This is a genomic window from Mycobacterium pseudokansasii, assembly GCF_900566075.1.
In the GTDB taxonomy this organism is placed as follows: domain Bacteria; phylum Actinomycetota; class Actinomycetes; order Mycobacteriales; family Mycobacteriaceae; genus Mycobacterium; species Mycobacterium pseudokansasii.
The window spans coordinates 115,343-230,685 of the sequence record NZ_UPHU01000001.1 but is presented as its reverse complement, the minus strand read 5'-3'; the positions used below and the strand labels follow the sequence as shown (position 1 = coordinate 230,685).

General features: G+C 66.6%; 95 protein-coding genes, 8 pseudogenes and 1 riboswitch (1 of these 104 cut by a window edge). Of the genes and pseudogenes, 49 read left to right on the top strand and 54 right to left on the bottom strand.

All coding sequences use genetic code 11. The features are described from left to right. Positions 1-9: 9 nt before the first annotated feature. The 4 genes from EET10_RS01070 to EET10_RS01055 all read right to left on the bottom strand — a co-directional run bounded on the left by EET10_RS01070 (position 10) and on the right by EET10_RS01055 (position 5,078). Entirely contained in the window at positions 10-837 is an 828-nt protein-coding gene (locus tag EET10_RS01070; protein ID WP_036399253.1) for a class I SAM-dependent methyltransferase, read from the bottom strand. 8 nt (positions 838-845) lie between these two features. Then, positions 846-1,880, bottom strand: a complete 1,035-nt coding sequence (locus EET10_RS01065; RefSeq protein WP_122501828.1) for an NAD-dependent epimerase/dehydratase family protein — start codon at positions 1,878-1,880, stop codon at positions 846-848. Next, entirely contained in the window at positions 1,881-2,387 is a 507-nt protein-coding gene (locus tag EET10_RS01060) for a nuclear transport factor 2 family protein (protein ID WP_036394937.1), read from the bottom strand. It abuts the gene before it with no gap. Positions 2,388-2,516: 129 nt separating this feature from the next. Beyond that, the gene (locus EET10_RS01055) at positions 2,517-5,078 is read right to left on the bottom strand and encodes an FHA domain-containing protein (RefSeq protein ID WP_218028426.1); all 2,562 of its coding nucleotides are present in this window, start codon (positions 5,076-5,078) and stop codon (positions 2,517-2,519) included. A gap of 352 nt (positions 5,079-5,430) precedes the next feature. On the opposite strand from EET10_RS01055, the gene EET10_RS01050 reads away from it, so the two are divergent. Together EET10_RS01050 and msrA are read left to right on the top strand one after the other, a co-directional pair. After that, the gene (locus EET10_RS01050; RefSeq protein WP_246013587.1) at positions 5,431-8,646 is read left to right on the top strand and encodes an MMPL/RND family transporter; all 3,216 of its coding nucleotides are present in this window, start codon (positions 5,431-5,433) and stop codon (positions 8,644-8,646) included. A gap of 45 nt (positions 8,647-8,691) precedes the next feature. Next, positions 8,692-9,204, top strand: coding sequence for a peptide-methionine (S)-S-oxide reductase MsrA (gene msrA / locus EET10_RS01045; protein ID WP_036395051.1), 513 nt, complete (start codon positions 8,692-8,694; stop codon positions 9,202-9,204). Positions 9,205-9,225: 21 nt separating this feature from the next. Here the strand turns inward: msrA and EET10_RS01040 are convergent, their stop codons facing one another. Then, positions 9,226-10,551, bottom strand: coding sequence for a cytochrome P450 (locus EET10_RS01040; RefSeq protein ID WP_036395050.1), 1,326 nt, complete (start codon positions 10,549-10,551; stop codon positions 9,226-9,228). A 147-nt stretch (positions 10,552-10,698) separates the two neighbouring features. On the opposite strand from EET10_RS01040, the gene EET10_RS01035 reads away from it, so the two are divergent. Genes EET10_RS01035 through EET10_RS01025 form a run of 3 tightly spaced genes read left to right on the top strand, consistent with a single transcriptional unit; the run spans position 10,699 to position 12,611 of the window. Continuing rightward, entirely contained in the window at positions 10,699-11,304 is a 606-nt protein-coding gene (locus tag EET10_RS01035; RefSeq protein WP_036395047.1) for a TetR/AcrR family transcriptional regulator, read from the top strand. Positions 11,305-11,355: 51 nt separating this feature from the next. Continuing rightward, positions 11,356-11,568 carry a TOBE domain-containing protein gene (locus tag EET10_RS01030; RefSeq protein ID WP_036394933.1) on the top strand — a complete coding sequence of 71 codons (213 nt, stop codon included), beginning with the start codon at positions 11,356-11,358 and terminating at the stop codon, positions 11,566-11,568. A gap of 11 nt (positions 11,569-11,579) precedes the next feature. Further along, on the top strand, positions 11,580-12,611 hold the full coding sequence (locus EET10_RS01025) for a zinc-binding dehydrogenase (RefSeq protein WP_036395044.1): 1,032 nt from the start codon (positions 11,580-11,582) through the stop codon (positions 12,609-12,611). Here the strand turns inward: EET10_RS01025 and EET10_RS01020 are convergent. Together EET10_RS01020 and EET10_RS01015 are read right to left on the bottom strand one after the other, a co-directional pair. Next, positions 12,601-13,485 (bottom strand): alpha/beta fold hydrolase, encoded by an 885-nt coding sequence (locus tag EET10_RS01020; RefSeq protein ID WP_036394930.1) that lies wholly within the window; start codon positions 13,483-13,485, stop codon positions 12,601-12,603. The two genes, EET10_RS01025 and EET10_RS01020, sit on opposite strands and share 11 nt — an antisense overlap. Before the next feature lie 124 nt (positions 13,486-13,609). Beyond that, positions 13,610-14,845, bottom strand: a complete 1,236-nt coding sequence (locus EET10_RS01015) for a sulfotransferase family protein (RefSeq protein ID WP_122501826.1) — start codon at positions 14,843-14,845, stop codon at positions 13,610-13,612. A 28-nt stretch (positions 14,846-14,873) separates the two neighbouring features. Here EET10_RS01015 and EET10_RS01010 point away from each other — a divergent pair, with 28 nt between their 5' ends. Together EET10_RS01010 and EET10_RS01005 are read left to right on the top strand one after the other, a co-directional pair. Then, positions 14,874-15,461 carry a TetR/AcrR family transcriptional regulator gene (locus tag EET10_RS01010; RefSeq protein WP_036399261.1) on the top strand — a complete coding sequence of 196 codons (588 nt, stop codon included), beginning with the start codon at positions 14,874-14,876 and terminating at the stop codon, positions 15,459-15,461. Beyond that, positions 15,458-16,570: a DUF1214 domain-containing protein gene (locus EET10_RS01005; protein ID WP_036399263.1), complete on the top strand. Its 1,113-nt coding sequence runs from the start codon at positions 15,458-15,460 to the stop codon at positions 16,568-16,570. The genes EET10_RS01010 and EET10_RS01005 overlap by 4 nt, the downstream gene beginning before the upstream one ends. Here the strand turns inward: EET10_RS01005 and EET10_RS01000 are convergent. The 4 genes from EET10_RS01000 to EET10_RS00985 all read right to left on the bottom strand — a co-directional run bounded on the left by EET10_RS01000 (position 16,567) and on the right by EET10_RS00985 (position 20,467). Then, entirely contained in the window at positions 16,567-17,607 is a 1,041-nt protein-coding gene (locus EET10_RS01000) for an LLM class flavin-dependent oxidoreductase (protein ID WP_036399264.1), read from the bottom strand. The two genes, EET10_RS01005 and EET10_RS01000, sit on opposite strands and share 4 nt — an antisense overlap. Continuing rightward, positions 17,607-18,122, bottom strand: coding sequence for an SRPBCC family protein (locus tag EET10_RS00995; RefSeq protein ID WP_036399266.1), 516 nt, complete (start codon positions 18,120-18,122; stop codon positions 17,607-17,609). Before EET10_RS00995 ends, EET10_RS01000 begins: the two co-directional genes overlap by 1 nt. A gap of 144 nt (positions 18,123-18,266) precedes the next feature. Beyond that, positions 18,267-19,367: a fatty acid desaturase family protein gene (locus EET10_RS00990; RefSeq protein ID WP_063467289.1), complete on the bottom strand. Its 1,101-nt coding sequence runs from the start codon at positions 19,365-19,367 to the stop codon at positions 18,267-18,269. Positions 19,368-19,393: 26 nt separating this feature from the next. Further along, on the bottom strand, positions 19,394-20,467 hold the full coding sequence (locus EET10_RS00985; RefSeq protein WP_063467290.1) for a ferredoxin reductase: 1,074 nt from the start codon (positions 20,465-20,467) through the stop codon (positions 19,394-19,396). A 69-nt stretch (positions 20,468-20,536) separates the two neighbouring features. Between EET10_RS00985 and EET10_RS00980 the strand changes: the two genes are divergently transcribed. Continuing rightward, positions 20,537-21,211 carry a TetR family transcriptional regulator gene (locus EET10_RS00980; protein WP_036399269.1) on the top strand — a complete coding sequence of 225 codons (675 nt, stop codon included), beginning with the start codon at positions 20,537-20,539 and terminating at the stop codon, positions 21,209-21,211. Here the strand turns inward: EET10_RS00980 and EET10_RS00975 are convergent, their stop codons facing one another. The 3 genes from EET10_RS00975 to EET10_RS00965 all read right to left on the bottom strand — a co-directional run bounded on the left by EET10_RS00975 (position 21,212) and on the right by EET10_RS00965 (position 24,426). Continuing rightward, entirely contained in the window at positions 21,212-23,323 is a 2,112-nt protein-coding gene (locus EET10_RS00975; protein ID WP_036399270.1) for a catalase, read from the bottom strand. 84 nt (positions 23,324-23,407) lie between these two features. Beyond that, the gene (locus EET10_RS00970) at positions 23,408-23,749 is read right to left on the bottom strand and encodes a hypothetical protein (protein ID WP_036399757.1); all 342 of its coding nucleotides are present in this window, start codon (positions 23,747-23,749) and stop codon (positions 23,408-23,410) included. Positions 23,750-23,820: 71 nt separating this feature from the next. After that, on the bottom strand, positions 23,821-24,426 hold the full coding sequence (locus EET10_RS00965) for a GNAT family N-acetyltransferase (RefSeq protein WP_036399272.1): 606 nt from the start codon (positions 24,424-24,426) through the stop codon (positions 23,821-23,823). A gap of 191 nt (positions 24,427-24,617) precedes the next feature. Here EET10_RS00965 and EET10_RS00960 point away from each other — a divergent pair, with 191 nt between their 5' ends. The 3 genes from EET10_RS00960 to EET10_RS00950 all read left to right on the top strand — a co-directional run bounded on the left by EET10_RS00960 (position 24,618) and on the right by EET10_RS00950 (position 27,772). After that, positions 24,618-25,715, top strand: coding sequence for a F420-dependent hydroxymycolic acid dehydrogenase (locus EET10_RS00960; RefSeq protein ID WP_036399274.1), 1,098 nt, complete (start codon positions 24,618-24,620; stop codon positions 25,713-25,715). 373 nt (positions 25,716-26,088) lie between these two features. After that, positions 26,089-26,310, top strand: a complete 222-nt coding sequence (locus tag EET10_RS00955; RefSeq protein WP_036399275.1) for a hypothetical protein — start codon at positions 26,089-26,091, stop codon at positions 26,308-26,310. Positions 26,311-26,473: 163 nt separating this feature from the next. After that, entirely contained in the window at positions 26,474-27,772 is a 1,299-nt protein-coding gene (locus EET10_RS00950; RefSeq protein ID WP_036399759.1) for an acyl-CoA dehydrogenase family protein, read from the top strand. Positions 27,773-27,846: 74 nt separating this feature from the next. Here the strand turns inward: EET10_RS00950 and EET10_RS00945 are convergent, their stop codons facing one another. Beyond that, positions 27,847-28,302, bottom strand: coding sequence for a MaoC family dehydratase (locus tag EET10_RS00945; RefSeq protein ID WP_036399276.1), 456 nt, complete (start codon positions 28,300-28,302; stop codon positions 27,847-27,849). Between the two features lie 540 nt (positions 28,303-28,842). On the opposite strand from EET10_RS00945, the gene ag85C reads away from it, so the two are divergent. Then, positions 28,843-29,838 carry a diacylglycerol acyltransferase/mycolyltransferase Ag85C gene (gene ag85C, locus EET10_RS00935; protein WP_122501824.1) on the top strand — a complete coding sequence of 332 codons (996 nt, stop codon included), beginning with the start codon at positions 28,843-28,845 and terminating at the stop codon, positions 29,836-29,838. A gap of 89 nt (positions 29,839-29,927) precedes the next feature. Here ag85C and EET10_RS00930 read toward each other — a convergent pair whose 3' ends face one another. From EET10_RS00930 to EET10_RS00910, 6 genes and pseudogenes are all read right to left on the bottom strand, one after another. Then, on the bottom strand, positions 29,928-30,614 hold the full coding sequence (locus EET10_RS00930; protein WP_122501823.1) for a YoaK family protein: 687 nt from the start codon (positions 30,612-30,614) through the stop codon (positions 29,928-29,930). 93 nt (positions 30,615-30,707) lie between these two features. Continuing rightward, positions 30,708-32,066 (bottom strand): maltokinase N-terminal cap-like domain-containing protein, encoded by a 1,359-nt coding sequence (locus EET10_RS00925; protein WP_122501822.1) that lies wholly within the window; start codon positions 32,064-32,066, stop codon positions 30,708-30,710. A gap of 29 nt (positions 32,067-32,095) precedes the next feature. Beyond that, positions 32,096-32,167, bottom strand: a pseudogene (locus EET10_RS32095) (hypothetical protein); the annotation flags it as partial. Then, positions 32,164-33,978, bottom strand: a complete 1,815-nt coding sequence (gene treS / locus EET10_RS00920) for a maltose alpha-D-glucosyltransferase (protein WP_122502716.1) — start codon at positions 33,976-33,978, stop codon at positions 32,164-32,166. The gene treS and the pseudogene EET10_RS32095, both read right to left, overlap by 4 nt. A 109-nt stretch (positions 33,979-34,087) precedes the next feature. Continuing rightward, on the bottom strand, positions 34,088-35,161 hold the full coding sequence (locus EET10_RS00915; protein WP_036399281.1) for a S1C family serine protease: 1,074 nt from the start codon (positions 35,159-35,161) through the stop codon (positions 34,088-34,090). A gap of 196 nt (positions 35,162-35,357) precedes the next feature. After that, complete coding sequence (locus EET10_RS00910) at positions 35,358-35,801, bottom strand: nuclear transport factor 2 family protein (RefSeq protein ID WP_063467293.1); 444 nt, start codon at positions 35,799-35,801, stop codon at positions 35,358-35,360. An 80-nt stretch (positions 35,802-35,881) separates the two neighbouring features. On the opposite strand from EET10_RS00910, the gene EET10_RS00905 reads away from it, so the two are divergent. From EET10_RS00905 to EET10_RS00895, 3 genes and pseudogenes are all read left to right on the top strand, one after another. Continuing rightward, entirely contained in the window at positions 35,882-36,289 is a 408-nt protein-coding gene (locus tag EET10_RS00905) for a TIGR03668 family PPOX class F420-dependent oxidoreductase (RefSeq protein WP_036394922.1), read from the top strand. A 317-nt stretch (positions 36,290-36,606) separates the two neighbouring features. Continuing rightward, positions 36,607-38,754, top strand: coding sequence for an elongation factor G-like protein EF-G2 (locus EET10_RS00900; RefSeq protein WP_036394919.1), 2,148 nt, complete (start codon positions 36,607-36,609; stop codon positions 38,752-38,754). A gap of 8 nt (positions 38,755-38,762) precedes the next feature. Further along, a pseudogene (locus EET10_RS00895) lies at positions 38,763-39,251 on the top strand (DUF2231 domain-containing protein). Between the two features lie 5 nt (positions 39,252-39,256). Here the strand turns inward: EET10_RS00895 and EET10_RS00890 are convergent. Continuing rightward, positions 39,257-40,855 (bottom strand): FadD7 family fatty acid--CoA ligase, encoded by a 1,599-nt coding sequence (locus EET10_RS00890; protein WP_036395038.1) that lies wholly within the window; start codon positions 40,853-40,855, stop codon positions 39,257-39,259. A gap of 279 nt (positions 40,856-41,134) precedes the next feature. Here EET10_RS00890 and oxc point away from each other — a divergent pair, with 279 nt between their 5' ends. Next, on the top strand, positions 41,135-42,895 hold the full coding sequence (oxc, locus tag EET10_RS00885) for an oxalyl-CoA decarboxylase (RefSeq protein ID WP_036394917.1): 1,761 nt from the start codon (positions 41,135-41,137) through the stop codon (positions 42,893-42,895). On the opposite strand, the gene EET10_RS00880 is transcribed toward oxc, so the two are convergent. Beyond that, complete coding sequence (locus EET10_RS00880; RefSeq protein ID WP_036395034.1) at positions 42,879-43,811, bottom strand: LysR family transcriptional regulator; 933 nt, start codon at positions 43,809-43,811, stop codon at positions 42,879-42,881. The genes oxc and EET10_RS00880 overlap by 17 nt on opposite strands. A 362-nt stretch (positions 43,812-44,173) precedes the next feature. Here EET10_RS00880 and EET10_RS00875 point away from each other — a divergent pair, with 362 nt between their 5' ends. Then, on the top strand, positions 44,174-44,929 hold the full coding sequence (locus EET10_RS00875) for a L,D-transpeptidase (RefSeq protein WP_122502715.1): 756 nt from the start codon (positions 44,174-44,176) through the stop codon (positions 44,927-44,929). 331 nt (positions 44,930-45,260) lie between these two features. Here the strand turns inward: EET10_RS00875 and EET10_RS00870 are convergent, their stop codons facing one another. Then, positions 45,261-47,033: an NRAMP family divalent metal transporter gene (locus EET10_RS00870; RefSeq protein ID WP_036394915.1), complete on the bottom strand. Its 1,773-nt coding sequence runs from the start codon at positions 47,031-47,033 to the stop codon at positions 45,261-45,263. A gap of 107 nt (positions 47,034-47,140) precedes the next feature. Then, on the bottom strand, positions 47,141-47,332 hold the full coding sequence (locus EET10_RS00865) for a hypothetical protein (RefSeq protein ID WP_036394912.1): 192 nt from the start codon (positions 47,330-47,332) through the stop codon (positions 47,141-47,143). 282 nt (positions 47,333-47,614) lie between these two features. Beyond that, positions 47,615-47,787, bottom strand: a riboswitch (M-box (ykoK) riboswitch). A gap of 72 nt (positions 47,788-47,859) precedes the next feature. Here EET10_RS00865 and EET10_RS00860 point away from each other — a divergent pair. Next, positions 47,860-48,525, top strand: coding sequence for an O-methyltransferase (locus tag EET10_RS00860; protein ID WP_036394910.1), 666 nt, complete (start codon positions 47,860-47,862; stop codon positions 48,523-48,525). Here EET10_RS00860 and EET10_RS00855 read toward each other — a convergent pair whose 3' ends face one another. From EET10_RS00855 to EET10_RS00825, 7 genes are all read right to left on the bottom strand, one after another. Then, positions 48,526-50,538, bottom strand: coding sequence for an acyltransferase family protein (locus tag EET10_RS00855; protein ID WP_036395031.1), 2,013 nt, complete (start codon positions 50,536-50,538; stop codon positions 48,526-48,528). Positions 50,539-50,741: 203 nt separating this feature from the next. Next, the gene (locus tag EET10_RS00850; protein WP_036394907.1) at positions 50,742-51,911 is read right to left on the bottom strand and encodes a CaiB/BaiF CoA transferase family protein; all 1,170 of its coding nucleotides are present in this window, start codon (positions 51,909-51,911) and stop codon (positions 50,742-50,744) included. After that, positions 51,904-52,833 (bottom strand): SDR family NAD(P)-dependent oxidoreductase, encoded by a 930-nt coding sequence (locus EET10_RS00845; RefSeq protein ID WP_122501821.1) that lies wholly within the window; start codon positions 52,831-52,833, stop codon positions 51,904-51,906. Before EET10_RS00845 ends, EET10_RS00850 begins: the two co-directional genes overlap by 8 nt. Beyond that, on the bottom strand, positions 52,833-54,671 hold the full coding sequence (locus EET10_RS00840) for a flavin-containing monooxygenase (protein ID WP_063467294.1): 1,839 nt from the start codon (positions 54,669-54,671) through the stop codon (positions 52,833-52,835). The genes EET10_RS00845 and EET10_RS00840 overlap by 1 nt, the downstream gene beginning before the upstream one ends. Further along, positions 54,668-55,846, bottom strand: coding sequence for an LLM class flavin-dependent oxidoreductase (locus tag EET10_RS00835; protein WP_063467295.1), 1,179 nt, complete (start codon positions 55,844-55,846; stop codon positions 54,668-54,670). Before EET10_RS00835 ends, EET10_RS00840 begins: the two co-directional genes overlap by 4 nt. Then, positions 55,843-57,213, bottom strand: coding sequence for an aromatic ring-hydroxylating oxygenase subunit alpha (locus EET10_RS00830; protein WP_063467303.1), 1,371 nt, complete (start codon positions 57,211-57,213; stop codon positions 55,843-55,845). Before EET10_RS00830 ends, EET10_RS00835 begins: the two co-directional genes overlap by 4 nt. Positions 57,214-57,230: 17 nt before the next feature. Next, on the bottom strand, positions 57,231-58,097 hold the full coding sequence (locus EET10_RS00825; protein WP_063467296.1) for an SDR family NAD(P)-dependent oxidoreductase: 867 nt from the start codon (positions 58,095-58,097) through the stop codon (positions 57,231-57,233). Positions 58,098-58,306: 209 nt separating this feature from the next. On the opposite strand from EET10_RS00825, the gene EET10_RS00820 reads away from it, so the two are divergent. From EET10_RS00820 to EET10_RS00805, 4 genes are read left to right on the top strand one after another with little or no spacing between them, the layout of a single operon-like run. Beyond that, entirely contained in the window at positions 58,307-59,869 is a 1,563-nt protein-coding gene (locus EET10_RS00820; protein WP_063467297.1) for an SMP-30/gluconolactonase/LRE family protein, read from the top strand. A 27-nt stretch (positions 59,870-59,896) separates the two neighbouring features. After that, the gene (locus tag EET10_RS00815; RefSeq protein WP_167480243.1) at positions 59,897-60,631 is read left to right on the top strand and encodes a GntR family transcriptional regulator; all 735 of its coding nucleotides are present in this window, start codon (positions 59,897-59,899) and stop codon (positions 60,629-60,631) included. A gap of 2 nt (positions 60,632-60,633) precedes the next feature. Then, a complete protein-coding gene (locus tag EET10_RS00810) occupies positions 60,634-62,232 on the top strand; it encodes an AMP-binding protein (protein WP_063467299.1) in 1,599 nt (532 codons plus the stop codon). 1 nt (position 62,233) lies between these two features. Next, a complete protein-coding gene (locus EET10_RS00805; RefSeq protein ID WP_063467300.1) occupies positions 62,234-63,007 on the top strand; it encodes an SDR family NAD(P)-dependent oxidoreductase in 774 nt (257 codons plus the stop codon). Positions 63,008-63,322: 315 nt separating this feature from the next. Here EET10_RS00805 and EET10_RS00800 read toward each other — a convergent pair whose 3' ends face one another. Then, entirely contained in the window at positions 63,323-64,123 is an 801-nt protein-coding gene (locus EET10_RS00800) for a class I SAM-dependent methyltransferase (protein ID WP_063467301.1), read from the bottom strand. A 290-nt stretch (positions 64,124-64,413) separates the two neighbouring features. Here EET10_RS00800 and EET10_RS00795 point away from each other — a divergent pair, with 290 nt between their 5' ends. Then, on the top strand, positions 64,414-65,871 hold the full coding sequence (locus EET10_RS00795; protein WP_036399286.1) for an NAD(P)/FAD-dependent oxidoreductase: 1,458 nt from the start codon (positions 64,414-64,416) through the stop codon (positions 65,869-65,871). A gap of 20 nt (positions 65,872-65,891) precedes the next feature. Beyond that, the gene (locus tag EET10_RS29410; RefSeq protein WP_168990947.1) at positions 65,892-66,068 is read left to right on the top strand and encodes a hypothetical protein; all 177 of its coding nucleotides are present in this window, start codon (positions 65,892-65,894) and stop codon (positions 66,066-66,068) included. A 37-nt stretch (positions 66,069-66,105) separates the two neighbouring features. Here EET10_RS29410 and EET10_RS00790 read toward each other — a convergent pair whose 3' ends face one another. Further along, complete coding sequence (locus EET10_RS00790) at positions 66,106-66,576, bottom strand: SRPBCC family protein (protein WP_036399287.1); 471 nt, start codon at positions 66,574-66,576, stop codon at positions 66,106-66,108. After that, positions 66,573-67,439: a rhomboid family intramembrane serine protease gene (locus EET10_RS00785; RefSeq protein ID WP_081260578.1), complete on the bottom strand. Its 867-nt coding sequence runs from the start codon at positions 67,437-67,439 to the stop codon at positions 66,573-66,575. The genes EET10_RS00790 and EET10_RS00785 overlap by 4 nt, the downstream gene beginning before the upstream one ends. Positions 67,440-67,552: 113 nt before the next feature. Between EET10_RS00785 and EET10_RS00780 the strand changes: the two genes are divergently transcribed. Next, the gene (locus tag EET10_RS00780; protein WP_036399766.1) at positions 67,553-67,942 is read left to right on the top strand and encodes a nuclear transport factor 2 family protein; all 390 of its coding nucleotides are present in this window, start codon (positions 67,553-67,555) and stop codon (positions 67,940-67,942) included. A gap of 89 nt (positions 67,943-68,031) precedes the next feature. Here the strand turns inward: EET10_RS00780 and EET10_RS00775 are convergent, their stop codons facing one another. Further along, positions 68,032-69,711 carry a PE family protein gene (locus EET10_RS00775; RefSeq protein WP_122501820.1) on the bottom strand — a complete coding sequence of 560 codons (1,680 nt, stop codon included), beginning with the start codon at positions 69,709-69,711 and terminating at the stop codon, positions 68,032-68,034. Positions 69,712-69,975: 264 nt separating this feature from the next. Here EET10_RS00775 and EET10_RS00770 point away from each other — a divergent pair, with 264 nt between their 5' ends. Then, a complete protein-coding gene (locus EET10_RS00770) occupies positions 69,976-70,209 on the top strand; it encodes a hypothetical protein (RefSeq protein ID WP_063470774.1) in 234 nt (77 codons plus the stop codon). A gap of 61 nt (positions 70,210-70,270) precedes the next feature. On the opposite strand, the pseudogene EET10_RS00765 reads toward EET10_RS00770, so the two are convergent. Continuing rightward, positions 70,271-70,595: pseudogene (locus EET10_RS00765) on the bottom strand (DUF899 family protein); the annotation flags it as partial. A 271-nt stretch (positions 70,596-70,866) separates the two neighbouring features. Between EET10_RS00765 and EET10_RS00760 the strand changes: the two are divergent. Further along, on the top strand, positions 70,867-75,696 hold the full coding sequence (locus EET10_RS00760; RefSeq protein WP_099187890.1) for a cation-translocating P-type ATPase: 4,830 nt from the start codon (positions 70,867-70,869) through the stop codon (positions 75,694-75,696). On the opposite strand, the gene EET10_RS00755 is transcribed toward EET10_RS00760, so the two are convergent. The 3 genes and pseudogenes from EET10_RS00755 to EET10_RS00745 form a co-directional block, all read right to left on the bottom strand. Beyond that, entirely contained in the window at positions 75,687-77,273 is a 1,587-nt protein-coding gene (locus EET10_RS00755; RefSeq protein WP_063467357.1) for an AMP-binding protein, read from the bottom strand. The genes EET10_RS00760 and EET10_RS00755 overlap by 10 nt on opposite strands. 2 nt (positions 77,274-77,275) lie before the next feature. After that, positions 77,276-78,184 carry an SDR family NAD(P)-dependent oxidoreductase gene (locus EET10_RS00750; RefSeq protein WP_063467306.1) on the bottom strand — a complete coding sequence of 303 codons (909 nt, stop codon included), beginning with the start codon at positions 78,182-78,184 and terminating at the stop codon, positions 77,276-77,278. 100 nt (positions 78,185-78,284) lie between these two features. Next, positions 78,285-78,905 (bottom strand): annotated as a pseudogene (locus EET10_RS00745) (oxygenase MpaB family protein); the annotation flags it as partial. Between the two features lie 36 nt (positions 78,906-78,941). Between EET10_RS00745 and EET10_RS00740 the strand changes: the two are divergent. The 4 genes from EET10_RS00740 to EET10_RS00725 all read left to right on the top strand — a co-directional run bounded on the left by EET10_RS00740 (position 78,942) and on the right by EET10_RS00725 (position 83,507). Further along, entirely contained in the window at positions 78,942-79,547 is a 606-nt protein-coding gene (locus EET10_RS00740) for a TetR/AcrR family transcriptional regulator (protein WP_122501819.1), read from the top strand. A 2-nt stretch (positions 79,548-79,549) separates the two neighbouring features. Further along, the gene (locus EET10_RS00735) at positions 79,550-80,926 is read left to right on the top strand and encodes an adenylate/guanylate cyclase domain-containing protein (protein ID WP_122501818.1); all 1,377 of its coding nucleotides are present in this window, start codon (positions 79,550-79,552) and stop codon (positions 80,924-80,926) included. Between the two features lie 110 nt (positions 80,927-81,036). Next, positions 81,037-83,283, top strand: coding sequence for a heavy metal translocating P-type ATPase (locus EET10_RS00730; protein WP_036399295.1), 2,247 nt, complete (start codon positions 81,037-81,039; stop codon positions 83,281-83,283). Then, positions 83,283-83,507 carry a heavy-metal-associated domain-containing protein gene (locus tag EET10_RS00725; RefSeq protein ID WP_036399771.1) on the top strand — a complete coding sequence of 75 codons (225 nt, stop codon included), beginning with the start codon at positions 83,283-83,285 and terminating at the stop codon, positions 83,505-83,507. Before EET10_RS00730 ends, EET10_RS00725 begins: the two co-directional genes overlap by 1 nt. A 21-nt stretch (positions 83,508-83,528) precedes the next feature. Here the strand turns inward: EET10_RS00725 and EET10_RS00720 are convergent. Both EET10_RS00720 and EET10_RS00715 read right to left on the bottom strand, forming a co-directional pair. Next, positions 83,529-83,810, bottom strand: a pseudogene (locus EET10_RS00720) (TetR/AcrR family transcriptional regulator); the annotation flags it as partial. Between the two features lie 167 nt (positions 83,811-83,977). Further along, positions 83,978-84,877 carry a glycosyltransferase family 2 protein gene (locus tag EET10_RS00715; RefSeq protein WP_051490257.1) on the bottom strand — a complete coding sequence of 300 codons (900 nt, stop codon included), beginning with the start codon at positions 84,875-84,877 and terminating at the stop codon, positions 83,978-83,980. Between the two features lie 491 nt (positions 84,878-85,368). Between EET10_RS00715 and EET10_RS29405 the strand changes: the two genes are divergently transcribed. Both EET10_RS29405 and EET10_RS00710 read left to right on the top strand, forming a co-directional pair. Next, positions 85,369-85,536, top strand: a complete 168-nt coding sequence (locus EET10_RS29405; RefSeq protein ID WP_167480110.1) for a hypothetical protein — start codon at positions 85,369-85,371, stop codon at positions 85,534-85,536. Between the two features lie 30 nt (positions 85,537-85,566). Beyond that, the gene (locus tag EET10_RS00710; RefSeq protein ID WP_036399300.1) at positions 85,567-86,718 is read left to right on the top strand and encodes a PPE family protein; all 1,152 of its coding nucleotides are present in this window, start codon (positions 85,567-85,569) and stop codon (positions 86,716-86,718) included. Between the two features lie 475 nt (positions 86,719-87,193). Here the strand turns inward: EET10_RS00710 and EET10_RS00705 are convergent, their stop codons facing one another. After that, positions 87,194-89,170: a cytochrome c oxidase assembly protein gene (locus tag EET10_RS00705; RefSeq protein WP_122501816.1), complete on the bottom strand. Its 1,977-nt coding sequence runs from the start codon at positions 89,168-89,170 to the stop codon at positions 87,194-87,196. A 162-nt stretch (positions 89,171-89,332) separates the two neighbouring features. On the opposite strand from EET10_RS00705, the gene EET10_RS00700 reads away from it, so the two are divergent. From EET10_RS00700 to EET10_RS00685, 4 genes and pseudogenes are all read left to right on the top strand, one after another. Then, positions 89,333-89,971: a DUF5134 domain-containing protein gene (locus tag EET10_RS00700; RefSeq protein ID WP_036399305.1), complete on the top strand. Its 639-nt coding sequence runs from the start codon at positions 89,333-89,335 to the stop codon at positions 89,969-89,971. 123 nt (positions 89,972-90,094) lie between these two features. After that, positions 90,095-91,201: pseudogene (locus EET10_RS00695) on the top strand (ABC transporter permease). Positions 91,202-91,216: 15 nt separating this feature from the next. Further along, positions 91,217-91,531, top strand: a complete 315-nt coding sequence (locus EET10_RS00690) for an acyl carrier protein (protein WP_036399786.1) — start codon at positions 91,217-91,219, stop codon at positions 91,529-91,531. Between the two features lie 29 nt (positions 91,532-91,560). Continuing rightward, positions 91,561-93,210, top strand: coding sequence for an AMP-binding protein (locus tag EET10_RS00685; RefSeq protein WP_167480242.1), 1,650 nt, complete (start codon positions 91,561-91,563; stop codon positions 93,208-93,210). Between the two features lie 7 nt (positions 93,211-93,217). Here EET10_RS00685 and EET10_RS00680 read toward each other — a convergent pair whose 3' ends face one another. The 4 genes from EET10_RS00680 to EET10_RS00665 form a co-directional block, all read right to left on the bottom strand. Further along, entirely contained in the window at positions 93,218-94,024 is an 807-nt protein-coding gene (locus EET10_RS00680; RefSeq protein ID WP_063467312.1) for an SDR family NAD(P)-dependent oxidoreductase, read from the bottom strand. 581 nt (positions 94,025-94,605) lie between these two features. Next, on the bottom strand, positions 94,606-95,376 hold the full coding sequence (locus tag EET10_RS00675) for a 5'-methylthioadenosine/adenosylhomocysteine nucleosidase (protein ID WP_122501815.1): 771 nt from the start codon (positions 95,374-95,376) through the stop codon (positions 94,606-94,608). Positions 95,377-95,401: 25 nt separating this feature from the next. Continuing rightward, positions 95,402-96,271, bottom strand: a complete 870-nt coding sequence (locus EET10_RS00670; RefSeq protein ID WP_122501814.1) for an SDR family oxidoreductase — start codon at positions 96,269-96,271, stop codon at positions 95,402-95,404. A gap of 31 nt (positions 96,272-96,302) precedes the next feature. Beyond that, positions 96,303-97,073, bottom strand: coding sequence for a DUF2127 domain-containing protein (locus tag EET10_RS00665; protein ID WP_036399311.1), 771 nt, complete (start codon positions 97,071-97,073; stop codon positions 96,303-96,305). 299 nt (positions 97,074-97,372) lie between these two features. On the opposite strand from EET10_RS00665, the gene EET10_RS00660 reads away from it, so the two are divergent. The 4 genes and pseudogenes from EET10_RS00660 to EET10_RS00650 all read left to right on the top strand — a co-directional run bounded on the left by EET10_RS00660 (position 97,373) and on the right by EET10_RS00650 (position 100,775). Continuing rightward, complete coding sequence (locus EET10_RS00660) at positions 97,373-98,185, top strand: SDR family oxidoreductase (protein ID WP_036399791.1); 813 nt, start codon at positions 97,373-97,375, stop codon at positions 98,183-98,185. Further along, positions 98,186-98,284, top strand: a pseudogene (locus EET10_RS32090) (hypothetical protein); the annotation flags it as partial. It abuts the gene before it with no gap. 35 nt (positions 98,285-98,319) lie between these two features. Further along, positions 98,320-99,204, top strand: a pseudogene (locus EET10_RS00655) (AAA family ATPase); the annotation flags it as partial. Next, on the top strand, positions 99,204-100,775 hold the full coding sequence (locus tag EET10_RS00650; protein ID WP_063467360.1) for a DHA2 family efflux MFS transporter permease subunit: 1,572 nt from the start codon (positions 99,204-99,206) through the stop codon (positions 100,773-100,775). The pseudogene EET10_RS00655 and the gene EET10_RS00650, both read left to right, overlap by 1 nt. Before the next feature lie 67 nt (positions 100,776-100,842). Here the strand turns inward: EET10_RS00650 and EET10_RS00645 are convergent, their stop codons facing one another. Then, positions 100,843-102,564, bottom strand: a complete 1,722-nt coding sequence (locus EET10_RS00645; RefSeq protein ID WP_063467313.1) for a PE family protein — start codon at positions 102,562-102,564, stop codon at positions 100,843-100,845. Positions 102,565-102,710: 146 nt separating this feature from the next. On the opposite strand from EET10_RS00645, the gene EET10_RS00640 reads away from it, so the two are divergent. Next, positions 102,711-103,868 carry a Zn-dependent alcohol dehydrogenase gene (locus EET10_RS00640; protein WP_036399315.1) on the top strand — a complete coding sequence of 386 codons (1,158 nt, stop codon included), beginning with the start codon at positions 102,711-102,713 and terminating at the stop codon, positions 103,866-103,868. 417 nt (positions 103,869-104,285) lie between these two features. Here EET10_RS00640 and EET10_RS00635 read toward each other — a convergent pair whose 3' ends face one another. Next, positions 104,286-104,939 carry a TetR/AcrR family transcriptional regulator gene (locus EET10_RS00635; RefSeq protein WP_036399317.1) on the bottom strand — a complete coding sequence of 218 codons (654 nt, stop codon included), beginning with the start codon at positions 104,937-104,939 and terminating at the stop codon, positions 104,286-104,288. A 149-nt stretch (positions 104,940-105,088) separates the two neighbouring features. Here EET10_RS00635 and EET10_RS00630 point away from each other — a divergent pair, with 149 nt between their 5' ends. The 3 genes from EET10_RS00630 (at position 105,089) to EET10_RS00620 (ending at position 107,728) form a co-directional block, all read left to right on the top strand. Beyond that, positions 105,089-105,748 carry a TetR/AcrR family transcriptional regulator gene (locus tag EET10_RS00630; protein ID WP_036399318.1) on the top strand — a complete coding sequence of 220 codons (660 nt, stop codon included), beginning with the start codon at positions 105,089-105,091 and terminating at the stop codon, positions 105,746-105,748. Beyond that, positions 105,748-106,725: an LLM class flavin-dependent oxidoreductase gene (locus EET10_RS00625; RefSeq protein WP_063467314.1), complete on the top strand. Its 978-nt coding sequence runs from the start codon at positions 105,748-105,750 to the stop codon at positions 106,723-106,725. Before EET10_RS00630 ends, EET10_RS00625 begins: the two co-directional genes overlap by 1 nt. A 196-nt stretch (positions 106,726-106,921) precedes the next feature. Then, positions 106,922-107,728, top strand: coding sequence for a polysaccharide deacetylase family protein (locus tag EET10_RS00620; RefSeq protein WP_167480241.1), 807 nt, complete (start codon positions 106,922-106,924; stop codon positions 107,726-107,728). 36 nt (positions 107,729-107,764) lie between these two features. Here the strand turns inward: EET10_RS00620 and EET10_RS00615 are convergent, their stop codons facing one another. From EET10_RS00615 to EET10_RS00600, 4 genes are all read right to left on the bottom strand, one after another. Continuing rightward, entirely contained in the window at positions 107,765-108,997 is a 1,233-nt protein-coding gene (locus EET10_RS00615; protein ID WP_246013585.1) for a PPE family protein, read from the bottom strand. Between the two features lie 184 nt (positions 108,998-109,181). Continuing rightward, complete coding sequence (locus tag EET10_RS00610; protein WP_099187885.1) at positions 109,182-110,357, bottom strand: CaiB/BaiF CoA transferase family protein; 1,176 nt, start codon at positions 110,355-110,357, stop codon at positions 109,182-109,184. After that, complete coding sequence (locus EET10_RS00605; protein WP_063467316.1) at positions 110,354-110,941, bottom strand: UGSC family (seleno)protein; 588 nt, start codon at positions 110,939-110,941, stop codon at positions 110,354-110,356. Before EET10_RS00605 ends, EET10_RS00610 begins: the two co-directional genes overlap by 4 nt. A gap of 33 nt (positions 110,942-110,974) precedes the next feature. After that, a complete protein-coding gene (locus EET10_RS00600; RefSeq protein WP_063467317.1) occupies positions 110,975-112,087 on the bottom strand; it encodes a hypothetical protein in 1,113 nt (370 codons plus the stop codon). A gap of 98 nt (positions 112,088-112,185) precedes the next feature. Between EET10_RS00600 and EET10_RS00595 the strand changes: the two genes are divergently transcribed. Further along, positions 112,186-113,136 carry a LysR family transcriptional regulator gene (locus tag EET10_RS00595; protein ID WP_051490258.1) on the top strand — a complete coding sequence of 317 codons (951 nt, stop codon included), beginning with the start codon at positions 112,186-112,188 and terminating at the stop codon, positions 113,134-113,136. Here EET10_RS00595 and EET10_RS00590 read toward each other — a convergent pair. Then, complete coding sequence (locus tag EET10_RS00590; RefSeq protein ID WP_036399322.1) at positions 113,133-113,738, bottom strand: TetR/AcrR family transcriptional regulator; 606 nt, start codon at positions 113,736-113,738, stop codon at positions 113,133-113,135. The two genes, EET10_RS00595 and EET10_RS00590, sit on opposite strands and share 4 nt — an antisense overlap. A gap of 65 nt (positions 113,739-113,803) precedes the next feature. On the opposite strand from EET10_RS00590, the gene EET10_RS00585 reads away from it, so the two are divergent. The 3 genes from EET10_RS00585 to EET10_RS00575 all read left to right on the top strand — a co-directional run. Continuing rightward, positions 113,804-114,634 (top strand): alpha/beta fold hydrolase, encoded by an 831-nt coding sequence (locus EET10_RS00585; RefSeq protein WP_036399323.1) that lies wholly within the window; start codon positions 113,804-113,806, stop codon positions 114,632-114,634. A gap of 101 nt (positions 114,635-114,735) precedes the next feature. Then, the gene (locus EET10_RS00580) at positions 114,736-115,116 is read left to right on the top strand and encodes a hypothetical protein (protein ID WP_051490259.1); all 381 of its coding nucleotides are present in this window, start codon (positions 114,736-114,738) and stop codon (positions 115,114-115,116) included. A 151-nt stretch (positions 115,117-115,267) separates the two neighbouring features. Beyond that, positions 115,268-115,343: the 5' end (the start) of an acyltransferase family protein gene (locus EET10_RS00575; RefSeq protein ID WP_081260585.1), read on the top strand. It continues 1,301 nt past the right edge of the window; 76 of the gene's 1,377 nt are visible here — the first part of the coding sequence; its start codon is at positions 115,268-115,270; the stop codon falls past the right edge of the window.

The window sequence follows — 115,343 nt, the reverse complement described above, 5'->3', positions numbered from 1 at the left end:
TGCTGGCGATCAACATTCCCGGCCGAACGCGTAACGGTGGTACTGCGACATGTTGGCCAGTGCCGGTACCCGCGACATGAGGCTGCCCATGACCTGGTAGGCGCGCGGCAACCGCGCGAAGGTGTCGGATTCGAACCAGCGGACCCAAGACAGCAGCCGGGTGCCGGGCACCGCCCGCAGGATGTCGTCAGGTCCGTCGATACCCCAGCGCAGCGTCGATCCGGAGCGGCGAACCACGGTGTTCATCCACTGCCACGTGATGCCCAACCGGTTGAACGCGTCGAACTGCAACTCACCGGATGGAAAACGGTCGACCACGCGTCGCAGCAACCCGACGCCGTCCGGTTCGCTCAGGTACATGGTCAGCCCCTCGCCGATCAGCAGCGCGGGCCGGTCGTCGGGAATGCCGGCCAGCCAGCCCGGATCGGTGACCGACGCGGCGACGACGTGCCGGTTGGCCGCTGTGGGGTACAGCCGGGTGCACAGCGCCGCGACCTCGGGGTGGTCAACGTCATACCACTGCACCTGCGGACCGGGCCGCACCCGGAAGTATCGGCTGTCCAGCCCGCAACCTAGATGCAGGACAACGGATTTCGCGTGCGCAGCAAGAAATTGGCGGGTCCAGGCGTCGAAGTGCGCGGTCCGCGTCGTCACCGACGCCGAGTTGCGTGCGGTGATAGAGGTTTGTGACCAGTCGTAGTCGATGCGCTCGACGACCTCCTTGGCATAGCGATCGCCCAGGATCGGATGCGGCAGGTCGGCGTCGAGCGCCTTGGCGTACAGGGTCGCGAGCATGGTCTGCGGCGGCCCGCTGAGGTCGACCGCGACTTTGTCCATATGTCTGCCTATTCGGATGACGCGGTCTTGGCGTCCGGCCGGGCCGTGCGCATCGCGGCCCAGAACCGGGCGGCCTCGCGAATCGAGTCTTCGACCGGCCGCGGCTGCCAGCCCAACTCGCGGACCGCCTTGCCGTGATCGAGCGCGGCCTCGGCGCGCATCATCCGCACCGACTGCAGGCTGAGTTCGGCGTCTTTGCCGGCGACCCGGGCCCGCAGGCTGCCCAGCGCGCCGAGCGCATAAAGCACCGGCACCGAGATCGAGCGTCGCGGCGGCGGCACACCGGCCTCATCCGCGGCGATCCGCACCACCTCGGTCAACGTGATCATCCGCTCGGAGACCAGGTAGCGCTCGCCGTTGCGGCCCCGCTCGGCCGCCAGGATCATCGCTTCGGCGGCATCGTCGACACCCACGGCTTCCAGTTGGATCCCGGTCATCCGGAAGGGCAACCTGCCGAAAACCGCGCCGGCAATGAAAGCGCCATGGGGGGTGCGGCCCCAGTCGCCGCTGCCGTAGGTCGTCGAGACGCACAATGCGACGGCCGGCAGGCCTGCCTCCGACACGTACCGCATCACCAGGTTCTCGGCCGCGACCCGGGATTGGACGTAGGGGCTCACCCGGCGGACATCGACGACGTCGTCCTCGGTGGCCACGTGCCCGTGACGGCGGCCCACGGTGGCGTAGGTGCTGGTGAAGACGAACCTGTGCAGATCCGTGGCTATCGGCCTTTCGACGGCCACGTCCAGGACGTTGCGCAGGCCTTCGACGTTGGTGCGAAACAGCGGCGACGGGTCACGCAACCAGGCGCGGGTGTCGACCACGCAGTAGTACACGTCGTCGCAGCCGGCCATCGCCTCGCGCAGCACCGCGGTATCGAAGACGTCGCCGTGAAATCGGGTGAGCGCCAGGTCGTCGATCGACCGGGTATTGGCGGTGGGGCGCACCATCGCCCGCACCTGTTCGCCCGCCGCGACGAGTCGGCGGGTCACGTGTGAACCCAGGAAGCCGTTGGCGCCGATGACCAGCTTGGGCTTGGTGCTCATTTATTGCATCCCCCCATACCGTTGCATCCACTGCGCCGCGTCCTCGTCGAGAGTGCCCAGCGCCTGCGCCTTGCGGCACCACGTCAATCCCGCCTTCAAGAAGCGCAGCGGGTTGTAGATGTCTTCCTGGCGGCACCATTGGCCGTGGCCGGCGTAGGTGATGATCGAGATGTTCGTCGCGCTGATCACGCTGCCGTCGCCGGGGTCGCGCATCGGGTTGTCCAGCTCCATGATGATGCGGCCGGTGGACTCGTCGATGACCGACCACAACGACGGAAACGCCACCATGTGACTGCCGGGGAAGGTCGACATCGTGTGCTGAATCCAGGCGCGCACCTGCTCGCGGCCGTGCATCGTGCCGGCGGCGTGCTCGATGTATTCGACGTCCGGGGTGTACTGGGAGACCCAGTCGTCCCAGTTCCGCGTCTGCGCCGCACGGGCGACCGTTCGCTCGAATTCGCCGAACGCCGCGGACAATTCGTCGCGGCTGAACACCGGGCCGGTCACATCAGCTCCTCAGGACGGCCCGGCAGCAGCCGTCCGTCGGTTCGGTCGATGAGGCGAGAGGAGGCGAGATGAGGCGAATCGTACGACGTCCGGTGTCGGCGAACTCGACGCGCACCGCGGGTGCGCCCGTCAGCGGCGGCTGACCATCCTCAACCGCCAGCTCAGCGCACCCGTCCACAGCGCGCCGAAGACGAGCAGTACGCCCATGGCCGACAGCCACCAGCTCGGCGAATGCGTCCAAAGCTCGTGCTGAGTGCCCGGCAGACCCACCGAGCCCAGGTCCATGGTGGACGCCGAAGCGGCGAAGCCCCATCGCGATGGCACCAGCCAGGAGAGCTGGTTGAGGCCGACCCGGTGGGCAAGCGGGAACATGCCGCCCGCGAACACGACCGCGACCAGGCTCGCCAGCAGGAACAGCGCCGGGAGCTCCCGCCGGCGCTCGGCCAGCGCGGATAGCGTCAGGCCGACGACGGCCGAGACGACGGCCGTGGCCGCCAACGTCAGGTACAGCTCGACGAAGGGGTGATCGGGCAACACGGTTCCCCGGGCGGGGGCGGTCTTCCCCACCGCGACGGTGGCTGTCAACGCAGCGGTCTGGACGACCGCGACGAGGCCGAAAACGAGGAGCTTGGCGGCCACATACGCCGGCACCGCTAACCCGACGGAGTGCTCGCGGCGGAAGATGCGGCGTTCGGCAACCAGGTCGCGGATGGTCGACGCGATGCCCATCACGACCGCGCCGCTGTTGAGCACCACCAGGAGCTGCCCAACTTCATACGGGTCGTCCCGGTGCGGTACCGACAGCGACAGCACCCCGAAGACCACCGGCAAGACCGCCATCGCGACGAGGTAGCCGCGGTCGGAGGCGATCAGCCGCACCTGACGGCGGATCAGCATGGAGGTCTGGCGCCACAGGCTGGTGCGGCGGCTGCGTTCGGGCGCCTCGCCGGAAGCTTCCGGCGGCTGCCGGGCTGGACCGCCCCGATGGTCGGTCGGGGCGGCGTCGCCTGCGCCGTCGGCGTCGCCACCTCCCGGCGGAAAGGCTTGCGACCAACGCGCTTTGCTCACCGCCTGCTCGATGTCGGCCGGTGGCCCGGCGAAGGCGACCTCGCCGGACGCTAGGAGCAACACCTGGTCGCACAGGTTCAATGCGGCCAGCGAGTGGGTCGCCACCACGACGACACGGCCGGCGTCGGCGAGTCGGCGCGCCGTCGTCATCACCTGACGGTCCAGCCCGCGATCCGGTTTGCCGTTCGGCTCCTCGAACACCACCAGCGATGGCCCGGTGAGCAATTCGATCGCCACCGACAGGCGCTTGCGCTCGCCGGCGGAGAGGTTGCCCGCCTTGACCGCGCGCTGAGCGCCAAGGTCGGCCTCGTCGATGACCTGGTTGATGGCCGCACGGCGTTCGGCGGCCGAGGTGTCGGGCGGCAACCGCAGCTCGGCGGCGTAGCTCACGATCTGCTCGACCGCGAGCCGATCGTGCATGACGGCGTGGTGGGGCACGATCGCGACGCGCGACCGCATCGACGCGTTGCCGGCATGCAGATTGTGGCCGTCGCAGGTCACCAGCCCGGATGTGGGCCGGGCCGCGCCGCTCAGCAGCGCGATCACGCTTGATTTGCCGGCGCCCGGCGGGCCGATGACCGCCGTCAGCGTGCCCGGACGAGCGGTGAAGGAGACATCGGTCAGCAGCTGATGGCCGTCGATGGCGAGCCCGAGGCCATCAGCGCTCACTCCGCCGCCCGCCGAAGTCGATCGGGGCACCAGGGTGGTGTCGCAGAACGCGAAATCCGCGTTGCCGACAGTCACGGTGTCGCCCTCGCGCAGCAGCACGCGGCGCACACGTTCGGCGTTGACGTAGGTGCCGTTGCGGCTGCCCTTGTCCCGAATCTCCCAGCCGTCGACGGTCGGCCGCAGCACGGCGTGCACGCGTGACACCAGCGGGTCGTGCACCGTGATGTCGCTGCCGGGCGACCTGCCGATCCGCAATGACCGGTGGCGATACCGGAGCAGCCGTTGGGTGGTGGCGATGACCCGTTTGACGAGGGTTCGCTCCGGTTCCAGGGGCTCCTGGGCGACGCTTGGCGCGGCCGAGCCGGTGGCCCGATACCCGGAGTCGTCCGGTGCGGCATCGGCCGCCGGGGCCGGGTCGGCGGGTGACGGCTCGCTGGGTGGGTCCGGCTCACTCGGTGGCTCGGAGGGCGGCTCGGGCGCCGGCTGAAGCCGGATCGCCGGAAACCCGGGCAGCGTCTGGGCCTCAGTGGGCGGCGGATTCGGCGGGGCCCGGGGCGACTCGGGCTGCCGACTCGACGCGGCAGCCGACGGCGGAGCCGGGCCGACCCAGGCGCCCGGTATCGCGGCGCCGGGCGGGACGCCGACCTCGAAGACCAGCCGTGGCCCCCGCAGCGGATCACCGGCGGTGATGTGCTGGCCACTGCGGATCATCGCCGTGGACACCCGCACGCCGTTCAGATAGGTGCCGTTTCGGCTGCGGTCGATCACCACCCAGTGGCCACCGTCGAACCGCAGCACGAAGTGCTCACGTGAGACCCAGGTGCTGTCCGGCCCGCTTAGGCAGATGTCCGACCGGATGTCGCGACCGACAGTGACGTCACGGCCGGGCGCAAAGGTGTACATCGTCGTGCCGACCCACACGGTCAACGGCGCCGCGAACGTCGTGGTTCGCATCACTGCCACCTTCCGTCGCCTTCCGTCGCCGAACACGCTGCCTTGGTGCAAGGACCGCCCGTTATCTACCCGCCGACCGGCCGTCACAACCGCAGCCAGCGTCATGAGGCACTGCCAGCCCGCGTCCGCGTTGCAGTCCGGGCAGATCGGATCGATGAGGTTTCGGGACGGGCCGCCGCGTTAACGACAGAACATTTGCGGGTAGCCCAGACCGAGCAGCCACCCTGTGTCCATCAACCGACGAAGAGTCTGGAGAACCTCATTGTGCTTTGCCCTCGCTTGACGGCCCGAGTGTCGCGCCGAGTTGCCGACTCGGCGGTAGACAGGCGGATCTCATTGTCCCCGTGCGTGTTTGACGCCTAAGCATAGCCCGGACAAAAGTCCCGAAGTGCTGCGCCGCGACCCCAACCTCGGCTTGCCGACCGGCGGTATCTTCCCCGGATTGGCCCGCCTGGTGGTGCGGCGACCGCTGATCGTCATCGGTTTCTGGGTCGCGCTGGCGGTGGCGCTGTCCCTGACGTTGCCGCCCCTAACGCAGGTGGTCCGCGAGCACACCGTGGAAATCCTTCCCGAGGACGCGCCCGTCATGGTCACCGCCAAGCAGATGACCGAGGCGTTTCACGAACCGGGATCGCAAAACGTCGCCGTGGTGGTGCTCACCGACGAGCACGGGCTGAGCCAAGCCGACGAAGAGGTCTACCGCACACTGGTCGACCGGCTGCGCCACGACACCCGCGACGTCGTCGCGGTACAGGACTTCATCAGCGCGCCTCCGCTGCGCGAAGTCGTGGAGAGCAAGGACCACAAAGCATGGTTCATCCCGGTCAGCATTGCCGGCGAACTGGGCTCACCGCAGTCCACCGAGGCCTACACCCGGGTGGCCGACATCGTCAAGCACACCGTGGCGCGGTCCTCGCTGACCGCGAACCTGACCGGGCTGCCGGCCACCATCGCCGACATGTCCGCGATCGGGCAGCGTGATCTGCATGTGATCGAGACGGCGACCATCGTCATGGTGCTGTTGATCTTGCTGGTGGTCTACCGCAACTCCGTCACCATGTTGCTGCCGTTGCTGACGATCGGCTTGTCACTGGTGACGGCGCAGCAAGTCGTTGCCGGCCTGGCCCGGGTCGGATTGGGCATCTCGGATCAGACCGTGGTGTTCATGACCGCGATGATGGTCGGCGCCGGCACCGACTACGCGGTGTTCCTGATCAGCCGCTACCACGAATGCCTGCGCCGCGGAGTGGATTCTGACCCGGCCGTTGCCCGCGCCCTGGCGTCCATCGGCAAGGTGATCGCAGCCTCCGCGGCGACCGTCGCGGTCACCTTCGTCTGCATGACGTTCACCCGCCTGGGGGTGTTCTCCACCGTCGGGCCCGCCTTGGCGGTATCGATTGCCGTGGCGTTTCTGGCCGCGGTCACCCTGCTGCCGGCGGTCATGGTGCTCGCCGGGCGGCGCGGGTGGATCGCGCCGCGACGAGACCTCACCAGCCGGTTGTGGCGGCGGTCGGGAGTTCACATCGTCCGGCGCCCGATCGCACACCTGACGGCCAGCCTGGCGCTACTGATCGCGCTGGCCGGCTGCGCGTCCCTGGTGCGCTACACCTATGACGCGCGCGCCGCGTTGCCGTCCGGGGTGGAAAGCAACGTCGGCTATGAAGCTATGGACCGCCACTTCTCGCCGAGTTCGACCATCCCGCAATACATTTACGTCCACTCACCGCACGAGCTGCGCAATCCGCAGGCTCTCGCCGACCTCGAGCAGATGGCTCAGCGGGTCAGCCAGCTGCCCGACATCGCCATGGTCCGCGGCATCACGCGGCCCAAGGGTGAACCGCTCGAGGAGGCCAAGCTCAGCTATCAAGCCGGCGAGGTCGGCGGGAAGCTGTCGGCTGGGTCGAAACAGATCACCGGCGCCAACGGCGACCTGGACGCGCTGACCGCCAGCTCCCGCAAGCTCGCCGACGCGCTGGCCGCGATCACCGGCCAGATCAACCAGGCGATCGCGGTGATCAACGGCCTGGCCGGCGAGGTGTCGCGGGTGGCGAACCACCTCGACGCCGGCACGACGCTCCAGCAGATCCAGCAACTGGCCGCGAGCCTGCGCAGCAACGCCGGCAGCATCGGCGAGGTGCTCAACATGGCCGGCCCGGTGCTGGCCGGGCTCAACGCCAGCCCGGTCTGCAACACCGACCCCGCCTGCGCCGCCGCCCGGGGCCAACTGCAACTGCTCGTCGACGCCCGCAACGCCGGGGCGTTCGACCAGATCGCCGACGTCGCCCGGCAGCTGCAGGCGACCCCGGACGTCCAGAATCTGATCGGCACACTGCAGGCCATGCGAGCGTCGCTGAACCACGCGGTCCAGACGATGCAATCGCTCGGGCTGGGCGACCCCGGCGGGTTGCAGCAGAAACTGGCCGAAATGCAGCAAGGCGCCAACGCTTTGGCCGACGGAAGCCGGCGGGTGGCCGACGGCGTGCAGGCACTGACCGAGCAGACCAGGCAGATGGGCCGCGGCCTGTCCGACGCCGCCGCATTCCTGCTGTCGATGAAGCTCAACGCCTCGAAACCCGGCATGTCCGGCTTCTACATCCCGCCGGAAGCGATCAACGACGCCCGCTTCAAAGACCTGGCGTCGATCTTCGTCTCACCCGACGGGCACGCCGTGCGCTACCTGGTCCAGTCGAAACTGGATCCGTTCAGCACCGCCGCCTTCGACCAGGACAAGGCGATCGTCGACGCCGCCCGCAGCGCCCAGCCCAATACGTCGCTGGCCGACGCGTCGATCACGATGTCGGGCACCACGCCGACATATGCCCAGATGCGCGACTACTACAACCACGACATCCGATTCATCATCGTGGTGACCATCGCCGTGGTGCTGTTCATCTTGATCATGCTGCTACGGGCGGTCGTCGCGCCCGTGTACCTGGTTGCCTCCGTGGTGGTTTCGTATCTGTCGGCATTGGGTGTCGGGGTGATCGCATTCCAGCTCATCGGTGGCCAGCCCCTGGGGTGGAGCGTTCCGGGGATGGCGTTTATCGTGCTGGTCGCCGTCGGCGCCGACTACAACATGCTGTTGGTTTCGCGGATCCGCGACGAATCCCCCAACGGCATCCGCTCCGGGGTCATCCGAACCGTCGGCACGACGGGAGGCGTGATCACCTCTGCCGGGATCATCTTCGCCGCGTCGATGTTCGGCATGCTGTTCGCCAGCATCAGCACCATGGTCCAAGCGGGCTTCATCATCGGCGTCGGCTTGTTGCTCGATACCTTCCTGGTCCGCACGATCACCGTGCCCTCGCTTGCGGTGTTGGTCGGCAACGCCAACTGGTGGCCCTCCAGGCGGTTTGCAACCGGGCCGGCTCGGCCACCGCAGCCCACCCTGGTCCCGGCCGAGCCGTCGCGACCGAGCAGTGAACCCGATGTCCAACCGTCGGAACGAGACGAGGCGGACCTGCAGCCGGCGTACGCCGGGGCATCCGGTGACGGCGACCATGGCTCCGAGGGCATCGACCCCGACTGCGTGGTCTGGCTCTGGGCGATGTCGGCGAGCCGCAACTAACCTCGGATGTGGGCCCGTGACGACCCCACCGAAGGAGAGACTGCAATGACGACCAACAAGGCAATCCTGGCCGGCGGATGCTTCTGGGGCATGCAGGACCTGATCCGCCGCCAGCCCGGTGTCATCGCCACCCGCGTCGGCTACAGCGGCGGTGAGACCCCCAACGCCACCTATCGAAATCACGGCAACCACGCCGAGGCCGTCGAAATCGTCTACGACCCGGCGGTCACCGACTACCGCGCACTGCTGGAGTTCTTCTTCCAGATCCACGACCCGACCACGAAGAACCGGCAGGGTAACGATGTCGGCACCAGCTACCGGTCGGCCATCTTCTACCTGGACGACGAACAGCGACGGATCGCGCTGGACACCATCGCCGACGTCGAGGCCTCCGGCCTGTGGCCGGGCAAAGTGGTCACCGACGTCAGCCCGGCCGGAGAATTCTGGGAAGCCGAGCCCGAGCACCAGGATTACCTGCAGCGCTACCCCTACGGGTATACCTGCCACTACATCCGCCCGGGCTGGAAACTGCCGCGGCGGGCCTCGGCAAACCCATAGGCAAACCCGTAGGCGAACCGGTCAGCGCCGGCGCACCACGATCCGTCCGCCGTCCTTGGGGATGTAGGCAACACCGCGACAGTGCCACTTCTCGTCGGGCGCCGTGGTCGTCTCGATGACGAAGTGGCGCAACACCGTTCGCAGCACCACATCCATCTCCATGTTGGCGAACGCCGCGCCCACGCAACGGCGGGTGCCACCGCCGAACGGGATCCAGGCGAACGCCGACGGCTTACCGCCGAGGTAGCGCTGCGGGTCGAAGCGCTGCGGGTCGGGGAATACGTCGGGGTTGTCGTGAATCTGGCCGATGTTGACGATGATCGAATCCCCGCGCGGGATCGACCACTCACCGAGCCGATATACGTCGGAATAGACGTGGCGGGCCGCGAAATCGATGACGGTCCTGGCCCGCTGGACTTCCAGGATCGTCGCCTGGCGCAGCTCGTCACCGCCCGCATCGGCCTCCGCCACCAGGTCGGCCAGCAGCCGCGGGTGCCGGGTCAACCGCTCGAACGCCCAGGCCAGCGTGGCCGCGGTGGTTTCGTGCCCGGCGGCCAGCAGGGTGAGCAGCTCGTCACCAATGTCCTTGCGGGACATGACCGAACCGTCGTCGTAGGTGCTGCGCAACATCAACGCGAGCACGTCGGTCCGGTCGGCGAAGTCCGGGTCCGAGCGCTCGCGGTCGATCAGCGTGTCCAGGACGGCGTCGTATTGCCGCCGATACTCGGCCAGCCGGCCCCACGGGCTGTACCGGCCATAGTTGCGTTTCGGTTTGGGCATCGCCGCCAGCCGCGAGCCCAACGTGACCCACGGCGGAATCAGCCGGCGCAACTCGTCGAGTTCGGCGCCGTCGGCCCCGAACACCGCACGCAGGATGGCGTTGAGGGTGATGTGCATCATCGACGGCAGGGTCGCGAACGGCTCGCCCTGCGGCCAGCGAGCCGTCTCGCGCAGCGTCTCCTCCTCGATGATGGCCTCGTATTTCTTGATGCTCTTGCCGTGAAACGGCGGTGCCAACAAGCGTCGCCGCCGGCGGTGGTCATCACCGTCGAGCGCGAACACCGAACCGGAGCCGAACAGCCGGCTCAGATTCGGCTGGATGTTGCCCAATTCGTCGGGGCTGGTGGTGAACACCTGCCTTGCCAGCTGCGGATCACCGACGACGACGACCCGCCCGTAGATGGGGATGTTCAGGGTGAAGACGTTGCCGTAGCGGCGCGCCAGCCGACGCATCATGCCGCGGCGGGTGACCGCAAAGACCAGGCCTTGCACCAGGCTCGGGATCCGCGGCGCCGGCGGCAACGTGACTTCGGGTTGTGCCGGCGCATCGGTGATTGCGTGGCTCATCGACATGGGCTCCCAACATCCGCCCCGGCTGCTCGATCGTGAACACGGGGATGGTACCGCGGTGTACCGCAGGCTTATCCTTGGCACGGTACTCTTTGGTACCAAGGCTGACAAGGTCCGCACCGATCCGGGTAAGGAGGCGTGTTGGTGACAGCGGTTGCCGGCAGTGCCGCGCCGGCCGACATCGATCCCTTTCGGCTTCGGCTGTTCGACGGCCTGGCCGCCGCTATCGGTGAACGCGGCTACCGCGCGACCACCGTCGCCGACGTCGTGCGCCACGCGCGGACCTCGAAACGCACCTTCTACGACCAGTTCGCCAGCAAGGAGCAGTGCTTCCTGGAGCTACTGCGGGCCGACGTCGAACAGCTCGGCCTGCGCATCCAGGCCGCGGTCGATCCCGACGCCGACTGGCATCAGCAGATTCGCCAGGCGGTCGAGGCCTACGTAGGCCACATCGAGTCCCGGCCGGCCATCACCTTGAGCTGGATTCGCGAACTCCCCTCGCTGGGCGCCGTCGCGCGCCCTGTCCAGCGCCGCGGATTGCAGCTGCTGTCCACCCTGCTGATCGACCTCAGTGCCGGCCCGGGGTTCCGGCGGGCCGGCCTACCCCCGCTGACCGTGCCGTTGTCGGTCATCCTGCTGGGCGGACTGCGCGAGCTGACCGCGCTTGCCGTCGAGGACGGGCGGCCGGTCCGCGACGTCGTCGAACCGGCGATCGATGCGTCGATAGCCCTCCTGGGCCCTCGTTCCTGAGCGGGCCGACTACGCTCGTCGCACACCCGGTGATTTGCGGAAAGGACTGCGATGCGGCTATCGACCCGAAACCAGCTCAAGGGCACCATCACCGAGGTCGACCTCGGCAGCGTGATGGCGGTCGTCAAGGTCAAGCTCGACGGCGGCGACCAGATCGTCACCTCGTCGGTCACCAAGGACGCCGCAGTGGAGCTCGGCCTCAAGGCCGGCCAGCCCGCAACGGTGTTCATCAAGTCGACCGAGGTCACGATCGGCGTCGAGTGACCGTGGCCACCATGCGTGCGGAACGCTTCTACGCCGATACCAAAAAGGTTGCGCTGGAAGATGTTCCGATACCCGAGCCCGGTCCGGGCGAGGCCTTGGTCAAGGTTGCCTTCTGCGGGATCTGCCATTCGGACCTGAGCCTGATCAACGGAACGTTCCCGGCCCAGACACCGGTGGTGACCCAGGGCCACGAGGCCTCGGGCACTATCGCGAAGCTGGGTCCCGACGTGACGGACTGGGCCGAGGGTGACCGGGTGGTGGTGGCCGCCGGCCGGCCCTGCCAGACCTGTCCGAACTGCCGCCGCGGCGATGTCGTCAACTGCCTGAGCATCCAGTTGATGGCGTTCGCCTACGACGGCGCGTGGGCCGAATACACCGTGGCGCAGGCGGCCGGCCTGACCCGGGTGCCGGACAACGTTCCCCTGGAGCAGGCCGCGATCCTGGCCGACGCGGTGTCGACGCCGTTCGGCGCCGTCGTCCGGACCGGGAAGGTGGCGATCGGCGAATCGGTCGGGGTCTGGGGTGTCGGCGGGGTGGGCACCCATATCGTCCAGCTCGCCCGGTTGGTCGGTGCGGCGCCGGTGATCGCCCTGGACATCAACCCGGCCGTTCTCGAACGCGCCCTGGAACTCGGCGCCGACTACGCGTTCGACACCCGAGACGACGGGCTCGTCGACAAGCTTGCCGAGGTCACCGGCGGGCGGTTATTGGACGTGGCGTTCGATGCCGTCGGCCTGAAGGTGACGTTCGAACAGGCCCTGGGCTCGCTGACCGCCGGCGGGCGGCTGGTCTGCGTGGGGATGAGCGCGGAGTCGCCGAGCATCGGACCGACCGTGCTGTTCGGGGTGACCCGCAAGCAGGTGCTCGGTCACCTCGGTTACCAGAACGTCGACATCGAGACCCTGGCGAAGCTGGTTTCGCTTGGGCGCCTTGATATTTCGCGGTCGATCAGCGAGGTTATCGCGCTCGACGACCTGCCGGCGGGCATCGAGAAGCTGGAGCGCCAGCAGGGCAACCCGATCCGTATCCTGGTCAAGCCGTAAGGAAAGCCCGTAACCGGTCCAGCACCAGATCGGGCCGCTGCTCGACGATCCAATGGCCCACACCGTCGACCAGCTCGACCTCGAAATCGCTTGCGCGGCTTTCGTATCCGCGCAGCAGGTTGGGCGTGATCACCGGGTCGCCGGTGCCGTGCAGCCAGCGCACCGGCACGTCGACCCGTTTGTCGTTGTATTCGCCACGCAGCCAGCGCAGCATCTCGGTGGTCTGGAAGCTGCGGTACCACCGTGAGCCGGCTTCGGCGTGCCCGGGCTGGCGCATGCAGTCGACGTAGATCTGGACATCCTCGTCGGGCACGCTGTATCCGCCACCGACCCAGGACGTCAGCATCCGGAAGTAGCGAGCTTTTGGGTCGGCGATCAGCCGCGGCCCGACGACCGGCAACGACATTGGGATCTGGTACCAGAACCGCCACATGTGCCGCAGCATCCCGAGGTCGCGGCGTACCCAGGGCGCCGAGGTATTGAGCCCGAAGAAGCCGGTCACCTTGGCGGGGTAGCGCAGCATCATGATGAAGGCGACCGGCCCGCCCCAGTCATGGGCCACGAGTTTGACCTTCTCGACACCTAGCCGATCCAGCACCGCGGCCAGGTCGTCGGCCATTTCGCTCTTGAGGTACCGGCAGCGTGGCGCCGAGCTCCAGCCCGCGCCGCGCAGGTCGGGGCACAGCACCCGGTAGCCGTCGGCGGCCAGCGGGCCGATCAGCTTGTGCCACTCCCACCAGTTCTCCGGAAAGCCGTGCACCAGCATCACCGCCGGCCCGTCGGCGGGCCCGGCGTCGGCCACGTGGATGGTCACGCCGTCGCCTACATCGACAAACCGGTGTTCGACGCCGTCCAGCGCGGGCATTGTGGTCATGTACTGAGAAGGTAGCGCTCGCCCCACCTAGCCGGCCACCGAGCCTGTAATTTCGCAGGCTGCTACTCGCACTTCTTCTGCCTATTTACAGGCTCGGCGTCAAGCTGGGTACCCAGCCGCAGCGCTAGGTCAGAAACCGCTCGACATAGGGCGCGAAGCGGGCGCGCAGGTCCTTCTCGGTCAGCCCGAACATCTCGCAGGACGTTTCGACGTGGCCCAGTCGGCCGCGCCGGTGGCCGGCCAGGTAGCCGGTGAACGCCGTCCGTGCCGGTTCGTCGAACGGCTCGCCGGCCAGGGCGTACGCCTGCGCGGCGACACCGAGTTCGTCGGCCATGAAGTCGTCGAATCGGATGTCGATCGAGCGCCGCGGACCGACGGTGTCACGATCGCGCACCAGCGCGGTGAGCATCAGCTCGAGCCGGTCCACCCAATATGCCGCAATCTCTGCCACCGGCACCGGCGAGCGGTGCATCCGGGCGGAGTAGACGATCATCGCGATCATCGACAGCGCCACCGGCACCGGGTCGCGGTGGGTGAACACCACGATGCTGCCGGGAAAAACCCGATCCAGCACCGGCACCTGCTCGAGGTGCTGGGGCGACTTGAGCAGCCAGCGCCGCCCGCCGCGCAGGAACTGCATCGCCTTGAGTTGGGTGGCCAGGTACGCGTAGTGCGGCGTCTGGTCGTGGGCCTGGTAGTAGTCGCGCCAGCGAGGCACGTGGGCCAGCGTCTCGAACAACATCGTCGAGAAGTCGTTGGCCAGCAGCTGAATCTCTTCGTGCACGTGGTCGGTGGTCATCTCGTGCATCAGCGGAAAGTAAGGCATCACGATGTTGATCACGTGCACCGCGACGTCCATACGTGCTCGCCGCGGATCCGGTTCGATTCCGGCCTCGGCCGGCAGGGGGTACGGCTCGACACTTTCCCAGTACGGCATGGTGCGGAAGGTCGGTGCCGCCGCCAGCATGTTGTGCAGATGTGTGGTGCCGGTGCGGGGCAAGCCGGCGATGAACACTGGTGGTCGCAGTTCGATGTCGTCGATCTCGGGATGCCTGGTGAGCAGGTCGGCCAACAACAGCCGGTTCTTGAGCAACTGCAGCAGTTGCCCGTAGAAGTTCACCACCCCGGGCGGGTGCAGCCCGTCGATGTCACGCAGCGCGGCCAGAAAAACGTCGAGTCGTTCCCGGTAGTCGTCGTCGCCGAAATCGTGCAGGCCGGTGTCGGCGCTGGCGCGCGCGTGCAGCGCGTCGGCATCCAACGGGCATTGCGGAGCCATCGTGGCCATCATGTCGCGGAGCTGCTGGGCCTCGGTACTGAACCGGGGCTCGGCCAGGTCGTCGAGACGAACGGCATCACTCACGGCGACTTATGTTACTCTTGGTTTCGTAATGGCAGTCGATTTCGGCCGACCCCGTGATCCGCGGATCGACGCGGCGGTGCTTCGCGCGACGGTTGAACTGCTCGCCGAAACGGGCTATGCCGGGCTGCTGGTGTCCGCCATCGCCGAACGGGCCGGCACCAGCAAGCCGGCGATCTATCGGCGCTGGCCCAGCAAGGCGCACCTGGTGCACGAGGCGGTGTTTCCGATCGGCGCCGAAACCGCTATTGCGGACACCGGATCGCTGGCGACGGATCTGCGCGAGATGGTGCGACGCACGAGGGCGGTCCTGGCGACGCCGGCCGCTCGCGCGGCGCTGCCCGGGCTGGTCGGTGAGATGGCGGCCGACCCCACCCTGCATGCCGCACTGTTGGAGCGATTTGCCGGCACGATCTCCGGCGGCCTCGCCGGACGGCTCGAGAAGGCCGCGGCCGCAGGCGAAGTCCGGGCCGACATCACCGCTAGTGAACTGGTCGAGGCCATCGCCGGCATCACACTGCTAGGCCTGCTTACCCGCGCCAGCGAAGTCGATGACGCCTGGGTCGACCGCACCACCACATTGCTGCTGAAGGGAATCCTGAAAGGAATGCCTGAATGACGCACGAGTCGACTACGGCATGGCGGGAACTGCTCGACACCCTGGGCGCCCTCGACGGCGGCTTCCTCGACGGCGACCGTGCGGTGACCGACGACCGGCACCTCGCCGACGGGTACCGCATGCTCGCCGCCACCCTGGGTGTCGCCTTCGACGCCTATCTGTTCCCCGAGCCGGGCCGGCCACAGTTTGTCGCGGTCAACACGCCGTTTCGTCGCGACCGCCGCTGGGGCGGCGACAACACCGACGCCTATTACTTCATGTGCCCGGTCGATCCGACACGGCGCTACCGGATTAGCGGCAACAAGGGTGACAGCGCGTATTTCTCGGTGACCGCCTACAACGAGCCCTCCCCCGGCGCGTGGTCGGACCGGGTCGTCGCGATTGTCCGCGACAGTGATCTCGATATCGATGCCGACGGCAACTTCTCCTTCGAGCTGGGTCCGACGTCCGGTGCCGCCGTGCTGATGACCCGCGACTATCAGGCCGACCCGCTGACCGGCCGCCCCGTCACCTGGACTATCGAGGCGCTCGACGCGCCGGACCCCATACGCCACGGCGACGCCGAGACCGCCGCAAGGCTACGGGCGGCGGCCACCTGGATGCGCACCATGTTCGCAATCGTGCCGCTGGCCGTCGGGGACCGGGCCCGTGACGCGCATCGACTCGGACACGAGACCGCCCACGTCGCAAACCAATTCGCGGCTCCCTATCAGGTGCCCGACGCCAACTTCGGCTGGTCGGCGCGCGATGCCTGCTACTCCTACGGCAGTTTCGTGCTCGACGACGACGAAGCGCTGGTCATCACCCACAGGCCGCCGCCGTGCCGGTTCTGGAACCTGGTGGTGTGGAACCAGTTCATGGCCACCTACGGCCCCGCCGAGGGCCCCGATGCCCGTTGCTCCATCAATGGCCACAGCGCGGTAATCAACAGCGACGGCTCGGTGACGATCGTCTTGTCCCGCGGGGTTTCCCGCCACCCGAACTCGCTGACCACGCTGGGATACCCGCGCGGCAATCTCGCCTTCCGGTGGTTTCTGCCCGACGAGCTGCCCGCCCGGCCCGAGGTGAAGCTGATGCCGCTGGCCGACGCGCCTACTCGCGCACGCTAAACCTCGCGGACCAGCTCGATGGCCCGGGCGAGCGTCGAAAGCTTGGCATCGAGCGTGTCGCCCGCAGGATAGAGCCGCACCGTGTCCACACCGGTGTCCCGCCACACCGCAAGGCGGGCCCGGACCATGTCCTCGGTCCCGATCAGCGTGGTGGCCAGGACCATCTCTTCGGTGACCAACGCGACCGCGCGGTCGCGGTCGCCGCGCTGCCAGTGCTCCCGCACCATGGCGGCGACGTCAGCCCAGCCTTGCCGGCTGTAGGCCCGGTTGTAGTAATTGGTGCTGGCCGACCCCATGCCACCCAGGCTGAACGCCAGCTCCTTCTTGCGACCGGCGACCATGCGCCGCAGCTCGTCCTCATCGGCGGCGAACGCGACCTCGGCGCCCTGACAGATGTCGATGTCGGCCCGGGTGCGATCGGCGGCGGTCAGCCCGTTGTCCAGATACGCGAAGTAGGCGCCGGCGGCGCCTTCCGGCACGAAGCTGGTGCCGAGCCACCCGTCGGCGATCTGTCCCGTCAACCGCAGCATCGCCGGCGACAACGCTGCCAAATAGATCGGGATCGGGTGCTCGGGCCGCATCGACAATCGCATCGGCACCGCCTCGCCGCCGGGGCGCGGAATCTGAAACTCGTTGCCGGAGTGGCATATTTTGTCGCCCGCCAGGGCTTGCCGCACGATGGCGACGGTTTCGCGCATCCGCGCCAGCGGCCGGGCGAACGACACCCCGTGCAGACCCTCGATCACCTGCGGACCCGAGGCGCCCAGGCCGAGCAGGAACCGTCCGCGCGACAGGTTGGACAGCGTGATCGCGGTCTGGGCCACCGCAACGGGTGATCGGATGCCGAGTTGCAGTACACCGGAGCCCAGCAGCATCCGGTCGGTGCGCGCGGCGAGGTATCCCAACGCCGACGGCCCATCCGCACCCCAGGCCTCGGCGACCCAGCAGACGTCCAGCCCCAGCTTTTCGGCCTCGACGACGAACTCCACGGTGTCCCGGCCGGCGCTGGAGAATTCGACCGTCGTGGCGGTGCGCATCAACGGACCCCGTGTTCGGCCAACCTCTTGATCGCGGCCAGCGTCTTGTCGATCGCGGTCTCGAACTCCCGCAACCGCACGAAGACGATCTTCTGCTCCTTGTCGGGCATCGCGTCGATGGCGCGCGACAACCCCGAGCGGCCCGGCCCCATCTGCGTCCAGTAGTTCAGCAAAGTGCCTCCGTCCCGCGGTGTCAGGCGGAACCGCCAGGTGGCCGACGGGTTGTCGGGTTCGCCTACAGCCCAAGCGAATTCGTGTGGCTCATCACAGCTGACGATTTGTGACGTGGTGCTCCATTCACCGAATGCGTCGTGCTGGTTGTGACCGACGAACCGGGCACCAATCCGCGGCCCGGTGGCCCCGTCGACCCATTCCACTGCCTGCAATTCGTTGCTGAGCGTCGGCATCAACTCGACGTCACAGACCAGACTCCAGACGCGCTCGGGAGCGGCGTCGATCCACGTCGAAGCCTCCACGGTTGGCTTGTCTGCATAGCGCGCGCCGGTCCATTCCACGGGCCCATTGTCCTCCAGTTGGACTGTTGTGGCCCCGCGCTGACAACTTTGTTTCGCATCGAGACTGCGCCCAGCGCTACCTGCTGCCGAAGAAGGCACGCGCTGTGCGCAGGCTCGACGGCGTCACTGCAGGCTCGATGAGCGTCACGCCACCGACAGCGCGACCGTTTCCTTCACAGTGGCCTGACGCGGCGCACGCCCCGGGAAGGCGAGCTTCACGATCTTGCGCACCACCGTGGCGAACTGCTTGGGCAGCGGGCCGCGGTTGTAGGGGATGCCGTAGCGCTCACAGATCTCCCGCACCTCCGGGGCGACCTCGGCGTAGCGCCGGGCCGGCATGTCGGGGAACAGATGATGCTCGATCTGGTGCGACAGGTTGCCGGACAGGAGGTGAAACAGCTTGCCGCCGGTGAGATTTGCCGAACCGAGGACCTGGCGGAAGTACCACTGACCACGGGACTCGTTCTTGGTTTCCTCGGCGGTGAACTCCTGAGTGCCGTCGGGGAAGTGGCCGCAGAAGATGATCATGTACGACCACACGTTGCGCATCAGGTTGGCCGTGAGGTTGCCCGTGAAGACGAACGGCGCGAACGGCCCGGCCAGCAGCGGGAAGGCGACGTAGTCCTTGAGGGTCTGCCGGCGCGTCTTCTTCCAGATCGCCCGCAAGACGTCGCGCTTGTCGGCCAGCCGGATCTCACCGGCCCGGATGCGCTCGGATTCCAGTTCGTGCAGTGCGACGCCGTACTGGAACAGCACCATCAACAGGAATGCGTAGACCGGGTTGCCCAGGAAGTAGGGCTCCCAGGGCTGGTCTTCGCTCATCCGCAGGATGCCGTAGCCGATGTCGCGGTCCATTCCCACGATGTTGGTGTGGGTGTGGTGCATGTAGTTGTGCGAATGCCGCCACTGATCGGCCGGGCAGGCCGTGTCCCACTCGAAAGAACGCCCCGAGATGGCCGGGTCACGCATCCAGTCGTACTGGCCGTGCATGACGTTGTGGCCGATTTCCATGTTGTCCAGGATCTTCGAAACCCCGAGCATCGCGGTTCCCAGCAGCCACGCCGGCGGCAGGAACAGCAGTAGTCGTCCGCCGACTTCCAGGGCGCGCTGCGTCTTGATGACGCGGCGGATGTAGTCGGCGTCCTGTTCGCCAAGGTCCGCCATGACGCGTTCCTTGATGGCGTCGAGTTCGCGGCCGAACGCGTCGGCCCGTTCGGGGGTGAGGGTGATCTTGTTGGGTGTCATGTCAGAACTCCTTGAGATGTTGGGGGTCATAGCGCGAGGTCGACGTCGCCGACGGGGACCGAGACACAGATCTGCACGTCCTCGTCGGGACCCGTGGAAATGGCCCCGGTGACCAGGTTTCGCACGGTGCCCGAGGTCTTGCGCCGGGTGCAGGTGTGGCAGATGCCCATCCTGCAGCCGTTCTCGGGGGTCAGGCCGGCCGACTCCGCCTGCTCGAGCAGCGAACGGCCGTCGTCGGCGACGTCAATCCCGCTGTCGCCGAACGTGATCCGGCCTCCCGAGGTGCTGGCCGGCGCCGCCAATACCGGTGGGACGAAGCTCTCGGTGAACACGTTGTCACAGTGCTCGCGCACCGCTTCGACCAACGGCGTTGGGCCGCAGACGAACACCGCATCCGGCGAGGGCATGGCCGCCGCCAGGTGGTCCGCGCCGAAGCGGCCCACCAGATCACCGGTGCCGGAGCGGGTGTAGCCGTGCAACACCCGCACTCCGCGTATCGAGCGCAGCTCGTCGCGGTAGCACGCCTCCGCAGGCGTGCGCGCGTAGTGCACAAAAGCGATCTCGCCCTGATGGCCCTCGGCGACCATCGTGCGCAGCATCGCCATGACGGGGGTGATGCCACTGCCGCCGGAGACGAGCAGCACGCGGCGCGGCCGCTTCGCCGGCAACACGAAGTCGCCGCCGCTACCGGCCAGGCCGACCACCATGCCGCGGCGGGCGCGCTCGTAGAGGTAGGTCGAGACCAGCCCGCCGTCGTGGTGGCCGATCGTCAGCTCGAGGGTCGGGCTGCCTTCGGCATTGGCCGGTGAATAGCAGCGGGTGTGCCGGCGACCGTCGATGTCGACGGTCAGGTTGACGTACTGACCGGCCTTGACGGTGTTAGTGGAGGTGAAGGTGTCGTTGGGAGCGAGGGTGAGCGTGACGCTGCGCGGCGTGTCGCGCCGCACCTGGATGATCTTGGCGCGGGCCTCACCCAGCGTCCACGTCGGCGCCACCAGCTCGGTGTAGCGGTCGACGCCGTGCGGACCGGTGAGCAGGTCGACCAGGTCGGAACCCAGGACTCGCTTCGCAACGGCTTGGCTTAAAGTTTGAGTGAACATATGTACACGGTGCGTCGAGAGTCAGCAGCTCGTCAAGTGTTTCTGCAGGTCTGTGGTAGGGTTCACATAGTGAACGACCGTACTCCTAGCTCACGCTCACACCGGTCCGGCAAGGACCGGGCGCGCGCGACCGTGTCGCGAGAAGAGCGCAAAGAAGCCACCCGGCGGGCCATCGTCGCCGCCGCGCTCAAACTGCTGCAGGACCGCAGCTTCAGCGGTCTGAGCCTGCGCGAGGTGACCCGCGAGGCCGGGATCGTGCCGGCAGCGTTCTACCGGCACTTCGAGTCGATGGAGGCGCTGGGGCTGGTCCTGATCGACGAGTCGTTTCGCACCCTGCGCGACACGTTACGCGGGGCGCGCGCCGGCAAGCTGGACCCCAACCGGGTCATCGAGTCGTCCGTGGAGATCCTGGTGGGCAGCGTCGCCGATAGACGCGAACACTGGCGTTTCATCGTCAGGGAGCGTTCCACCGGACTATCCGTGCTGCGCTACGCCATCCGCACCGAAATCCGGCTGATCACCTCCGAGCTGGCCACCGACCTGGCCCGCTTCCCGGGGCTCAACGAATGGAGCACCGAGGACCTCAACATCCTGGCGACGTTGTTCGTCAACGCGATGATCGTGATCGCCGAAGCAATCGAGGATGCCCAGAGTGCCGAGGCACTAGAAGAGATCCACCGAATCGCCGTCAAGCAGCTGCGGATGATCGCGATCGGTGTCGCCGGCTGGAAAAGCAGGCCCTGATCAGGCGGGAACGCTATCCGTCTGTCGTTCCCAAACACGGTGTTTCGCAAGCACTTTGGCGAATGCCTCGGCGAAGTCGTCGGACAGGTCGTCGGCCGCCGCCTTGGTCGTGATCACCCCGTTGGAGGCGAAGGCGTCGGTGCTCTCGGCGGTTTTCTCGGATATCCCGGCCTTGGGCAGTAACTTGACGCCCGCACCGAAGGCCCCCACCGCCTTGAGGTGCTTGTAGGCCTCGGTGACGAAATGCATCGCGTAGCCGTCTTCGGACAGAGCCTTGACGGCGTCGGGTCCGCACGGTATCACGACCGCGTCGTAGAGGACCGACGACATCGTGGTAATCGCCCGGTCCACCGGGAGTTCGCCGCCGGATCCGCCGGACAGCATGCCACCGGCCTTGGGCGCCAACACTTCTACGATGGCCCCGCGCTGCCGCATCGCCTCGATGAAGGTCTGGGTGCCCACCACGTCGACGCCGTCGGCGGCCAGCACGGCGATCTTGCGTGTTTCGATGCTGTCGGTGACGGTGTTGAGTTGCGACAGCGCTGGGGACGGAGGCATTTCAGCGCCCTCCCTGTCCGTTCCTTCGGGCGCGGGCAACCCCAGCTCCCCGGCGACGCGGATCGCCAGGTCGTGGTCCACTCGGTTCAGCTGATCCACGACACGTGAACGGATTTCCGGTGTTTCCACCTTGCCGAGCTCGAAAGCGTACGCGGCGACAATGTGTTTGGCCTCGACGGCAGACATGCTCTTCCAGAACATCCGCGCCTGGCTGTAGTGATCCTGGAAGCTTTCGGCCCGCCGGCGGATCTTGTGACCGTCGACCTTCTGGGTGTAGTGCCGGAACACGTTGTCGTCAGCCAGCGCCGGACAGCCGCCACCCAGGCTGTTCTTGTAGTAGCTTGACCGGCCGCGTGGAATGGTGTGCTGGCCGTAGCCGTCGCGCTGGTTGTTATGCACCTCGGCCACCGGCCGATTGACCGGCAGCTGCGCGAAATTGGGGCCGCCCAGCCTGATCAGCTGGGTATCGAGGTAGGAGAAGTTGCGGAACTGCAGCAGTGGGTCGTTGGTGAAGTCGATGCCGGGCACCACGTTGGCGGTGTGGAAGGCCACCTGCTCGGTTTCGGCGAAGAAGTTGTCCGGGTTGCGGTCGAGCACCATCTTTCCCACGGGGCGTACCGGAACCTGTTCCTCCGGAATGATTTTGGTGGCGTCGAGCAGGTCGAAGCCGAAGTTGAACTCGTCACTTTCGGCAACCAGCTGCACCCCGAACTCCCACTCCGGGTATTGGCCGGCCTCGATGGCTTCCCACAGGTCGCGCCGGTTGAAGTCGGGGTCCTTGCCGGCCACCTTCTGGCACTCGTCCCACACCAGCGAGTGCACGCCAAGGCGTGGCTTCCAGTGAAACTTCACGAAAGTGCCCTGACCGTCGGCGCTGACCAGGCGGAAGGTGTGTACGCCGAAGCCCTCCATCATCCGGTAACTGCGCGGCAGCGCCCGGTCCGACATCAGCCACATGATGGTGTGCAGGGTCTCCGGCTGTAGCGACACGAAGTCCCACAGCGTGTCGTGGGCCGACTGCGCCTGCGGAATCTCGTTGTGCGGCTCGGGTTTAACGGCGTGCACCAAATCCGGGAACTTGATGCCGTCCTGGATGAAGAACACCGGGAAGTTGTTGCCCACCAGGTCGTAGTTGCCTTGTTCGGTGTAGAACTTGGTGGCGAATCCGCGGACATCGCGCACCGTGTCCGCCGAGCCGCGTGACCCGGCCACGGTGGAAAACCGGACGAAGACCGGCGTCTGCTTACCCGGCGTGGTGAGGAATTGCGCCGCGCTGTATTCGGCAAGCCAATCGTCATAGGGTTCGAAGTATCCGTAGGCTCCGGCGCCGCGGGCATGCACGACCCGTTCGGGGATGCGCTCGTGGTCGAAGTGAGTGATCTTTTCCCGCGCGTGGAAGTCCTCGAGCAGGGTGGGGCCATGCTCGCCCGCGGTGAGTGCATCGTCGGTATGGTCCACTCGCACGCCCTGCTGCGTGGTCAGGTACCCGGTGCTCCCGGCTACCCGGCAGTCGTCAAGCTGGCGCTGCTTGCGGTTGGAGTCGTTGGCTGCCATTCGTCCCTCCAGCGGTAGGAATTCCGCACCTGGGTACCCGGCTGAGACCGCGGCAAACGACTGGTCCGCTATGCTGCGGGACCGTCACTCGTCATCGACGACCTCGAAGAACGAGTCGCCGTCCTCGGGCGTACCGTCGATTTGGCCTCGATGGGCACGCCCGGGGCCGTCCTGCTCCCACGAGCCGTCCAGCCGGTCCGGTTCTTCGGCGTCGAGTCGGTCGTCGAGGGATTGACCTTCACGCCCCTCGCGCGCCGTCATGCCGAACCGGTCGGCCTCGCTCCAGTGCACGGGTGGGTCCACCACGATGTCGCCGTCGTCGTTGCGGAGCTGGTCGGAGTCGGTGGATTCGTTCGGGTTGAGCGTATCGCCGGGACCGCCTTCCTCGGGGAAGTCCGCGGGATCGGTCAGCTCGCCGGTAGCCATTGGCAACGGTTGCCCGCAGCGTTCACCCGCTAAACCGGCCCGCCGGACCGGCTTGGGCCCGGCCGGGATGCTCAGCGCGGTTCGCGCCACATCGGCCAAATCGGCGGCCCGCCGTGCGGAAGCATGATCTCGCCGGTGACGGTGAAGCCGAAACGTTCGTAATACGGGATGTTTTCGGGTTTCGAGGACTCGAGATAGGCCGGGCAGTACTCGGCGTCGCAGCGGTCCAGCCGCGACCGCATCAAGGCCTGACCAAAGCCCCGCCCGCGCACACCCGGGTCGCTGCCGATGACGGCCAGATACCAGTGCGGTTCTTCGGGATGCGCGCGCTTCATCGCCTCCTGGACCGCGCGTGCGGTCGCTCCGCGAAAGCCGAACACCCGCAGGAATGCCGGGGTCATGGCCAGCTCCGCCCGGCGGGTCTCCCGCCATTGATTCGGCGGATCCCACAGGGCGGCCGCGCCGACGCCGACGCCCTCGCACGTCACCTCGACGCCGCCGCGGGCCAGATGGTGGTGGCGGGTCATCGTCGCGAACACCCGATGCAGGTGCGCAAGCCGCGACTTGTCGTGGGGAAGCAACCACGTCATCACCGGGTCGTCATAGAAGGCGCGAGCCAGGGTGCGGGACAGATCGCGGATGTCGGCCTTGTGCGCTGGGCGCGCCTGGGGGGTCACCAGCCCAAACTAGTGGTAGCGCCGACGGGTCGGCCAATTCGCCTCCTTGGGGGCCTCATCGGCCATGCTGGTCGGTCGCTTCGGCGCGGCTCCGTGCGCAACCGCGCCCGTGCGCCGACGGCTGTCGCGGCCCGGCGAGCGTGAGGCAAGCTCGATGGTGTGACAGGTCGCATGAGGGGTTGTCGGAGCCGATGACCGGGATCTCTCGACGGACGTTCGCACGAGTGGCCGCCGGGACCGGCGTGCTGGGGACCGGCGCAATGTCGGCTGGGTGCGGCACCCGCGGCGAGTCGACCGGCGAGTCGACCGGCCCCCCGCCGTCGCCGGCCAGCGGCATTGGAGTCGTGTTGTCGCACGAACAGTTCCGCACCGATCAGCTGGTGGCACAAGCCCGCGCCGCCGAAAGTGCCGGGTTTGGGTACGTGTGGGCAAGTGACCACCTTCAGCCGTGGCAGGACAATCAGGGGCACTCGATGTTTCCCTGGCTGACCTTGGCATTAGTGGGTCAAAGCACCAGTCGTGTCTCGTTCGGCAGCGGGGTGACCTGTCCTACTTACCGCTATCATCCGGCCACGGTGGCCCAGGCTTTCGCCTCGTTGGCAATGCTGAGTCCGGGACGGGTGTTCTTAGGGCTCGGTACTGGTGAGCGACTCAACGAACAGGCCGCCACCAACACGTTCGGTTCCTACCGGGAGCGTCACGACCGGCTGGTCGAGGCCATCAGGCTGATCCGCCAGCTGTGGAGCGGTGAGCGAATTTCGTTTGACGGACGCTATTTTCAGACGAACGCTGTAAAACTCTACGACCTTCCCGCCACGCCACCGCCGATCTTCGTGGCCGCCAGCGGTCCCAAAAGCGCGGCGCTGGCCGGCCGGCACGGGGACGGCTGGATTACCCAAGCCGGCGACCTCAAGAATCCGCGGCTGCTCGCCGCGTTCGCCGCGGGCGCACAAGCCGCCGGGCGCGACCCCGCAACTCTCGGCAAGCGTGCCGAGCTGTTCGCAGTCGTCGGTGACCACACGGCGGCCACCCGGGCCGCCGGACTGTGGCGATTTACCGCCGGGGCCGTCGACCAACCCAACCCGGTAGAGATCCAGCGTGCCGCCGAGTCGAACCCGATCGAAAAGGTGCTCGCCAACTGGGCCGTCGGCACCGACCCGTCGACCCATATCGGTGCGGTACAGGCGGTGATCGATGCCGGTGCCATACCGTTTCTGCACTTTCCACAGGACGACCCCACCGTCGCCATCGAGTTCTACGGCACCAACGTCTTGCCCAAGCTGGGCTAGCGAACCGGCCTTGATCCGCAATCCCGGACGGGTGCCCCCTAAAAATAGATCCGGATGGTCTTCCACGCTCGCACGCCCGCGATAATTCTCTTGCGGGCCTGGGCTTGTCGCTCCCAGGCGGGCACAATCAGTAGCACCTTCCCAGAGACACCTGTGGCAGATGTGACTTCGAGCCCGGCGCGCGGCCGCTGGCAGCGGCCAGCCCCCCTCGGCTGATCCGAGGCCACACCCAGATAATTGCGGCGTTGCTTAGCAAAGCTAAGCCGAAGTGCCTATCCACCAACGGAAATCGCCTCCGTCGAAGCCGTTTGAACATGACGCGGATCGGTAGCTCACTACCATCGCAACGATACCGACGGAGGGAGGACCAACGGTGAGCATCGAAACAGGTGATGTGACCGGTACCCGCGACAAGACTTACAACCTGATCTGGTACACCGAACAGTGCCTGGACAACGCGCTGCGGCTCGAGACCTCCATCGAAGACGCCGAGCGTGACGGCGACCGGGAGACGGCCGACTTGTTCCGCAAGGCGCAGGCCGACAGCCGTAAGGGTGCCGAACTGGCTAAACAGCTTCTCGCACAAAGACTCTGATTATTCGGGGATTCTGGTGCGGTCCGGGTCGTGACGCGAAAACTGTGGCCGCGATCCGAGACCGCGGACGTTGCGGCCTTGCTAGACCCACCACCGCCCTTACGATGGGGTAGCTCCATCAACGATGCCGGTGCGACGCGGCGCCGGGGAACGGTTGGCGACGGTGTGGGATTTCGAAACAGAGCAGGAATACCAGGCGAAACTCGACTGGGTCGAGAAATTCATGGCCGACGAGGTCGAACCGCTGGATCTCGTCGCGCTCGATCCGTATGACAAGAGGAATCCCGAGATGATGGCGGTCCTGCGGCCGTTGCAGCAACAGGTGAAGGACCAGGGGCTGTGGGCCGCACACTTGCGGCCGGAACTCGGCGGCCAGGGGTTCGGCCAGGTCAAGCTGGCATTGCTCAACGAGATCCTCGGGCGCTCGCGGTGGGCGCCGTCGGTGTTCGGCTGCCAGGCGCCGGACTCCGGCAACGCCGAGATCCTTGCACTCTTCGGCACCGATGAACAGAAAGCGCGCTACCTGCAGCCGCTGCTAGACGGCGAGATCACGTCGTGCTACTCGATGACCGAACCTCAGGGCGGCTCGGATCCCGGCCTGTTCGTCACTGCTGCGACCCGCGACAGCTCAGGTGACTGGATCATCAACGGCGAGAAGTGGTTTTCCACCAACGCCAAGCACGCGTCGTTCTTCATCGTGATGGCTGTCACCAACCCCGAGGCCCATACCCACGAGAAGATGTCGCTTTTCATCGTTCCTGGTGAGACACCCGGCATCGAGATCGTGCGCAATGTCGGCGTGGGCTCGGAGTCTTCCGGGCATGCCAGCCACGGCTACGTCCGCTACAACGACGTGCGGGTGCCGGCAGATCATGTGCTGGGCGGGGAAGGCCAGGCGTTCACGATCGCGCAAACCCGACTCGGAGGTGGCCGCATCCACCACGCGATGCGAACAATTGCCCTGGCGCGCAGGGCCTTCGACATGATGTGTGAGCGCGCGGTATCACGCAAAACCAGACATGGGCGATTGGCCGACTTCCAGATGACCCAAGAGAAAATCGCCGACAGCTGGATCCAGATCGAACAGTTCCGGCTGCTGGTGCTGCGAACGGCGTGGCTGATCGACAAACATCACGACTACCAGAAGGTGCGCCGCGACATCGCGGCGGTCAAAGTCGCGATGCCCCAGGTGCTGCACGATGTGGCGCAGCGCGCCATGCACCTGCATGGCGCGCTGGGGGTCTCCGACGAGATGCCGTTCGTCAAGATGATGGTCGGCGCCGAATCACTGGGAATCGCCGATGGCGCCACTGAGCTGCATAAGATGACGGTGGCGCGGCGCACCCTGCGCGAATACGAGCCGGTGACAACACCTTTCCCATCGCAGCACATCCCGACTCGCCGGGCGGCCGCCGAGGCCCGGCTGGCCGAGCGCCTGGAGCATGCGGTCGCCGAGTTCTGACGGCGACCGGGCACACCACGAACACGCCACGGGGGAAAAACCTGGCCTTGGTTTTATGTCTCGCGCGACAGCGCTCACGAGATGTAGCGCACGACGCTTTCGGCCACGCATGCGGGCTTGGGCGAACCCTCTATCTCGATCGTGGTCGACACTGTGGCCTGTACGGCGCCGTTCCCGAGGTCTTCGACGCCGACCAACGAACTCTGCGCCCGTACCCTGGACCCGACAGGCACCGGCGCGGGAAAGCGAACCTTGTTGAGTCCGTAGTTGATTGCCAGTTTGATCCCGTTGACCGTGTACATGTCATGCTGCAGCCGCGGCAGAAGTGACAGCGTCATGAAGCCGTGGGCAATGGTCTTGCCGAACGGGCCTTTGGCCGCTCGTTCCGGGTCCACGTGGATCCATTGGTGGTCACCCGTGGCATCGGCAAATAGATTGACGTCTTCTTGAGTGATAGTCACCCAGTCGCTCTGACCGATGGTCTCACCCGCCGCGGCGGCCAGGTCGGCAACGGACTCGAAGGTGCGCATGAATGTCTCCTCTGATCGGGGGTAAGCATAGATCGGGTGCGGCTGCTGCCGATGCCGGACGCACCAAGTACCCCAGATCAGCTACCGCGGCCGAGGAAGCCTCGGTAGCCCTCAATATGCGTTGCGTCGATCGCGGCTTGAGGTCCGCCAACCATTCTCAGTAGGTTGGTGGCCGTGTTCACGGCAGGCTGGTAGTGCATGATCACGATCACGAAGTCGGCTGCCGTCGTCGCGCCAGTGTGCTCGGCACCGTAGCCCCGCCTGCCCACACCACAAACAGCGTCATTTCGCATGACCTAGAGAGAAAGCTCGTCGGCCGCCGCCGCGCGGTCCCGTTGAACGAGACGCGACCCTCAATCGAGTTGACAGCCAATTGTTAACTGGACGAGCCGATTCCGGGCCGACGCCCAATCGTTAGCCAACCGCGATGTCCCGCTTCGGCGGCGACAGACCCGTCGCGGCGCCCTGCTGTGTTTCACTCGCCCAAGACAGGTTCGACCGCGATTTGCGGCAGACGAGAGTTGGGATGGGTTACAAGCCATGAAGTTCGTTGAAAAGCTGTGTGGCGCAGCGAAAACCATGCCCCGCTGGCTGGGTATCGCGGCAGTGGGGGCCGCCCTGTTATCCGGTGTAGTCGGCGCCGTCGGCGGCTCGGCGCCCGCGGCCGCATTCTCCAGGCCGGGGCTTCCGGTCGAGTACCTGCAGATCCCGTCGCCGTCGATGGGCCGCAACATCAAAGTCCAATTCCAAGGCGGCGGAGCACATTCCGTCTACCTGTTAGATGGTCTTCGCGCACAGGACGACTACAGCGGTTGGGACATCAACACCCCCGCGTTCGAGGAGTTCTACCAATCCGGCCTGTCGGTCGTCATGCCCGTCGGCGGTCAGTCCAGTTTCTACAGCGACTGGTACCAGCCTTCGCAGGGCAACGGTCAGAGTTACACCTACAAGTGGGAGTCCTTCCTCACCAGGGAAATGCCCGCCTGGTTGCAGGCCAACAAGGGCGTTACACCAGTCGGCAACGCGGCGGTGGGCCTATCGATGTCGGGTGGATCGGCGCTGATCATGGCCGCCTACTACCCGCAGCAATTCCCGTATGCCGCCTCATTGTCGGGGTTCCTCAACCCGTCCGAGGGCTGGTGGCCAACCTTGATCGGTCTGGCCATGAACGACTCCGGCGGATACAACGCCAACAGCATGTGGGGCCCGTCCACCGACCCGGCGTGGAAGCGCAACGACCCGATGGTTCAAATTCCGCGCCTGGTCGCCAACAACACTCGAGTCTGGGTGTACTGCGGTAACGGCACCCCCAGCGATCTCGGCGGCGACAACATGCCGGCGAAGTTCCTCGAAGGCCTGACGCTGCGTACCAACCAAACCTTCCGGGACACCTACCTGGCCTCGGGCGGCCGCAACGGGGTGTTCAACTTCCCGACGAACGGAACGCATTCATGGCCTTACTGGAACCAGCAATTGGTCGCCATGAAGCCGGACATGCTGCAGGTGCTCAACGGGCCCACCGCACCTGCCACGTGAGAGCCGGCTGAGACACAAGCCAGCATCGGCAGCAGCGCACACGGCCAGCGCTGCTGCCGATGTTTTTTGTGCTCACCAGCTGATCCGGGTCAGGATTCCTTCAACAACGCACGCCGGTCGGAGTGGAAGTACGTGTACCCGGTGGTGACCGCGCAGACGATCGTCGCCACCGCCAGCATCTGGGATCCGCTGACCACCAAGCTGATAACGCCTCCGGCCGCGGCGCCCAAGCTGAAGCTGGCGTACAGCAAGAAGTAGCCGAGCCAGTCCTCCACCTTCCCGCCGGCCAGGTGACGTTCGATGCCCTGCCCCATCTTGACCAGGGTGCCGGTCACGTAACTCAACGGCACCGACACCTCGCCATCCTTGACGAACGACGTGTTCAATGCGCCGATCCCAAACACCACGAACAGAATCGGGACGAAATCGAGAAGGGTCTGTTCCCATCCACCGAGGAGAATGTCGAGCGCGGTGGCCGACACCAGACTGAAGGTGGTCAGCACGGTGGGGCCGTGCGGATGATCGACCCAGAAATGGCGCCGGCATATCGAGGCAACCACCACACCGGCGACAAAGCACACGATTAACAACGACGCGGTTATCGACAGCCACACATCGTCGCGGAATACTCCCAGCACAGCTCGCTGCGCATTGCCGGTCATGAAAGTCACGAAGTAGCCGGCGGAATGGGTGAATGCCGTCGCCCCCAACACTCCGGCCAGCACCGCCAGCACCCAGGACAACCTCGCTTCGCTGTCGTAAATCTCTTTCTGCACACGAGCATGCTTCCAGAGACGCTCGGAGTCCGCAGAGATCAGCCAGTCACCCCAGCTCCCAGACCCACGCCGGGCAACGGCGGAAAGCCCAGCTCAGGCGGTCAGCCGGGCGATCGACCGCAACGGAATCGGAAGCCATCCGGGCCGATGCCGGGCCTCGTAGCCCACCTCGTAGACCGCCTTGTCCAGTTCGTAGGCGGCCAACAATTGCACCGAATCCCGGGGGTCGGTACCCGATGCGGCCGCATAGCCTTCGCAGAACGCGGTGCGATTACGCTCGACCCATTCGCGGGCACGGGCGGCCAACTGCTTGTCGGTGGCCTGGTCCACCAACGGCCCGTAGGCGGCGTACTCGAAGGAGCGCAAGACACCGGCCACGTCGCGCAACGGCGAATCAGGTGCTCGCCGCTCGTCGAGCGGCTGACCGGGTTCACCTTCGAAATCGATCAACAGCCAGCTCTCGGGGGTCCGCAGCACCTGTCCCAGGTGCAGGTCGCCGTGGATCCGCTGGACGGTGATGGTCTCGCCGGCGAGCTTTTGGATTCGCTCTTCGATCGTCGCCGCGTACCCCTCCAGTTCCCGAACCGCCGCCACGGTCGACGACAGCCGCGCCAGCACGGTGTCCACCGGGAATGGCGCCTGGGCCGTTCCCAGGCAATCGGCCAGGGTGGCGTGCACCGACGCAACCGCCTCGCCGAGCCGGTAAGACTCGCCGGCAAAGTCTCCACCGACTTCGTGGGCATACAAGTCACCCTCGGCGAACAGGTCACGGACGCTGGCGGTGGCCATCGCCCAGCCCTCGGCGGCGTTGGAGGCGAATTCGGTCACCATGCCCAGCGGACACGCCTGCTCACCGGCCGACGAACTGCCGGCGTCCGGCCCGGCCATCTCGTAGGTTCCCAGCAACCGTGCTACGTGCGGGTTACCGGCACGGCCGAGCACCCGGTTCAATTCGATATCGGGGTTGATGCCACTGGAAACCCGCCGAAACACCTTGAAGATCGCGCGCCGATCGAAGATGACGCTCGTGTTGCTCTGCTCGGCGTCGGAGACGTGCGGCGCCGCGTTCAACGGCAATTCGATGTCTGGTTCTTTGGCGAATGTCACTTCCACGCCGGAGGCAACGCGAACCGCTGACGCGTCGATCAACGACAGCAGAAACGGCGGCGCCTCGGTGGCGTAGAGGGCGTCGAAGCCTGTCCGGTCGTCCGCGGCCCCGATCGTTGCCACGGTGCTGTACTCGGACACCGGCGCGGCGTCCCAACCGACGATCACCTGGTAGCGCTCCGCCGAACCATCGGCGTAGTCGGCATCGACAAGCACCAGGTCGAGATCGTCCTTCAGCGGGACGACCACGCTGACCTCAGCGCAGGACAGCTCGCGGTTGCGTCCGGCATACCACCGTTGCTGTGGCAGCCACTCAGACCAGGGCAGCTTGGCCGGCAGGCTCATGTGCGCCGCTCCTCTCCCCCGCAAGCGGGTGGTACCCCCACATCGCTACGCCCCCCGCAAGCGGGCGGTACCCCCACCGCATCGGCGCCGGTACCGATCATGCGTTCTCCTCGGTTCTGGACAACTGGAACCAGTAGAAGCCGTGACCCGGCAGGGTCAGCAGGTAGGGCAGGTGGCCGATACGGGGGAATTCCACATGCCCGGTGAGCTCGATCGGGGTGTAGTTGTTCCATTGCTGCAGGTTCAGTTCGATGGGCTGGGGAAACCGCGAGAGGTTGTTCACGCACAGCACCACATCACCATCCCTGCCATCCCTGCCATCTCCGGCATCCCTGCCCGGCGTTTCCCGCACGAAAGCCAGGACCGACGGGTTGGACCCGCCCAGTTCCTGGAAGGACCCGACGGCGAACGCCTGGTGGCGCCGCCGCACCGCAAGCATGGTCCGGGTCCAGTTCAGCAGTGACGTCGAGGTGTCGCGCTGGGCCTCGACGTTGACCGCCTGGTAGCCGTAAACCGGATCCTGGCTCGGTGGCAGGTAGAGCCGGCCGGGATTGGCTGTGGAGAACCCGGCGTTACGGTCCGGTGTCCACTGCATCGGGGTCCGCACGCCGTCGCGGTCCCCCAGCCAGATCACGTCCCCCATGCCGATTTCGTCGCCGTAGTACAGCACCGGCGAGCCCGGCAACGAGAGCAGCAGCGCATTGAACAACTGGATCTGGTTGCGGTCGTTATCCAGCAGCGGCGCCAGCCGGCGGCGGATGCCGACGTTCGCCTTCATCCGCGGGTCTTTGGCGTACTCGGCGTACATGTAGTCGCGCTCTTCGTCGGTGACCATCTCCAGCGTCAACTCGTCATGGTTGCGCAGGAAGATCCCCCATTGCGCCATATCGGGTATCGGCGGCGTCTGCGCCAGGATCTCTGAAATCGGGAACCGCGACTCGCGGCGGACGGCCATGAAGATGCGCGGCATCAGCGGGAAGTGAAAGGCCATGTGGCATTCGTCGCCGCCGGTGGTGGCGTCGCCGAAGTACTCGACGACGTCGGCCGGCCACTGGTTGGCCTCGGCCAACAGCACCCGGCCCGGGAATTCGTCGTCGACCACCTTGCGGACGCGCTTGAGGAAGGCATGTGTCTCGGGCAGGTTCTCGCAGTTGGTGCCCTCACGTTCGAAGAGGTAGGGCACCGCGTCCAGCCGGAACCCGTCGATGCCCAGGCCCAGCCAGAAGCGCATGACGTCGATCATCGCCTCTTGAACGGCCGGATTGTCGTAATTGAGGTCCGGCTGGTGGGAAAAGAAACGGTGCCAGTAGAACTGGCGGCGGACCGGGTCGAACGTCCAGTTCGACTCCTCGGTGTCGACGAAGATGATCCGGGCGTCGGTGTACTTCTGGCTGGTGTCGCTCCACACGTAGTAGTCGCCGTACGAGCCGTCGGGGTCGCGGCGGGACTCCTGGAACCAGGGATGGGATTCCGAGGTGTGGTTCATCACCAGGTCGGTGATGACCCGGATTCCGCGGCGGTGGGCGGCATCGACCAGAGCGACGAAGTCGTCGACGGTGCCGAAGTCGGGCAGCACCTTGTAGAAGTCGCGGATGTCGTAGCCACCGTCACGCAGCGGTGAGTCATAGAACGGGGGCAGCCAGATGCAGTCGATGCCCAGCCACTGCAGGTAGTCCAGCCGGTCCTGCAGCCCTCGCAGATCACCCGAACCGTCCGCGCTGGAATCGTAGAAAGCCCGGACCAGGACCTCGTAGAAGACGGCGTGCTTGAACCAGGTCGGGTCGGCAGGAAGCGCGGCGGCATTGCCGAAATCCTTGGCATCGGGGTGCTCGACCACACCTCCTTCGACATGGCTGCCCTCGGCGGGATGGTGCGTAGGATCGTGCCGCGGGGCTTCTCTCGCGTCGTTCATCAACTCCACGATGCCACGAGTACCCGAGGCGGAACTTCGGGAACCATGCAGTCAATCACTGCCGGCGCCAACCGAATTGACCGGCCGGCAGTGATCATCGCCGCGTAGATCAGGCTGGCGGCCCTTCCGCCAGCGTCACGTTCTCGGTACGCGCAACCCCCGACTTGGACAGCCAGCTGATCGAGACGACGTCGCCGGGATGGTGCCCGTTGAGCACATCCGACAAGGCGGTGGCCGAGCTGATCGCGACGCCGTCGACGGCGGTGATCACGTCACCGTTGGAGATGCCGATCGACGCGGCGGGTGCGGTCCCCACCACTCGCTGAACCCGGGCGCCGTTGCCGTTGTTGTCGACGACACCCAGGCCGAGGAAGGCGGTGGGCCCGATGTGCACCGTGGGCGAGCCACCTCCGGAGCGGATCTGGTTGGCGATCGCCATCGCCTGGCCGATCGGAATGGCAAAGCCCTGCCCGCCCTGGGACAGTTGGAAGTTGTCGGAAGCGGCCGTGTTGATACCGACAACCTGCCCCTGGTTGTTGACGATCGGCCCGCCCGAGTCGCCGGGCCGGATCGCGGCGTCGACCTGGATCAGGCCGTTGAGCGTTTCTTCGGCACCGGTGAGCGCGTCCGATGCCTGGACGGTCTGGTTGAGGGCGACCACCCGCCCGGGCACCGCACGCGGCGTTCCGCCCTGCCCGCCGGTGTTGCCCAACGCGACGATGGGCTCGCCGATCGACACCCCGCCACCGATCGCGGCGGTGGGCAGACCGCCCGCACCCCGCAGCTGCAGCACCGCGATGTCCTGGGTGCGGTCGTAGCCGACCACGTCGACGCCGTAGGTTTGGCCGTTGCCGACGTCGAACGCGCTGATGTCGGTGGCGCCCGAAATCACGTGGTTGTTGGTCAGCACGACACCGTTGGGATCGATGACGATGCCGGTGCCGGCTCCAACTGCGTTGTTATAGCCCAGTTTGGTGTTGATGTTGACGATCTGCGGTCCTACCTGGCCGACCAACGCCGACGGGTCGAGCGGCAGCGCCGGGTAATCGGCGAACCGGTCCAGCGCGAATGTGGACGGCGCCGCCGATGCGGGCGGCGTCGGTGTGGCCAGACCCAATCCGAGCACGGCCAAAATGGCGACCAGCCATGACCACCTCACCGGGCGGTGGCGATCGTTGCTCATCCCGTAACCTCCTGCGTCGGGGGAAGAAGCTGAATTGTCCCAGCCTTAAGGTCCGGGCAGCACAACTTTGTCTACATCTACCGTAGTCCAAATACCCACCTCGGCAGGTCTCAAGGCTTTGGGCGGGCAAAATTGCACATATTGCCTATACCTTGTGCTGGGCCTCTCCCAGGCCCCTTCTAGGCCCCTCTTGGGCCTAAGTAATGCGATAACTCAGATGGTGACTGATATCACCGACCATGTCGATGAGGGTCAGGTCGCGGTAGGAAAAACGCCAGGTGCCTTCGACGCATTCGAAGCGGTCGTGATAGCGGCCCGCAACAATGGCCTGCAGCGGAAAGTCCTCGGTCTGCTGCAGCACCGTGTAGTAACTGCGGCATTGCGCGGTTTTGGCGTGCCCGTCGATCTCGATGATCGGATTGGTGACCACATGCTTGGTTCGCGGTGTCCCGTCGGGATACACGACGATCAGCGACTTCCAGATACTCAGCAGCCCTGCCGCATCGATGGTGTCGTGGCCTGCAGCGTCGATCCGGATGCGAGCGTGCTCGAAGAGCGCGGCCGCCTCGTCCAGGTCGCCGGCGTCGATGCACTCCGCATAGCGGTAGAGGAGATTGGCGATCTGCGTCTCCGCCGGCATGGGGTAACGGTAGCCCGGCGACGAGGTTTCCGCGGCGATCGGCCCGAGCCGCGCGGCAGCACGGCCTTTAGGCTGGGCCGGTGGGCGAATTCGACCCGAAGGCCGCCTTCACGCAATCCCCGGTGGCGCGGCTGGCCACGATCACGCCCGCGGGCACGCCGCACCTGGTGCCGGTGGTTTTCGCGGTGGACCGGGACCTCATCTTCACCGCCGTCGACGCGAAGCCGAAAACAACCCGGCGGCTGCAGCGCCTCACCAATATCGAGAGCACTCCGCACGTAAGCCTGCTCGTGGATCATTACGACGACGATTGGGCGCAGTTGTGGTGGGTGAGGGCCGACGGAGTCGCCGCGATCCATCACGACGGCGCGGCCATGCACACCGGATACCGGCTGCTGCGTACGAAATACCCTCAGTACCAGTCGATTCCGTTGGACGGGCCGGTCGTCACCGTGTCAGTGCGACGGTGGTCCAGCTGGCACGGCTGATCAGACACCCCGCTAGCCACACAGGTCACACCGGTACCGGCTAGGGAAGCATTGGCGTGATTTTGAGAAGCGCCAGCGCATGCGCTATCGCTTTTGGCGAGGAGGTGGTCTTCGGCGGGTAGCGGCATCGGCCGACCCGGGGGTCGACGACGGCGCCGCACCTGCGCTGCGCCGCATCGGCCGGGCCTTGTGCTGAGCGGCGGTTGGGGGAAAAGTTGCTACTGCGTCCTGTGGGTGCGTCCTGTGGGCTGGAACACACCGCTTACGGGAGTGGGCGGGCTTGGATTCCTGATACCCGGAAGAACTGGAGGAAAGTCATGGCCGACAGAGCGAGTGCCTCCCAGGGGGCGGCAGCCGCGCCCACCGCGGATGGCCCGGACGCCGTTCGCAACGTGGTTCTGGTGGGGCCATCAGGCGGCGGCAAGACCACCCTCGTCGAGGCCCTGCTGGTCGCGGCCGGAGTGCTGTCCCGGCCGGGATCGGTCACCGACGGCACCACGATCTGCGACTACGACGACGCGGAGATCCGCCAGCAGCGCTCGGTCGGGCTCGCGGTGGCCTCGCTGTCGCACGACGGCATCAAGGTGAACCTCGTCGACACCCCTGGATACGCCGATTTCGTGGGTGAGCTGCGCGCCGGGTTGCGAGCCGCGGACTGCGCGCTGTTCGTGATCGCGGCAAACGAAGGCGTCGACGAGCCCACGAAGTCGCTCTGGCAGGAATGCAGCCAGGTCGGCATGCCGCGCGCAGTGGTGATCACCAAGCTGGATCACGCCCGGGCGAACTATCCCGAAGCACTGGCCGCCGCCCAGGACGCGTTCGGCGACAAAGTCTTACCGCTGTACCTTCCCGCCGGTGACGGCCTGATCGGATTGCTGTCACAGATCCACTACGAGTACTCCGGCGGCAAGCGCACGGCGCGACCCCCGGACCCCTCGGACGCCGATCGGATCGAGGAGGCCCGCGGCAGCCTGATCGAAGGGATCATCGAGGAGTCCGAGGACGAGTCGTTGATGGAGCGCTACCTCGGCGGCGAGGATATCGACGAAGCCGTGCTGATCCAGGATCTGGAGAAGGCCGTTGCCCGGGGTTCGTTCTTCCCGGTGATCCCGGTGTGCAGCGGCACTGGCGTCGGCACCCTGGAACTGCTGGAGGTCGCCACCCGCGGCTTCCCGTCTCCGATGGAGCACCCGCTACCGGAGGTGTTCACCCCGCAGGGTGCCGCACACGCCGGGTTGGCCTGCGACGTGAACGCGCCGTTGCTCGCCGAGGTGGTGAAGACGACGTCCGACCCTTACGTCGGCCGGGTCAGCCTGGTGCGGGTGTTCTCCGGAACCATCAAGCCCGACGCCACTGTTCATGTGTCAGGCCATTTCTCGTCCTTTTTCGGCGGCCCCAACGGGTCGGCGAACACCCACCCCGACCACGACGAAGACGAACGCATCGGACCGTTGTCGTTCCCGCTGGGCAAGCAGCAGCGGCCGGCCGCCGCGGTGGTGGCCGGCGACATCTGCGCCATCGGCAGGCTGAGCCGCGCCGAAACCGGTGACACCCTCTCGGACAAGGCCGAGCCGTTGGTGCTGAAGCCCTGGACAATGCCGGAGCCATTGCTGCCCATCGCGATTCAGGCGCACGCGAAGACCGACGAGGACAAATTGTCGGTCGGCTTGGGCCGTCTTGCCGCCGAAGACCCGACATTGCGGATCGAGCAGAACCAGGAGACCCACCAGATCGTGCTGTGGTGCATGGGCGAGGCGCATGCCGGCGTGGTTCTCGACGGGCTGGCCAATCGGTACGGCGTCACCGTGGACACCGTGGAGCTGCGGGTACCGCTGCGGGAAACGTTCGCCGGCAAGGCCAAAGGCCACGGCCGTCACGTCAAGCAATCCGGCGGGCACGGCCAGTACGGGGTGTGCGACATCGAGGTGGAGCCGTTGCCGGAGGGCTCCGGTTTCGAGTTCGTCGACAAGGTGGTCGGTGGCGCGGTGCCACGCCAATTCATTCCGAGCGTGGAGAAGGGCGTCCGGGCGCAGATGGAAAAGGGCGTGCTCGCCGGTTACCCGGTGGTGGACTTGCGGGTCACCCTGCTCGACGGTAAGGCGCACAGCGTCGACTCCTCCGACTTCGCCTTCCAGATGGCCGGTGGACTGGCGTTGCGGGATGCGGCCGCTGCGACCAAGGTGATTCTGCTGGAGCCGATCGACGAGATCTCGGTGTTGGTGCCCGACGACTTCGTGGGCGCGGTGATGGGTGACCTGTCCGGGCGCCGCGGCCGCGTGCTGGGTACCGAGACAGCCGCCAACGAACGCACGGTAGTCAAAGCCGAAGTGCCTCAGGTCGAGTTGACCCGGTATGCCATCGACTTGCGCTCGCTCGCCCACGGCGCCGCATCGTTCACCCGCACGTTCGCCCGATACGAACCGATGCCGGAATCCGCTGCGGCCCGGGTGAAGTCAACCGCGTAGCCGGCCTCATGTCGACGGTTGACGGACTACCGGCCCACATATTGCTCAACCATCTGGTCGTCGTGCTGGGTCCGTTGACGGCGATCCTGGCGATCATGTGCGCGCTGTGGCCGCCCGCCCGCCAACGACTGGTCTGGCCGACTCTGGCCCTGGCCGTCATCACCCTCATCGTGACCCCGTTGACCGCGGATTCCGGCGAGTGGTTGGCCGGCAAGCTCGGCTAAGCGAAGCTAAGCGAAGCTAGTCGCCGGCGATCGACAGCCACGCGAACCTCGGCCAAACCCTGTCCTACTTCGCGGCTGCGCTGGCGGCTGGCGGTGGTCGCGCTGGCGGTCGTCCACCTTCGCCTGGTGCGCGGACGCGCGGTGAAGCGCGCTGCGCAACTGGTGGTCACGCTGTTGGTGGTGGCCGCTGCTGCCGCCACGCTGGTCCAGACGTATCGCGTCGGCGACTCCGGCGCGCGAGCGGCGTGGGGTTCGGTCGCGTCGTCGCGGTGACCGGGTTACGCCGGCGCACCGAACTGTTGGGCCACGGCGCGGCGGTCGAGCGAACCTTTCGCGGTGTGCGGCAGCTCGCGCGCCAGTTCGAAGGTGGCGGGAATTTCGAAGGCCGCCAAGCGTTCCCGGCAGAACTCGGTGAGTTCTTCGGGAGTCGGCGCGGGTTGACGAGGCACGATCACCGCCGCGACGGCTTCGCCGTAGAGCGGGTGGGGAACGCCGAAGACGGCCGGTTCCAACACGTTGGGATGGGTGGCCAGCACCTGCTCGACACGCTCCGGCGAAATCTTCTCGCCGCCCCGGTTGATCAGCTCTTTGATCCGGCCACGGATGCTCAGGTCGCCGTCGGCCGACAAGGTCCCCAAATCGCCGGTGCGCAGCCAACCGTCGGTGAAGTTGGCTTCGGTGATCTTCGGGTCGCCGAGGTAGCCACGCACCACGGTGGGGCCGCGCAGCCAGACCTCGCCGACCTCGCCGGGGCCGACGGGCGCGCCGCCGGACCCGACGATCCGGATCTCGGTCCCGGTCGACTTGCCCACCAGACCTGTTGACACAGCAGGGTTTTCATCCTCGTCGGGCCCTGTGGTGGCCACCTGGTGGGTGGCCTCGGTCATCCCGAACGCACACACCACCGGCGCGCTGAACTCTGCGTGCAGCGCCTGCGCCGTCTCCGGGGTGAGTGGGGCGCTGCAGCTGCGGATGAAACGCAGGGCGGCTTTGGTGCCGGACGATTCAGTTTTGGCACGCTCCAACAGGATCTGGTGAATGGTCGGCACCGCCGTGTACCAGGTGGCCCGCACCGCGTCGATGTCGTCCCAGAAGGTGTGCGCCGAGAACTTTCCGCGCGCCGGCAGCAACACCGCGCCCCCGGACGCCAGGGTCGATAGCAACGCGGCCATCAAGCCGTGGCCGTGATACAGCGGCATCACCGCGACCGTCGCATCCTGCGGGCCCAGCCGATACCCGGCGATGATCGCCCGGATCGAACTGGCGATGTTTCCGTGGGTCCATGGGACCATTTTCGGCAGGCCCGTCGTCCCGCCGGTGAACATGATCATGGCATCGTCGGGCCGCAGCCCCTCGGGTGCGGACGGGACCGGCTTCGGTTCCCCGGCAGCCTCCAAACGGACCGACAGGGCGCCGTCATCGTGGCCCACGCTCACCGCCACCGGCCACCACCGGACCGCTGGATCTTCCCCGTTGTCGGGGCCGCTGCCGTCCACCAGCACCACGCGCGCTCCGGAAGCCTCGGCGCGGGCGCGCTGGTCGCTGACGGGCAACGCCGGATCCAACGGGACCACCACAAGATCGGCTCGCGATGCGGCCAACAGTGCGATGACGAATTCGGCGTTGCTGCCTGAACGCAGCGCCACCCGGTCGCCCGGCAACAGACCGGCTCTGGTCAGCTGCCCGGCGAGGTCGTCGGCCAACCGGATCACGTCGCGGTAGCTGATCGCGACGCGGTCCGCGGTCACGACGAGCGCGACGGCCTCCGGCCGCCGTGTCGCCGCCACCATCACCAGATCGACAATCCGCGGACTCGACGATTCGGTGGAAGCATCGGCCGTGAACTGTTGCGCCACCGCCTTGGCAATCGATGACATCGCACGCTCCTCTCGGGTGTTGCCGGTGCCGGATCGGTTACTGATGGCCACCCTGCCGGTGACAACGCTGCTTGTCCAATACCGATCCGCTACCGCTCGATAGCCGGAACCTATCGAATGCGCCCCGGAAGCCGCCTGCGGCCACGGTCGATAGACAACGTAAATCACTGAATAGCGACCTGGTCTTGGACACAGCCCGGGCACTGGAACAAAGTGATGACCGAGACATCCGCGGCGGGGAGCGCTCCGGTCCCCCCTCAGACACGAGGAGTCGCCACCATGACCACGCAATCGGCACCTCCCGGCGAAGCGGCGGCTGGACCGGCCCCGAAGCGCCTGACCGACGGCTTTCACCTCATGGTTGACGCCCTCAAGGCCAACGACGTCGACACCATCTACGGGATCGTCGGCATCCCGATCACCGACCTCGCCCGCACCGCCCAGGCCGCTGGTATCCGTTACATCGGCTTCCGTCACGAGGGCTCGGCCGGGAATGCGGCCGCGGCCGCCGGTTTCCTCACGGCGCGTCCAGGCATCTGCCTGACGACGTCGGGCCCCGGCTTTCTCAACGGCCTGCCCGCGCTGGCCAACGCCACCGCAAACTGCTTCCCGATGATCCAGATCTCGGGTTCGAGCCGGCGGTCCATCGTGGACCTGCAGCGCGGCGACTACCAGGAGATCGACCAGCTCAACGCCGCCCGGCCATTCGCCAAGGCGGCCTACCGGATCAACCGGGTGGAGGACATCGGGCTCGGGGTCGCGCGCGCCATTCGCACCGCGATTTCGGGCCGGCCGGGCGGTGTCTACCTCGACATTCCCGGCGAGGTGCTCGGTCAGGCATTGGAGGTCTCCGTTGCCGCCGACAGCATCTGGCCGCTGGTCGACCCGGCACCGCGACAACTTCCCGCGGCCGAGGCGGTCGACCGCGCCCTGCAGTTACTCGCCGCGGCCCGGCGGCCGCTGATCGTGCTCGGTAAAGGCGCGGCATATGCCCGGGCCGACAACGTGATTCGCGAGTTCGTCGAGACCACCGGAATTCCGTTCCTGCCCATGTCGATGGCCAAGGGGCTACTGCCGGACTCGCATCCGCAGTCCGCAGGCGCGGCCCGCTCGCTGGCAATCGCGCGCGCCGACACGGTCGTGCTGATCGGTGCCCGGCTGAATTGGCTGCTGGGCCACGGCGAGTCGCCGCAGTGGGCGGCCGATGCCAAGTTCATCCAGGTCGACATCGCGGCGTCGGAGTTCGACAGCAACCGTCCGGTGGCGGCTCCGCTGACCGGTGACATCGGCTCGGTGATGTCGGCGCTGCTGGACGGTCTGGCCGGGCGTCCCGTCGTGGCGCCGGCGGAATGGACCGGCGAGCTGTCGGATCGCAAGGCGCGCAACGACGCCAAGATGCGCGAGCGGCTGGCCGAAGACCCCCACCCGATGCGGTTCTACAACGCGCTCGGCGCTATTCGCGCCGTGCTGCAACACACTCCCGATGTGTATGTGGTCAACGAGGGCGCCAACGCGCTGGACCTGGCCCGCAACGTCATCGACATGCAGTTGCCGCGACACCGGCTCGACACCGGTACCTGGGGGGTCATGGGCATCGGCCTGGGCTACTCGATCGCGGCCGCGGTGGAGACCGGACGACCGGTGATCGCGATCGAAGGTGACAGCGCATTCGGCTTTTCCGGCATGGAAATCGAGACCATCTGCCGGTATCGACTTCCGGTGACCGTGGTCATCCTCAACAACGGCGGCGTCTACCGCGGTGACGAAACGCCGGCGTCCGGCAGCGATCCGGCGCCTACCGTGCTGAACGCTCGGGCGCGTCACGAGCTGATCGCAGAGGCATTCAGCGGCAAGGGATATCACGTCACCACCCCGTCGGAGCTGACCGCGGCACTGACCGAGGCGCTGGCGTCGGGGGGACCGTCGATCATCGACTGCGAGCTCAGCCCGGCCGCCGGTGTGGAGAGCGGACACCTGGCGAGCCTGAACCCCACCAGCGCGGCCGCCGCACCGCCGGCACCGGTCAGCGTCCGCGGCTGATTCCCGACATCCGCGCGTCGAAGAACTCGTCCAGGGCCAACTCCCGCGCACCGGCGACAAGCGCCCGGGCCACGGGCGATCCCGGCCCGGTTGAGTTGGTGGCCAGGGTGATCTGAGCTTTGAGAATCGGGTCTACCAAGCGAACCGGGCGGACCTCGCCGCCGGTGGGCGTCGTCCACAGCCAGGTGTGCGGAACGATGGAAGCCCAGTGGCCAGTGGCAACCTGAGCGATCAGCGATGCGACGGAATCAGTCTCGACCTGCGGGCTGACCGTGATGCCATGCTTGGCCAACACTGCGTCGATCATCTGCCGATCCCGCATGTCCGGCGAGAGCAGGGCCAGCGGTAGTTGCGCGGCATCCGGCCAGCGCAGCGCCGACGTTCCCGCCGGAAACATATCGGCCGGGGCGATCAGCACATAGCGCTCCTCGTAGAGCGGCACCAATTCCACATCGCGGCTGTCTTCCGCTGAGGGGTGCGCGATGACCGCGTCCAGCTCGAAGTCACGCAGCCGCCGGTACAGCTCGGTCGAGGCCAGCCGGGAGCAGATTTGGGCCTTGACCAACGGGTGCGCCGAACAGAAACCCGACAACACCAGCGACGCCGTCGTCGACGCAGACGGGACCGTGCCCAGCCGCAGCGTCCCGGTGACTCCGGAGCGCACCGCGTCGACCTCGGCCTTGAAAGCGTCGTGTTCGGCCAGAATCCGCTTGGCCCACACCACCAACCGCTCGCCCTCGGGCGTAAGGCCCTCGAAGCTATGGCCGCGGTTGATCAGGGTGACGTTGAGTTCACGTTCGAGCTTGGCGATCGCCGACGACAGCGCGGGTTGTGAGACATAGCACTTCTCGGCCGCCCGGGCGAAGTGCCGCTCCTGGGCGACCGCCACGAAATACTCCAGCTGACGAAAGAGCACTGACACCTCCTCGGCGGTGGAGCACGATGTCGCTGAGGCTAACGTGTCGTCGGCCGGTCAGCCAGTCTCAACAGGCCGAGACCGCGCGCCCGGGGCGCCCGGGCCAGGTTCGCGGCGCGCGAGACCGGCCATCGCCCCGGACGCCGACTCGACGGGCAGCGACGCGATCGACGCGTGGAGGGCCGGCTGCCGCAGCGGGGCGCCGGCCGCGTCGCGACCCGGGCAAGACCGACGACGGATCGCTACCATGACGACCGGAGCAAAGCCGGACCGCCAGTCCGAGATGTTTGCTGCAGCACGTAGCGGGTACACAGCCCTAGAATGCGGTTGTGTTGATTGCGCCGTCCCGAAGGGTGACCGTCATGCGCCACGCAGTTCGTTATCTGTTCGTTATGGTCACAATCACGACGATGGCCCTGGCCGGGTCGGGCGCTCTGGCGAGCGCCGCGGTGCCTCTGCCGCAGCCCGTGCCAGCAGTCGCCGCGGTGTTGCCGGCCAATGGCGCAGTGGTGGGCGTGGCACACCCGGTGGTGGTGACCTTCACCGCTCCCGTCCTCGATCGCCGCGCCGCCGAACGGACCATTCGTGTCACCTCCCCCAGCAACATGACCGGACATTTCGAGTGGGTCGACAGCTTCGTCGTGCAGTGGATCCCCGACCACTACTGGCCGACCCATAGCCAAATTTCGGTGGATGCGCAGGAGCTGACCGACGGCTTCGAAACCGGCGACGAACTGCTGGGGGTGGCCAGCATCTCCGCACACACGTTCACGGTCAGCCGAAACGGAGAGGTCCTGCGCACCATGCCGGCGTCGATGGGCAAGCCCAGCCGTCCGACGCCGATCGGCAATTTCAGCGCCCTGTCGAAAGAGCGCACGGTGGTGATGGATTCACGCACCATCGGCATTCCGCTGAACTCTTCCGACGGCTATCTGATCACCGCCTCCTACGCGGTTCGGGTCACCTGGAGCGGCGTGTACGTGCACTCGGCGCCCTGGTCGGTCAACTCACAGGGCTACGCCAACGTCAGCCATGGCTGCATCAACCTCAGCCCGGACAACGCCGCCTGGTACTTCAACACCGTCAACGTCGGCGATCCGATCGAAGTGGTCGCCTGAGGCGGTGCTGATCTAGTCACCGCGCTGGCGTCGAGTCCTGGGTCCGGCGATCACATCTTTCACGTCGACCCCCGGGGGAGTCTGGTGCGCGTGGACGCATGAAAATTGCCAGCCTCTTGGCGACAAGCCCAGGGGCGCAACGAATTTGTAGAATTTGTCGCTGACAGTCGGGCAAAACGAGATACCCCGAACCCGCGGAGCCTGATGCGGCTGATGGGAAAGCCGCCGTTGGGTGGTACCACTTGGGGCACGACTGGATCGGCGCCGTCCCGGCAGGTGCCGGTAGGCATGACCGCGCGGGGTGGACACTGCGGCGTGTGGTGGTCCCGGGTCAGCCCAGGCCGACCTCGACGACCTTGACGACGACCAGCACCACCGCCACCACCAGGTAGCCGCGCAGGGTGAACAGGCCCGCACGACGGGCCGGTGACATGGTTGGGCGGGTCATGGTGGCCAGATCGGGCGTACGCCAGTTCGCCCGGTCCTGCCGGCGAACAGCACGCCGCTCAGCGCGGGTCAGCAACGAGGTGTCGTCGAGTTCGTCCACGTCTTGAGGATCCAGGCCGCCACCGAATGCCTGCGAGATCGTCTCCGCCTTGCGCCGGTCACCCTTGCGCCGGCCGGCGATCAGCACGGCCGTTCCGCCGATGATGCCGGTCGCCGCTCCGGCCCCGAGCCCGGCCACCAGGGTGTTGGTGGACAGGTGCGGGAAGAACGTCGCCGTCGTCAACGCGAGCGACAGCAACACCAGACACCATACCGTCGACCAGGCAAAGATGTTCTGCCGCAGCGTGTTTGTCCATGGCCCCAGAACCGCGCGGTCATTGCACAGCAGAACCAGGAAGACGGTCGCCGAGGGCAACAGGATGCCGGCGAGCGCCTGCACGCCCTGGGTTACCAGGCCCAAGACCTGATCGGGACTGAACGCAATTGCAGCCGACACCGCGAGGAGGACGGCGTAGCCGCCGTAGAACAGTGGCGCTTCGCTGACCTTCCAGTGCAGTGAGTGCCGCTTGCCCATTGCGTCACCGACGGCATAGGTGGTGGCCAGTCCGATCGCGTTCGCTCCGATCAGGGACGCGTCGAGCAGGATGATCGCGAACAGCATGCCCACCGTGCCGCTGAAGTGGTTGGCCAGACCCGTCGCCACCGCCCCCGCGTCGGTGAAGTGCCCGGCGTCGCCGGAGCCGGACAATCCGAACGCGGTCACCGCCATCAGCGCTGTCGCGCCGGCCATCACGACGACAATGCCGAGCACCAAATCAGCTCGCGCATAAGAAATCCACTGTGTGGTGATGCGCTTGTCGACCACGTTGGACTGCTGGAAGAACAACTGCCATGGCGCGACGGTGGTGCCGACGATCGCGACGATCAGCAACAGCACGGTGGCGTCTAGTCCGCCCGGGAACTGTGGCCGCAATCCGTCGACGGTCCCGGTGAAAGTCGGGTGCACCAGCAGCGCCATCGGGATGATCACCACGTTCACCGCGATCAGCAGGAACATCATCGCTTCCCAGCGGCGGAACGAGCCGCCGGCCACCACCGCGAACAACAGCACCGCAGCGGCCGGAACGGCAATGGTCTTGGGACAACCCAGGAACCCGAGTGCCATTGATACGCCGATGAATTCGGTGACGATCGTCAGCGCGTTGAGAATCAGCAGATCTCCGACGCTGAATGCGCCCCAGAACTTGCCGAAGCGTTCGAATATCAACCGCGCGTGCCCAACACGCGCGACAGCACCGAGTCGCAGCACCATCTCCTGGTTTACATACAGCACCGGGATGAGCAACGTCAGCGTCCACAACAGCTTCATCCCGTAGTCCTGCCCGGCCTGTGCGTACGTTGCGACACCGCCGGCGTCGTTGTCGCCAACCATCACGATCAGGCCGGGGCCACTGATGACCATCAAGGTCCGCAGGCGCGCCCAGCGTTTGCGGCTCACGCCTTCGCCGTCACGGGGAATCCGTCCGAAGGCACCGACGATGTCGCCACAATGTGCCGTGTCCGCCACCGCGGTGTCGGGCACGACGGGAGTGCGCGGGGTTTGGTCGGGTGTGCGACCGGGCGGGCCACCGTGGTGCCGGGTGGTGATCGAAGTCATCGGATTGCTCGCTATCTCATCGAAGTTGGCACGGCGGGCGGGCCGACTCGGCGGGCGGGGCGCCGGATCGGCGCCTGCCCGCTGAGTCGGTAGTGACACGTTGCCGCTTACTGCGGGCCGGTGATCACCGCAATGGGCATCCGCGCCAGGTACGCGTCGGCTCGCTGCTGTGGGGTCATCGTGAAGGACGCGCTCAGTGTGCCCGGCAGCCTACGGCTGGCGCCCAGCACCGACCGCCGGCCTTTGGTCAACCGGATAAACCGCCGCGGCGCAACAAGATTCGTGGTCATCGTGGTCATTGTTTTCTCCTGCCGGCAGCCCGATCGACTTGCGCCATTCGCCGGCGATACGAGCGCCCGGTCACGTGCCGCTCGGTGGCGCGTGCACATGCGCACGCGGCAACGGCTGTCCGGGAAAGCTCAGACGGCAGGGATGCCGGAGCCGGATCGGGACGAGACGGATTTCGGATAAGGACTATCGCCCGGACTACTCATCTCGCCCTCACCTCCTCACGGCCAGGACACACGCGGGTGTCAAAATACTCACCTGTACGAGGCGGGAACGCCCGGCGCCAACCGCTGGGCACACCCCTCTCGTCGGAGCTTCGGCACTGCACGGCGTATCCGGACCTCGTCCGGAAGCCACTTGGGCTCAACCCTTAAGCCGGGAAGAGCTGTCCTGACCCGGGGCGTCTCTCGACGTGCGGGGTCAGTGGCCTGTATCCATGCAGACGCCTCACCTACCGAGATGCTTGCGGGTCTAATGCTTACACCGGTATCGGCGGCTCGTCAAACGGGGAACGCGGCCCCCACCTACCCTCGAAGCCATGGCCACTACGTTGCAGGATCCCAGGGTCGCGGCGGCGCTCAATCGGATGTACAGCGAGACCGCTGATCAGATGGCGCAGCTACGGGACAAACGGGAGGATCTCGAGCGGCTGTCCTCGATGAGCAGCCGCGAACGCGCGGATGCGCTGAGTGCGTTCTACATCCCGGTGACCCCCGAAGCGGGCCAGCTGCTGTACGCGCTGGTGCGTGCTACCCGTCCCGGCACGGTCGTCGAATTCGGGATGTCCTTCGGCATTTCCGCGATCCATCTGGCCGCGGCGGTGCGCGACAACGGCATCGGCCGGGTGGTCACCACCGAGCTCAGCGCCACCAAGATCGCCGCCGCGAGCCGGACCTTCGCCGGAACCGGACTGGACGACCTCATCACCATCCTGGACGGAGATGCGCTCTCGACGCTGACCTCCCTGGACGGCCCGGTCGGTTTTGTCCTGCTCGACGGCTGGAAAGAGCTGTACCTGCCGGTGATCCGGTTGCTCGAACCATCGCTGTCCGCCGGTGCGCTGATCGTCGCCGACAACACCGAGGCAGCCGACACCCGGCCTTACTTGGAGTACGTGCGTGACCCCGGCAACGGCTATGTGAGCTTCAACTTCCCCGCCAGGCGCGGCGACGGCATGGAACTGAGCTGCCGGGCACGCACCTGACTACCGCAGCGACTCCTCGAGCCAGGGCAACAGCCACTTCACGCCTTCCGGAGTGAGGTGGACGCCGTCGCTGCGCACCTGGATGCCGTCGACCTTGGCGGTGTAAACGCCGTCGGGACACAGCTTCTTGTTCAGGTCGACGATCCCGACGTTCGGGTGATCACGAACCGTGTTGCGCAACATGGTGTTCCATTGGTTGACTCGGTCGGGTTGGTCCTCCGGGTACAGACGACCGTCGGGTTTCTCACCGCCCCGGCTGTAGGGGACGGTGGCCACCATCACGCGAACACCGCTGGAGCCGACGATATCGAGGGCTCGTTGCAGCTCGAAATTGAGGTATGCGTCGAAGGTCGGGTCACCGATGTGGGTCCACTTACCTTCGTTGACCCGGTCCACGGTCTCCCACCGGCCGATGATCAGCAGCGCGACATCCGGTTGGTCCTGGCTGATCTGTGTGGACCACCTGCTGGGCCAGCCGTCGCATTCGGGTCTTTGCTCCAGGGTCTGGCCGATGTAGCGATATGGCGTGCCGCGCACCAGGCTGCACCCGATGACGGTGTGGTCGAGGAATCGGAATCCGGGTGTGGGCGGCAGGTAATGCATCATGGTCCAGCCGATCGAATCACCGAACACCGAAACGGTGAACGGCCGGTTGGGATCTCGCGGGCCGGTGTTCGGCCCTGGTCGGCTCGGTCCCGGCGGCGACGGGGATACCGCCGCGACCGCCGAAACCCCCGGCGGCAGACCAACTTCACGCAGACCGGGTCCGGTTGCGACGGGGACAACCAGCATCGTCGCCGCGGCCGCGGTCGCCACGGTTGCCGCGGCAAGCGGCAGCAGCGGAACACCGGCGGGCCGCCAGCGCCGGATGGGTTGTTCGATCAACCACCATGATGCGGTGGCCAAGGCCACGGTCGCGCCACAGCGCACGCCGAACAGTTGGAATCCGGTCCATCCGGTGCGTTCACCGTTGAGCGTCAGGAAGATCGGCCAGTGCCACAAATAGACGCCGTATGAAATGGTGCCCAGCCAGACCAACGGCCGCCACGCCAACAGCCTCGCCACCGCTCCGCGCTGCTCGAGCGCCACCGGGGCGACCACGACGACGGCGGCCACGGCCACGGCCAGCAGCAGACCGTGCCGGAACTCGGCGACGCTGCCGGTCGCGAAGTGAGTCAGCGCCGCCAGCACGGCGACGCCGACGACCGGCAGCAGGCGGGCCATTCGCCGCCCCCACCGGCTCCGGACCAGGCACCAGCCGCGGTTCAGCGCGGCCCAATCCCGAACCAGCAGAGCCGATGCCGCAGCTCCGATCAATAGGGCCTGGGCACGCGTATCGGTGCCGAAATAGATCCGGTCACGCGTCGCCGCGGAGACGCAGACGATGGCCGCCGCGGCCGAGCCCAGGGCGCCCAGGGTGGCGATCACGAAGGCGGCGAACCGGACGTGGCCCACCGTGGTCTTGGCGAAGTAGCGTTTGGCCCGGGCCGCCAAGAGCAAGGTCACCGCTATCAGCAGCAGCGGCCAGGCGATGTAGTACTGCTCCTCCACCCCCAGTGACCAGGTGTGCTGCAGCGGTGACGGCGGGGCGCCCTGAGTGAAATAGTCGGTCTTCTGCGCCACAAACCGCCAGTTGGCCATCCACAGGAAGGCGGCGATCGCGTCGCTGCGCAGACCTGTAAGCGCTTGGTAGGGAAGGAATTCGCGTGCCGCGGTGACGGTGAGCACCATCAAGACCAACGCCGGCAGCAGCCGCCGGGCACGGCGAATCCAGAACGCGGTCAAGCTGATGCGGCCGGTGTGCCGCAGCTCATCGAGCAGCAGCGAGGTGATCAGGAATCCGCTGAGGACGAAGAAGATGTCGACCCCGATGAACCCACCGCCCATGCCGGGAATGCCGCCGTGCCCGGCGAGCACCAAGGTAACCGCGATCGCACGCAGTCCGTCCAGCGCCGGGATGCCGCCGTATCGCTCGGGCCGATCCGGGACAGCTCGCCGTCCCGCACGGCGCACCGGGGCCACCCAGCGGGGTCGTGGTGCCGAACGTGCCGGTACGGATTGCTTCCCGTCCGGCTCAGTGCTCGCGGTTAGCGCGCCCTGACCATGTTGCCGCCCGGCGCCTTCGTTGCTGCCGATACGTCGCTGCCCCTCCTCGTGATCCCAGCCAGCTTAGCTACGGCGACGCCGAAATCCTTCGAAGACACGCGCGGACGGGCTCATTCGGCGGCGTCGGCCTCGACTCCCACGCCCAGCTCGTCGAGCACTTCGGCGGTATGTGCGCCCAGTTCGGGTGCCGGACCGGCGACCCGGCCGGGAGTTCGGGAAAACCATGTCGGCACACCGGGAAAGCGCACCAGGCCATGGGGAGTGGCAACCGCCTCGAAGAAACCTGCGGCGTTGAGGTGCGGGTCGTCGAACAATTCCGCGGGACTGGACAACGGCGATGCCGGTATCTCCAGCTGCCGGAACAGCTCGAGCCATTCCCGGGTCGTGCGCTGGGCAATCGTTTCGGCCAGTAGCGCATACACCGTGTCGATCTCGCGCGCTCGTCCCTCCAGCGTGGCGTAACAACCGCTGGCCCAGGCCGGTCGCACCGCCTCGACGAAGGCCGCCCAGTGCTTGTCGTTGTAGATCAGTGCGGCGATGTAGCCGTCGCTGGTTCGGTACGGCCGCCGGTTGGGCGCCACCGTACGGGGATAGACCGCGGGACCCAGCGGAGGATCGAACATGGCGCCGTTGGCGTGCTCCACCAGCATGAAGGAGGCCATCGTTTCGAACATGCCGACTTCCACTTCTTGCCCTTCGCCGGTGCGTTCCCGGTGGAACAGGGCCATCATCGTGGCGTAGAGCGCGGTCAGACCGGCTACCTTGTCGGCCAGAATCGTTCCCACATAATTGGCTTCACCGGTCAGCTGCTCCTGGACGAACGGCAAGCCGCAGGCCGCCTGGATGGTGTCGTCGTAGGCCGGCAGATCCCGGTTGGGTCCGCGCCGGCCGTATCCGTAGCAGTTCGTGTAGACGATGCGCGGATTGATGGCGGCCACCTCGGGATAGCCGAAGCCGAGCCGGTTGATGGCTTTGGACCGCATCGAGTGGATGAAGACGTCGGCCTGTTCGACGAGCGCTCGTAGCGCGGATCTGCCGGACTCGGACCTCAAGTCCACGGTGATGGCACGCTTGCCACGGTTGACGTTGACGAACACGCCGCTCATGCCGCGGGCCGGCCCGACCGAAATGTAGCGGGTGTCATCACCGTCCGGCGGCTCCACCTTGATGACGTCGGCCCCCATGTCGGCCATGATCTGGGTGCAGTAGGGCCCCATCACCATTGCGGTCAGATCGACGACACGCACCCCGACCAGTGGGCCCGCGCTGTTGCTAGGCATCTGGCAGACCTTTGCTGCGCGTGGCCATTTCGAAGCTGTACCGAAGGTGCTCGCCGTGACCGTCGGGCACCACCGGAAACACCAGGGGTTCGGCGAGGTCACAGATGTCGTCGAGACGTTGGGCCACGTTCTCGATCGACCACGACGGACGGTGCACGCCAGGGGATTCGGCGACCACTGCTCGGGCAATTCGGCCGGCGACGGCGATCAGCATCTCGCCGGTGACCGGGCATGCTTCGTGAGCCAGCAGCCCGACGACCGGTGCCACCAGGTCCGCACCCATCGGTGGGTACGCCGACATATCCAGTCCGTCAGCCATTCTCGTCACCGCCGCGGGAACGATCACATTGCACAGCACTCCATCTGAAGCGCCTTCGAGCGCCACCGCATGAGACAGGCCGATCAGGCCCGCTTTGGCGGCAGCGTAGTTGGCCACGCCCTGATTGCCGTAGAGACCGCCGATCGACGACGTCAGCACGATGCGGCCGTAGTGTGCCTCGCACATCAGCGGGAACGCCGGCCGTACCACGTGAAACGCCCCCCGCAAGTGCACGTCGATGACGGAATCGAAGTCCCGGTAACTCATCTCCTTCAACGAGGCTCGTCGCACCGTGCCGGCGTTGTGGATGAGGATGTCGACCCGCCCGTAGCGGTCCAGCGCCGTCCGGATGATCGCCTGGCCGCCCGCAGCGGTGGCCACCGACTCGACGCATGCGACGGCGTCGCCGCCGGCCGCCCGGATCTCGGCTACCACCTGGTGCGCTGGGCCGGGGTCCATACCATCGCCGGTCAGACGGCAACCGATGTCGTTGACGACGACATTGGCGCCCCGGGAAGCCAGCAGCAGGGCATAGGCGCGGCCCAGGCCGCGGCCGGCCCCCGTGACCACGGCCACCCGGTCGTGGAATCTGAGCTGGCTCATCAGGATTCCAGGGCGAGGCCGTCCAGGCAGCCTTGGTCGCGCCAGGCCGCCAACAGGTCGCTGAAGGCGTAAAATCCCGGCCCATAAGGCTCGCCCAGATGCGATCGGATACCTTCGGTGCCGCCACCTTCGTTGTTGTAATAGCCCGGCGTGCATTCCAGGTCGAACGCGCTGTTGTCGATCGCCGTCTCCCGGATCGTCCGGCACCAATCATCTTGTGCCTCTTGGGTCGGCTCCACCGTCGTGGCACCACGCGCTAGGGCTCGCGAGATGATGTAGGCGATGTGCTCGCCCTGCAGTTCGTAGTTGGCGGCGATGTTCGCCGAGATACCGACCTGGGTGAAACCGGTGAAGAACTGGTTGGGGAAGCCACGGCTGGTGAACCCGTGGAATGTCCGGTAGCCGTTGCGCCAATGGTCGAAAAGTGAACGCCCGTCGCGGCCTTCGATCGTGTCGATCGAGTAGCGGCGGCTGATCTCGGTGGTGATCTCGAAGCCGCTCGCATAGATGATGCAGTCGAGTTCGTACTCGACGCCGTTGGCGACCAAGCCCTTTTCCGTGGCCCGCTGCACACCCTTGGTCGCCGATACGTCCACCAGCGTCACATTGGGGCGGTTGAAGGTGTGCAGGTATTCGTCGTTGGTGCACGGCCGCTTGCACAGGAACCGGTAGTACGGTTTGAGCGCTTCGGCGGTTTCGGGGTTCTCGACGAGGCTCGAGACCCGGCGCCGCAGCCGCTCCATGACCTTGTAGTCCTCTTCCTCCCGGATCGCCATGAACTGTTCCGGGGTCAGCGACGCCGGGTCCTCGAGCGCGAGCACGCGTGCGGCGGTGTTGCGGCCGAGCTCGGTCCAGAAGTCGCAGACGTAGTCGGGCTGGCCGAGCGCCATACCCTCGAACGTCCAGGCGTGGAAGTTGCGTTGCCGCTCCTTTTGCCAGCCGGGCCGGAGCGACTTCACCCACCCGGGATCGGTGGGCAGGTTGTTGCGCGGCCCGACCGACGATGGCGTGCGCTGAAAGACGTAGAGGTGCTTGGCATACCGTCCCAAGTAGGGGACTATCTGAACGGCCGTCGCCCCGGTGCCCACCACCGCCACCCGCTTGTCGCTCAGCTTGACCAGACCACCGTTGCTGTCGCCGCCGGTGTAGTCGTAGTCCCAGCGGGAACTGTGGAAGCTATGCCCCGTGAAGTCCTTGATGCCGGGAATGCCGGGCAGTTTGGGCCGGTGGAATGGTCCGGAGGCCATGACCACGAAACGGGCCCGCAGGTCGTCGTCACGGTTGGTGTCGACCCGCCAGCGTTTGATCGCCTCGTCCCACCGCAATGCCCGAACCTGGGTGGCGAAGATCGCCGAATCGTAAAGCCCGTAGTGCTTTCCGATGCGCCGGCAATGCTCGTAGATCTCGGTTCCGTCGGCGAACTTCTTGCTCGGCATGTAGTTGAGTTCTTCGAGAAGCGGTATATAGCAGTAGGATTCGTTGTCACACTGCAGTCCGGGATAACGGTTCCAATACCAGACACCGCCGAAGTCACCGCCCAGCTCGATGATCCGCACGTCGTCGACGCCGGCCTTCTTCAGATACGCACCGCACAGCAGCCCGCCGAAACCGCCGCCGAGCACCGCGACGTCGATGTCCGCCGAGATCGGATCGCGAACCAGCGGCGGCGAATGCGGGTCGGTTTCGTAATACCCCGCGAAGTCGTCGACGAGTTCGATGTACTGCTGGGAACCCTCCGGCCGCAGCCGCTTTTCGCGCTCGCGTCGGTACTTTTCCCGCAGCGCGAGCAGGTCGATATCCTCCGGCGTCTGGGTCGGCGGGCAGTCAGGGGCCGTCATGCCAGGGCGTTTTCGGGCAGCGCCGCCGGATGCAGAGGCGCCTCCATCTCGTGGGCCGAAGGCAGCACCTCGGCGGCGAACAGCCGGGTGCTGGCCATCGCCTCCTCGTAGGGCATGGTGCCGAACTGCGGGACGATGGTCAGCTCGGAAAACGAGCATGCCTGCTGTGCGGCACTGAGCCGCGTGAAGATTTCCTCTGGCGTGCCGATCAGCAGGTTCGAGGCGTGATAGCCCGGCGTCTTGGGAGCGCCCTTGGGGTCACCGGTCACCGACGAGGCCAGAACGGCGGTGGCGCTGGCCTCGCGGGCCGCATAGGCTTCGTAGCCTTTGACGCCCTTGAAGTTCGACGCATCGGCGAATCCGTAGTGCACCGTGACATCGCGGTTCGCCGTCCAGATCCACTCCTCGGACTTGGCGGCGTCTTCGGGTTTGGCCGTGCAGTACATGAACATGACGTTTTTGGGCTGGCAGGGCTGCAGGCCCTCTTCTTTGCGGAAGATGTTGACCTGCTGGACTTCCCGTCCTGCGTCCTCGATCGGCTTGTTGCCCACGAACAGCGGCACCATGCCGCGGCGGGCGAGGATCTCCAGCGACTCGGCCGTCGACGACGAACTGTAGATCCGGGAGAACAGGTCGCGGCTTTGAGGTTCCGGGCGCAGCGACATCTCCGGAACCGTGAAGATCTCGCCGTCGTAGGAGAACCGCTTCCCGGACAGCGCCAACTGCAGGATGTCCAGGGTTTCGTTGAAGCGCTGGCGGCTTTCCTCGCGGGGGACGCCGACGGCGGCGAACTCCCCCTTCGACACCCCGCGTCCGATTCCGATCGTGGTATAGCGCCCGTTGGAAAGAATGTCGAGATACGCGATCTGGTGCGCCAGCCGGACCGGGTGCCACCAAGGCGCGACGACCACGAAGGTACCCAGGCTGACCCGCTCGGTACGTCCGGCGAAGTAGCTGAGCGCCTGAATAGGGTTGGGTGTCATGCCGTACGGCGTCCCGCAGTGCTCCGGCAGCCAAATACCGTCGAACCCGAGCGGTTCGGCCAGATCACCGAGCGCGAGTGTCGCCTGGACGCACTGCCAGTCCGGGGTGGTGGCAGACTGACCGAAATCTCCGGCCAGCACGCGGTCCCAGTCGTGGGAGTTGTGCGCTCCCAGCCCGATATTGACCTTCATCGCATTATCTCCGTCGTCAATTGGCGTGGTGCACCGGTGCCCATATACATAGCGAGATTGCGGTGCAGGTTGGCGGTGCTGCGTTCCATATGGGGGTTGGGCTTGGGGCCGAGGAATCCCAGCGACTTCATGCCCTGCTGAACCGCAGCCATGTTTGAGAAGTCCTGCGGTAGCACAGCGCGCCAGCCCGGGTCGTCCGGTGGTGCGTACACCCATTCGGTTTGTGGCTCTTCGCCTTTCGGGAATAGCTCGTAGCAGGCAGCTTCGAAGATGCACTGGTCGGGATGGTAACCGTGCGGCCGGGCGCTGTAGCACAGCGCGGTGGTGAGGCCCTGCCCGATCTGGAAGTTCGGAAAAATCTGCCAGGCGGTGCCGCTGCCGGCCAGGTGTTCGGGATCGATGGCCGGCCAGATCACGCCTCGGGCGGCGTCGTCACGGCGCGCCGAGGTCAGCCAGTGGTCGAGCACCTGACCGGCGGGAGTGTCCTCGGGCAGCTCGTCGACCAATCGGAGCGCCGCATCCACCAATGTCTTGGTGGTGGTCGCGTTGGTCTCCTCCAGGGTGTAGCGCTGCATTTCCGCAGTGGACACCCGCGGGTCGGCGCCGGTGCCGAGGCGGATCTTGGATTGGGTTTCTTCCAGGCCTTCCGGGGCGTCGTAGCCGATGTTGCTGTGCTTTCCGTGCGCCCTGGCCCAGCCGCGGAAGTTGCCGAACTTGTTGAATTGCGGATGGGTGGTCGCGACGTGGTAGGTCTCGTTGAAGGCCTCCATCGCGACCTTCCAATTGCACTGGAAATACAGCCACTTGCGCCATTTGCAGCGCATATCCTGCAAGCGGAACGGGTCGAGCATGGTGGCGGCGGGTTCGAGGTAGTCGCGCAGGGGTTCTGCGGCCGGATCCATGTTGATCCAGATCCAACCGCCCCAGGTGTCGACGCGCACCGGCGCCAGATGGGTGTTCTCCGGGGTCAGGGCGCCCTGCCAATCCTGTTGTTCGGGGACGTGGATGCAGTTGCCGTCCCGGTCGTAGGTCCAGCCGTGAAATCCGCAGACGAATGACTTCTTGTGACCGCACGCATTTTTGACTCCCACAGGGACGTCGACGAGCCGGCGGCCGCGGTGCATGCAGACATTGTGGTGTGCCGTCAGCGTGTCGGATGCGGTCCGCACCACCACGATCGAGTCGTCGAGAACGTCGTAGGTGAGGTAGCTGCCCACCTTCGGCAGGTCCTCGACACGCCCAACTTGCTGCCATACCTTGCGCCACAGCTTGTCTCGTTCGGCACGGGCGTATTCTTCGGAAATGTAGGCTTCTACGCCGATCGTGACCGGCGCGCTCAGCTCGGCATCGTTTTCTGCCGGGTCCATCGAATTCTCCATCCCGCTCAGGCCTCCCAGCGCTTGATCGCCGCGCGAAACGATTCGCCCTTGAGAAACAGCGAGGTGTTGTCGGCGTCCAGATGTCCCCACTTGAGGTTCAGCCCGCCGTCGACCAGCAGGGTTTGTCCGGTGATGTAGCTCGACAGGTCGGACAGCAGAAACAGGATGGCGCCGGCCACCTCCTCCGGGCGCCCGCGCCGTCCCATCGCGATGGCTTGACGGTCGCGGTCGGGGTCCTCGTCGGTGTAGGTCCGCGACGCCGGCGTCTCGGTGACCCCGGGTGCCACCGCGTTGACCCGGACGGTGGTTCCGGCCGCGTCGCAAGCGAGTTCGAGGGCCATCGTGCGGGTCGCCGCCACAATCGCGGCTTTGGCGGTGCCATAGGCGATATGGAACGGCGCGGTATTCATTCCGCTAATCGAGGACAGCGAAACGATTGATCCCGGCCGCTTTTGGCGTTTCAATTCCGTGGCCACCGCCTGGCTCATGAAGAACATCGTCTCCAGATTTCGGGTGAACAGCTCGCGCCAAACGCTGCGGGCTACCCGGGTCGAGGGCATCCAGGTCGACGGGTCGGCGCCGCCGGCGACATTGACCAGCCCGTGTAGATTGCCGTCGGCGCGCCGTACCGCCTCCATGGTGGTGTCGACGCCGTCGTCGGTGGAGATGTCGGCCGCCACCGTCACCACTGGGAGTCCCGCGGCGATCAACGGGTCCAGGTGTTGGTCGAGATTGTCCTGCCGGCGGCTCACCGCGACCACCGTCGCCCCCGCCTGGGCAACCAGGCGCGTCACGGTGGTGCCGATGCCGCCGCCCGCCGCGCCGGCGATCACCACAACCCGTCCGGCCAAACTCAGCAAATCGTCACTCATCTAATTGTCTGGACAACGTAATGGTCAGGGTAACGGTGTGCATCCACAAAAGAACATGATTCTCGTAGGCGACGAGGCGCGTCAAGGTGGGTCACTGAATGCGTCCGTAATATTGTCTGGACCAGGGACCGATTGCTATGGTCCGAGCAGTGATAGCCGGAACCGGATCGAGACACCACACGGCCCACTCTCAAGGCCGCTACCAGGCCATGCGGCCGCCACGGGTCGCCGAAGGCTGGAGCCTGACCCGGCTCACTGCGCCCAGCCGCCTTTTCGGCGCCAACGGTCTGCGCACTGGTCCGGACGGCCGGGTGTACATCGCGCAGGTGACCGGCAGCCAGATCAGTGCGCTCGACGTGGCGACCGGGCGCCTGGACACCATCAGCCCCAAAGGAGGCGAGATCGTCGCACCCGACGACATCGCCTTCGGCCCGGACGGCAACCTCTACGCGACCGAGGTGATGGACGGGCGGGTCAGCCTGCGGGACAAGGCCGGCCGCACCCGGGTGCTTCGGGACGACGTGCCGTCCGCGAACGGGATCACCTTTCATCACGGCCGGTTGTTCGTCGGCGAATGCCGCGAGGCCGGACGCCTGCTGGAACTCGACCTCAACGGTGGTCAGCCACGCGTCCTGCTGGAAAACGTGCCGTTGCCCAACGCCATGGAGGTCGGGCCGGACGGGTTGTTGTACTTCCCGGTCATGGGAGCCAACGAGATTTGGCGCATCGATCCGGACGGCGGCGTTCCGGAATGCGTGGCCGGTGAGCTCGGCGTTCCCGATGCGGTGAAATTCGATCCCGACGGCTACCTCGTCTCCACCCAGGTGCATACCGGTCAGGTGCTGCGAATCGATCCCCGCAGCGGCGACCGCGCGGTGTTGGCGACGCTGAATCCCGGTCTGGACAACCTGACGTTCGCCGGCGAGCGGCTGCTTGTCTCGAATTTCACCGGCGAGATCACCGAAATCCTTGCCGACGGAACCACCCGCGCAACGCTGGAAGGTGGGTTGAACTGGCCGCTGGACTTGACGGTCGGCGCTGACGGAAATCTCTACATCGCCGACGGAACGTATTTCTACGGCCTGTCCGGGGACGGCACGCTGCGCGCCACCGGAATGCTGTTCACCCCAGGATATCCCGGCTTCTTTCGAGGTGTGACGGCCGTTGGCCCAGGGGAATTCGTGGTCACCACATCCAATGGCGAGGTGGCCAGCTACCGGCCGAACGACGGTGAAAGCGACGTTCTGGCAAACGGTTTCGACCAGCTGTACGGGGTGGCGGTGGCTCCGTCCGGCGCCGTGGTGGTGGCCGAGCTGGGAACCGGACGGGTGCTGTCGATCGGTCGCGACCGGGTCGACGTGCTGGCATCGGGTCTGAGCGAGCCGGTTGGGGTGGCGATCGCAGCCGACGGAACCTGCCTGGTCTCCGAAGCGGGCGCCGGTCGGGTGCTCGGTATCGGCGGCACCGGCGCGCTGCTGGACGGGCTGCAACGTCCCCAGGGCATTCTGGCACTCGACCGGCACCTCTACGTCGTCGACTCCGGCGCAAAGGAACTCGTCCGTTTCGACCTGGACGACGGCGACCGGCACACCATCGCGTCCGATCTGCCGCTCGGCGCTCCACCGGGGGTCATACCCAAGCCGCTGCGCGGGATGCCGCCGTTCTCCGGACCCCAGGGTCCATTCGCCGGCATCGCCGCCGGGCCCGACGGCACTCTGTATGTGTCTACGGATGCCGATGGCAGCGTACTGGCCTTGCGCCGGGAATCCTGAAGGGCGCCACCGTTGTCCGAACCCAAGATGATCGACCACCGCTATCTGCAGGTGGCGCGGACGTTACGCAAAGAGATCGTCGACGGTGTGTATCCGGTGGGGTCGCAGCTGCCGACCGAACACGAGTTGTGCGAACGGTTCGCGGTGAGCCGCTACACTGTTCGCGAAGCACTGCGCCGCCTGCGCGACGACAACCTGGTGTTGTCGCGGCCACGCACCGGAACGCTTGTCATGCCGCGTCCTTCGGCGGATTCCTATGTGCAGCAAGTCATGTCGATCGACGACCTGCTTGCGTTCGCCACCGGCACCCGATTCGCGATCGAATCCGTCGCCATGGTAACCGTCGACGACGAGTTGGCGGGCCGCACCGCGCTGGCCGGCGGCGAGCAGTGGCTGGCCGTCCGCGGATTCCGGCTGAACGACGGCGCCGAGCCGACCGAGGCCGCGCTGTGCCGCACGGAGTACTACATCAACCGGGCGTTCGCCGCGGTCGGCAGGCTGCTGCACCGCCACCACGGTCCCATTTTCCCGCTGATCGAAGATCTGTTCGGGCTCAGTATCGTCGAGGTCCATCAAGAGATTACGGCGGTCCTCATTTCCCCGGCGCTGGCCGACGGCCTCGACGTCGAACCGGGCGCGCCTGCCCTGCGGGTGCGCCGTACCTACACCGCATCCGACGGGCGGGTCGCCCAGGTCACGCTCAACACCCACCCTGCATCGCGGTTTCGGCATTCGATGACGATGCGGCGGATGCGCAGCTGACCATGGCCGCAGACCGGAAGCTGATCGGCGGCCGATGGATCCGCTGGGATGACGAACGCGCCGCCGAGGCGTACGCACGCGGCTGGTGGGTGGGAGAAACGCTGGCCGATGCGCTACACCGGGCCGCGCGGAATACTCCGCACCGGGTGGCGCTGGTAGGCGGCGATCAGCGGTTGGATTGCGAGACCCTGCACCACCGGGCAACCACGCTGGCACACGGGCTACACGCGCGGCTGCCGCCGCACAGTGTGGTGTCGTTCATGCTGCCCAACTGGCCCGAGGCCGCGGTGATCTACCTGGCCGCAACGCTGGCGGGGATGGTGGTCAACCCGATCCTGCCATCCCTGCGGGGTCGCGAGCTGCGCTTCATCCTCGACGACTCCGACAGCCGAATGGTCTTTGTTCCTTCGTGTTTCGCCAACCAGGACTACCCTTCGATGGTGCGCCGGGTGACCGCCGAGCTGGCGTCGCCGCCCGATGTCGTCGTGTTGCGGGGGAATTGCGATACCACCCTGATTCCGTTCCATTCGCTGTTCACCGATCCGGTGCCGAAAACCTGGCTGCCCGAACTGGATCCCGACGCCGTACGGATGATTATGTACACCTCGGGAACCACCGGACGCGCGAAGGGCGTTCTGCACACTCATAACTCGATCCACGCGCTGATCCGTCAGATCGGTGAGGACTGGCTGATCGAGCCGGGCGACGCGTTCCTGGTTCCGTCACCGATCGCCCATATCGGCGGCTCCGTCTATGCGTTCGAATGTCCGCTGCTGCTGGGTACGACCGCGGTGCTGATGGACCGGTGGAACGCCGAGCATGCGCTGCGGCTGCTGCACGCCCAATGCTGCACCCATATGGCCGGCGCCACCCCGTTTCTGGAGCAACTGCTCGCCGCCGCGCAACGAGCCGATGCCAGGGTGCCCGCCCTGAAGTTGTTCGTGTGTGGCGGCGCGTCCGTATCTCCGTCGCTGATCCGCAGGGCGAGCGCGTATTTCGGACCGGCCGTCGTCACCCGGGTGTACGGCTCGACAGAAGTGCCGGTCACCACCGTAGGCTCACCGGATTCCCCCGACCACGCCGCTGACACCGACGGCCGGGTCGGCCTCGCCGACGTCAAGCTGGTGTCCGGGGAGATCCTGGTGCGCGGCCCGCAGATGCTGGCCGGCTACCAGCACCCCGACGACGAGGCCGGATCCTTCGACGCCGAAGGCTATTTCCGCACCGGAGACCTCGGGCGCCGGGTCGACGACGACTACCTGGTGATCACCGGACGCGCCAAGGACGTCATCATCCGCAACGGCGAAAATATCTCCCCCAAGGAAGTCGAGGACATCCTGGTCAACCATCCCGGCATCGCCGAGATCGCGATCGTCGGGCTGCCCGACGAACGCACCGGGGAACGGGCCTGCGCTGTCGTCGTACCCACGAGCTCGCCCGGCCCGGAGCTAGCCGAGTTGCGCAGCTTCCTGGAAGCCGCCAGCCTGGCGCGATTCAAAATGCCTGAACAACTGGTGGTCTGGGATGGCCTGCCGAAGAACGACGCGGGGAAGGTGCTCAAGCACCAGATCAAGGCGGCACTGATGAAAGTCGAGCAGTGAGATGCAGGTAGCAGTCGTCACGGGCGCAACGGGCGGGATCGGCTCCGGTTGCGCGACAAGGCTTGCCGAGATGGGTATGGCGGTGCTGGCGACGGGACGCGACGCCGGCAAGCTGGCCGAGTTGGTCCACGCCATCGGCGATCCCGACCGAGTGGCCACCTGTACCGTCGACCTGACCGATCACGACGCCCCCCCGCGGATTGCCGACGCCGCCCTCACCCGCTGGGGCCATATCGATTTCCTGGTCAACGCCGCCGGAGTGGGTAGCCCCAAGCCGCTGCATCAGACCGACGACGAATCCCTGGACTACTCCCTGAACTTGATGCTGCGGGCACCGTTTCGGCTGATTCGCGAAGTGCTGCCGCACATGTCCGCCGGCTCGGGGATCGTGAACATCACGTCGACGTTCGCCGTCGTCGGCGGCATGCGCGGCGGGGCTTATTCGGCGGCCAAGGGCGGGCTCACTGCGCTGACCACCCACATCGCCTGCCAATACGGGGCGCTGGGAATACGGTGCAATGCCGTGGCTCCCGGGGTCATTCAGACACCCATGACCGAGCATCGGCTGCAGGACGAGCGGTTTCGGCGGATCAATGTCGAGATGACACCGCATACGCGGCTGGGCACCGTCGACGACGTCGCCGGCACCGTGGCGTTCCTGTGCTCCCCGGGCGGGTCCTTCATCAACGGCCAGACTATCGTCGTCGACGGCGGCTGGAGCTCCACGAAGTATCTCTCCGAATCGGCGCTGACTACGCAGTGGAAAACCGAATAGCTTGGGTCCACAATGCGGGTGAGCAACTCGCCCTTAGCTGACGAAGCTGGTCTATTGCGTCGTCTTCGTCGTCTTCGTCGTCTTCGTCGCCTTCGGCGTCTCAGTCCTCGCGGAGGACAACGGATTTGTCGCGCGGCGGCGGACACCTTCAATATCCGGTGATACCACCCGGCGCCGCCGCCCCCATCAGCTAACCAACCGTTTCCGACGTAACGCGCAAGGCTCTCGCCTCGGTCGAGACCTGCGCCCACGGAGTTGGGCACCCGGCTTTCTGGTACCGCAAACCGGGAGCGAAGACTCTGCGCGCGGCTACGATCAGCCGAAGTCGAGCAAGGCGTATACCCCGCGGAATGGCTTCACTGGCGGGAAGCGCCACAATGCGGGGTAGAGGGTCCGGAAGAACAGGCCCCGCCCTTTGGGCATCGGCACATCGCGCACCGCGCGGACCCCTGGCACCGTGTTGACCAGATCGGCTACTTGATGCACCGAGAGGCTGAACGGCATTGGCGGAACTCTGTAGTGCCTGGACGAGCGCATACCTTTGGGCGCGATCTTCTTGACGATGGTGGGCGGCAGGTCGAAGAACATCTGCCCGCCGGCAAACCGCTTGGCGCACTGAGTGATCAGCTCCATAGCCTGTTGGGGCTGTAAGTACATCAGCAAGCCCTCTGCCGTGATGAATACCCCTCTACTGCCGTCCACCTTGTCCATCCAGGTGTAGTCCAAAGCGGACTGACTGAGACTGGTGATACGCCCGGAATGCGGCAACAGGCGTTGCCGCAGTTCGATCACCGGCGCCAGATCGACCGATATCCAACGAAATTGAGCGTCTGGCAATGCACTGCACGTTCGCCAGAAACTGGTTTGAAAACCTTCTGCCAGTGCAACCACGGTGGCCTCGGGGTGCTTGGTGAGGTACTCGATCGCGCACTGATCGACAGCCAGCGAACGCAACGCCATCTCTTGACCTTTGCGTCCAAACTTGCCGAAGTCGAAATCGATGGACTCTACGAGTTTGATCGCCATAGGGTCATCGATGATCGCATCAGGCCGTGCTGCTTGGTAGGCCCTGCCGTTGAGGGTCAGCAGCGCGGTCTCTGAGATGCCGCTGAGCATCCTGGCGCCTATTTTGTCGTTGGCTGAACGACTCACCGAGCTAACCTATCTGAAGTTCTTCTGACTTGAGCCGCACCGAGACAGCGATGTGGGATCGGCAGCTTTCGGCGATTTCGTTCGGGGCGCGCTCACGCAGTGTAGGCACCGGACCCATCGCTTCAGGTCGCTGACCCGAGCTTCCCGAGTGCCTGTCCTCCTAGACGGCGGCCGCTTTGGATTATACCCTAGGGGGTATATTACGGGATGAGCACCCGCACGTACCCTGTAGCCAAAATCGACAAGGAGCCACCATGGCACGAGTCGTTGTCCTCGGCGCCGGCATCGCCGGACATACTGCCGCTCTGCATCTGCGCCGATGGCTTGCCCGCGAGCACGAAATCGTTGTGATCTCGCCGAACGCCGACTGGAACTGGATTCCGTCCAATATCTGGGTCGGCGTGGGCCGCCTCGAACCGGCGCAGGTGTTGATCCCACTCAAGCCGATCTACCAGCGCAAGGGCATCGTCTTTCACCAGGCGCTGGCGACTGCCATCCGGCCTGAGGGCACCGGTGAACAGGTGTCGCCATCGGTGGACTTCACTTACACCGACGACGCCCGCCGCGGCGAGACCGGCAGCGTTACCTACGACTACCTCATCAATGCCACCGGCCCCCAGCTGAATTTCGCGGCCACACCTGGCCTCGGGCCCGACGGACACTCGTACTCGGTGTGCACCGCCGCCCACGCGGCCGAGGCCGCCAAGGCGCTTGACGCGGTCATCGCCAAGCTGAAAGCGGGCCAGAAGCAACGCCTCGTCATCGGCGTCGGACACGGCACTTGCACCTGCGAAGGCGCGGCGTTCGAGTACACCTTCAACGTCGAACACAGACTGCGCTCGACCGGGGTGCGAGATCTGGCCGAGGTCATCTACCTGACCAACGAGTACGACCTGGGCGACTTCGGAGTCGACGGCATGAAGTTTGTCGACAAGGGCTTCATGCAGTCCAGCCGGTTGTGGACCGAGTCACTTTTTCGCGAACGCGGCGTCACGGCCATCACGCAGGCCCATGTGCATGAGGTGATGGAGAGCAAGCTGCGATACGAGCAGCTCGACGGCAAAGAGCACGACCTGGACTTCGACTTCGCGATGCTGCTGCCACCGTTCAGGGGCGCCAGCCTGGCTGCCTACGACAACGACGGCAACGACATCACCTCAACGCTTTTCGCGCCGTCAGGCTTTCTCAAGGTCGATGCGGACTACTCGGGCAAGCCTTACGACGAATGGTCCGCCGAGGACTGGCCACACACCTACGAATCCGTCGCCTACCCGAACATCTTCGCGCCGGGCATCGCATTCGCTCCCCCACACCCGATTTCCCGACCGCGCAAAAGCGTCACCGGGACGGTCATCACCCCCAGCCCACCGCGCACCGGCATGCCGTCGGGCATCATGGCCAAGACGGTCGCGGAGACCATTCGCGACCGCATCACCAAAAACGCCGGAGCTCCGGCCCACCGCGCCTCCATGGCCACCATGGGCGCCGCATGTATCGCGTCGGCGGGGACCGGCTTTCGCGACGGCTCGGCTGCCGCGATGACGATGTTTCCGGTCGTTCCCGACCGGGTGCGCTACCCGCAGACCGGCCGCGACATCGCCGGCACGTCCGGCGAGCTCGGACTGGCCGGCCACTGGATCAAAGTGCTACTGCACCACCTGTTCATCTACAAGGCCAAGGCCAGGCCATTCTGGTGGCTGATCCCTGAATGAAAGGCACTCCCATGGCCCCTATGGATGCGGACAGCAGCGACTCGGAGGTGAACGTCCGGACCGCCGAACGCATCGCCGACGCTCCTTTGCCCACCGGTGCGAAGCTTCGCATGCGGCAGAACCTTCTGATCCAGTTCTGGCGTTTTGCTCGCATCAATCTGAAGATGATGCGAATCATCTTCAGCGGTCACGACTAACCCGTCGCGGCCATCCCACCTGCCGCCAGGTGCTCGCCTATCCCGCCGAGTGGCATTCGAACTGGCGGCGGATGCCGGACAGCATTGCCTGATGCGCGTTGACCGCCTCGCGGGCGGTGAACGCGGCCAGCAGCCGCGGCGCGGTGATCCTGATCCGCTCGGTGAGCCGGGTGCCCGCGTCAATCGGCTCGAAGCTGACCGTTGCGCGCACGTGAACCCCCGGCCACTGGTCGGCCTCGGTGCTGACATCGCCGTCGGTGGGAACCAGCAGCCGCGACCGATAGCTGATCTGAATAGCGAACGGCCCCAATGGAATTCGATCCACTACTCGATAGCTCTGCAGATAACCCTGCGCGGTTTCGCGGCGGTCCGTCGTCTGAACGGACACGATCAGCGGGTGCACGAGTCTGATGTTGTCCAGGTCCACGTAGAAATCGCGGACCCGATCCGGTTGCGCCGGTACCGATTCGGACAACGTCCGCTCGGCGCACGCCACCCACCAGCTCATCCCGAAAACTCCGCGAGCAGACCCGTGGTGCGCCACCAGGTCAGCCCGGCCAACACAATCAGGACAATGACCGTCGCAGCGACTTGGACCGCGTTCCGGCGTTCCCGCGGCGGGTAGACATAGGCCGCCGCGACCAGCCCACCGGTGACCAGCCCACCCACGTGCGCTTGCCAGCTGATCAACTGTGCACTGATCGCCGGAACGACGAAGGTGAAGACCAGGTTGAGCGCAATGACCGCACCGACCCAGCGCACGTCAAGGGCCAGCCGCCTACCCACCACGAAGGTCGCGCCGAACAGGCCGAAGATTGCCCCCGATGCGCCGGCCGTCGCCACGTTGAGCGGCGCCAGCACGTACACCAGCACCGACCCACCCAGCCCGCTCAATGCGTACAGCGCACCGAAACGCAGCCGGCCCAGCCACATTTCGAGCGGCGGGCCGACGACATACAGCGCCCACATGTTCAGTAGCAGATGGGCCGCGCCATAATGCAGGAACGCCGAGGTAACCAGGCGATACAGTTGGCCGTCGGCCACCGCGGGTGACCACAGGGCCAACTGCTTTTCCAAGTTCCCCGACGACATCTGCACGACGAAAGCCAGCGCGTTGATCACGATCAGCGTGTAGGTGACCACCGGCGTGGCCGAGCGCTGCCGACCGCCGAAGCGGGTCCGCGGCTGTCGAACGGTCCGGGCGCCCGCTTGGACGCACGGCACACATTGGTGTCCGACAGCGGCGTCGCGCATGCAGTCCGCGCAGATATACCGTTCGCAACGGTTGCAGCGCACGTACGCCCGGCGACCCGGATGCCGGTAACAGGTCGGCGCTTCGGCCGGCGACTCCGGTGCGCTGGGGCTACTCATCGCACCATTCTTGCCCGGGTCGCCGCCACGGGCGCGTCAGGTTGCCGAACGCATATTTGTCGGCTTTCTTGGCCCAGCGCGTCGGCTTACTGTTTTTTGGTGGAGTCAAGGGCATGACCGAGACCGGAGCCGGAGTCGTCGAGCGCTACCTGACCTGCCTGGCCGCTCATGATTGGGATGGCCTGGCCGCCACCATCGCCGACGACGGCCTGACGCGGGAGGGCCCGTTCTGCGACGTCATCGAGGGCAAACAGCACTACGTCGCCTACCTGCGCAAGGTGCTCACCAATCTCAAAGACCACCAGCTGCGGGTGCAGCGGGTCTCGAGGGTGGATGCGCTGCGGGCATACGTCGAGTTGACTGAGGCGTTCGAGATCGACGGCGCTTCGGCCGAATGGCCCGAATGCATCCTCTTCGAGCAGAACGACGACGGCCTGATCTGCCGCGTCAGCGTGTTCTTCAAACAGGCCCGGGCTGACGCCGACGCGGCGCCCACCAGTTGACTGCACCGGTAGCGGCGGCCGACGACGTGGGTTCACTCAACGTGGCCGGTGTCCGCTCGCGACGATCGGGTAGCGGCTCGCCGGCACGCCTAACTCGGCCCCGCAGCGCCGGCAAAGCCGAATATCACACCGCCGGTGCCACCGGTGCCGCCGAGCCCGCCGAACTGGCCGGAACCGCCGTCGCCGCCGTTGCCGATCAGCCGTGCATTACCGCCGTTGCCGCCGGCGGCGGCCACGCCCAGGCTCGTGCCAGCGCCGCCACCGGCCCCGCCGTCGCCGATGAACCCGCCCATTCCACCGTCGCCCCCGTTGCCTCCGGCGACACCGGCGATGCCCACCCCTCCGGTCCCACCGGCCCCTCCCCAACCGAAGATCCCCGCGTTGCCGCCCTTACCGCCATTACCCCCGGGGAAACCTGTCCCACCGTTGCCACCGGCGCCGCCGTTGCCCATCAGGGTGCCGCCGTTACCACCGGCACCGCCTCCCGAGGAGTTTGCGCTCTCCCCGAGTTGTCCGTTGCCACCGCGGCCGCCGCTGCCGAACAATCCGGCGCTGCCCCCGTTGCCGGCAAGTCCACCGTTGACCCCGCCGATTCCGCCGTCCCCGCCGGCCCCGCCGTCGCCCAGCAGCCCGCCTAGTCCGCCACCGCCCCCGCGGCCGCCATCGCCGGTGCTGCCCAGGCCGCCGGCACCGCCGTCGCCGCCGTGACCCAGCAGCCCACCGTTGCCCCCCTTACCGGCGAACCCACCGTCAACACGGCCGATGCCGCCGTTCCCGCCAGTACCGCCGTTGCCGATCAGCCCGCCCATCGCGCCATTACCGCCGCCGCCGCCATTGCCGGTGCTGCCGAGGCCGCCGGTCCCACCGTCGCCGCCGTTACCCAGCAGCCCGGGCGTGCCACCGTTACCGGCAAGCCCGCCGTTGTCGGCGCCGATACCGCCATCCCCACCGTGCCCGCCGCCGCCGAAAAACCCGGCATGGCCGCCGTTACCGCCCGGTCCCCCGTTGCCGCCGCCGGCGCCCGGTCCACTGACCCCGCCCACGCCCCCGGCGCCGCCGTTGCCGAACAGGCCGATGGCGTTGCCGCCGGCCCCGCCGGGCCCACCATCGGCACCCAAGGCCAGCGCTCCCACGCCGCCCGGCCCCCCGGCGCCACCGCTGCCGAACAGCAGTCCTCCGGCACCACCCGCACCGCCCGCTTTACCGACCACCGCGGTGGGTGTGCCCGGGCCGCCGGCCCCGCCGGCTCCGCCGTTGCCGATCAGCCCGGCCGAACCGCCGTTGCCGCCACGCTGACCCGGTCCGCCGGAGCCGCCGTTGCCGCCGTTGCCGTAGAGCAGGCCACCCGGCCCACCGTCCTGCCCGGTGTTGGGCAGCCCGTTGGTGCCATTGCCGATCAGCGGGCGGCCCAGCATGGCCTGCGCGGGCGCATTGACCGCATTGAGCACGTTCTGCTCCACGGTCTGCAAAGCCTGAAGCGGCGACGCGTTGGCTGCCTCGGCGCCCGCGTAGGAGGCCGCACCCGCGCCGAGCGCCCGAACGAATTGGTCGTGGAAAGCGACCGCCTGGGCACTCAACGCCTGATATGCCCGCGCGTGCGCGTCGAACAGCGCGGCGATGACTGCCGACACCTCGTCGGCACCGGCGGCCAACACCCCCGTGGTCGGGAGTGCGGCGGCAGCGTTGGCCGAGCTGATCGCGGCGCGAATGCCCGCGAGGTCCGTCGCGGCTGCCGCAACCATTGCCGGCGACGCGATCACATAGGCCATCGCTACTATCTCCGATCGAGGCAGCGCCGAGAAGGTCGGGCAGGAGTTCAGCGTAACGGGGCCCGGTGGCGCCCGGGGCAGGAATGAACCTGCACCGGGCTATGCGGCTGCACGCCCAGGCCGCCAGCCATTCCCGTGATCCCGCGGTGAACCGCAACCCCCGAGTTCAAGACCTGACGCCGACCCGGCAGCCGGCCAGGCCTCGACGCCGCGCGACCACTGCGGGTGTTCCCTGGTGCACTGAATTGGCTTACTGTGTGTTGCGTGGAGTCACACGGAACCCCTGAATTGGTGGCCGTCGAAAATTTGCACTCTGGTGACCCGATCACCGATATCAACGGTGGGGGTCAAAGGTACATAGTTCTCGAATCCAAGGCCGTCGGTGATGGCTGCGTGGTTCTCGAACTCGAGTCCAGGGTCGACCATCGACTGCAGGTCATCGAGAAGTCCTTCCCCACCGGCTATCACGTTGGCCGGGCGAACCACCGCATTCTGTAGAGGCGAATTTCGTCGCCTGAATATCCGACCCGCGTGGCCCTTTCGGCGGCTACCGGCTGACTCAGCTATTGCGCGGCGGCCTTATGTCGTTGGGATCGTCGCGGTCCGGCTCACCGAAGCAGCGCGACGGCTCGGCCCGGCCGTATTCGTCATGCCAGTTCCACCACTCATACGGGGCGGACTGCGGGTAGCCCGCCGGGGAGTCCTCCCACTCCTCCTGACGCCCGAGCGCCGTCATGTCGAGGAAGCTCCCCGTAGTGCCCAGCGCCTCGTCGCCGTGGTTGTTGATGAAGGTCGCCGTGGTTGTTGATGAAGTAGGTGCGGAACACCCGGTTGCCGTCATGAATGACGGCGTCGGTGCCATGCCATTGGTCGACGCCGAAGTCGGCCACAACGAATGCGTGCTTGCCTGCCCTGCAGGGCCGCGGCCACGATAACGTGCTACGGGCTCATTCCGTGCATATCCTGACCCTGGGGTGCCACCGGAATCGCCGCGATGACCGCCTTTCTCGATCCGAGTCTGTTTAGCTCATTCGGTTTGCCGTCAACTCGGTAGCGGGGTCTACCGCACGCCGTGTGGACAGGTCGTCGACGCGCCGCGAGTATTAGGGCGCGGTAGGCCGCGGTAGGCCCGCGGTTAGCACTGAGAGGTGACGGATGAAGGTTCCGGGTGTGGCCGACGTCGTCGGCGGGATCACCGGAGGGGCCGCCCAGGCCTTGCGGGCCGGGGTGAGTGGTGTGGCCAGCGCGGCCGGCGCGGTGGAGATGCTGGCCAGCCCGGTGCTGGAGCTGATCGTTCCGGTGGTGGAGGCGGCGGCTCAGTCGACCGGGCATGCGCTCGGCATGACGAATTCCGCTACCGAACGGGCCGGACGCCTCGCGCCGCCGATGCGTTGGCACAGCGGGCGGCGAGTACACCTGGACCTCGATCCATTGCTGCCGTTTCCCCGATGGCACGAGCATGCGGCGGTGCTCGAGGAGCCGGTTCGCCGGATTCCGGGAGTCGCCGAGGCCCATGTGGAAGGCGCATTGGGACGTTTGGTGCTCGAAGTCGCGGCCGACGCCGACAGCGACGCCGTCGTGCACGAGGTGCGCGAAACGGTGTGCGCCGTCGCTGCGGACCTCACCTCCACGGTGTCGGCACCGCGGACCGCGCCCTTCGCCGACCCGGGCAACCCGCTGGCCATTCTGGTGCCGTTGACCGCGGCGGCGATGGACGTGGTAGCCCTCGGGGCGTCGGTGACCGGCTGGTTCACCCGTCTGCCCGTGGCGCCGCGAAGTGCGCGCGCGGCGGCCGCGCTGATGAACAACCAACCTCGCGTGGTGGCGGTGCTGGAGTCGCGGCTGGGCAGGGTCGGCACCGACCTTGCGCTGAGCGCCTCGACAGCCGTGGCGTCCGGGTTGAGCCAATCGGTCGGAACTCCGCTACTCAACCTCGCCCAGCGCGGCCTGCAGCTGTCCGAGGCGGCAGCGCATCGGCAACGATGGCGGGCCCGCGAACCCGAGCTCGCCTCACCCGGCCGGCCCCAGGCACCGGTGGTCCCGGTCATCTCGTCGGCAGGTCACGATTCGCACGCGCCCCGGCACAACTGGGCGGCCACGGCCGCCGGCGACGCCTCGCACATCGTTGTCGACGGGGCGATCGATGCCGCGATCGACACCGCCAAAGGCTCGATGGCCGGGCCGGTCGAAACCTACGTGGACCAAGCCGCCAACGGCTCGGCGGTAGCCGCGGTGGGCGCGCTACTGGCCGGCGGCGGACCCGCCGAGGCCGGCGAGGCCATCCTGGCGGGAGTGCCGAAGGCGGCCCACCTGGGTCGGCAGGCGTTCGCCGCGATCCTGGGTCGCGGCCTGGCCAACTCCGGGCAACTGATCCTCGACCCAGGCGCGCTGCGCCGGCTCGATCGGGTGAAAGTGGTTGTCATCGACGGCGCCGCGCTGCGCGGTGATCACCGTGCCGTCTTGCGGGCGCGCGGCGACGAGCCCGGCTGGGATGACGACCGCGTCTACGAGGTTGCCGACGCGCTGCTGCACGGCGAGGAGGCACCCGAGCCCGACCCCGACGAATTGCCCGCGGTCGGCGCACGGTTGAAATGGGTTCGGGCGCAAGGGCCGTCGGCGGCTCCGGCACAGGGCCTGGAACGTGCCGACCTGATTGTCGACGGCGAGTCCGTGGGCAGCGTCGACGTCGGATGGGAGGTCGACCCCTACGCGATCGCGTTGCTGCAGACCGCGCACCGAACCGGAGCACGGGTGGTCTTGCGCCATGTCGCCGGCACCGAAGATCTGGCCGCCAGCGTCGGCGCGACGCATCCGCCCGGTACGCCGCTGCTGAGGTTGGTGCGCGAACTGCGGACAGATCGCGGCCCGGTGCTGCTGATCACCGCCTTGCACCGGGACTTCGCCTCCACCGATACGTTGGCCGCGCTGGCCATCGCCGACGTCGGGGTGGCCCTCGATGATCCCCGCGCGGCCACACCGTGGACGGCAGACATCATCACCGGCACCGATCTCGCCGCGGCGGTGCGAATCCTGTCGGCGCTGCCCGTGGCGCGGTCGGCCAGCGAATCCGCGGTGCGCCTCGCTCAGGGCGGCACCACCCTGGCCGGCCTGCTGCTGGTCACCGGCGATTCGCGGCGGACCACCACCAATCCGCTCTCCTTGCGCCGCTGGTTCAACCCCGTCAATGCCGCTGCCGCAACCGCTTTGGTGTCGGGCGCGTTCTCGGCCGGCAGGGTGCTGCGGCTGCCCGATCCGACCCCGCAACCGTTGACCGCCTGGCACGCCCTGGACCCCGAGATCGTCTATTCACGCCTGGCTGGCGGATCCCGGCCGTTGGTGGACGAGCCTGGAACCCCGGAATGGCGGCGGCGGCTGGACGACCTCTCCTACACCCCGGTGCTGACGCCGCTGCGCAAACCGGCGAGGAACCTGGTGAAGCTGGCGGCCGCTACCCGGCACGAGCTCGCCGATCCGTTGACTCCGATCCTGGCCGTCGGCGCGGCGGCCTCGGCGATCGTCGGCAGCAACGTCGATGCGCTGCTGGTCGCGGGCGTGATGACGATCAACGCGATCACCGGTGGGGCGCAACGGCTACGGGCCGAGGCCGCGGCCGCCGAGCTGTTCGCCGAGCAGGACCAGTTGGTACGCCGCGTGGTCGTCCCGGCGGTCGCGACGACCCGGCGCCGGCTGGAGGCGGCCCGCACCGCGACCCGGACGGTCACGGTGTCGGCGAAATCGCTGCGCACCGGCGACGTCATCGACCTGGCCGCACCGGAGGTGGTACCGGCGGACGCCCGGGTCTTGGTGGCCGAGGACCTCGAGGTCGACGAATCGCTGCTCACCGGTGAGTCGTTGCCGGTGGGTAAGCAGGTGGATCCCGTCGCCGTCAACGACGACGACCGGGCCAGCATGCTGTTCGAGGGCAGCACCATCGTGGCCGGGCGCGCCCGGGCCATCGTCGTGGCCACCGGCGTCGGTACCGCGGCGCACCGGGCCATCTCGGCGGTCGCCGACGTCGAAACCTCGGCCGGAGTGCAGGCCCGGCTGCGGGAGCTCACCAGCAAGGTCCTGCCGCTGACGCTCGCCGGCGGCGCCGCGGTCACCGGCTTGGCGCTGCTGCGGCGAGCTTCACTGCGTCAGGCGGTCGCCGACGGCGTCGCGATCGCGGTGGCTGCCGTGCCCGAGGGCCTGCCGTTGGTCGCCACCTTGTCGCAGCTGGCCGCCGCGCAGCGGCTGACCGCGCGCGGCGCGCTGGTGCGCGCCCCCCGCACCATCGAAGCGCTGGGCCGAGTCGACACCATCTGCTTCGACAAGACCGGCACCTTGACCGAGAACCGGCTGCGGGTGGTGTGCGCCATTGCGGGTTCGGCCACGCCGCAACAGTCGTTCCCAGACACCGACGACCCGCGCTCGGCGGCGGTGCTGCGGGCCGCCGCGCGCGCCTCCACCCAGCCCCACGACGGGCAAGGACACGCCCACGCCACCGACGAGGCGATCCTGGTTGCGGCGAATTCCCTCGACGGCCATGGTGATTCGGAATGGACTTTGGTGGCCGAGGTACCGTTCGAATCCAGTCGCGGCTACGCGGCCGCCATCGGCAGGACAGCTGACGACGCCCAGCCAGTGCTCATGCTCAAGGGCGCCCCGGAGACGATTTTGCCGCGCTGCCGGTTCGCCGACCCGGACGCCGACCTCGAGCATGCCGAGTCGCTGGTGCACAGCCTCGCCGAGCAAGGCTTGCGGGTGCTCGCAGTCGCCCGGCGTCCCTGGGAGCACGACACCGACGACGACGACGACACCGATGCCGACGCCGTCGACGCCGCCGCCCACGATCTGGAACTGCTGGGCTATGTCGGCCTCGCCGACACCGCGCGCCCGTCGGCGCGGCCGTTGATCGAGGCGCTGCTGGACGCCGAGCGCCACGTGGTGCTGATCACTGGCGACCATCCGGTCACCGCGCGGGCAATCGCCCGCCAGCTGGGCCTGCCGGCGGACGTACGGGTGGTGACCGGAGCCGAACTCGCCAACCTCGACGAAGACGGCTGCGCCAAGATCGCCGCCGACGTACCGGTATTCGCCCGGGTCAGCCCGGAGCAAAAGGTGCAGATCGTGGCGGCCCTGCAACGCTGCGGGCGAGTGACCGCGATGGTCGGCGACGGCGCCAACGATGCCGCCGCCATCCGGATGGCCGACGTCGGGATCGGGGTGAGCGGCCGGGGCTCGTCGGCCGCCCGCGGTGCGGCCGACATCGTCTTGACCGACGACGATCTCAGCGCGCTGCTCGACGCGCTCGTCGAGGGCCGCAGCATGTGGGCGGGTGTGCGCGACGCGGTCACCATCCTGGTCGGCGGCAACGTGGGCGAGGTGCTGTTCACGATCATCGGGACCGCGTTCGGGGCCGGCCGCGCGCCGGTGGGGACCCGCCAGCTGCTGCTGGTCAATCTGCTCACCGACATGTTCCCGGCCCTCGCCGTGGCCGTCACGTCGCAATATGCCGCACCCGACGAGGCCGAATACGAGTCCGAAGAAGAGGCCGAAGAGGCCCGTCGCGCCCACCGGCGGGCGGTGCTGACCGGCCCGACACCCTCCCTGGACGCGCCACTGATGCGCCAGATAGTCACCCGCGGCGCGGTCACGGCCGCCGGCGCGACGGCGGCCTGGGCCATCGGCCGCTGGACACCGGGAACCGAACGCCGTACCTCGACAATGGGATTGACCGCGCTGGTGACCACCCAATTGGCACAGACCCTACTGACCCGGCGGCACAGCCCCCTGGTAGTGGCGACCGCGCTGGGCAGCGCGGCCGTCCTGGTGGGCATCATCCAAACCCCAGTTGTCAGCCACTTTTTCGGATGCACACCGCTGGGGCCGGTTGCCTGGACGGGTGTGTTCGGCGCCACCGCCGGAGCCACTGTGGTCTCGGTGCTCGCGCCGAAGTGGTTGGCCAACACCATCGGCGTCGCGCAAGACGACGATCAGGAGTGAGATTCGGGGCCGGCGAGGGTCATCAGCTCCTTGCGCAGCACCTTGCCGGTCGTATTGCGCGGGATGCGGTTGACGACGTGAATGTCTCGGGGCTGCTCGAATCGAGAAACCTTGCCCTTCACGTACTCCCGTATCTCCTCCGGGTCGATGTCGCGGTCCGGCCGGGTAACAATGAACGCGGCCAACCGATTACCGAACCGTTCGTCGGGAACACCGATGACCGCGTTCTCGGCGATGTCGGGGTGTTGGGCGAGAGCGTTTTCCAGGGCACGCGGATAGACGTTCTCGCCACCTGAGACGATCATGTCGTCTTCCCGCCCGACGATGTACAGCCGGCCCGACTCGTCGAGGTAGCCCATGTCGCCGGTGCTGGCCATGCCGTCGATGACGACTTTGCCGCCTCCGCCGGTATAGCCGTCGGATTTCAGTTCACCGCCGACGAAGATGCGTCCGGTGACCCGGGGCCCGACCGGGCGCCCGCTTCGATCGAAGATGCGGACCGGGCAACCCGCGACGGGCCTGCCCACCGTTTCCGGGGCGGCCCGCAACTCAGCCGGTGTGGCCAAGGATCCGATGCCGACCTCGGTGGAGCCGTAAAGGTTGTACAGGACGTCACCGTAGGTGTCCATGAACCGTCGCGCCAGGCCCGGATCAAGTCGGTCCCCGCTGGAGATCACCACCCGCAGGCACGGAACCGGGTTTCGCGCCCGCACCCGCTGGGGCAGATCCAGGATGCGGGCCAGCATGACCGGGACCGCGCTCAGCGCGTCGGCCCGATGCAGCGACGCTTGCGCAAGCGCGGCTTCGGCATCGAAGCGTCGCCGGGTCAGCACAGTGCCGCCGAGGCCGATGGTCAGCGTGAGCATGCCGAAGCCCAGCCCGTGAAACATCGGCGTGGCCAAGGCCATTCGCGAGCCGACGCGCAGGCGGGTGCGCTCGAGAATTGTCACCCCGACGCCCACGCCCGGGCTCACCTTAGGGGTGCGCGGCACCCCCTTGGGCACGCCGGTCGTACCCGAGGTCAACAGGATGATCCGACCCGACGTCACAACCTCGGGCCGCGCACCACCGCCCATGGTGGTGACCGTCTGCGGATCGATTACCGTTGGCGACTCCCCGGTTTCGGCGATTTGGTCGACGAATTCCTTGTCGCACAGGATTATTCGGATTTGGTGGGAATTCAGCGCGGCCGCCAGCGCAGTGCTGCGGAATTCGGTGTTCACCAACACCACGTCGGCGCCCACCAGGCTCGCGGCAAACACCGACGTGACGAAATTGCGGCCGTTGCGGCACATCACGCCCACTGGCTGCCCCGCCCCGGCGCCGGCATTCGAGAGCTCGTGGGCAATCGATTCGGTCATCGACTGCAGTTCGCGGTAACTCAGCGCGCCGTCATCGTCGATGATCGCGGTCCGGTCCGGCCATCGCGCCGCGGCAACCGCGAGCAGGGTGTACAGATTCATGCCGCCCCGATACAGCTCCCGGGCCAGGCGCAACAGCGCGACCGGGGCAGGCGGGCTGAGCAGTCCGGAGAACAGCACCGCCCGAGCCGCCGTGCTGACCACGCTGCTGACCATCGTCACCCTTCCGTCCGGGCCGAGCCGGCGAAGAACCGGCGGTGCCACAACCCCGCGGCGCGTTCGGCCGGTCCGGCCAGCAGCACCGAGGCAATTTCGGCGGGCCAGAGCCAGGGTGGTTCGTTGGTTCGGGGCCGCTCGATGATCGCTTTGGCGATGGCGTCGGCGGCCTCATCGGGATACAGGCCGGGAAGTCGCCCCAGGAGGGGTGTGGGCTCGATCATCCGGGTCCGCACCAGCGCAAAGTACACCGTCGTCACCTCCACACCGTCGACGTGCAACTCCGGTGAAACGCTGCGCAGCCAGCGGTCGAAGGCTCCCTTGGATGCCTGGTAGGCGCCCCATTGCGGGCCGGGCACCACGCGCACCCCGACGCTGGAGACGTTGACGATGTGCCCGCGGCCGGCCTCCCGCATCGCCGGCAGCAGTCCCAGCAACAGCCAGATCGGCCCCAGGTAATTGATGTCGATGGTGCGCTGGAAGTCGTGCGGCCGGTCGTACTGGTCGTGCAGCGACCGGCGCAGCGACTTGCCCGCGTTGCTCACCACGATGTCCAGCGGACCGTGGTTCTCGTTGATGTGCTTGGTCAGGACGCTGACGGCGGCCTCGTCGGTGAGATCGGCCGGATAGGCGACGGCTGCACCGCCGCCGGCGTTAATGGCAGCCGCAACATCGTCGAGCCGGTCGGCCGATCGGGCCACGATCAGCACCGTCGCTCCGGCCGCGGCCAGTTTGCGGGCGGTCGCCTCGCCGATACCGTAGGACGCGCCGGTCACCAACACGGTCTTGCCGGATACCGCGCCGCGCAGTTTGTCGGGATCCGATAGGCGCGCCGGGTTGGCCAGTCTGGTGCCGGCTTGTGCTACCGCCTTTTCAAAGGAGTTGGCCACCGTCCGTGCTGCCAGATTCATTGGACCGGATCCCCTGATTGCGTTTTCACTATCTTGCCTATCTTGGCAATCTTGGCTCACGGCCGCCATCGCGGTGCAAGTGGCTCCCGTCTACGGGGTTCTACCTCGATCTGCGGCGGTTGTGCAGCTTGCGCGGGTCGACGCCGCAACGGGCCCAGGCCTCGGCTGCCCACGGCGCGTAGACCAACCTCAGCGGTAGCCGGTTGATCAGCGGATTCACCGCCCGGACCACCGCCGCGAACCGCTGAAATCGCTTCTCCTTCCTGGCATCCCAGTCCAGGTCGCAGACATCGCGCATGTGCGACGGCAACGTCCCCACGATGACCAGCCGGGCGTAGGCGTTCAGTGGCGCCGACAGGACCTTCCAGATCGGGCGGGGAACCTTGCGTGGACCCGGTACCCCTTTGCGGAGGTAACCGGTGCCGTACCGGACCGTCTGGTGCGGGACGAACCGCTCGAGCATGCCCTTCCAGTAGGTGCAGAACTCGTCGTAGGTCTGCGGCTGGCCGCGATCGCTGACGCCGTAAAGGCGGTACCAGGTCTTGCTTTCCTCGAAAATCTGCTCCTTCTCCGCGCGCGACAGCCGCCGGATGAACATGTCCGCCGTGTAGAGGATCTGGTCGACGAAGGTGGCATGGGCCCAGTAGAACAACTCCGGGTTAAGCGCGTGATACCTCGAGCCGTCGCTGACGGTGCCTTTGATCGACTTGTGGAAGTCACGCCGTGACGACAATCGCGGCTGCCCCGCGGAACTATCATGCTGTCCAGAATGGGCGCCGAAACCAGCACCGACCAGGCCGAGCCGATCACCGGCCTGGACCGAACCATTCTGGACACCGCCCGCACCGTGTTCGAGACCTACGGCCTGCGCCGCGCCAATATCGAAGACGTCGCGACGCGCGCCGGAGTGAGCCGCAGCACCATCTATCGGCGCTTTCCCACCAAGGACGAACTCTTCGAACGCGTCGTGCGCCGGGAAGCCGAACTGTTCTTCACCACCCTCGACAAAGCCACCGACGGCCTTGATCCGCAACAGGCCGTGGTCGAGGCGTTCGCCCTCGGGGTACGGCTCATCGAAGACTCGCCGCTGTATTCGCGCATCGCCGAAAGCGAACCCGAGCTGTTCGGCATGTTCTCCAGATCACACGTCTTCCCGATCGGCCAATTCGCCGACGGGATCGCGCGCACCCTGCGGCGCTGCGGTGCCGACCTCCCCGACGCCGACCTTGCCAACGTCGCCGACATCCTGCTGCGCGTGGCCGTCGGCATCATCATGTTCCCCACCGATCGCCTCGACACCTCCGACGATGCGGCCGTCCGCGACTACGCTGCCCGCTATCTCGTCCCGATCGTCAGCGGGTAGCCGTGTCACAGCTACCCTCGACTCCCAGGACCCGCTACGCCAGGTGCGGCGACCTGGACATCGCCTACCAGGTGCTCGGCGACGGTCCGGTTGACCTGCTCGTCGTGCCGGGGCCGACCATTCCGGTCGACACGATCGACACCGAGCCGTCGATGTACCGCTTTCACCGGCGGCTGGCCTCGTTCAGCCGGGTGATCCGGTTCGACCATCGCGGGGTCGGCTTGTCGTCTCGGGTTCCGTCGGCGCAGCTGCTCGGTCCCAAGTTCTGGGCCGAGGACGCGGTCGCGGTCATGGATGCGGCGGGATGCGAGCGGGCCACGGTCTTCACGTCCGGCTTCACCGCGACCACGGCGCTGGTTCTCGCCGCCCGTTATCCCGAACGGGTGCAGAGCCTGGTGATCGTCGACGGCTCAGCACGCACGATGCGGGCACCAGACTATGAGATCGGAATCGACCCGAAGACGGCCGACCCGTTCCTCACCGTCGCGATCGAACCGGATGCCGTCGAGCAGGGTTTTGACGTGCTGCGCATCCTGGCCCCCAGCGTGGCCCGGGACGACGCTTTCCGCTCCTGGTGGGATCTCGCCGGCAACCGGGCTGCATCGCCCAGCGCGGCTCGCGCCTTCAACAATGCCGTGCGAGATTCCGATGCGCGCGACTGCCTGCAACACATCACCGCACCGACACTGATCCTGCACCGTGGGCGCTCGAAATACGTTCCGGTCGAACATGGCCGTTACCTCGCCGCCCACGTCGCCGGATCCCGCTTCATCGAGCTACCCGGCGCCGATTCGCTGTACTGGGTCGGCGACACCGCGGCGCTGCTCGACGAGGTCGAGGAGTTCATCACCGGGGTGCGCGGCTCGCTCACCGAGCGGGTGCTCACCACGATCATGTTCACCGACATCGTCGGCTCGACCCAACGCGCGGCCACCCTCGGTGACGACCGGTGGCGCGACCTGCTCGACAACCACGACGCCCTGGTCCGTCACGACATCCAGCGATTCGGCGGGCAGGAGGTGAACACCGCCGGCGACGGGTTCGTTGCGACGTTCAGCAGCCCCAGCGCCGCGATCGCCTGCGCGGCCGCCGTTGTCGACGCGGTCCGGGTGCTCGGCATCCAGATCAGAGTCGGCATCCACGCCGGTGAAGTCGAGGTGCGCAGCGCTCTCAAGGGCGACCACGGCGACGTCGCGGGCATGGCCGTGCACATCGCCGCGCGTGTCATGGCGCTCGCCCAACCCGGGGAGGTGCTGGTGTCCTCGACGGTGCGCGACATCGTCACCGGCTCCAAACACAGCTTCGCCGAGCGTGGTGAACACGAACTCAAGGGTGTGCCGGGCCGGTGGCGGCTTTACGCACTGTTCAGCGACCGGTGACGGGAACCGATTGCCGCCCGTTTCCGACTTGTAGGCTGACAAGGGCACTAACGCCAATCCGAGCCGATTCGAGCCAATCCAAGCCGATTCGAGCCGATCTGAGGAGGGCCGTGGCGGCTCCGGTTGTGGGGGACTTCGACCTCGGCGCCGTGCGGCCGTCGCCGACATACATCCAGCTCGATATCGCCGGGATGTCCTGCGCCGCCTGCGCGAGCCGGGTCGAAACCAAGCTGAACAAGGTTCCCGGGGTGCGGGCATCGGTCAACTTCGCCACCCGCGTCGCGACGATCGACGCCGTCGGCCTGGCGGCCGATGAGCTGTGCGCGGTGGTGGAGAGCGCCGGATACCACGCGGCTCCGCATACGGAGTCGGCCGCTGACGAACGGGATCCCGACGCCGAGCACGCACGCAACCTCCGGTGGCGGCTCCTGGTCGCGGCGGTGCTTTTCGTACCGCTGGCCGATCTGTCGACCATGTTCGCGCTCGTCCCCCACACCAGATTCCCCGGCTGGGGATATGTCTTGACCGTCCTGGCCGCCCCGATCGTGACGTGGGCGGCCTGGCCCTTCCACTCGGTGGCCCTGCGAAACGCCCGGCACCGGACCGCGTCGATGGAAACGCTCATCTCGGTGGGCATCACGGCGGCCACCGCCTGGTCACTGTCGACCGTCTTCGTCGACAGGCAACCGCGGGAGAGCAGCGGCATCTGGCAGGCGATCCTCAACAGCGACTCCATCTATCTCGAGGTCGCCGCCGGCGTCACGGTCTTCGTCCTGGCCGGCCGGTACTTCGAGGCCCGCGCCAAATCCAAGGCCGGCAGCGCGTTGCGCGCGCTGGCCGCGCTGGGCGCCAAGAATGTGACCGTGCTGCTGCCCAACGGGGCGGAACTGGTGATCCCGGCCGGCGAACTCAAAAAGCAGCAGCGGTTCGTGACCCGTCCCGGCGAAACCATTGCCGCCGACGGAGTCGTCGTCGACGGCACCGCGGCAATCGACATGAGCGCGATGACCGGCGAGGCCAAGCCGGTGCGGGCGGCTCCGGACTCCCCGGTCCTGGGCGGCACCGTCGTGCTGGACGGCCGCCTGGTCATCGAGGCCACCGCCGTGGGCGCCGACACCCAGTTCGCCGCGATGGTTCGCCTCGTCGAGGAGGCACAGGCGCAGAAGGCCGGCGCCCAGCGCCTGGCCGACCGGATCTCCGCGGTGTTCGTGCCGGTCGTCTTTGCGATCGCGGTAGTGGCCGGTGGGTGCTGGCTCCTCAGCGGCGCCGGTGCGGACCGGGCATTCTCGGTGACGCTCGGGGTCCTGGTGATCGCCTGCCCGTGTGCGCTCGGGCTGGCCACCCCGACGGCGATGATGGTGGCCTCCGGGCGGGGTGCGCAGTTGGGAATTTTCATCAAGGGCTACCGGGCGCTGGAAACCATCCACGGCATCGACACCGTGGTGTTCGACAAGACCGGCACCTTGACCGTCGGCCAGTTGCGGGTGAGCACGGTCACGACGGCCGGCGGGCGCGATTCCGCGGAGGTGCTGGCGCTCGCCGCCGCCGTGGAAGCGGCTTCCGAGCATGCAGTGGCGACCGCTATCGTCGCGGCGTCGCCGGCCCCGGCTCCAGTCGCCGAGTTCGCCGCAGTTGCCGGATGCGGCGTGTCGGGAATTGTCGACGGCCACCACGTCGAAGTCGGCAAACCCTCCTGGATCACCCGCGACACACCGTCCGACGCCGCGCTGGACGGTGCCCGTCGCGAAGGCGAGTCACGCGGCGAGACAATAGTTTTCGTGTCGGTGGACGGCGTGGCCTGCGCCGCCGTCACGATTGCCGACACCGTCAAGGAGACGGCGGCCGACGCGATCCGGGCGCTGCGCAGCCGTGGGCTGCAGACCATGCTGCTCACCGGCGACAATCAGGCCGTGGCCGACGCGGTAGCTTCCCGGGTCGGCATCGACACCGCCATCGCCGACGTGCTGCCCGAAGGCAAAGTCAGCGTGATCCAACGCCTCCGCGACCAGGGACATACCGTCGCCATGGTCGGCGACGGTATCAACGATGGTCCGGCCCTGGCAGGTGCCGACCTGGGGCTGGCGATCGGGCGTGGCACTGACGTCGCGATCGGTGCGGCCGACATCATCCTGGTTCGCGACGACCTGCACATCGTCCCGCAGGCACTGGATCTGGCGCGCGCCACCTTGCGGACCATCCGGATGAACATGATCTGGGCGTTCGGCTACAACGTTGCCGCGATCCCGATCGCCGCCGCCGGCCTGCTCAACCCGCTGATCGCCGGTGCCGCCATGGCGTTCTCGTCGTTCTTCGTGGTGTCGAACAGCCTGCGGCTACGTAACTTTGGGAGTCAATGATGGCCGAACAGACCTTCTCCGTCGACGGACTGCGCTGTGCGGGGTGCGTCGAAACCGTCACCAACGCACTGACGGCCCTGCAGCGCGTCAACTCCGTCGCCGTCGATCTGGATGCCGACGGCCCGTCGACAGTGCGGATTTCGGCCGATGTGGAACTCACCCGCGAGCAGGTGCAGGCGGCGCTGTCGGGAAGTGGCGACTTTTCCGTCGTCGGCCAGGGGTAGCGCTGGCCACCGCAGCCGCGCTCAGCGAAGAGGATGTGCGGGTTCCGCGCTGATCTCCAAAGCATCAGCGGCGGAACGGATTTCGGGTAATCGAGCGGGATCGGAGAGCAACGCGACCAACGTGAACTCCACGATTTCAACGGGATCGACCGCGAGATCCGGGAACGTCACCGCGTCGAACATCGCCTCGATCAGCCTGGCCGCCGAAACCGGATTCAGTTCGCGCACATCGCCTTCGCCCTGTCCCGCCCGGATGAGATCCACGATCGCCGGCTCGATCTTCGAAACCAGCGCCTGTTCGGATGCCCCGAACAGCGCGGGCCGGCCCCCCGTTCGGGCCTCTCGTTGACCGGCGACTGGTCGTCGGCCAACGTCCGGAACCTCGAGCGGCACGGTGGGAGCCCACATACCTGCGTTCATGCGCAGCTACTAAACCACGGCACCAGGCGGTGCCATCGCCCCTCATCTCGTCATGCGTGCCAACCGACTGCCGCCGAAGGCCGCCGAGTGCGCAGCCCAACGCCGACGGCGAAGCGACCGCGCAGCCTTGACAACGTGAACCGGTTGTTCTCGGCGTCATAAAAGAACCGCAGTGTTCGGACCGGGAAATATCCCAGCATGAGAACGGCAATCGTTATGCGCGCCGAACGACTCTTGACGCCGTGCGCCTTTGTCGTCCTGGTATAACGCGTGGCATATCGAAAAAAGTCGAGCGGTGAGCATTCCACCCGGCGGCCGGACGCGCCCACAACCATCGTGGATTCGTATGCGATCTCGAAATTATTTTTGAACAGCGTCAGCGCAAGATCGATGTCTTCGTGCAGCCGGTCTGCCAGATCCAACTGCGTGAGATGACGCACCGCTTGCCACGCCGAGTTCCGGATTGCCATGTTGGCGCCCAATAGGAACCGTTGATCGGTTGCCCTGCGATGCAGATTGCGGCGGACCATGTGGTCGATCCTGAATATCGACCCTCGCAGCGGAATGTCGTAGTAGTGGACCGGGCCGGTGGCCGCGTCAATGGCGGAGCCTTGAAAGCACCGGCGAATCGTCTCGACCCAGTCCGTGTCAACGATGGAATCGGCATCAATTCGGCCGATGATCTGACTGCGAGCATGGTCGAACCCACGGTTGCGCGTCGGCGCGATACCCAAATGCTCATTTTGGTTGAGCAGCCGTATGGCGATATGGGGGTTCTCCTCTTGATACCGACGCACGATCGATACGGTGTTGTCACTCGACTTGTTATTGACAACGATTATCTCGTCCGGTGCCGACGTCTGGGCGAGGCAGGCGTCAAGACATTTGCCGATGAAGCGTTCTTCATTATGCGCGGGGACAACGATTGCGACGGACGGCTGCTGAGACATGGCCAGGACCTCGCTAGATCACAATGTCGCGCCGAACCGGTCTGATGCCAAGAGCATCAGCGGTGCAACGAATCTCAAAGATGTCGTCGAGCCCAGGCCGGTTATCGATCGAAAACTGCATGGCACGAACTTCATGTTATCATATGATAACCCACGTCGAGGCCCTATTCACGAGCCGGCCGCAGCGACCCCTGGACGGCAGTACCAGGCGCCCGAACGCCGACCGAAGGCGCACGGATGCCAACATCCGGCGACCGTCAGCCCTTGACGCGGCGGGTATCGGGCGATAACTTAGATTATCACTTGATAACCGTGGGCGGGATCGGCGTGAACGCGTCGGTCGCGGCACCGTCGCAGCGGTTATCGGCAGTGCTCCGTCACGCCAACGCAGCCCGCGGCGGAGGACCCGCGGGCTTTCAGACCGCTTGATTGGCAACAGCTTTGATCACCCGTGCGACTGCTCGGGCTTCGCTGAACTCGGGAGGAAGCGGATGTTCGTTGCGGCGCAACCGGCGATGCTGCCGACATCGACGAGAACCCTTGCACGCGGTGAGCCCGGCGCGGCGCCATATCAGGCGGTCAGCGCTTTGGCCGCCTTCGGGACCGGCTCCGGTTCGTACGCCGCCGCTGCGGCTGTCGAGGCGATGACAGCCGGCTGAGTCAGTTCCAGCTAGCACGAGGGCAAACACATGATGGATTTCGGAGCACTGCCACCAGAGATCAACTCCGCCAGAATTTACGCCGGCCCGGGTGCGGGCTCGCTGCTGGCCGCGGCGGCGGCGTGGGAGTGTCTGTCCGCCGATCTGTACTCGCTGGCCGCCTCATACCAGTCGGCGATCTCGGGGCTGACGGTGGGTTCCTGGCTGGGTCCGGCGTCGGTGTTGATGGCGGCTGCAGCAGCGCCGTATGTCGCGTGGATGAACGCCACCGCGACCCGGGCCGAGCAGGCCGGCATCCAGGCCATGGCGGCGGTGACCGCGTTCAATGCGGTGTTCTCGATGACGGTGCCGCCACCGGTTATCGCGGCGAACCGGGCCCTGCTCACGACACTGGTCGCCACCGATATCTTCGGGCAAAACGCCGCGGCGATCGCGGCGACCGAAGCGGAGTACGCGGAGATGTGGGCCCGGGACGCCGCTGCAATGTATGGCTACGCGGCTGCCTCGGCCACCGCATCGACGTTGACGCCGTTCGAGGAGGCCCCGGAAACCACCCGCACTGATGGGCTGACCAGGCAGCTCGCACTGGTCGGGGAAGTCGAGGCCGCCGCCATCAGGCAGCTGATGTCCGAGGTGCCCCGGGCGCTACGAATGCTCAGCGAGCCGGCACCGTGGAACTGGCTGGTGGAACTGTGGAGAGAGATCTTGCCGCACCTGGGCACCTTCAGAGACATCGTGTCAATAGGTCAGAACTGTGTTTCGGTGACCAACAACACACTTGCGATGACCCAGATGGGGGCCGCGATGTCCAGGGCGGTGCCGGCCGCGGTCAGCGAGGCTGCCGGCGCCGCGGCCAAGGCGATCGCGGGCGGGACGACGGCGCTGGGGTCGGCTTCCGGGGGACTGGGTGGTTCGGGGTTAGCGGCCGGGTTGGGCCAGGCGGCTTCGGTGGGCTCGCTGTCGGTACCGCAAAGCTGGGCCGCGGCCAATCACGCGATCAACCCGGCGGTTCGGGCGTCGCCGGCTACCAGCCTGGGCAGCGCTGCGCAAAGCGCGCCCGGACACATGCTGGGCGGGCTACCGCTCGGGCCGACACCCTCCGGCGGTGGCAGCGGTGTCAACAGCGCGTTGCGGATCCCGCCGCGCGCCTATGTCATGCCGCGGATCCCGGCGGCGGGCTAATGCCACGACCGCAATCCCGTGGCGTGCGACCAGCGTCGAATTGGCATCAACGTGCCTACGTCCCTTGCGTTGTCGATCGGGGGTTTGCGCCGGACTGGTGCGGTTGGCCGCGCGGTGGGGTGCGCTGTGGTCGTGGCATTGATCGTGGGTGACAACGTCGACCGTGCCCTCAGGGCGCTGAGCGTGAGCTCACGGCGTCGACTGTGCCCTCAGGGCGCTGAGCGTGAGCTCACGGCGTCGACTGTGCCGTCAGGGCGCTGAGCGTGAGCTCACGGCGTCGACTGTGCCGTCAGGGCGGCCCGATCGCGAAATCTCCGCCCTACGCGCGCGCTCAAAGCCGTCACGGCACACTCGACATCGGCACCCCGAAGAATCCAGGCTGGAGGTATCCGATCACCGAACAGATCACGGTGCGGCCGGTCCGAGACCTCGCATTCCGAATACGACTACCGAGGTCCGGGCTCCGGGAGCTCACTCATCGGCGCATCCGGGACAGTTCGCGAAGCATCGCGTTGTAGGCATCCAGGTCGTCATCGGCGTAGTTGCTGTCCGCATGCCGGTCCTCACGGGCGGCGACACGCCGGTCCTGGCGCGCCCACTGCGCCACCAGCGCCACGATCACTATGATAATGGGCAGTTCCGTTGCACCCCAGGCGATTCCGCCGCCAAGATGTTGATCGGCGACAATACTCGGCAACCAGGGCAGACTGACCGACTGGTAAAACGTGCTGCCTATCGCCGATGCCATGGTCATCAACGCGATGCCGAAGAAGGCGTGAAATGGCATGACCGCGAACAGCAAACCGATCCGACCCGGGTAGGGAAGTCGGCGCGGTCCCGGGTCGATACCGATGATCGCCCAGTAGAAGAGGTACCCGACGATCAGGAAGTGCACGGCCATGAACTCGTGACCCCAGTGGTAGCGCACCAGGATGTCGAACAGCGGTGTGAAATAAACGATGTAGGGCGAGGCCACAAAGAGGATGAACGCGGTAATCGGATGCGACAGGAATGCCGTCACCCGCGAATGCAGCAGCCAGGTCAGCCACTCGCGTGGGCCTGGCGGCTGTCCGTCACCGGCGGCGGGCAGTACCCGCAGCGCCAGGGTGACCGGGCCGCCCAACACCAGCAGCACCGGGACGAACATGTTCAGCGTCATGTGCTCTGCCATGTGGACGCTGAACATCGCCGACCCGTAGGCGCGCATGCCCGAGCTGCTGGTGAAAACCAGGACAACACAACCGGTCAACCATGCGATCAATCTGCCGACGGGCCAGGCATTGCCGTTGGTGCGCAGGCGCACGAAAGCGACCACATACCCGACGGCGAGCACCACGCCAAGAGTCCCGACCAGGCTGTCGAATCGCCACTCGGTGAGCAGCCTGGCGACGTTCGGCGGCTGTGGCAGTTCGTACCCGAGAAAGACGTCCCACGCCGAGAACTGGTGTGTGACATACCTGGGCGCGGTCTGAATCGCCATCGCGGTCACCGCGGCCATCACGGCCATCACGGCCACGGCCCCGGCGATGCGGGCACCGCCCGATCCCGCAGGCCGGACGAACAAGCCCCAACAGTCCGATAACCACACCAGCGCTACTACCAGACCCGCCGCAAGGCCGAGGCGAGCAAAGTCCGAGTCGAACGACCAACCCGGGATCAGCAGATACAGCAGCACCGCTCCGTAGGACAGCGTCAACGCTCCGCAGGCCACCTGCATTACCTGCACAGCCCGAGCCGGCGGCGCGGTGGCCACCGCCGTGGCCGTCTTCAGTCCGGTCAGCGCGGCAAGGGCCAGCGTGAAGACAATCGCGGCGCTGGTCGTGTAGTCATGGTCCGGCCCCTGCCCCGCGTTACCGGTGACCGCCGTCGCAACCGCGGCGACCACGGTAGGGATGAGCAACACGAAATGGCTGACCCATCGAGTGGTGAGGCGCAGCGTGACGGCGACCACCAGCGCGCCGATCGCCGCCACGATCCATCCCCGCGCGACCTCGGAGGCGCCGATGGCATCGAGCAGCGCTCCACCGCCCAGCAGCTGCGATGGCGCCACACCGGCATCGTGGGCGGCCTGAATGACCACCATCACCACTGCAAGCCCCAGCCAGGCAACGGAAACACGCTCTGCCACAAGGTGAATCCGGAATGCCGCCGCATCGATCAACCCGTCGTGCTCCGGGCGCGACGCGATGACGACGTACACCAGTGCACCCAGGCACACTGCGGTCGCCAACGACGCCAGAAAGAATCCGAGCGGCTCCGCTACGCAAAGGAACCCACCGGGATACGGGTTACCCGCCGTGGCATAGCGGCGCGCTCCCGACGCCAGCCCGTAGCCAGCCAACACCACCGAGATACCGAGCAGACCAAGAAGCAGCCTGGCCAATGCCCATGAGGTGGACCGCGAGGCCGGCGCCGCCGACGGCGAACGGTCAGCGGTCGCGTCGGTCTGCACCCCACGAGCTTACGACCCGGCGTTGCACCGGACGCTCGTTGCCCAATCTTGGATTCACCGGCCCCACCTACCGGCCGCGGACCGCATATTCTTCGGAGGCCGTCGATACCGATCCTGAAAGTGACGTCATGACCTCCCCGAATCCCGGCGATCGAGCTCCACATGGTCGATGAACTGCTGCTTCGTTGGCTAGTAACCGGACTTTTCGTGCTGAGCGGCGCCAGCTACGTCGTCGCCGCGATCGGCCAGCGGCGCCGGTGGGTCTACCTCGTCAGCAATGGGCTGCATCTGGTGATGGCGATTGCGATGGTGGTGATGATTTGGCCCTGGGGCAGCCATGCGCCGACGACGGGACCCGCGGCCTTCTTTCTGCTGGCGGCCGGGTGGTTTATCGCACTGACCGTCGTCTCGGCCAAGACGATCGCCCAGTGGACGGCAGGCAGCTACCACGCATTGATGATGCTCGCCATGACATGGATGTACGTCGTGATGAACGGTCATCTGCTGCCCGGCAACCCGGTCACCCCCCACCCGGCATCGACGGCCGTCTCGATGCCGGGCATGGAGATGTCGGCGATGCCCATGCCGGCGGACAGCACCCAGCCGGGATGGGTGGCCTCCATCAACTGGTTATGGTTCTTGGTCTTCACGGCCGCGGCGATCGTGTGGGCCTTCCTCTCCATGGCCGGATGGCGGCGCGGTGCGGCCGGCTGCCATCGCGACGTCCTGGCGCACACCGGCCGGATATCGATGGCACTGGCAATGGCTATCGTTTTCGCCGCCCTGCTCTTTGGTAGTTGAGGAGTACACCAGCCATCGTGACGAGTCGGACAACTCCCATGGAACTTCTTACCGCTCGCCGGCGACTACCTCCTTTGTGGTTTGGGTTACCAGGTTCGCGTGTGATCAAGGGCTTGTAGCTGGGTGATCGTCGCCGTCAAGAATCTCGTCGCCGAACGTGCCCGGTTGGTGTTCTCGGTTTTGGGTGTGGGGATCGCGGTCCTGTTGGTGTTGGTGATCTCGGGTATCTTCGTGGGCACCACCAATCAGGTCGCCACCTACATCGACCACTCCAGGGGAGCCGTGTGGGTGGTACAGCCCGGGGTGTCGCAGATGTTCAAAGCGGTGTCGTGGTTGCCCGCCGACGGCAGAGACCGGCTGCCGACGGTTCCTGGTGTCCAGTCGGCCGATCCGATCCTGGGCCAACCGTCCGACTTCGTCCACAATGGCACCCAGACTGCGTACTTCGTCGTGGGTTACGACACCCGGACCGGCGTAGGTGGCCCGTGGTCGCTGGCGCAGGGCCGCAACGTCGCCCGCTCGGGTGAGGTGGTGCTGGACCGGGTGCTGGCCAGCAAGAACGGAATCCGCCTCGGCGACAAGGTGCGAATCGTCGACGAAGATTTCACGGTTGTCGGGCTGTCCAACCAGACCGCGGCGGTGACGAACTACTACGCGTTCGTCTCGCTGCCGGATGCTGCGCGACTGCTGCGGGCCGGAAATCGGGTGTCCTATTTCCTGGTCCGGCCGCGGGAGGGCTACACCGCGGCGCAGCTCACCGCCGCGATCCACCGCGACATGGCGGGCATGGATGCGTTACCCGCTGCAACCTTTGCCGACAAGAGCCGCGACATCGTCGTTTCGATGATCGGGCGGCCGTTGCAGACGATGATCGCGATCGCGGTGTTGGTGGGTGTCGCGCTGGTGGGTTTGACGGTGCTGGCGGTCACCAACGAGCAGCTGCGCGACTTCGGGGTGCTGCGCGCACTGGGGGTGCGCCCAATCCAGTTGTGCCGCAGCGTGCTTGCCTAGGCCGCTCTGATCGCCGGGCTGGGCTATCTGGCCGGCGCCGCCGTCGCCTACGGCGCGCAGTTCCTGATCGCCGACCGTTTGGGCGATGTCACCGTCGAGATCACCCCCACCATGCTGGCCGCGATGGCCGGCGCCACCGCCGTCATGGCCCTCCTCGGATCACTGATCCCGGTGCGCCGCGTCGTGCGGATCGATCCCGTCACCGCCTTCAGACGCTGACCCGAAGTGAGGATCATGACCGAAAACCGCTCCGCGCTGATACTTCCCGAGGCAGGCGAGGTCGTCGACGCATTCCGCAACGCCCTCGAGAAGGTCTCGGCGCCCGAGGATCTCGCGCAGGTTGACTTCGACCGGCTCGACTCCGAAACACCGCTACTCAGCTTGCCCATCGACTCTGTCGTACTGATGTCATTGATGACCGAGCTCGAGGACAGGTTCGCGGTGTTCATTGACGAAGAGTCGGCTTTCTCGTTCGAAACCGTTGCCGATGTCGCAGACTATGTGCGCCGACGGCTGACCGACAAGGCCGGCCGGCTGGCCGGCGCGTGAGCGTTTTCTCGCCCCGGGTGCTCGCGCACGTGCGGGCGAATGCACCGGCAATGTCAAGTGGCGCAATAGATTACACTCGGCTGCTGCAGCAGGACCTGCAGCAGGTCGATTTCTACGGTACCCGCGAGCATCTCGCGACGCTCCCCGGGCACGCCCTGGTGCACCAGGTGCTGGTCCATGCGGGCGCACTCGCCGCCAACGGGCTGGGCCGTGGCGACCGGATCGTGATGGTGTCGGCCAATACCGAGCAGTACCTGGCGACGCTGCTGGCGGCCCTGCTGATCGGCGCGCTGCCCTGCGCTGTCGCACCGCCACCGACGCCGGCACACGAGCAGTCGGCGGGTGTCCAGCACCTGCGTGCCGCGATCCGTGTCGTCGATCCCAAGCTGGTAGTAGCTCAACCGCGGGTTACGGTCGCGATACCGCATGCGCCCGTGCTTGGTTACGACGAACTCCAAGACGCCCAACCGCTTTCCTGGCCGGCCGGCCGCCCACCCGAGCCCAGCGACCTCCATCATGTCCAGCTGACGTCCGGTTCGACTTCCGCTCCCAAGGCGGTGCTGCTGACGCACGGCAATGTCGCGCACAACGTCGGCGCCATCGGTTACGCGACAGCCATTGCGCGGGGCCACGACCGGGCCTTCAGCTGGTTGCCGATGTATCACGATATGGGCTTCATTCAGGTGCTCGGCGGGCTGCTCTACGGATTGCGGGTGGGCATCATGACGCCACTGGCATTCCTGCGCGACCCGCTGTCGTGGGTTCGGCACATGACGCATCATGGTTCGACACATACCGCGGGTCCGCCATTCGCATACCGGGCCACCGCCGACGCTTTCCAGCGCGCCAGCGGAACAATGGAAATCGATCTGTCCGCACTGGCGTACGCGTACGTCGGTGCCGAGCCGATCGCCCACTCCACGGTGCGCTACTTCACCGACACCTTCGCACGACTCGGATTGCGCCGCGATGCCTTGGTTCCGTGCTACGGCATGGCTGAGTCGGTGCTGGCCACGACATTGGCGCTGCGACCCGCGGCCACGGCTGCAACGGATTTCGGGCGCGTCCGGGTATGGGAATCGCGACTATCCCAGGTACCGGTTGTCTCGTGTGGTAAGCCGGTGGACGGCTTGCGGATTCGTATCGTCGACTCCGACGGAGTCGAGCTGCCGGCAGGCACCGAGGGCCAGATCCAGGTGAGCGGTCCGTCGATCATGCTCGGCTATCGCAATGGCGACGGCTCGGTCACCTGCCCGCCCGGCGGCTGGCACGACACCGGAGACCGCGGATTCGTCTCCGAGGGAGAGCTTTTCGTGGTGGGCCGCAGCAAGGAGATGCTGATCGTCCGTGGCCGCAACTTCCCGCCCTACGACGTCGAGCGGGCAATCGACAGCATGCCCGACATCGGCCCCGGACGCACAATCGTCTTCTCGGTGCCAGATGCACGACGCGGCAGAGAATCCGTCATCGCCGTAATAGGCACGAATGCCGCGCAAACCGACCATCATCGAATCCGCGCCGACGTCGCGACGGCGATACGAACCGCATTCGGATTCTCCCTCGACGACATCGTGCTGGTTCCCACCGCGGAGATTGCCCGCACCACGAGCGGGAAACTGCAGCGGCTCAAGGCCCGTCAGCGATATCTGGACCGCCAACTGCACGCCGCGGCAACCTGACGCGGGCTCAACTGCGTTTCAGCGCAGGGTGGTTGCGCGCCAGGAACGGCAGCATCCACTCGGGCGGCACGATCCGGAAGAGACCCGCCGCGACGCGGTTCACCAGACCCGGGACGACGACGGCCTTGCCGACCGCTAAGCCCTCGATTCCGGCCTGAGCCACCTGGGCGGCGGGTTTCCACATGATGCGCGGCAGGCTGTTTTCGGCTTCCTCCTTGGTGAATCCGGCGGCGTCTCCGAATCCGGTGTCGACCGGTCCGGGACACAGTGCGGTCACCCCGACCCCGGTGCCGCGCAGCTCGCCGCGCAGGCTGTGGGTATAGGACAGCACGAACGCCTTGGCCGCGCCATATGCGGCTTGTCCGGGCAACGGACCGAATGCGGCCACCGACGCCACGTTGAGCACCGCTCCCCGACGACGCTCGACCATGCCCGGCAGGAACCTGCTGCACAGGTCGACGACGGCGGCCACATCAACTTCCACCAAATTGAGTTCCCGGGCCGGAACGGATTTGGCCACGACGCCCAGCGTCGAGAGTCCGGCGTTGTTGACCAGGATGTCGGGTATCAGACCGAGCGCGACGACGCGGTCCAGCAGGTTCGCCCGGTCACTTCGCTCAGACAGATCGGCGGGCATCGGATGCGTGTGCGGGCCCAGCCGTCGGGCGAGTGCTTCCAAACGGTCGGCGCTGCGCGCCACCAAGACGACCTGGTAGCCACGCTGGGCGAGAATCCGCGCAAGTTCCTCGCCGATGCCCGAGGACGCCCCGGTGACGACGGCGGCGCGGTCATTTCCTGGTGGGGGAAGAGCCATACGTTTCAACCTTACCGGTAGGCCCAGCCGGGCTCTTGCCACGCTTTCCGACTTTCGCCCGATCCCCGCCCGATCCGGGACTGGCACACAACGACCACCAGCGGGCGGGCTCGATGTGACTTTGGGCCGGTATGTTCAGGGACTTTCGGCCGTCGCCATGCCGGCGATCGCGGTGCCATAGTGGTCAGTGCCAGGGCGACCTGGCGGTCTGCCCGAAGTGCAGCAAGCCCATTTTTGGGCGAGGCCTGAAAGGGCCTGCTTGACCCACCGTCAGAAGACGGGGATCTGCCTTCGGGCAGACCTTTCATGTCTGCTCGGCCGCGCTCTCCGGCGCCCATCGCCACCAGCCTACATTTCGACGTCGTCAACACCAGCGAACTCTTGGGCAGCGGCAATCACCCCCATGAAACTCTGGCTCATGCCGCCGTATCGAGTGTGCCGTGACGGCTTTGAATGTGCGTGTAGGGCGGGAACATCCGCGGGCGGCCCGCCCTGACGCCGCACTCGGCGCCATCACCGCACACTCGGCGCCGGTTACGTCCTGCAGCCCAGTGCGCTGGATCAACACCGTCCACCGACCACTAGATCGTGGCATGGCGGGTGAGCACCGGGAGCAATCGCAGCAGGATCCGGGCCGAGCCGTCGGCGACCTCGTTGACGAATCGGTTGAAGTCGAGGCCGGAATCGCTGCCGGCAAGGTCGGAAAGCGCACGGACGACCAGCCATGGCATACCGAAGGATTCGCAGACCTGAGCCAGCGCACCGCCCTCCATTTCGATTGCGTGACCGCCTAATTCGTGGCGCAGGCGGCTGCGGGTGCGCTCACAGTGCAGGTATTGATCGCCGGTCAGAACGGTGCCGAAAGTGATTCGCGGCGGCCGGCCGTGGCCACCTGCGCCAATCGACAAAGACGGCAGGGTGAACCCGTCTAGACGGTCCCGCACGCGCTCGATCAGCCCAGGGTCGGCCCGATAGCCAAGCTGCTCGGTCGGTTTGATGAAGGGTATGTGTCCGGGTTGGTAGGGCTGCAGCTGCTCGTCCTCCAGCAGGCCGAAGTCGTGCTGTACTACCCGTTCGGCGATGACGACGTCGCCGATCTGCAGTTCCGCATCAAGCCCGCCGGCGACGCCGGTGAAAACGATCGTGCCGCAACGGAATCGGTCGGCAAGAAGGGTCGCGACCATGCTTGTGTTGACTTTGCCCATGCCGGCTGCCGCCAACACCACCGGGTGCGACTCGAGCGCGCCGACGCCGAAGGTGACCTGGGCAATCTGGTGGCGTTCGGGTCCCGACATCAAACCCAGCAGGTAGGACAACTCCTGCGGGATCGCACAGATGACCCCGATCGTCACGGCGAGCCCATCGGCCGCAGCCCGGTCACCGATCCGCGGCAGTCGTCATGCGGGAACCGCGGCGGAACCGGATGAGGTACCCGGGCAGTCGGCGCACCGGCAGCGGCTTGGGCCAGTCGTCGGCCCGGAAGTATGCGTCGGAACCGCCATCGACGAACACGACACTGCCGCACAGGAAGTCGGCGGAGTCCGAGAGCAGGAAGCAAATCCAGTCAGCAATGTGCGCGACGTCGCCGAATCCACCGATGGGAATAGGGAACGACCGAACGGCTTTGGCTTGCGTCGGGTCCGACAGCTGCTCCTGCAGTAACGGCGTCATGATGGCCCCGGGTGCAAGAGCATTCAGCCGTATACCCGAACCGGCCCAGTCCGGCAACACCGCGCGGCGCCGAACCCAGCGGCTCACCGCGATTTTCGACGCCGCGTACATGATCGACGGCGCGGCTCTGCCGAACAACCTCACCGAACGCAGCGCCCGGTCGGCGTCATTGTCCAGCAGTGCCCGCACGGTTCGCCGCGGAACCGCTGGAACCGTCGTCGTCGAGTTACTTCCGATGACGACCACCTTCGCGCGCCCGGCGGCAGCCAATGCGGGCCGCCACGCCTGCAGCAACTCGACCACTCCCAGGTAATTGACCTGTGCGATCCGCCGCATCCGGTCCCGGCCCGGGCCTGGCCCCAACCCTGCAGCCAGCACGGCTCCGTCGAGCTTGCCGCCCGAGGCCACCACGACTTCGTCAGCGGCGTGCGCACGTCCCTGGGGTGTCGACAAGTCTGCGGCGACATCGGCGTCTTTGAGGTCGACACCGATCACCGTGTGGCCGTGATCCCGGAGCCGGCCCGCGGCCGCGCGGCCCATCCCGGATGCCGCCCCGGTGATTGCATAAGTGCCCATTGCGATCTCCGATCCTGTTCCGGCCGGGCGATCAGGTCGTCATGGCGGCGCGTTCGAGGTCGAGCAACTGCTCGCCGTGCCGTTCTTCCTCATATGCCTGGCGGCCACCGCGCAGGCCGAACAACCGCTTCGAGATCAACAGGTACAGCACCGCAGCCATATTGATGGTGAAGGTCACCACCCGGGTCATGGTGATGCCCTTGGTCAGGTCATGGATCTCCAACGGCAGGAACAGCGAGGTGGCCACCACCGCGAAGTATTCGCCCCAACGCTTCAGCAGCCATAGGCCCACGCCCTCGACCACCTGCAAGACCGCATAGGCGGCCAGCATGAACGTGATCAGCGCCAGCGTGGATGGCTTTGCGGCCAGTGCCTTCTCCAGTTCGTGTATCGCCGACATTTGATCGACCTTGAACCCCGCCGTGCGAAAGACCGGCAGGTCGCGATCGAGGGTGGCTTGAATGGCTCCGCGTGCCCCGCGAAACTCCCACACCGCCCACGCGGCGAGACCGAGCACCATGGCCCGAAGCAGCCGCTCGACTGCGAGCACCCGGATGATGATCGCCTGGCGTAACGCCTTGCCCCGCATGATCAGTGGTGCGTCTTCGGGATGGCCCCGTCCATGCGGCTCACCGAGGGTGAAGTCGCCACAACGAAGACAGCGCCATACCTCACCGAGCTTGGTGGTGGCGCTCAGCCGGTCTGCCAGAGCCTCGTCGTCGGGTGCATAGGTGGCGTGCCCGCTGACGGCACACGCAATCAGCTCCCACCGGTTCACGCCACGAGTTTCGCGCTTGGCCACGAGCCGATCATTCAGTGCGGGTGGCGAACCACGCAAGACGGCGCGCACACCTGCCACCAGTTCTGGTCAGAACCTCGACGAGCTGCGCGGACGCTGGACATCCGAACTCACCGCGCCGAGGAGGCCGGGCCTGTTCGCCGACACCGATCTCGTCGAGACGCGGTCGCATGACAGCGGCCGTGTCGGTGAGCGACGGAACGAGGCCGCAGCACCATCGAGCACGTCTAGCTTAGGTTTGACCACCTGCGGCGGTGACCGGCCATCGCATTTGTCTCCCGAACGGAGGTAGTGACATGGCTGTGCATCGGGACGTGTTGACCGTTATCGGTGCCGGCGGCATCGGTCACGCGATTGCCCGGCGGTCAGGGTCCGCCAAGACGGTACTTCTGGCCGACAACGACGACGAGACGCTGGCATCGGTCGTCGAATCACTATCCGCCGCAGGCCATCAGGTGCTGGGTCACAGTGTCGACGTCGCGTCAGCGGAATCAGTTCGCGGGCTGGCGCGGTACGCCGCCTCCCTCGGCGACGTGACACACGTGGCCCATACCGCCGGGCTCTCCCCGGCGCAAGCCTCGGCGCAAGCAATCCTGGCTGTCGACCTGCTCGGCGTTGCGCTGATGCTGCAGGAATTCGGCGAGGTCGTCGCGCCGGGCGGCGCGGGTGTGGTGATCGCCAGCATGGCCGGCCACCTGGTCCCGCCGCTGACCGCCGAGCAGGAGCAGGCGCTGGCCCACAACCCGCCGGGTGACCTGCTATCGCTCGACTTCGTCAGCCGGGTCACCGAACCGGCCTTTGCCTACCCGATCGCTAAGCAGGCCAATCACATTCGAGTGCGTGCCGCGAGCGTGCCGTGGGGCCGCCGCGGAGCAAGGATCAACTCGATCAGTCCCGGCATCATCTCGACGCCGATGGGGCAGCAGGAACTGAATTCCGCCGTCGGCGACGGCATGCGGGCGATGATCGCCATGTCGGGCACCGGCCGCATCGGAACCCCCGACGACATCGCGGCGGCGGCGGCGTTTCTGCTCGGCCCGGACGCATCCTTTGTCACCGGTACCGATCTGCTGGTCGACGGTGGCGTCATCGCGGCGGTGCGGTCGGGCAGCTAGCTGGCCCGCCAGGCCAGCCGGTTTCGCCCCGAACAACTCGCCGAGCTGGCCGCCACCCTCGCAGATTGCCACAACCCCGACGGCACCCACCGCCATCAGCGCCCTTCCAATCCATCAGCAGCCGGATGAGAGGCGTCATTTCGGTACAGGCCGGCGACCCGATATCGGGCAGCCAACGCTTGGCATGGATGTGTGAGCTGTTCCCTTTCGATCGCGTGATTCGTCTGTCCATCGAGAACCTGCGGGATCCGTCGGAGCAAACGCCGTCCTGGGCCAGGTGGAAGGCGGGGTTGGAGGAGGTCCTCCCAGTGCGTCCCGACTTCGTCTTTGCCTCCGAGCCTTACGGCGCGGACTTCGCCCGAATTCTTGGAGCACGTTTCGTGTCAGTCGACCAGGCGCGCACAGTCGTTCCGGTCAGTGCAACGTGCATCCGCGCGGACCCGTTTGCGCACTGGCAGCACATCCCACGCTGCGTGCGGCCCGCCTTTGTGAAACGGGTCAGCATCCTCAGCGCCGATCCCACCGAGGCGAGTGCCCTCGCCAGGGCGCTCGCGGAAAAGCTCGGGACGAAATGGGTTCCCGAATCGTCGAGGACAAGAGATTTGAACGTAGACACGTCGGCAGGCCTGGATTGGACCGAAATCGTTCGCGGACAGATCGCTTCGGAGGAAGCCTTGGCGCGCGACGCCGATCGAGTGCTGATCTGTGCTACCGATCCGCTGGCTACCACCGTGTGGGCCGAGTTGCTGTCGGGAGGCTGCCCCCAGGCTCTCCGCGAATTGGCCAGGCGCCCATACGCTCTCACCCTCCTCATGACGCCCGATACGTCGTCGGACACGGCCGGCGTGACTTATCCGCTCAGCGCGGGCGTCAACTTCGTCGCCCGCTGCGAGCGCGCTCTGCGCGCGGTGAGACGACCATTCGTCGTTGTCAATGGCGGCTGGGAGGAGCGGACTGCGACGGCCCTGCGCGCGGTCGAAAAACTGACACCTTCTCACCGCGCGTGGGAATTACGGTGATACGGCGCCCGGGCGGGCGGCAGCCCGGCCTGCCCTCTGACTCCGCGAGCCGAGATCAACACGGCAATGCGGACAAGCTCGACGCCAGGCTGTGGTGGATAGCCGGGGTGTGCGTCCTCGGCTCGTTCATGAATCTTTTGGACACCACCGTTGTCACCGTCGCACAACGCACGTTTGTCACCACCTTCGGATCGACCCAGGCCGTCGTTTCCTGGACGATCACCGGTTACACGCTGGCGTTGGCCGCGGTAATCCCGCTGACTGGCTGGGCAGCCGATCGATTCGGCACAAAACGAATCTTCATCGGTTCCGTTGTCGCCTTCACACTGGGCTCACTGCTGTGCGCGGTAGCGCCAAACATCACTGTGCTGATCGTCTCTCGGGTGCTGCAGGGCCTTGGTGGTGGCATCCTCACGACGCTGACCCTCACCATCGTGAACCGCGAGGCAGGTCCCAGACGGGTCGGCCGCGTGATGGCCGTGCTGGGGATCCCGATGGTGCTCGCGCCAGCATTCGGGCCTGTCTTGGGTGGTTGGCTCATCGACAGCTACAGCTGGCAGTGGATCTTCTGGATCAACCTGCCGGTCGGTGTGGCCGCAATCGGCCTTGCTGCAATCGTGTTGCCCGACGACGACCCGGCACCGTCGGAAACCTTCGACGTCATCGGGATGCTGCTGCTGTCACCGGGCCTGCCGGTGCTGTTGTACGGGATATCCGAAATCCCAAACCGCGGCACCGTGATCGACGGGCACGTCTGGATACCCCTGGCCGTTGGTACGGCGTTGATCGTCGGGTTCGTGTTTCATGCCCTCTACCGGTCGGATAAGCCCCTGATCGATTTGCGCCTGTTGACCAACCGAGCGTTCACGCTCACCAATGTCGCCATGTTCTTCTACATCGTCGCCACGTTCGGCGCGGGGGTGCTGTTTCCCAGCTACTTCCAGCAGCTGCTGAACCAGACACCATTGCAAGCCGGGATGAGCGTGGTCCCTCGGGGAATCGGTGCCGCGGTGAGTATGCCGTTGGCGGGAACGTTGATGGACCGACGCGGCGCTCGCGGGGTGCTTGTCATCGGGGTCACGTTGAACGTCGCGGGCATGGGTGTCTTCGCTTACGGCGTTGCCCACCAGCGCGATTCGCTGCCGCTGCTGCTGGCCGGTCTGACGATGTTGGGGCTGGGCATGGGCTCCACCCGGATGCCGCTGGTTGCGGTGGCAATGCAGACGCTGGCCCCGGATCAGATGGCCAGGGGTTCGACGATGATCAAGGTCAATCAACAGGTGGCGGCCGCGGTGGGGACCGCGCTCCTGTCGGTGATCCTGACCAGCCAGCTCCACCAACCGGTGATGTCGCAACAGCTTTCCCGGAGCGACCTTTCGCACGCCTACAGCGCAGCGCTTCTGGTGGCGGTCGTACTGGTGGGGATGACTTTCATACCGTTGGCATCCTTGTACCAGAAGCCGAAAGCCATGGTGCCGAGGCATATGTCGTCGCGCCCAATCACACCAGAACCGGGCGAGCCCGGTGGTGCCGCGCAGCACAGCGGCCAGCCATCTACCGGTATTCACTGACTTGTTCTCTCGTGCGCGGCCGTCGCAACCGGCGTCTCTCGCCCGGTCCACCGACGTACCCTCGAGGTCACGGCGCGTCGAAATTGTGCAGGGTCTGGTTTGTCCCCTCACTCACCGTGACGTAGCCGGCCCCGTCCGGATGGAAGGCGATCGCCTCACCCTGGGATTCATTCGGAACCGCCGGCCCCATAGCGGGCTGCTGGCTGAACGGCGACCAGGCGCTGCTGTTCGGGTCCCGATTCCACAGCAGCACATCGCGATAGGTGCGGACGGCCAATTCCGAGCCGTCGGGTGAAAAGTCGGCGCTGGTGACGAGTTTCGAGTTGGTATGCGACATGTCCAGAGTCGCGACTTGTTGCAGCGTCGCATCACCGGAACTTCCCCACGCAGTTGCCGGAGCGGAATAGACGCGGGAACTGTTGGCACTGGTCTTCTCGATGACCATCAGGTTGCCCGAACGCGGATCGACGGCCAGCGACTCGGAATTGATCTTTTCTCCATTGGGATAGACAAGTCGAAGCTGATCGACTCCCGTCAACGTTGTGTTCGTGGGGTTGGTCGCCGTGCCGGTCACCGTCGGCTCGGGGACGCGGTAGATGACGACATCGCTGCGCGACAATCCGTTGTCGCCGATGTCGCCCACATAGATGTAGGACCTGCCGTCGGCCGCGGTGGCGACCTCGATGTCTTCCCAGTCGACAGCTTTCGCGCCACCAAGCGTGTAGCTGCCCAAGGTTTGGCCGGTCTTTGCGTCAACGGCGAAGATTCGCGCCGAGTCCCCCGAATCATTATGCACCCAAACAACATTAGGATTTCTGATGCCGGCGTCGACGCCCGATATCTCCTTGAGGGCACCGTCGGTGATGGTTCCCCCGTTCGACGAGGCGAGGTCGCCGGAACGGGCCGCGTCGACCGCGTTCTGACCGGGATCAACCGGCCCGCCGGGATCCGGCGGACCACCCGGATTGCCGGGCGCACTGACCCGGGTGCCGGGCGCCCCGGTGGAACCGGCATGGCCGGCCAGCCGTCCGCCGGCGCCGCCGGCTCCGCCCGGGCCCGGGTCGGCTCCCGAGCCGCCCATGCCGCCGTTGCCGCCGTCACCGATCAGCTGGGCGGGGCCGCCGACACCGCCGGCGCCGGCCGCGCTGCCCGGCACACCGGCCCCGCCGGGGCCGCCGCTGCCGCCGTTGCCCCACAGCACACCCCCGGCTCCGCCCCGTCCGCCGGGCGGGGCCCCCGAAACGCCCGAAGCGCCAGCAACACCGGCACCGCCTCGGCCACCGGCGCCGCCGTTGCCGATCAGACCGGCGCTGCCGCCGTCGCCTCCGGCCTGACCGGCCCCGCCCGAGCCGCCGTCGCCGCCATTGCCGTACAGCAACCCGCCCGGACCGCCGTCGTGCCCGGTGCCGGGCGCCCCGTTGGCACCGTCACCGATCAGCGGACGACCCAGCAGGGTCTGCGCGGGCGAGTTGATCAGGTTGAGCGCCGCCTGCGCCAGCGGATTGGCGTTGGCCGATTCGGCGGCCGCATACGATCCCGCACCCGCCGTCAGCGACTCCACGAACTGCTGGTGAAAATCGCTGACCCGCGCGCTCAGGGCCTGATATTCGCCGGCATACGCGGCGAACAGCGACGCCACCGCCGCCGAGACCTCGTCCTCAGCGGCTGCCGGTATTGCGGTGGTTGGCAGCGCTGCCGCCGTGGTCGCGGACTGCAGCGCCGCGCCCATGGTTGCCAATTCGGTCGCCGCTGACGACAACAGCTGTGGAACCGCCACCACGTACGACATCGACGCTCCTCCAGCGAGCTATATAATCAATCGCTTGATGGTATCGGTCCGAAGCAGGTCCCGGTGTCGCTATCAACCAAATAATCAATCGATTGATAGTATGTCGTCCCGCTGTTCTGGGGAGCCATGTTGGATGCGAGGGATCCATGAGAAGCCGCGCCGCCATTCTCTACGAGTACGGCCGCCCGTGGACGGTCGAAGAGTTCGACCTGGATCCGCCCCGTTCCGGCGAAGTCCTGGTGCGTCTCGCGGCCACCGGGTTGTGCCACTCCGACGAGCACATCCGCCAGGGCAGGCTGGCTCCCCCGGCAGAAACGCTGCGTTGCCTGGGGCTCCCGGCGATGTCGCCGACGATCGGCGGACACGAAGGCTCGGGCGTTGTGGTCGAGGTCGGCGAGGGAGTCCGGCGCTTCGCGCCCGGCGACCATGTGGTGACGTCGTTCGTCGCCGTGTGCGGTCAGTGCCGATGGTGTGCCTCAGGCATGGAATACCTCTGCGACACCGGAGCCGGGACGCTCGCACCCGGCATGCCGACCGACGGCACATTTCGCCACCACACCGTTGACGGGCGCAACCTGGGACACATATCCAAGATTGGAGCGTTTGCCGAACACACCGTTGTGTCGGCCGATTCGCTGGTCAAGATCGATCCCGGTTTCCCGTTGGTGCCCGCCGCGCTGCTGGCATGCGCAGTTCCGACCGGATACGGTTCGGCGGCCCGCCGCGCCGGGGTGCGCGGTGGCGACACCGTGGTGGTGATCGGCGCCGGCGGGATCGGCACCGCGGCCATCCAGGGCGCGCGGATCAGTGGTGCCGCCCGCATCGTGGCCGTCGACCCCGTTGAATTCAAGCGCACGTCCGCGCCGGCATTCGGGGCCACCCATGCGGTGGCGACGGCGCCCGAAGCGCTCGAGTTGGTGCGCGAACTAACCCACGGCGTGATGGCCGACGCCGTCGTCGTCTGCCCCGCGATGATAGAAGCGGCCGACGTCGACGCGGCGCTGAAGCTCACCCGCAAGGGCGGCACCTGCGTGCTCACCGGCCTGCCCGCACCAAAGACATCGTCGGTCGACCTCACCTTGCAGGATTTCATTTTGATGAATAAGACGTTGTGCGGCACAGTGTTCGGCTCCTGCAATCCCAAGAGCGACATTCCGCTTCTGGCCGGGCTGTACGAATCCGGGCACCTCCTGCTCGACGAGATGATCACCAAGCGGTACGCGCTCGCCGAGATCAACAACGCCTACGCCGATCTCGCCGCGGGTGAATTGATCCGCGGAGTCATCGATTTCGACTTGGGCTGAGACGCGCTCGGTCCCGCGTTTCCCAACGGGCAGGCGGTGGTTCATGAAAAGTGCCCGCCGCAATCGCCCGGTGGGACGCTTCTCGTAGGCTGTGTCGGCTCGAGTCGGGCGACGTCCGTCATCTGTCGACTCACATGCTCACCGGGTCGAATGCTGCCGTGCTGCCGTGCTGCCGTGCTGCCGTGCTGCCGTATCGAGCGTGCTGCCGTGCTGAGCGTGCTTGCCGTATCGAGCGTGCTGCCGTGCTGCCGTATCGAGCGTGCGGTTACGGCTTTGAGCGTGCACGCAGGGCGGGGATTTCGCGGTCGGACCGCCATGGCGGCACGCTCGACGCCGTCAGCTCACACCCGACGCCCTGGCGGCACACTCGACGCCCTCAGCTCACGCTCGGCACCAGCGAGACGGCATCTGCGGCAATCAGGATGACGGGCCACGGTGTGCCGCGGACCTAGGGCCGAACAACGCGCCTCTGACCAATACCTTGGCCGAGCTCAGCGCCGCCTGGTACTCCTTAGGCGGCAGGGTGGCGGCCAACTCGGTCAACCCGTAGATGAGTGCATAGATCGCCTCCACCGTGGCCTGCGGATCGGGATCAGCGAGTTCGCCGCGCTGATGAGCGTCCCCGACGATGCCCTCGATGATCTCGCGGAACGTCGTGAATCCGCGATCACCCACCTCGGCGGCCGCGGGCCAATCGGAGCCCACGATGTTTCCCGCCCGGATCGCCCACTCGAAGGCGGCCAGATCCGGGTATTCACGCATCAATTGGCCACATTCGTCGAGCACTGCTTCGATCCGCTCGACCACGTCGCCGGGGCCTTGCGCCGCCGTTCGCAGCCGTGGCATGGCGGCCTCGGCCCTGGCCGCGATCGTCGCCTTGATCAGTTCCGACTTGTTCGGAAAGTAGTTGTACAGGCTGGCGCTGGTCATGTCGGCCATCCGGGCGATCTCGCGGATCGTCGCCTGCGAGTAGCCGACCTCGGCCACGCACCGCATCGTCGCAACGATGATGCGCTGGCGGGTCTCCTCGCCGCTGGCGCCGACGGGGCGACCAAGCTGTGCCCGGGTCATGGTGGGGGTGTTCCTCACTGGCATGGTTGGCCGCCCTGGAGGGCGGCATGGTTCGACACGGTCGAATATATTCGACTGATCGATTAGTTCCGGCGTCCGCGCAGGCGGACGGTGGGTGACCGACAGACCAACGGAGGACGCCGCGCGGCATGACCGTTAGCTCTTCTGCGTCGGGGTCTCAATTGGGCCGACCGGTGGGCGCACATGGTGAGCAGACTCGGCAACGGATCATCGCCGCGGCCATGCGCTGCGTGGCCGAGGTCGGCTACTCGCAGGCGACGATCCGCGAGATCGCCCGAGCGGCCGACATGACCAGCGGCAGCCTTTATCACTATTTCCCCAACAAGTCCGAGCTGCTCAACGCGACCGGCGAGGAGATCGAGCAGATCGTGTTGCCAAGGCTGCGTGCGGCCGCAGCCCAATCCGACGACGTCGTCGACCGACTCGATGCGGTGCTGGACGAGTCGACACGGCTGATTCACGACTACCCATACCTGGCGGCGTTCCTGCGCGCCGTCCGCATCGAAAGCAATGCGCGGTCGTCGCGCGGAGGTCCGAAGTATCCGGGTTCCAAGGCGCTGCGCGATGTCGTCAGCGAGATCGTCGCGGACGCGCACGGGCAAGGTGCGCTGTCCCCGGACACCGGTCCGACCGGAGCGGTGGAGGCCATCTGCGCGCTGACGCGCGGCCTGTCCGAGCAGGCGGCCAGTTTGGCGCCGGAGGCATACGAAGCCACGCTGGGCTCGGCAAAGAGACTGATCCGGGGCACCTTGTTCACGGGTGCCAGCCACCCGGTCAGCGGGCAGTGATGAGCCTGCTCACCGCACTACGGCTGAACATGACCAATATCGCCGATCCTGCCGGCCGCCACACCGGTCGCTACCAGGCCGCACTGGAGATGGCCGAGTTCGCCGATACCCACGGCGTCACCGCGGTCAGCGGCGAGGAACATCACCTGTCCAGGACCGGTTGGCTGCCCTCGCCGCTGATTCTGGCCGCTGCGGTCGCCGGGCGCACCCGCAGCGTGCGGATCAGCATCAACGCCCTCATCGTCCCGCTCTACGATCCGATTCGGCTCGCCGAGGATATCGCCGTGCTGGACAACCTGGCCCGGGGCCGCTTCAGCGTGGTAGCCGGAATGGGTTACCGGCCTGAGGAATACCACGCCGTCGGCAAGGACTGGCCGCAACGCGGCGCATTGATGGATCGCTGTCTGTCGGTGATGCTCCAGGCGTGGCGCGATGAGCCCTTCGAGTATGAGGGCGCACTCATCAACGTCACGCCGAAGCCGCATACCCGCCCCCATCCGATCGTCTTCGTCGGCGGCATGACGGCGGCGGCAGCCAAGAGAGCCGCGCGCTTCGGGCTGCCGTTCTCGCCGCCGATGGCGATGCCCGAACTTGCGGCGGTGTATCAGCGTGAGCTGCGCAACCAGGGCAAACAGGGCTTTGTCTATCACCCCGAAAACGGCAGTACCGTCACCCTCCTGCACCCCGACCCGGACGAGGCCTGGTCCCGTTACGGCAGTTACATCATGAACGAGACCGCCGAATACAGCGCCTGGAAGCGGTCGGGCGTGCCCCGACCCAACGAGCAGCCGGCCGGCTCGGTCGAGGAGCTGCGGGGCCTGAACAACGTCGAGATCCTCACACCCGAGCAGTTGATCGGCCAGATTCGCAGCGGCCGAAGGGAAGTCGTGATGAACCCCCTCGTCGGCGGGCTTCCGCTCGACGCCGGCTGGGCCAGCCTGCAGCTGCTGACTGACGAGGTCTTGCCCCACGTCTGACGCGGCCTGACGGCGTGCTCCAGATAACAGGATGCCGACCCAGCCGCGTTCAACACGACATATCGATGCTGGTAATGGTACGGTTCGCTGCTGTGGTGGCTCCGTTCTTCGTTATCGGCATCCCCGATGTGGGTATGCCCGGTTCGCCACCTGCCCGGCTGCGCGGGCGTTCGATTGCGACCGTCAAATGTCAGAGCTGAATCGTCGCCGCTTCCTGGGGTCGCTCGCCGCCGCAACGGTCGTCGGCGTGGGTGCGGCCCGGTGCATGGTCGAGCCCCAGCCGCGCACCTTCGCGCAGACCCCGGTGGCTGCCACGCCGACTTCCGGCCCGACCGTCGCCGGTTTGTTGCCACCGCCACCGCCGAGTGCGCGCATCCGGTTGCCCGGCGGCGGCGTATTGAGCCAGCTTCCCGGTAACGGCGACTTGCTTGCGCTGACGGTCGACGACGGTGTCAATACCGAGGTGGTCCGCGCCTACACGCAATTCGCCAAGGACACCGGCGTGCGGTTGACGTTCTTCGTCAACGCAACGTACGACTCCTGGACCGACAACATGGCGCTGCTTCGGCCGCTCGTCGACTCCGGGCAGATCCAACTCGGCAACCACACCTGGTCGCACCCGGATCTGACGACGCTGTCGAAAGGCGAGATCGCTCAACAGCTCACCCGTAACGACGAATTTCTGAAGAAGACGTACGGCATTGGTGCGAAACCGTATTGGCGTCCGCCGTATGCAAAGCACAATGCCGCAGTTGACGCGGTGGCCGCCGACCTGGGCTACACGGTCCCCGTGCTGTGGTCGGGCTCGTTGTCGGATTCGACATTGATCACCGAGGAATACATCGTCAAGATGGCCGATCAGTATTTCGTCCCGCAGGCCATCGTTATCGGCCACCTCAACCATCTGCCGGTGACCCACGTCTATCCGCAACTCGTAGAGATCATCCGCGCCCGCGATCTTCGTACCGTCACTCTCAACGACGTATTCCTGAGAACCCCGTAGTCGGTACGCGCGTAAAGCGTTGCCATCCAATGTGTTTTAGCTAGCCGGGTAGCCGCCCGCGCCGACACCCTGCGCATTCCAGGTTGCCGGCAGCATCGGAGCCCGGGCACTGGTGCCGAACCCGTCATCGACCACTTGCGATGCATAGTGAGTCAGCCCTGCGGGCGAGGAAGAAGCGAGCGTGCCGCCAGCCCCGGCAAACCCCGCCGTTCCAGTACCGGGAGCTACCACCGAGAGCGACGCACCAGAAGCACCCGGTGCCAATCCGGCCAGCGCGCCGAGTTGGGGTATCGCCGCGGCCGGTGCGGCAACGGCCCCGACAGCCGGGAAGGCGCCCAGTCCCGCCGCGGAACCGATAGCCGGGAGCATGCCGGCCGGCAGGCCGTACGGAAGCGCAACCGACCCGCCGGTTGCGCCGGCGATGACCGCGCCCAGCATCGGCCAGATCTGAAAAGCCTGGTACATCAACGGATAAAGCATCGGGGCCAATTTCACGAAGGTGGCGAACGGATCGAGGAGCAAGTCGTTGATCTTGTTCACCACCGGGTGCACCATCAACATGACCGCCTCGTGAAAACTCCAGGTGTCGGCAGAGGTGCATACCTGGCATAGTTCCCACACCCGCATCAGGTCCATGACCACCGCCTCGAGCAGGTGCCAAGGGACCCCCACCGCCGCGGACGCCGCAGCTTCGGCGCTCGAATCGATATCGGGTTTGACCACCACCGGAGCGGGCGTGGCGGGCGGTACCGAGGCCAACGCGGTACCGGCGACTGCCTCATAGACGCACATCGTGGTGGCGGCTTGGATCCACATCCGCACATAGTCGGCCTCGTTGAGCGCAATCGGGATCGTGTTGATGCCAAAGAAATTCGTTGCCACCAGCGCTGCATGCATGGCGTGGTTGCCGGCCAACTCGGTCGGTGTCGGCATCGCATCCAGGGCGCTGACGTAGGCCGCCGCCGCGACCTCGTGCTGAGCAGACAGCCGCGCACTGTCGACACTCGTCTCGACCAACCAGGCCAGGTAGGGCAGGTGAGCGTCCGCGTACCGCTGGCCGCTGGAGCCCTGCCACGCGCCGGCTTCGACCATCTCCAACACCGCAGTGAGTTCCTCTGCCACCGAAGCATATTCGTCGCTCAACGCTGTCCACGCCGCGGCGGCCTCGTGCAGCGGGCCGGGACCGGCGCCGCTGCTGAGCAACGCCGAATGCACCTCCGGCGGCGTCGCCGTCCAGACCGGCGCAGCAAGAACCACTCCCGATGTCACCGTGCAGACTCTCCCATCCCATGTCGACGGCAGGCACCCGGTCAACGACGGGAGCAGCCGATTACCTCCGCGGGACTTTAAATCTGACCGAACATAACTGTTGCGGAATGCCGGGTTACGAAAGCGTGTCTGCACGCCGTGAGTAGTCTGTGAGTCAGTTGTCCGGTAGCTGTGTCACAGGTGATCACGCGGTCTTGCGTCGCGGCTTCAGGCGGGCAACCCGGGCACGGATGTCATTGCTGTGCTCGCCGAGGCGCGGTGCCCTGGTGCGGTAGGTCACCGGTGTGGCGGATAGCTTGATCGGGCTGGCCACCTGGCGACCGAGTGCGTCGCCGTCCTCGGTATCGCGGATCGGGTGCAGGCCCAGCCGCTCGGCCAGGGCAACGGCTTCGGCGATGTTGTTGACGGCGCCGGCGGGAATTCCCCGTGCCGGGAGGGTTTTCGTCCAATGCTCGGCCGATTCGGTCGCCAACGCGCCTTCCAGATGCTCGCGCAGCAGGGCGCGATTGCGCACCCGCGATTCGTTGGTGGCGAATCGTGCGTCTCGGGCCAGGCCGGGGATACCCAACGCTTCGCAGAGCCGACCGAATTGCTTGTCGTTGCCGACGGCGAGCACGATCGTCCCGTCGCCGGTCGGGTAGCTGTCGTAGGGGGCGATGCTGGCGTGTCCGTTGCCCATTGCCCGCGGAACCTGTTCGGCCAGAACGAATCCGGCCGACTGGTTGGCCATCGCGGCCAGCAGTGCCGACATCAGATTGATCTCGACATGTTGGCCACACCCGGACCGGTCCCGCTCGCGCAACGCAGCGAGGATGCCGACCGTGGCAAACAGTCCCGCCAGGACGTCCACCAGAGCGGCGCCGACCTTGGTCGGGCTGTCGCCGTCGGCCCCGGTGATGCTCATCAACCCGCCGAGCGCCTGGACCAGCAGATCGTAGCCGGCCAGTTCGCGTCCCGCCGCGGTCCCGAACGCCGAGATGCTGCAGTACACCAGCGCCGGGTTCGCCGCCCGAACCACGGGCTCGTCCAGGCCGAAGCGCGCCATGGTGCCCGGGCGGAAGTTCTCCACCAGCACGTCGGCGCGTTCGGCAAGGGCCCTGGCCACCCGCAGGTCCTCGGCATCGCGCAGGTCGAGCACGATGCTGCGTTTGTTGCGGTTCACGCTCAAGTAGTAGGCGCTTTGGTCCGCGACGAATGGCGGACCCCAGGCTCTGGTGTCGTCGCCACCGGGTGGTTCGATCTTGACGATCTCGGCACCCAGGTCACCGAGGGTCATCGTGCAGAACGGTCCGGCCAGCACCCGGGAGAAGTCGGCCACCAGCAGCGACGAAAGCGGCTGTCCTACAGAGCCATTCATCATGTCCCGACCGGACCGAACATCGCCGGCGCCTTGCCGTTACTGCGCGACACCGGAGTAACACCGAACCAGATCCGAAGGGCTTGCGGAGCGATCTCGGCGGCGCGACTCTCGAGTTGGTCGAGGGTCAGGCTGCTGATCGGATGGGTGGCGACGGCAGGCTCCAGACCCGACATGCCGCGCGATTCACGCTGCAGCCGGGCCTCATGCTCGAACTCGGTGGTCACGATGACCACGGTCGGCACCCCCGCCTGTTCCAGCCGCACCGCGTCGTTGACGCACGCCGAGCAGCATGAGCCGCAGTCGCCGATCGCGGTGAGCGCGATGTCGTTCTCCGCCGCGATCCACCGGATCAACTCGGGGTCGGCATCCGAGGAGAAATGGCGCTTGTCGTAATAGGTGACCGAGGTGAACGTCAACCCGGCGCTTGCCAATTCACGCACGGTGGCCCGCAAGAGTTTGGCGGCGTTCCATTTGGTGTTGCTCAGCACGCCCAGGCGCAGCCCGACGACCCGGTTGGGTCGAGGGGCCATGGGGATTGCTGCCACCTCGATCACGCCGCACGGGTCATAGGCAAAGTCGGTCATCGGGGTTCTCCTTCGTCGAGTTTGTCGGGAATTTCACAGGCGGCACGAGCCGTCGGAGCACTCGAGGTCGCGTCCGCTTCCGGCGGAGCCGACGATGTCGTCCTCAACGGCGCGCAGCACCGGGGTGGTCGCGGTGCTCCAGCCGGGCAGGAAGGCCGAAAACCGGCCCGCGGATCCGCCCACGACGAACAGGTGAATGTCGTCTGGGGTGAACACGATCGGCACCCGCCGGCCCGACTCGCGCGGATACCACTTCGGCAGGTTGCGGTTATAGGTGCGACCGCCGGGTGGTGCGTACCGGTTGCCGTAGCTCACGTCGTCCCAGGTGTTGGTGCCGTTGAGCCACAGATAACGACGGACGTCGTCGCGGGTCCAGCCGAAGGAGGCGATGGTGTGCGCGTGCTCCACACCGATGACCACCGTGCAGGAGCCGCCGAGCACCGCGTTGTTGTGGGCGATCGTGCTCATCGCCGAGGCGATCGAGTCCAGAATCCCTTGCGGGTCATCGGAAATGTGGTTGGTCACGCTGTGCGGGGCTTCGGCCCCGATGACCAGCACGGTGCTCTCGTCCGGGGCGTAACCGTGCTCCACGTGATACGGAGCCCACGGGCTGGCCGCTTCGTTTTCGGCGATGCAGAACGTGTACTTGCCGGGGTGGCCCAGGGTGCTCTTGTCCAGTTCGCCGGGAATACCGCCGCCGACGGTGAGCATGATCAGGCGAATCGCTCGGCCGATGGTTGCGTTGGCGCGGTTACCCGAACCGAATACGTTGCCGCCGGAGTTCATTCCGATTCGGCGGGCTATCGGCCCGTTGACCACGATCAGCGGCGAGACGACATGCGTGGTGGCCTGGATGCCGTTGAGGTTGAACCGCGCATCGGTCAACGCCAGCACGGCTGCCCGCACCACGGGGGCGTACTCCGGTTTACATCCGGCCATCACCATATTGACCGCCAGCAGTTCCCGGGTCAGGCTGCCCCATCGCGGCGGGATACGCGCCACCAGTTCCTCGGGCTGCCCGCCCAATACGCCCAGCACCGTCGCGACACGCTCGGGTGTCGGCGGAACCACCGGCAAGCCGTCGCTCCAGGGCTGGTTGAAGTAGTACTCGACGAGATCGCGTTCGTCGGTAAGCACGGAGGTCATGTGGTTGCCTTCCTGGTCTAGGCGCTTTCGAGACCACGGTAGGACGCCACATCTTCATCGTCCAAGACATATTGAGACAGGCAATATATTCTCAACATATGACAGACCCGGAGTTGCGCTTGCTGCGTTACTTCGTGACGGTCGCCGAGGAGCGACACTTCGGTCGCGCCGCCGAGCGACTTCACATCGCCCAGCCACCGCTGAGTCAGCAGATCCAAAAGCTGGAACGCCAACTGGGAGTGGAGCTCATCGATCGCTCCCGCCGCCCGATCGAGCTCACCGATGCCGGCCACGCCCTTCGCGCGGAAGCCGCACTGGCGCTCACCCACGCCGAGCGCGCCTTTGCCGCGGCTCGCCGGGCCGCCACCGGCCAGCTCGGCCACATTCACGTCGGCGCGCTGCAGGCAGCGGTGGACGGTGTCTTGGCGTACGTGATGCGCGCACATCGCCACCGCTACCCCGAGGTCAAACTCGAAGTCGCCGAACTCGATACTGCTGAGCAGACGACGCAGCTGGTCGCACACCGTATCGACATCGGCTTCTTGCGCGGACCGGTTGACGAGCCGTCGTTGACCATCCAGACCCTGCTCGACGACCCGCTGGCCGCGGTCGTCTGCGAGGACCACCCGCTCGCCGAACACCAGCGCCTTGCCCCGGCACTGTTGGCAGACCAGCCGATGATCCTGTGGACCAGAAGTGCGGCGGCCACCACTTACGCCGACGTCGTCGAGCTGTTCCGCGTGCACCACATCGAGCCGCCGATCGTCGACGAAGTAGCGCGAATTCAGACGATCCTCGCCCTGGTGGCATCCGGCGCCGGAAGCGCCTTATTGCCAACGTCTTTCATCAACCTCAGCCGAAGGGGAGTCCGGTTCATCCCGCTGCACGGCCCGCTGCCGTACCGCCCGCTGGCCCTGGCATGGCGTACCGCCAACCAATCACCCAGTGTGCGTTGCTTTCTCGACGTTGCCGTGGCGGAGTCGCCGCGATACCTCGAAGACCTCAACCGGCACTATCCACAACTCGCCGCCCGATCGGCGGAAAACTAGTCCTGCAGCAACCCGTCGATGAGCCGTCGCAGCACCTGCCCGATCTCGCGGCGGGCGCGTTGTTGATCCTCGGCGGTGGCGATGGCCATGGCCGCCTCGTCCAGGGCACCGATCATCACCGTTGCCAGCGGTCGCACCGGTAGCGCAGCCAACTGGCCGGCCCGGATGGCCTCGGTGAGCAACTGTTCGGTCATCCCCAGGCTGTACCGCTGGGCGACGTCACGGAAGGCGCTCCACCCCAGCACGGCGGGGGCATCCAGCAAGATCAGCTGCCGCACCTCGGGATCGCCGGACACGTCGAGCCAGGCATCGACCGCGGCGCGGATCGCGTCAGCGGGTGCGGTCGCTCCCGACGCCGCCACCAGGGTGGCCATCCGGGCCATCACATCCTGCTCGACCGCCTCCACTACGTCGCGAAATAGCGCTGCCTTGTCGGCGAATTGGTGATACATCGCACCGCGGGTGACTCCCGCCTGCTTGGCGATCTCCGGCGTTCCCACCTCCGCGTAACCGCGCGCGCCCCACAGCGTGCGGGCGGCCGAGATCAGCGCCTCGCGGGTCGCCGCGGAACGCTCTTCCTGAGTCCGCCTCTTGATTTCCATACAACCTGTCGGTAACTTACGAACAGACAGCCTGTTTGTAAGTATATCGGGATTAGGAGTCACCCATGTCGACGATCGACATTAGTGCCGGGACCATCCATTACGAAGCAACCGGACCCGCCCACGGCCGGCCCGTCGTGTTCGTGCACGGGTACATGATGGGCGGTCAACTATGGCGGCAAGTCGCCGAACGGCTTGCCGGTCGCGGTCTGCGGTGCCTGGCGCCGACCTGGCCGCTCGGGGCGCATCCGGAACCACTGCGCGCCGGCGCGGACCAATCCATCAGCGGTGTCGCCGGGATCGTCGCCGAATTCCTTGCCGCACTCGACCTGGAGGATGCGGTGCTGGTTGGTAACGACACCGGCGGGGTGGTCACCCAACTCGTCGCGGTGCACCATCGCGAGCGAGTCGGCGCTCTGGTGCTCACCAGTTGCGATGCGTTCGAACACTTTCCTCCACCCATCCTCAAGCCGGTGATCCTCGCGGCCAAGTCCAAGCCGCTGTTCCGGGCCGCCATCCAAACCATGCGGGCACCGGCGGCACGCCGGCGCGCCTACGACGACCTGGCATATGCCGACATCGACGAACTGACCCAGGCCTGGGTACGGCCGGCGTTATCCAATCCGCGGGTTGCCGAAGACCTGCGCCGCTTCTCGCTGTCGCTGCGCACAGATGTCACCACCGGCGTCGCCGCCCGGTTGCCCGAGTTCGACAAGCCGGCGCTGATCGCCTGGTCGGCCGACGACAAATTCTTTGCGCTCGAGGACGGTGAACGCCTGGCCGCGACCATTCCGAACGCCCGCTTCGAGTTGATCGAGGGAGCGCGGACATTCTCGATGGTGGACCGGCCGGATCGGCTTGCCGATCTGCTGTCCACGGTGGCGGTGCGCACCTAGCGCACCCTGGGCCCGTCCGCCCCACGATCCGGTCAAGCTTCGCCGAAAAATTTGGCGCGGCAGCACCGATACGGTGCAAGAACGGCATAGAATTCCGCTTTGTGACGACGCCGTCGAACCCCTGGGGCGACGAACGACGGAGACTCTCGCATCAGATTCCGATGCGCGATCACTTTTTCGGCCGTCACCAGGCACGACGGCTGAGCCGGCGCTTCGCCCGGGTGGGCGTCGAAATCCCACCGGGACGGCTAAGGGAAATGCTGGCCGGCATGCCGGCCTCAGACGACGAAATGACAAGTGTCAGTTTCGCTTTGATCGCCATCCGGATAAACCACGAAAACCGGGTCGCCAAGATACGACGCCTTCAGCGCTGTTGCCGGCAAGCGTTGATCTCGGTCGGCTTGGCCATCGTCGCGTTGAACTTCCTGCTCTGCATCGGATACCTGTTCCTGACGTTGACCCAGCACGCGTCGTCGTGGTGAATCACCGCCGCGCCGGACACCGGTCAGCCCAGCCTGTCCTGCGGGACGTGCAGCGATAGCCGCCATCACCGAACTCCCGGTAGCCGTACCCAGCCGGATCGGGTAGAACTACGCAGGCCAGGCGGTACGTCGATCCGCGATGCTCCCGGACATGACAACGCTCATCGGCTTTCCCAGCCCCACCGAACTGGTCGCCCGCACCCCGGCCGAGCGCGACCGCGCCATCG

Excerpts from the sequence above, each read along its gene's own strand:
- EET10_RS01070 (WP_036399253.1), bottom strand. The coding sequence starts at position 837 with ATGGACAAAGTCGCGGTCGACCTCAGCGGGCCGCCGCAGACCATGCTC.
- EET10_RS01065 (WP_122501828.1), bottom strand. The coding sequence starts at position 1,880 with ATGAGCACCAAGCCCAAGCTGGTCATCGGCGCCAACGGCTTCCTGGGT.
- EET10_RS01055 (WP_218028426.1), bottom strand. The coding sequence starts at position 5,078 with ATGCGAACCACGACGTTCGCGGCGCCGTTGACCGTGTGGGTCGGCACG.
- msrA (WP_036395051.1), top strand. The coding sequence starts at position 8,692 with ATGACGACCAACAAGGCAATCCTGGCCGGCGGATGCTTCTGGGGCATG.
- EET10_RS01040 (WP_036395050.1), bottom strand. The coding sequence starts at position 10,551 with ATGAGCCACGCAATCACCGATGCGCCGGCACAACCCGAAGTCACGTTG.
- EET10_RS01030 (WP_036394933.1), top strand. The coding sequence starts at position 11,356 with ATGCGGCTATCGACCCGAAACCAGCTCAAGGGCACCATCACCGAGGTC.
- EET10_RS01025 (WP_036395044.1), top strand. The coding sequence starts at position 11,580 with ATGCGTGCGGAACGCTTCTACGCCGATACCAAAAAGGTTGCGCTGGAA.
- EET10_RS01020 (WP_036394930.1), bottom strand. The coding sequence starts at position 13,485 with ATGACCACAATGCCCGCGCTGGACGGCGTCGAACACCGGTTTGTCGAT.
- EET10_RS01010 (WP_036399261.1), top strand. The coding sequence starts at position 14,874 with ATGGCAGTCGATTTCGGCCGACCCCGTGATCCGCGGATCGACGCGGCG.
- EET10_RS01005 (WP_036399263.1), top strand. The coding sequence starts at position 15,458 with ATGACGCACGAGTCGACTACGGCATGGCGGGAACTGCTCGACACCCTG.
- EET10_RS01000 (WP_036399264.1), bottom strand. The coding sequence starts at position 17,607 with ATGCGCACCGCCACGACGGTCGAATTCTCCAGCGCCGGCCGGGACACC.
- EET10_RS00990 (WP_063467289.1), bottom strand. The coding sequence starts at position 19,367 with ATGACACCCAACAAGATCACCCTCACCCCCGAACGGGCCGACGCGTTC.
- EET10_RS00985 (WP_063467290.1), bottom strand. The coding sequence starts at position 20,467 with ATGTTCACTCAAACTTTAAGCCAAGCCGTTGCGAAGCGAGTCCTGGGT.
- EET10_RS00975 (WP_036399270.1), bottom strand. The coding sequence starts at position 23,323 with ATGGCAGCCAACGACTCCAACCGCAAGCAGCGCCAGCTTGACGACTGC.
- EET10_RS00970 (WP_036399757.1), bottom strand. The coding sequence starts at position 23,749 with ATGGCTACCGGCGAGCTGACCGATCCCGCGGACTTCCCCGAGGAAGGC.
- EET10_RS00960 (WP_036399274.1), top strand. The coding sequence starts at position 24,618 with ATGACCGGGATCTCTCGACGGACGTTCGCACGAGTGGCCGCCGGGACC.
- EET10_RS00945 (WP_036399276.1), bottom strand. The coding sequence starts at position 28,302 with ATGCGCACCTTCGAGTCCGTTGCCGACCTGGCCGCCGCGGCGGGTGAG.
- ag85C (WP_122501824.1), top strand. The coding sequence starts at position 28,843 with ATGAAGTTCGTTGAAAAGCTGTGTGGCGCAGCGAAAACCATGCCCCGC.
- EET10_RS00925 (WP_122501822.1), bottom strand. The coding sequence starts at position 32,066 with ATGAGCCTGCCGGCCAAGCTGCCCTGGTCTGAGTGGCTGCCACAGCAA.
- treS (WP_122502716.1), bottom strand. The coding sequence starts at position 33,978 with ATGAACGACGCGAGAGAAGCCCCGCGGCACGATCCTACGCACCATCCC.
- EET10_RS00915 (WP_036399281.1), bottom strand. The coding sequence starts at position 35,161 with ATGAGCAACGATCGCCACCGCCCGGTGAGGTGGTCATGGCTGGTCGCC.
- EET10_RS00910 (WP_063467293.1), bottom strand. The coding sequence starts at position 35,801 with ATGCCGGCGGAGACGCAGATCGCCAATCTCCTCTACCGCTATGCGGAG.
- EET10_RS00900 (WP_036394919.1), top strand. The coding sequence starts at position 36,607 with ATGGCCGACAGAGCGAGTGCCTCCCAGGGGGCGGCAGCCGCGCCCACC.
- EET10_RS00890 (WP_036395038.1), bottom strand. The coding sequence starts at position 40,855 with ATGTCATCGATTGCCAAGGCGGTGGCGCAACAGTTCACGGCCGATGCT.
- oxc (WP_036394917.1), top strand. The coding sequence starts at position 41,135 with ATGACCACGCAATCGGCACCTCCCGGCGAAGCGGCGGCTGGACCGGCC.
- EET10_RS00875 (WP_122502715.1), top strand. The coding sequence starts at position 44,174 with ATGCGCCACGCAGTTCGTTATCTGTTCGTTATGGTCACAATCACGACG.
- EET10_RS00870 (WP_036394915.1), bottom strand. The coding sequence starts at position 47,033 with ATGACTTCGATCACCACCCGGCACCACGGTGGCCCGCCCGGTCGCACA.
- EET10_RS00865 (WP_036394912.1), bottom strand. The coding sequence starts at position 47,332 with ATGACCACGATGACCACGAATCTTGTTGCGCCGCGGCGGTTTATCCGG.
- EET10_RS00860 (WP_036394910.1), top strand. The coding sequence starts at position 47,860 with ATGGCCACTACGTTGCAGGATCCCAGGGTCGCGGCGGCGCTCAATCGG.
- EET10_RS00850 (WP_036394907.1), bottom strand. The coding sequence starts at position 51,911 with ATGCCTAGCAACAGCGCGGGCCCACTGGTCGGGGTGCGTGTCGTCGAT.
- EET10_RS00845 (WP_122501821.1), bottom strand. The coding sequence starts at position 52,833 with ATGAGCCAGCTCAGATTCCACGACCGGGTGGCCGTGGTCACGGGGGCC.
- EET10_RS00840 (WP_063467294.1), bottom strand. The coding sequence starts at position 54,671 with ATGACGGCCCCTGACTGCCCGCCGACCCAGACGCCGGAGGATATCGAC.
- EET10_RS00835 (WP_063467295.1), bottom strand. The coding sequence starts at position 55,846 with ATGAAGGTCAATATCGGGCTGGGAGCGCACAACTCCCACGACTGGGAC.
- EET10_RS00830 (WP_063467303.1), bottom strand. The coding sequence starts at position 57,213 with ATGGACCCGGCAGAAAACGATGCCGAGCTGAGCGCGCCGGTCACGATC.
- EET10_RS00825 (WP_063467296.1), bottom strand. The coding sequence starts at position 58,097 with ATGAGTGACGATTTGCTGAGTTTGGCCGGACGGGTTGTGGTGATCGCC.
- EET10_RS00820 (WP_063467297.1), top strand. The coding sequence starts at position 58,307 with ATGCGGCCGCCACGGGTCGCCGAAGGCTGGAGCCTGACCCGGCTCACT.
- EET10_RS00815 (WP_167480243.1), top strand. The coding sequence starts at position 59,897 with ATGATCGACCACCGCTATCTGCAGGTGGCGCGGACGTTACGCAAAGAG.
- EET10_RS00810 (WP_063467299.1), top strand. The coding sequence starts at position 60,634 with ATGGCCGCAGACCGGAAGCTGATCGGCGGCCGATGGATCCGCTGGGAT.
- EET10_RS00805 (WP_063467300.1), top strand. The coding sequence starts at position 62,234 with ATGCAGGTAGCAGTCGTCACGGGCGCAACGGGCGGGATCGGCTCCGGT.
- EET10_RS00800 (WP_063467301.1), bottom strand. The coding sequence starts at position 64,123 with ATGCTCAGCGGCATCTCAGAGACCGCGCTGCTGACCCTCAACGGCAGG.
- EET10_RS00795 (WP_036399286.1), top strand. The coding sequence starts at position 64,414 with ATGGCACGAGTCGTTGTCCTCGGCGCCGGCATCGCCGGACATACTGCC.
- EET10_RS29410 (WP_168990947.1), top strand. The coding sequence starts at position 65,892 with ATGGATGCGGACAGCAGCGACTCGGAGGTGAACGTCCGGACCGCCGAA.
- EET10_RS00790 (WP_036399287.1), bottom strand. The coding sequence starts at position 66,576 with ATGAGCTGGTGGGTGGCGTGCGCCGAGCGGACGTTGTCCGAATCGGTA.
- EET10_RS00785 (WP_081260578.1), bottom strand. The coding sequence starts at position 67,439 with ATGAGTAGCCCCAGCGCACCGGAGTCGCCGGCCGAAGCGCCGACCTGT.
- EET10_RS00780 (WP_036399766.1), top strand. The coding sequence starts at position 67,553 with ATGACCGAGACCGGAGCCGGAGTCGTCGAGCGCTACCTGACCTGCCTG.
- EET10_RS00775 (WP_122501820.1), bottom strand. The coding sequence starts at position 69,711 with ATGGCCTATGTGATCGCGTCGCCGGCAATGGTTGCGGCAGCCGCGACG.
- EET10_RS00760 (WP_099187890.1), top strand. The coding sequence starts at position 70,867 with ATGAAGGTTCCGGGTGTGGCCGACGTCGTCGGCGGGATCACCGGAGGG.
- EET10_RS00755 (WP_063467357.1), bottom strand. The coding sequence starts at position 77,273 with ATGGTCAGCAGCGTGGTCAGCACGGCGGCTCGGGCGGTGCTGTTCTCC.
- EET10_RS00750 (WP_063467306.1), bottom strand. The coding sequence starts at position 78,184 with ATGAATCTGGCAGCACGGACGGTGGCCAACTCCTTTGAAAAGGCGGTA.
- EET10_RS00740 (WP_122501819.1), top strand. The coding sequence starts at position 78,942 with ATGCTGTCCAGAATGGGCGCCGAAACCAGCACCGACCAGGCCGAGCCG.
- EET10_RS00725 (WP_036399771.1), top strand. The coding sequence starts at position 83,283 with ATGGCCGAACAGACCTTCTCCGTCGACGGACTGCGCTGTGCGGGGTGC.
- EET10_RS00715 (WP_051490257.1), bottom strand. The coding sequence starts at position 84,877 with ATGTCTCAGCAGCCGTCCGTCGCAATCGTTGTCCCCGCGCATAATGAA.
- EET10_RS29405 (WP_167480110.1), top strand. The coding sequence starts at position 85,369 with ATGTTCGTTGCGGCGCAACCGGCGATGCTGCCGACATCGACGAGAACC.
- EET10_RS00710 (WP_036399300.1), top strand. The coding sequence starts at position 85,567 with ATGATGGATTTCGGAGCACTGCCACCAGAGATCAACTCCGCCAGAATT.
- EET10_RS00700 (WP_036399305.1), top strand. The coding sequence starts at position 89,333 with ATGGTCGATGAACTGCTGCTTCGTTGGCTAGTAACCGGACTTTTCGTG.
- EET10_RS00690 (WP_036399786.1), top strand. The coding sequence starts at position 91,217 with ATGACCGAAAACCGCTCCGCGCTGATACTTCCCGAGGCAGGCGAGGTC.
- EET10_RS00680 (WP_063467312.1), bottom strand. The coding sequence starts at position 94,024 with ATGGCTCTTCCCCCACCAGGAAATGACCGCGCCGCCGTCGTCACCGGG.
- EET10_RS00670 (WP_122501814.1), bottom strand. The coding sequence starts at position 96,271 with ATGGGCACTTATGCAATCACCGGGGCGGCATCCGGGATGGGCCGCGCG.
- EET10_RS00645 (WP_063467313.1), bottom strand. The coding sequence starts at position 102,564 with ATGTCGTACGTGGTGGCGGTTCCACAGCTGTTGTCGTCAGCGGCGACC.
- EET10_RS00640 (WP_036399315.1), top strand. The coding sequence starts at position 102,711 with ATGAGAAGCCGCGCCGCCATTCTCTACGAGTACGGCCGCCCGTGGACG.
- EET10_RS00635 (WP_036399317.1), bottom strand. The coding sequence starts at position 104,939 with ATGACCCGGGCACAGCTTGGTCGCCCCGTCGGCGCCAGCGGCGAGGAG.
- EET10_RS00630 (WP_036399318.1), top strand. The coding sequence starts at position 105,089 with ATGACCGTTAGCTCTTCTGCGTCGGGGTCTCAATTGGGCCGACCGGTG.
- EET10_RS00625 (WP_063467314.1), top strand. The coding sequence starts at position 105,748 with ATGAGCCTGCTCACCGCACTACGGCTGAACATGACCAATATCGCCGAT.
- EET10_RS00610 (WP_099187885.1), bottom strand. The coding sequence starts at position 110,357 with ATGATGAATGGCTCTGTAGGACAGCCGCTTTCGTCGCTGCTGGTGGCC.
- EET10_RS00605 (WP_063467316.1), bottom strand. The coding sequence starts at position 110,941 with ATGACCGACTTTGCCTATGACCCGTGCGGCGTGATCGAGGTGGCAGCA.
- EET10_RS00600 (WP_063467317.1), bottom strand. The coding sequence starts at position 112,087 with ATGACCTCCGTGCTTACCGACGAACGCGATCTCGTCGAGTACTACTTC.
- EET10_RS00595 (WP_051490258.1), top strand. The coding sequence starts at position 112,186 with ATGACAGACCCGGAGTTGCGCTTGCTGCGTTACTTCGTGACGGTCGCC.
- EET10_RS00590 (WP_036399322.1), bottom strand. The coding sequence starts at position 113,738 with ATGGAAATCAAGAGGCGGACTCAGGAAGAGCGTTCCGCGGCGACCCGC.
- EET10_RS00585 (WP_036399323.1), top strand. The coding sequence starts at position 113,804 with ATGTCGACGATCGACATTAGTGCCGGGACCATCCATTACGAAGCAACC.